Here is a 101,829-nt window from a genome sequence, read left to right as displayed (position 1 = left end):
ACATAACAGTTGGCACTAAAGTCTTTTTAATATTAGTCATCTTTGAGTTTTTCATTATAGAATCCACCTTTACCTTATATAACAAAAGTATATAGCATATTCCATAATTGAACAAAAACACCCTATTTAGTTTTCAATGTACAGTATAGTTTCTATAAATAATTTATTGTGATGTCATGCTGTGAAGAGACATATTGCTTACTGCCAATCCCTATATAATTGTCGTGAATTGAACGGATTTTAAATGACTGACCTTTTTCTACATATCTAAGAATTACACCCGAACGGCTACATATTGGTATGCGCTCATTCATCGTTACCTCGCCAAACTGTATATCGTATTGACTAGGATCGACATTCACAATGTAATGTCCATTAACAAGTTGTATATAATCGTCTGTAATTGCTTTTACTTGATAGGAATTACCACGCTTTAAATACTCTTTAGGTACTCTTTCGAACTCATTGCCATTCTTCTTATAAATTGATACGTCATATTTCATCGTTATTTCAGCTTTATATTGTGATTGTTTACTTAACGCTATAGCTTCCATTTAAATCCCCCTTACTGTTTGTTTAAACAAGAAACTTCTCTATAACCATTTTTAGCTGCTTCTTTTTTCGAGTTGAAAATCTCTGTTGCATCATACTTAAACTTGCATAATTCACTGTAATAAACCTTTTTATGTTCAACGGTTGCACCATAGATTTTATCTTTCTTAAGTAATCGTGCACCTGCAAAAGCATGACTACTATATGTGTAATCTCCTCTGCTAAATTGCACGCCTTGTACAAAGGCAAAAATGCCGTCATCATCAACACTGTTATACCAATCATCGTCAGAAATTAGAGGTAAACTAAATTTATAGGTTATACCAAGTTGACGTGTATACGTATTGTGTTGATTAATATAATAGGCAAATTGGTCTTGCATAACAGAAACAATTACTTTCTTGCGAACTCTTTCAAAGTAGTCTTTGTTATTTAAAATAAAGATGGCTGGTGTTTCTTCAGCAACGGGTTCCTTATCCTTTACTGGTTCATCTGGTTTAGTTAACTCTTCGTTTGAAGTGTCATCCTTACACTCATAATGTCCATCATCTTCTACTTCATCATCTTCTTTTACATCAGGTAAGTATGGATCTTCATCCTCTGTAGGAGGGGGGCTGACATCAATTTCTTCATCACTTGGATTCTCATCGCCCGTGTTGTTATCGTCTGTTGTATTGTCGTCTGATGATGTATTGTTATCATCTTTGGTGTTGTCATCTGTTGGTGTGTTATCGCCAACTTCTGGATTTTCTGTATCCGACATATCTGTATCTTCTGTAGAGTCACCATTAGCTGGTGTATCTTCATCAGGTGGCGTTACCTCAATACCTGTTTCTGCTTCTGTTTCTGTATCTTCATCTGTTTGTGTCCCTACTACTGCATCCATCCCATTTGTTTCTGTAGGAGCAGCGTTCTCTTTGTCTGTTAAGTTTCCTAGAATCTTATAAACCGGATTATCTTTTATAGGGTTTGAAGCCTTTGTAATTGCTGAAGAATCTTCTTTTTCTTCGCTCTTATCTTCAGTTGGTTTTTCACATACACTTTCGCTTAGTTGACCCTCGGTTGGCGTTGCGATATCGGTTAAGAATCGTATAAATAAATCATCACTAACTTTGGCTTGTACCCTATCAACTATTGCAGGCTCTATGTCAAACTCTGACTTATATTTACCGAGCATTTCAATTAACTCATTGAATAACTCTTCTGGTAAGGCAGCACGTAGCTCTGCTTTAGTTTGAAGAGTTAATCTAGCTCTTAGCGTATCAGCGTCGCTCTCCGGTTCTTCAAATACTGGCGGAAGAGTAGCTTCGTTTTCTGGATCTTCAATATCTTTTGGCGTCAAAGCCACAATCAAGTCACTCAATAAGTTATAATCTATTTCTGAAATTTCGTCTTGAAGCTCTTCATCCAGTTCATCTATCGTTGAGATGCTCCTCAGACTGTCAGTTAATCGTTTGTATAGGTCATCGGATAAGCCTTCCTTCAATCTCTTGAGTAAACTCTCCGAAACTTTATCTAGTAGAGTTATCTTTGAAGTGTCCGGATCTTCGTAATGCACTTCTTCTTTGATTAAGTCCATTACTTCCTCTCGTGTACCTTCATACCATTCATCTAAGGATTTCACATAAATCTCAATATCCTGATCAATTGTAAAATTAATAATGTTTCCCTCTTTATCTGTATAGGAAAACGGTACTTTAGGCATCCATTGGCGTTTTAATATGTCATTGCCATTTTTATCAGACGAATGTTGGAATACGCTTAGTGAAAGCCCATCGTTCTCTAGTACTGCGAATGCGGGTACATATCGTGAAATTAAATCAATTGTATTTGTATCGTTCGTTTGAAAACTAACTGATAGTGTTTGTAAAAATGTTTTCAAGGCAGCATCTTTGTCTGCTGGGTTTTCCTTAGAGGAAGCATAGCCTGCTTCATCTTGACCTACGGATGTCCTTCTCAAAATTGTTATCGCGTCTTGAGTAGCTGTGGTTATGGCCATATCATATTGCTTATTTAAACGGGTATATACACTAACATCTTCTGCTCTCCATTGTGAGTAACAGAGAAGAGGAAACATAATGATATATGTAATGATGAAAAAGCTAGTAATCTTCATTTAATACCATGCCTCCATATGAAACGTTAATGGAAGAACCTTTTTCATCCCCTGTATTATTCGTTAAGAAATCGAATAGAACACTAGAGTTGGTTTTATCAGCATTTTCAACGCTTACTGAAAAGTAATCATCTTGCTGGAGCTTATACATCCGTTTATTTGTAGGTTTTGAAGTCTGACCATATAACACATCTTCAATTTGGTCATTGTAGTACTCATCATAGTCGACTAAATATTCTCCTGTGAAAGACTTATCGTCTTTTGGATCTTTAAAGTCAGGTGTATATATTTTTTGTTTATGAACCATTTCAATATCAAAATGATAATTTCCAATATCTAATTGTGATTGGAAGTCCTCGTACATTCTTGGAGTAATAAATCCTTTCGTACGGACATTATCAACAAATTGTGTAACTGTATTGTAGGCATTTTGGTAAGCTACATCATCTTGGATTCTATAATTTTGATATACGGCGAAAAGAATCAATAATACAAAAAGTAGCATAGACATTACTTTAGCAAATCCGTTTGGCAAGTCGTTCACCTTCCTCTTTTAGCTATGATGCTGGCTTGAAAACAATTTCACTTTTATTTCCGTCATCATCATATTTTATTTCTTGGTAATAGTGTTGTTTTACGTTGATTTTAGATTGTTTATTCTTTAAGTCGGATTCGTCACTGAATGTAATGCCATCAACTTTAATAGGGACCTCGTCATCACCAATTCGATAAATTTTAGCAATTACCTGAACGCCGCTCCATAAATCGTCAGACTCTGGCACTTTACTATCTTGTATGTAAACCGTTTCTGAACCTTTAAGATTGTCATAGAGTTTTGGTAACTCCAAAAAGCTATAAACTATGTAAGTAGCAGCTGCTAAAAATAGCAGCAAGTTTACTCCGAACTCTAATGCATCAGAAGTATTATTTTCCATAAAGAGCGGGGATACATGGCGTACCCCCTACCTCCATTCAAAGAATTATTTAGATTGTTGAACAAATTCAATTGCACGGATAACTTGATTGGAGTCACGTACAATATTGGCTTTAAATGTACCTGACGGATTAACATATTGACTTGAATTAGTATTATTAATCTCTGAAACAGAGCTTGTAGAAGCAGTAAGTGTATCTCCACTATTTGAAACTGTGTTGTAATACCATGTTGAATTACCTTGCCCAGTCACAATTTTTAAACCTAAATCATTATTTTTTCCTTCAGTAGCAAAACGACGAACTGCATTGACAACTTGAGAACCAGAAACTGTAGTGTTGTCATAACTTAAATACTTTTGATCTTTTAATTCAGTAGAAAGGTTATTAAAGTCACTTGTTGCGCTTTTGGCTGGCTCTGTTGAAGTTGAGTAAACCAATACACTAAGAGTAATTAAAGCGATTGCTAATAAAATCCCCGCTCCAAACATTAACGCTTTTGATGGTGCTTCCATTTTTAATTCTCTCCTTTAAAATGAGGTATATATGCAATGACAAATCTAAAGATAAGATTCTAAATCTCAAATTCACCCCTATGTCTGTATTTGAGTTACCAATTCTTTAGATTTGATGATGCTGATGTAAATAATCGGAATAACTAGATATAATGCCACTAAAGCTGTGGTCGGTACCCAAGAGATAAGCGTTCCCCAGAAACTACGGATATTTAAAGATCGTTCATCTCTTTCATTTCTTTGTTCTACGTAATATTCACGTTCAACTGCAATGTCTTCAAACGCCTCTTGAACAGATATTCGTATCACTGCTAATTCAAGTCGTTCAACCATTTGTTGGAATGGTTCAAAACTTACTTGTTCTTTAAGTTTCTTTAAGGTTTCATCCGGTCCAGCGTCGTATTCTAATATGGCTTCTTGCAAAGCGGTTTTAAAGATTACACTGAATCGCTCTATCCAATTAAGAATTTTGAAAACAGACATACTTTCAAATTCTTTTAATATGCCAATCAAAATGAGATATTGGTATACTTCATTTTCCATGTCTTTTTGCCGTAGAACCTTTTGATAATGCAAAATCAACAATGGTACTAAAGAGGTTACATAAACCAATGCAAAAGCTATAATTACCTCCCACCATTTGATAAAAGCACCATGAATAACATTCCATTTCATAGAAACACGTTGAATAATTTCTTGTGCTTTAGGTGTATTAGGATCTTTTACATTAATGCTTTTCAACACATACTTTTGCACCGTCTGCATGGTTACATTTTTTTCATGCTGTAGTTGCATTAATAGATGCCGGTCAAACTCTGTTTCCTCTACCAATGCGGCTTTTTCTTGTTCCGTAACATTCCCAGCGAAGAATGAGGTTGACTCTGCACCGTAGAGAGCATTTGTTTTATCGCGATGATGAGAATAAATTAAACCTGTAAACAAAAGCAAAAACATGAGTACAGATAACAAAGTTCTCCTTAATGAAATACTGTCTATTGTTAAAGGGGAATTGGCTGCTTTTATTAATTCTTTTAACTTATATTCACGTTTGCTATATTGCTTAGGTTTAAATATTTGTATTACTGCTAATAAGAAAGGAAATTTATCTAGCACTTTCTGTTCCCAACGATTCTTTTGTAAAGACATATAGTATTTGTTTTCACTAGCGTCTTTAATTTTTCGGATCATTATGTAACTAAGTACCGCTAAACCATAAGTAATTACTTCTGCAAAGAAACCAATACGCGAGTTATAGAAGCTAGCCATAATAGGAAATGTTGAAACTGCCCAAGTCTTTATAGGTAAAGCTAAGAAGATTGGTGCAAGTGCCAATGTGGATAGACCTCTTAAACGATAAGCTAGTTTTTGCCGATATAGCATTTCGCTATTAATTTCAACATTGATTGCCGTCATGCCACTTAGAAAGGCTGAACCCTTATCAGTAATCACATCGCCCTCTTCTTTAACTGTAAGCGCAAGCCCTGCTAGTACTTTTAAAAATCGTGTTGGTGCAACTTCTTCATATTTAGAAAGATCTTCGTTAGGAGTTAAGCTAGTTAAAATGGAATGAATATATTCAGCTTGAACTTTCATTTCATTACCTGCGTAAGCAATACTTTCAAAAAAGGCCTCATCAACCATCTTACTTTGCTGATAAAAGAATCTTACTCGGTTATTAAACTCTTTTAATTGATTTAGTAATCTAACTTCCACACGATATACGAGATGATCAATCAATAATCCAGCAACGAAGAACATACCAATGAAAATCCAGAACGCGATTAAATATCCTGGCCTAATAACGAGAACCAATACAGCTCCTAATGCAAAAGCACTGAAGACTGTAAAAACAATTTTCATAACCTCTCGTCGCAAGGAGTATTCATCATAGATTGACATGGTTTCTATTCGTCGTCTTACACGAAGAATTATGGTATTCAGCAAAGGTATGCGCATTGAATAGTTATAAGCTTTTTGCGCAACAACATTGGCTTTTTCTTTCCATTTATATTTGGAATCTGTTTTCTTGCCGAGCAAGTTTGTAAGCATTTTTTTGCTTTTTTGGAGGCTATAATAGTAATAGAGTGCGATAAAGATAAAACCCAACAGGCTAAGAGCCAATATTAATAAAAGGATTTTATTCATTCTTACTCACCCCATACCTGTTTAATAAATTCGTTGAATGCTTCTTGTTCCTGGTCATTCAATTGAGAGCGTATTGCTTCAATTCGTTCATCACTTATAGGGTTTACTGGAACATATTCACCCTCACGGAATTCTACAATGTTACGTTCAATGAACTGTTGGCGCTGTGTTTGTTGTCGGAAGTACGTTGTTGCAGCTTCAATCATTAAGTCCATTTTGGCTTCTTTAGAAACATTGTCGGAAGCTGGATCTAGGATAGCCGCTTCTGAATGATCTACAGGAACACATTCTGTAATACGTTCGATATATCGAGTACCATCATAGTTTTGTCGTAAATGGATATCGAATTCTAATACATTTACTACTTGTTGTTCTGCGATTTTTTCGTTATTAAACATACCAACCTTTAATAATGAGTTACGTAACGAATAAACTAGGTTGGAGAATGTCTTCGCATGGTGGGTAAAAACCGTAAATAAAGATGCAACTTGAGCCGTTTGAATCATCCATGCTGCTACAGGGTCAGTCGCAACCTCCCCTAAAATATTCACATGACCATCTGTTTTCTTTTGTAAATCCAAGCCATCTTGACCGCTCATCGTATCAGTCTCCTGGAAACTCAAAACATTTCGAAGCGGATAAAGTGAACGAAGATTTAACTCAAAGCTTGTTTCTTGAATACGTAAGTTCAATGAAGGATGTATATATTTAATCAAGGCCATTAAGAGTGTTGTTTTACCACTACCTTGTGAGCCAGTTATCGCTGTTACACGATTGCCTCTCATAAGAAACTTCAACAAAGTTATAGGGATAGCATTGTTTTTATGAACAATTAACTCTTTAAGGCTTAGTTTAGACAGATCAAATTTTTTACGAACAAAGAACACCCAAGATTCGGCTAACTTAGGTCTAATAACAGTTACACGCGATCCATCGTGCATTTCATTGATAATATAAGGTTTCGACTCAGACAATTGGCCTGGGTAACCATATTTATATAGATTTGTCACGATTCTTCGTAGTTCGGCTTCAGTATCAAACGCTAGGAACGAAAAATGAATACTTTTCCCTCTATACATAACCCAAACACTGTTTAAGCTGTTTTCTTCTTTATTAATTAATTTATAAAGGCTATCTACTTTACTTTGTAATGCTTCCATTCGTTTGGGTAAACCGTTTACTCCCCCTGATACACCATCAATACTCATATCTCGAATTTCATCCACAACGCCAAAGCCTTTATAAGAGCTATACAAGCGTTGAGCAAGAACATCAATTTTTTGCTCGAAATTCAATCGGATAGCTTCTTTTCCATAGATATACCGGATATCTTTTTCCTCGATACGATAAGATCCGTCTGCCTTAGGTTCTGCTAAAGAATATTTATCAATCAAAACTAGTAATGCTTTAAAGCCATGTTCTTGTTCAAACATATAGAGAATAATATCGAACAGTTCACGGCCGCTCATCTCAGAGGGATTATTAAATGGAATAGCCCAATTTAACTTCTCATTATCTAACTCCATCTCATTAAACAAAATGTCTCGAATATATTCTCTAACATAAGTTTTAGAAGATAAATCGCCCGTATTACAGTTCTTTAAAGCATCTTTGAGTTCTTCTCTTCGCCTTGTGCGTCGCTTAAAATCCTCTTCTGATAGACCAAGCCCATATAGATTGATTGTAGTTAATTCAATTAAACGTTTTTTCACGTATTCTTCTAGTGCTGATATTCGATAACGGTCTTTTTCTGCTTGTAATGTTTGAAGTTCAGTCAGGTTCCTTTGATTCTTTCGAACTTTATAGAAGAGAATTCCAAACACACCAATGAATATTAGCGCTATAATCATTACATTTGCCCAAAAACTCATTGATCATCCCCCTCTTTTATTGAAAGAGAAAGACCAAATTCCTTCGCGATAATTGTATTAACTTCCTTTAATGCAGCAATGAAATCAGCAGCACTTGATGCCTTTTCCAAACTATAATGGCGTAAGAAGAATTGAGAAACCTGTTTAGAATTACAAGCATTTTTGAAATCCTTGCAATAAGGTATTGGATAAACTGGTGTATCTAAATGGAATTTCCGTTTGATTTTCTTAATATGAACGTTTGCCTCTTTATCATATTGACTAATCAAAAAAGCATGTGGCTTGTTTTTAAATCGATTTAAGAATGCTTGATCTGCAAAGAAGCCATCGAGAATAAATTGATTTTGCGGCAGATTTATTAAAATGAAATCAGCTCTTTCCAATAAATCAGTCGTAAATTCATTAGCCTGTCCACTATGTGCATCAATCCAAACAGAATCATATACGTCTGCCGTAACATCAATAACAGCATTTAATAAATCTTTATTATTCCCATTAGACGTACCACCTAGCATATCTAAACGATTCCTATAAATGGTTTCTGTATAATCTTCAACTGCTTCACTTTTTAAGAGACGGCTTTTCATAAGTCTTTCCAACGCTTTAATACCAGTTTGTTCAAACTTCTCATCCACTACATTTTTTCCAAGTAGATATTCCATAGACGAATACGATAATTGAGTATGTGTTAACAGCGTTCTTAATTTGTATTCGATAGCGAAAAGGGAGGCTAATGAAACGGTATTTGCTGTAGTAGCTCCCTGGCCATGAAGCGGTGACCAACTTACAATTGTTTTTCCCATACTAATACCTCCCTTCTCTTAGTGAATAATTTCTTTTACTGGATAATACTCTTTGTCGTTTGTTTGGTTTTTTGAATTGAACAAACGAAATGGTGGTTTGATTACTTTATCCAGTTCAGAAGCGGCATCTTCATAGAGATCCACGATCATTCTTTTGATAACTGCTTTTGTTGTTTTACTTAACTTCTTAAGCGGAATGATTTGCTCATGCTGTAGTTGGAGTTTCAACTGCTCAGCTAAATCATCAAATTCCACATTGTAAGAAGTGAAAGACCAATTTGCCCGATTTTGAATTAAATGATCGACATATTCACTTTTGATGTTGTAGGTAGACTCAAAATGCAAACGATTGATATCCGCATTGTCTGTTATATCCAACAAATGATGAAGCAGCTTCGTATCTTTATTAATGCAATAGCGTTCATCACAACTTAGATAATATCGTTCATCAATATTTGGCCATTTCGCAATTAAGCCTTCAACCGAGTCCACATCTATAATCACGCAATCATAAGCCTGCATGCTTAAGGAATTCGCTCGAAGTACTGAATTAACAGTTTCAATATTATGTGCCTCGACTACTACTTCAACATTACCTATATCTGCAATACGATCTGAAGAGTTTTCAATGTAACCGTACTTATAAACTTCGCGCTCTGTTCCATCTATAATCAAAACCCTTTTACCTATTTCCGATAGGACATGAGCGAAGAATAGAGTGAAATCCGCTTTATCCTTCGTTCCGATAAACTGAATCACTTTCATCTTTTAGTTACCTCCTGATACAACAGCATCTTGTGCGTCTTGTTGACTGCTTTCATTAGCAAGTGCATCTAAGCGTTCCTGTGTAGTTTGTTTCTCATTTTCTTCAGATATTTTGGTATCTGTATCTTTCTTTCCAGCGTCCATTGCCTGACGATCTTCTTCACTTAATTTAGATAATGCATCATCTAAGCGTTTTCGGTTCTGCTGCTCCAGGTTAAGCTCTGCAACGTTCACTACGTTCGGCGATTCTTGAATTAACTGCTTCACATTGTTTTTCACTGGATATGTCATTTGTGAGTTTTCCTGCATATGCTCATCAACGTATTGAATTGCGTAGATTTTGGCTCCTTGAACGTATGCGTCCACTATGGCAGAAGAAATAGTAAGGATTTCACCTTCATCTACTGTAGTCCACATGGTGACACCCGAAATGTCAGTGACTTTTTTCTTCGAAAGAACTACATAATCCTCCCCAGATGGGAACTGAATACGTATGTCCACGTATTGATCTTTTTCGAGCTTTGTTGGTAATTCGATAAATGAATATTCTGCTTTACGTTCATCGTTGTTGATTGCTTCGTCTTGATATAGCACGGCTTCTGAGATGACTGTGTGCTTTTTTAAATCTGTTTTAGCGTAAAATTTAGTCGTATCTACATCATCAACTTGCACTCGATTTGGAGCAGCTGCTGCATCAGGTAAAAATACTTCTTCCACCATATCAGGAGTGATTTTCTCACCCTTTTTAATATCTTCTATAAGCGCGTAAGCACGCTGGCTTTGATTAGCAACACTATTGAGCTTACTGATTTCTGTCTTATACTCTCTTTTCATCTTGATAGCGTTATCTGAATAATGATCATATAAGAAATAACCACCTGCTCCTGAGATAACGAGCATAACTCCCGCTCCTACAAGATTTGCCTTGATTAGTTTCTTCGTTCTTAGACGTATGGCCACTTATTGTTGCCCCCTATCTTAAAATACTAAATATCATGATTACCAAAAGTGATATTCCTACTCCTACACTGGTTCCGATTAGAAGATGTTTTGTAGAAGATTTCACTGGGATTTTAATAAACTCTCCTAAAATATTTGTGAGAACATGACCTACTTCTTGAATAGGTTCATAGGGATCATCTTGTATCGGGAAGGAGACCACATCCCCCCCTTTAAGTTGATCGCTTAAATCCTCAACTTTCTCCATACTTGCCCCTGGTACTAAGTAACAGTATGTATTGTCGATCTCGTATTCGTTTTCAAACTCTTCAATCCAATGGTATTTCCATTCATCTGCTGAACACACCACACACTTTACATGTGCCCGCGTAAATTCTTCTGTGTTTGTTGCATGAAAGATGCTCCCAAAATCCATAACCACATATTCATAGCTCGAAAATATATCATTCAGATCTCGGTCTTCACGATACTTGAAATGAGTTAAACCCTTCATTTCAAACATGTCATAGTCTAGTAGTAGCTTCTTTTCGCCCTCATAAAGAGAATGGATTCGATCATAGTCTTGCGAGTGATTAGATTCAACAAGCGCAACAGAATGACCATTACCTTTTAAATAACTAGCAATGCTTATTGCTGCATGAGTAGCCCCGATATGCTGGGCAACACCAGCTACACCAATTAATACAGTTCCTATGATTTGAGGTTTAGGTGGAGCTTGCCGCTCAACAGGCATAATATCCAGCATCTCATCAAAAAAGGATTCATCAATACCTACTTCTACCTTGTTTAAAGTCTCCTTTGCTTCCGCTCGCTTTTGAGCAATGCCTTTTAGACCTTTGGCCCCTTCTTGTAGGCTTTGAGCAATCTTGATAGCTGCGCTATTCTTTTTAACTTGCTCTGGTTTTGCTTCTAACTCAAGAGTTGGAAGATCTTCTTCTTCCTCTCGGGAAATTTCAGTAAAATCAAACTCAAGATCATCAGTTCCCAGACGGGAGACGTTTGCAAATTTTGGCTCTTCTTTTAATTGCTCTACAAAGGGACCTGTTTTCAGACTGCGCTCGTAGAATATATCAAGGACATTACGTGCAACTAATTTAGCTAGAAGTGGATCTTTACGGTCTCTTACACATAGGTACACAACGCGAAGATTATTATCGTATCTCATACGCCAATCCTCTATAAGAGCAACGATTTCAGCATCCCTTTTCGCCTTGTCCTCGTCAAAGTCGCTCGGTAAATAAACATCGTGGACTATAACAATGTTAGGTCTTTGGATTTCTATAAATTCATTTAGATAGTTTCTGTGTAATACCTCATCCTGCAAAACATCGAATCCACTTTCTACAAGGGGTTTTCGTAGTAAATCAGATAAACCCGTGTCACCTATTGCAAGCAATACAGTCAATTTATCGCTTCCTTTCTATGGCTACAAACACAAAAAACCCCAACCTTTAAGAGAATGACATATAATACGTCATTATCTTTTAAAGATTGGGGTTTACCCATTTAATATTAAATTGCTTGCAAAATTTTTAAAAAGGAGCAGGTAGGAAACCCACTTCCATTTGATCCCTAAAAGTTTAAACTCTTAGGAAAGAGTGTACGTTAACTTTAACATAAAGAATTTCTTTAGTCAACGATTCACAAACCATTTTACTATTAAAGTAACATTAAAATTCCAATTCCAAAATCCTTAGGTCTCCATTTTCTTTCTGAACAAAAGCTTTAGCAAAATTGCCTTCGCTCTTATCAAATAACTCATCAACTAAGAACCAAATATCAAAGTCAAAACTCTCTAATTTAATTTCTTCAGCAATATATTTAGCCATGTTTAATGTAGAAACTGAAAGGACAACAATTTGATAATTTGTTTGGGATTGCTTATCTATAATGAAGCGGCCATCACGATCATAAAGATAACGGTATTCTTCCAATAGCGTTTTAAAATACCCTATAAAATCTTGTACCAGCTGTGCACGGAAAATTAGCATATCTACCACTGCTCCACTAGAAGAAGCGATGTTGAGAACAGCAGTTGGCTTACGATATTTTGATTTACCGCCGATACGTGGCATCCAGGACCAACCCTTTGCTATTTTTGCCTCCACAGCTCTACAACGAATTTCATTTAACGCAACATAACGCTGGATAGCATAAGAATTTCCGAACCAACTTTCAGGCTTAGCGAAGTAATCGCCACTATAATAGTGACTTAACAAAAGGAATCCCGCTATGCCTAAAGTATGCGGTGCAGGTGGCTTTATTGTTTGTTCGCCATCTTCTTCACTGAAAGAAAGTCTACATTGATGACGATCAATAAAACCGTACTTACGCATAGCAGTTAAGTAAGCACTTGTTTGAGAATAAGATAGTTTGGAGGACAGGTACCGTCGCAATTGGTTTTCGTTTGCACATATGGCATCTCCCACTACTTTCAATACCATTAAGCGGTCTTGTGCTGTTTCTTTGCTAAGACGATTCATTACTTCAAGGGCTTCAACTAGACTTGTTAAAGGACGATAATCGTCGGGAAGCTTTAATTTAGCTGTAAAATTCGGATGGTCCCAAATAGAAAATGTACCATCCACCCTTGTAGATAGTTTTTGTTGAATCATTTCAGCTTGTTTTTGTTGTTCTATCATTCAAACAAGAAAGAGCCTAAATCTTTTTTTCGTCGCTTCCCGTTTGGATAGTCTAAGATTAGAACACGTCCGCGGATACGGCCATTAGGTTCTCTAGTAATTTCATTTACCACACGACAAGATACTGTTTCACCTACATCTGGTTCATCTAATCTGGCTATTTTCCCTGCCTTTACGTCTAGCCCGTTCTCTAATTGAACAAAAATGCCATGTATTTGACTCACTTGTGAAACTTTCCCTGCTATAATATCACCTTTTTTCAAAGTAGATAAAAAGCGGTAAGGGTCTGGCAAAGCTAAGCGGCGTGAGCATGCAACGATTCCTTGTTCCCTATCAAAACGCATAATTTGTACTTGTATAGTCTCACCACGCTGTGTATCAATACCATCACGTCTATTCCATGACCATTCATTAGGTTTAATATAAGCATCCTGTCCACTGATTTTAATATGAACGACTCTATTGTTCTCATTAATACTCGTTACGACTGCTTCAAAAGTTTTTTCACCAAGTGCATTTTGTTCTTTCAGATCTTCCACTTGTGTCCAAAATTCCTCTTTTAATCTTGCCTGTGCAGCTTTACCGGAAAGTAATACAAATTCCGAATTAAGATCAATTTGGGAAATCATAAATTTTTCTTTTTGCCCTACGAATCGAGCATAGTTTCTGTGTTTAACATCAGAGAAATCTTCAGCTGGGCAATAGCCGGTAATACCTCCCGGCAATGCGATCACTAACACATCTTTATAGATTTCACGAAGCTCGTTATCTTCTCCGCGTTCTTTAAGTGTTCTCGTGGTTACACTACGGACTACCCCTTCTAAAATTTCGTTAAAATGATGTTTTCTAGACAGTTCTTGCAATGCTGATTCATTTGTCCAAGACTTAATAAGTTCTGGCATCAATATTACCCCCTGTATTGTGTTGATAAGTACGCTCTCTACTTTTTCAAATAAAAAAACACCCCAATCAAACATGTAGTAACTTGCTACATGCTTGAAAGGGGTGTTCCCTTTAGATTATATAATTCGTAATTCATCATTAATCATTTGAAAAAGTACTAATTGGTATACAGACATTCTTAACATCTGGTAATTACATGATAAATAATACTCATTATTTTATCAAGTTCTTTTTTATTATTTTATCTCGCTTTCTAGTTCCTTTAGGAATGCCGCATTTTCATCATCTAACATACTTGGAGTGTATGTTTCTTTTTGGACAGAAGCAGCTACATGCTTTTGTAACAAGGGATTTTTAGGTTTACTTGTTGGTCTTTCTGCATCCTGACTAGTGGATGATTTTACTGCTGAAGCAGCTGCTTCATTCTTTAACGAAGAGGGTGCTGGGGGATTTTCCACTTCGACACCCTTGGTAAACAACAATTCTACTTTGCTCTTATTAGAATGACCGGTTGAGATATCATCCATATTTACTTTCGTTAGTGTAGATGCAGCTTTATTTTCACTCTCATTATTGCTCTCATTGGATTTTTTGTGAGTTGGAGCAATATCAATAACGAGTTGATCATCGGGAATATCTTTGGATTCACGGTAAATCATTTCACGCTCTCTTGAATTTTTATCATCCAATGTTTGCTTTTGATTATAACGTACCGTATTTTGGTTAGGTCTCGGTTCACTAAATATAGATACAGCCTTTTCTACTGTCTCCATATTTAGCGCAATACGTTTAATTTCTTGTTCATAATGAATATGATTGTCTACCTCAGTTTCTTCTACACTTTGAATATTCGTATCAACTGTACTCTTTTCAGTTTCCTCAATACTTTGATCTTGTAGCCAATATGTTGCTGCTTCTTCCTTAACTGTTACGATCGCATTTTCAAACTCATTATCAGGAACAAAATTAGCTTTAATTTGCTGAACAGGAATAGGTTTATTGTTAACAACAATTTTAACTGAGCATTCGAATGCTTCTTGGTACATGATACCTCCAGCTGTCATATTCTGGTCTAGCACTTTAGAATATGTTGAACCGCTTCGAGAGCTAGGATTATCTTGTAATGAGGATACACTTTGTTCACTTTCCCCTTCTTGATAAACGTATTTTTCGCCAAACATTTTTGAAAAATACTCCGCATCATATGCCGGTAAATCACCAAAGACCATCCGATGTCGCATAGCAGCAATAATAGTAGTCATATAAAACTCACCAAATGCATCTGCCATTTGAGCGATTGATTGTTGGAGTGTTGTGATAATGACTTTATATTTACGTGACTGAGCAGGGAAAGATCGAAAAGAGTTATACAAGTACTCAGGCGCTTCATCAACAAAAAGATGATGAAATGGTGAAATATCCGGTTCCCGTCTAAATGATGCATTTTGTAAGGTCATTAAGACTATTTTTCCAAGCACCGAGTTCAAAGCTTCTAATGAACCTTTTGCGGTATTTACTAAAAGGACTCCACCTTTTCTCAAATGTTCATCAAAATCAAAATCACTATGTCCAAATAGAACACGGCGTATTAATGGGTTTGATCCAATATCATTTAAGATATTTCTTAAACCCTGCACGTTTTTAGCTTGTAAATCTTCATAAATGATATTCCCATTGCTATCACGAGCCATTTCAGTTCTGCCGCCAGCTCCTCTTATTTCTCCAGGAGCATAGTTATTCGTAAACCAATCATCAATTCCTTTGAGGATTTTCCAATAATTCCGATCATCTCGATCTTCAATACTATCAATATCATTAGGGAATCGTTCTTTCAATTGTTTATGCATTTCATGGACAATTGAAGTATTTTCATACATTTCTAGTAACATATCAAACGTAACATCTTTATCAGGTTCATGCATTTTCAGTAAATAAATGTGCTGCTTCAAGTGTACCCTTTGCGCTTGTTCGAAGAAAAAGCTGCCCCCGTCTCCACCGTCTGATAAACCGGCAATCACTTGGGTAAATACTTCTGCTACTTTATCAACTGGGCCCCTCATGGGATTAATACTTGGGGTGTTTGGGTTAGTCGGATCAATATAAGTAATAGCCTCTTCAGGGATATTGTGAGCTTTACATAAAGAATAAACTTTTCGGCATAAGTCATTTGAAGGCTCAATTACCGAAATACCATTTAAGTAATGCCCTAATACTTCTTTGGATTTAAAGTTTGCAGCCTTACTTATCGTAGGATACGCATTGATAAAACGAGCTAAATAATGTAAATCCTGATTCAGGATAGGGAGCCCTAATGACGCGGATTTACCCGTACCAATTGGACCTACTATAGCTGTATTTAAGGTTCTATCAAAACCAGGCAATACAACCATTTCTTTGGTATCTTTATTAATCCCTAGTTCGATGTCAGGGTACATTTCTTTCCCTTCCATATTAGAGAATTTCCTCAACCATTCACCCTTCCATTGAAATTCAAAGAAAGCCTTTTTGAATTCTTCATCATGCTGTAAATACTTAGTAGACAGAAACATTCCAATAAACACTAAAACAATGAATGGTAACATAATGAGCATAAAAAAGAAGCCATTCGCTTGTTCAAAAAATATGTGGTGAACAAAATCATTAGTATCTATTACATTTGAGAGGCGCTCCTCAAAAAATGGAAATACGGATTTTCTTACCAACGTCATTCCATAACCCACCAATGAAGCAGCTATTGAAATGAGCGGCAGCATAAACATGAAGATACGCATCCACTTTTTTTGAAAACTTTTAACACGAGTGCTAATGAGCCATCCAAATACAGTAATTACACTTACCACGATCACCCAGAAAATAGATATTCCCTCGCTACTTCCAAATAAAAACGAGAAAAAATGCATGGGGGTATTCATGTATTGTGAGGTGGCAATCGATAAAGTAGTGAAGATACTTCTCAACATTGCATATGTAGACATTATTGCTAGTATGCTCGCTAATATTTTAGGAAACCTCTTAATCCACTCCTCTTTACTACTCATAAGCGGAACTCCTTCCTTTTTTCTTTCTTAAAGGTTGAAACCATTTCATATATCTCTGGAGAGATTGATTCATCTTTTGAATTAAGCTGCTTCTGAAACCATGTATCAATATCCGTCAAATAGACATTTGAAAGTTCAGGAATAAGACAACCAATCACATCAGATCTTACGTTTATAGAATCTTCATAAAGAAGTAATAGGCTATAGCGATGTACGTCATGAATTTTCCATGCGTTCATGTTGTATTCTTCCATGCGGAGTAAATTGACTCTATAGATTTGATAACTCATTACAGATCCTTCATACATATACAATAATCCATATGACCTTGGATACTTTTCAGTCTCACTAAACTTAACTAAGATATCAAGATTCAGTTCTCCTACCTTGTCACCTTTATAAAAATCCGACGAGCTATATCGTTCAGCTATGAGCTTTCCTTGTTCACAAGCGATGACACTGTCAATCCAATCTTCACACAAAAATTCACGTGTATCTTTTTCAACCGGTTCTTTTTTAGAGAGTAGATAAGTAACTACTCTTGCGGCATTACTGGCCTGAAGAGCATAAAACTGAAGGTTATCCCCCCACTCCAGAAAGGGTGGAAACATATTCTTTAGTGAGATAACACGTTTATCGCGTTCACTTGCTGCTTCACTTGCTACACTGTCATCTACAACCACAAATATGACAGCAATCTGCTTCCCTGACTGCTTTAGAGATTCGGCCTTCTTCTTATAGCGTTCATATTTAGATTTAATGATATGGCTCCTTTGATGGCCTGTATCAATTTCAATTGCTATAAAAATATCATCCATTTCAAATACATAGTCAGGAATTATGATGCCCTTCATTTCTTCTTCGACAGCAGCATTTACGCCAAACTCGTAATGATTAGCTCCCCTATCCATTTTCATCTTTTGACCAATAAGCGGATCACTAAGACACTTCATAGCAATTTCATTACTTATAACGCTTGCAGCTTTTGTATGGAATGAAGGTAATTTAATTGATTTGCTTGAAGAGTAATGCTTCCTAGCTTGTCCTACGGCAAGATAGCCCGTTGATTCTAATAAAGAAAACCCTCGAACACCTAATTTGTAGTTGTATCTAACGAAATTGCCACTCATATCGGATATTCTTTCTTCTAAGCGAGCGAGTACTCCACTGTTGACCAATTTCAACAAACGTTTGCTGATTTGGACTGGAGTCATATTACGTTTAGCCAAAAATTGATACAAGCTATGCACCGATGTAGCTCTCATTACCTTATGAATGTATACATGCTGTACTAAAGTCAGTTCATAGCTATGTAATATAATTCCATTATGTCTTTCTGTTCTTTTTAAACGAATTCCGTCTCCCTTTCCCTTCTTATTAACAGTTGTTTCATTCAAGTTTTCCCCTCCTTTAATTGAATACAAAAAAACCCGACTAAAACTAAAATGAGACGTAAAATTTCTCCATTTTAGTAAAGTCGGGGTTTTCCCTTTTTAATATCCAATTTCATTACATAATAACATTCCATCTATAAAAACACCATATTGAATTCCTCTTGCAAGCATGTTAAAAGCTTAAAAAAGCCAAAAGAAAACTGGTGTATAAAACGATATTTAGAAAAATAAAGGAATGTAAAGAATGTACATATCTGAAATGTATATTAGTCACGCTTTAAAATGCCCTCTAACTATATATGGAATAAAGAATGTAAGGGGTTAATAGGGTTACCCTCTTGCGAATTACCCCCCTTCTCTCTAAAAACACAGGGTAATTCAAAACACTCATAGAAATGGGTAATTCACTAAAGGTTTATTTCCGCTACATTTGCTCTACAACCTTATTATTAAAACATTCAACTCTATTTCATTTAGGTAAGTTTTTAATACCTTTTGATTTATTTTGAAAAGATCTAAAACATCGATTTTCTCTTCGTTTTCTTTTGAAAAGACTTAAACCTTTCTAAAAAAATCAAATCTATAAAAGAGTATACCTTCCCCTTCTGAAGAGCACGCTTTCGCTACTAGTGCTCTAAGCTATAGTTTGAAAACAGTTGAAAACCTTTGAAATCAGATCAAAAACCTTTAAAAACTTTCTTTTTAAAACTAATCTAAATTAAACTAAACTAAACTAAATAAAATTCTTTGTTAAAATTACTTTTAAAAATATGAGTGTACGATTAGATAAGAAAAGCTATCTACAATTTCTTTTGCCTATCCTCTTAATTTTATCTTCTGATCAACTGTTATTTCCAAACAAATTCCCATAAGAATTCACATTGTCAATATTACATTAATTATTACCGTATTAATTAATGTAATTATTACCGCAATTATTGCCGCAATTATTAATGTAGTTATTAAAACTATTATTACGGTAATTCTTAAACCTTTATATATCAATGTTTTAGAATTACCGTAATAACTGTTGCTTTTTTATTTGAGACAGTTTATATTTAACTTGTAAGTAGTTTTACGGTAATAAATACGGTAATAAAAAAGACAAGAGTCCCAGATATACCGGGAGGTGTGTAAATGTTTCAACGAAATGAAATTATGGCTATCCTTAAAGAACATCTAAGTGTTGAAAGCAAAAGTATCTTGCTCACATTAAAATTAGCAGAAACACCACTTAGAAAAGAGGTTCTTTGGGAGAAAACAAATGAAAACTTGCAAAAGGTTGATGAGTCAGATCGAAAGTTGCTTTCATCAAGATATGTATTAGATATACATACTGCACGCTTAGAAGGAGCAGGCTTAGTGGATGTTGAAGTAATGGGAAGAATTAGAGTTTATTCGATAAGTGACTTTGGATTAGATTTTCTAAACTTTATAAAATAATTAATTATATTAAGGAGTGTACAAAATGGCTAACAGAACTAGTAGAAATACGCTTACTCAAAATAAAGATGTCAAATTAAGCTTGAATTTTGGTTTTATGGGATTAGGTATGGGTGGATCATCTATTGCTGCTGCTTGCGCTGAAATGCAAACAGATAAAGAGTACCCCTACAAAGCAATTTTAGTTAATACAAATGAAATGGATTTAGACAAAATTCAAGTAGATAATGAAGACACTGAAAAAATCCTCATCGGTGATGGTAAAGGTGCTTCACGTGATATTAACCTTGGAGAAAAATTGTTTAAGCAGCATGAACAAATTATCGCTAAAAAAGTCAATGCACACTTTTCAGATAGAGATTTCATTTGGATCGTTGCGGGCTTAGGTGGCGGTACTGGTACTGGTTCAGTTATACAAGCTATACGGGTATTAATGACAGAAGGCTTTAATAAGAAATTCGGTCTTATTCTTACCTTACCTCGAGACACTGAGGGTGCTACAGTATTAAATAATGCACTGACAAGACTTCAAAGCATACATCAGGCTATGCAAGGTTTAGGTTCTATTATCATTGTTGATAATCAAAAGCTTTTCAATTCATTTGTTGAAAAAGGTGCTGTGTCTACAAAAGAATATCTATCATTCTCAAACAATTACATTGCTCGCACTTTACATGAAATGAATGTTGTTACTGCCAGCTTCAAGCCATTCAGTGAATTCCACTTCGACAGTTCTGAGTTTACTAAACTAATAAAAACGCCTGGTATTCTACATTTTGTTAGATATGCTCAGGGGGCTGCCACTATTGACGCTAGCGAGCCTATTAAATACATCCGTACCCTGGAATCTAAAATTCAAGAAGGTGTTTTATCAGATGGGTTTAATATAGCAAAGACTAAGCGTTTAGCTTTAAGTATTCTCGCAAATGCTAACGACGTAAATAAAATATTGAATGTCCAAATTACTAAATCTATTGAAGATAAATTAGACGAACTTGCACCAATTGCAATAGAAAAACCGATTGCACAATACGTTTATGATACTCCAGATGAAAAAGATGTTCATTTCTATGCAGCCTTTGCAGGCCTTGATTTACCTAACCGAGTTAAAGAACTTATTGATGTTAACAATAGATTCATCGAAGAAGTGAAAAAACAGCAAGAAAACACTGTAGAAAATGATCCATTTGGAGATTTTGTCTCTTCTTCTTCTTCTTCTAATACTGAAGAAGAAATGGATGGGAATGATGCATTCAATTTATTATTTAACAATAACCAAAATGAGGCTAGTGCTACTGCAGATGATGGACTCTCTGAATTTGAAAAGCTTTTTAAATCTAATCAATAAGGATTGTAACTGAATGGTAATTTCAGCAAACAACGTTTAAGTATAACCTTCTAGAAACGATAATTTGACTTGCTATCTAGATATACAGCGGTATATTGGTTAGTATAAGATTTAAGAGAAAGAGAGATTCTAAGAATCTCTCTTTCTCTTTTTTATAGTCATTCATATTTAGATTAGATTAGTTTAGTTTTATTTAGTTTTTCTTTTTTTATTTTAATTTTATTTTAGTTAGAATTTATTTAATTTAGTTTTATTTAATTTAATTCCACTAAGCAATATTAGATTCTTATTTTAGTTTTAATTAATTTAGATTTATTTAGTTTAGTTTTATTAAAATTATTTTAATTCAGTTTAGTTTTATTTAGTTTAAAATAGTTTAATTTTATTTAGAATCGTATTTTTTATATCGTTTATCATAAAAACTATCCATTTTTGATTTTTATTTTCTTTATTTTAATTTAGTTTTATTTAGTTTAATTCAGCTTTTATTTTGAAACATTTTATTTAATTTAGTTTATATTAATTTACTTCAGTTTAGATTCATTTAGTTTTATTTATATTAGTTTTGTGTTGATTTAATTAGCTTTTTTTATTAAATTTAATTTAACAGTCTCGGGCTATTAGGAAGGAGTGTATAAAATGACTGTAGAAACTGGCGTTTCTAAAGAAACAGTAGAACAGTTGTTAACTGGTGATCCGCTTTATGAAATTTTAGAGGATACACCAAAACAGGAAATTCTATTAAACGATGATTATTTAACTGATATCGTGGAAAAAAGTTTTTACCCAATTACTGAGGTTGCTAACTGGTTTGGAATATCTGATGGGCAAGCAAGATATTATTTAAAACCATTTCACTCTTATGTATTTGATGGTGAAGAGGAAGACATAGCAGCATTAACCAATTCTTTAAGATTAAATTTAAAATCCATTTTAAAACTTCGAATGATTATTCTTTTAAAAGATGAATATAAAGTGAAAGGACTGGAACGATTATTAGGTTTATCTCCAATACTGGTTACACCTAAAAAGGAAAGACAAGAAGCTTCTAACGTTCCGGAAGTATCAGGGGATAGTGGAAAGATATCTTATGTTACTACTGATATGTTATTTGAACTTCTCAGGGGGCTAACAGATTCTGGTCAATTTGAAGTTGAGCAAACTGAAGATAATAAGATGCGAATAGTACCCACACAGCAATATAATCAGCAATATCTTTTGGAAAATATAGACGGACATATTGAGGAGAAGGTTAAATCAGCGTTGCGGGAGAAGGAAACTAATGCGGAGAAAACTGAAGTACGAGTCCAAAAAGCACTAGAAGAAACTGATAAAGAAGTTCAAACTTTAAAAAAGCAAAACCAACGATTAAAAGAACAGCTATATGAGCAAAGAAATTTTGAAGAAGAAGCATTAAACGAATGGGAAGAAACAATGGCCAATAATTATGGCTTCCTAGATCGTATCTTGAAGTCTAAACAAATAGAAATTGATAAAAGAAAATTTATTAATAATAAAGTAATGGAACGTTTAAAACAATTAGATGACCGATAGAACATTAAAAAAACCGTAACATAGAGTTACGGTTTTTTTATGACCACTCACAAGGTTTTAATAGTCTAGTGAGCTATATGATTATTTAATTAAACTTATATTAACATATAGGCTCAGAAATCACAACTAAATAATAAAAAATTCTAAAAAAGAACCTACAAGAAATTTACATTTCTACTTAGGTTTTTTTGAATAATCTTGTAAAATTTCTATCAATCTGATAATATGATTGTGACCACTCCAACGCTTATGCGATTACTACGCATACGTTTATTTAGTGTCGTACATAAACAGACGGCAGTAAATAGGGGGGAATAGTCTATTTTTTTATTCTTTGGTCCTTTTATTAATTGAAAATAAAAAAAAGTGCTTAACTTCCGACAGATAAGCACTCAACGAATTTGGCCTCCCAGCCCATCAGCCAATTAATGCGCCAACATTAATTAACTGCAAACCCTAATCAATGCGGAAACATTGTTAGGTATTAAATATAGAGATGAAGAATTAAAGAGAAGTAAATTCTTTTTAATTCATATATTTTCATTTTAACAAATTACCTGTTATAAAATCAATCTTTATTGTCTGTTATAACAAATATTTTGATGAAAAATCATCTCTCCTTTATTGCTTGTTCTTTTGTTTTATAGAATTAACTGGTGTTGTATTCTACATAAGTTTTTCCTACAAAAAATTTTCAGCAATAAGGTGTCATAATACCCAAATCAAAAGGTGTCGTGAATAAGATGATAACAGCAAATTCTTTAGCCTACGATCTTAGCAACGAAAATGAAACACCATTAGCTAAAATGGATCGTGATATAATATTTAAAATCTCAAAAGGATTAATCCCTGTAGAAAGTTCAACCATTGATTTGCTCTTGCATTTAAGTCCTTATGTAGATATAGATAAAAAAATCAATATTAACATGCATCAGCTTCGTGCGGAAATGCACTGTCGTAAATCAACTTTTGAATTTGCCTTAGCACAAGCTTTGCAACTAGGTTTAATTACTTTAAAGGGAAATGACTATTTTTCTGAAATTCATATTGTGACCACTGGGATAGGTGGCAATTATACATACATACCGAATCTTAAAATCTTAACAAGCTCCTTATTCAAAAATTATACGCTAAATCAAAAGAGGCTCTTTCTATACTTTTTAGCTTCTCGTCCACCAGGATTAAAACATGCTATAGCAATCAGAAATTTATATAATAATCGTTTGCATAGTCCGGGTGTAGGTGTTGACTATTTTAGGAGTTACCGTGAAGTAGTAGGCACTATCATAAAAATGGTTGAAAGCGGACACATTGGCGTAGAAATTACAAAGTCGATTGGTGATCAAAAGGTTAATAAGTACTTTAAACAAAATTCAAAAGATATAGATACTCATAAAGAAATGCTGAAGTTTCTTGAGATTGAAGAATCAAAGAAGGGCCAGAAGTGGGTTTATAAAGAAGATGATTTGAACTTAAAAATATCTGTTCATATTTTGCATGATTCCAAGAAGGATATTAGAAAGGTATCTTCGTCTGAACAAGAAATTTATAATTTATGTGAGGCATTTGAAGTGCCCATTTATCATCTTGAAAATAATGAAGCATGGCGTTATATAATTGCTTACAAAAATTATTTATACAAACAGGTTGGACTAAAAGGAATTTCTATTTACAGAGAATCTTTAGCTAACTTTTTTAGAGATAGTGCTCCATTAATGGAGTATTATCTCCAAATTGACAAGGTTGCAAACTACTTTATGGACTTCCACCTACTAAAAAATTGCATTAGTGATATTATTTCTTATGCGCACTCCATGCAAGACAAAACTGTTTCTCTTCATGGAAAAAAGCTGCTGAAAGAGAACATGCTTAATTTATTGAAATTTATTAATAAATACGGCAGCGACGCTGATTTACTTATCCTTCAAAAAGAAATTACTATTCATGATGCTATGCTAGAAGATCTTTTCCGTTCTACTTGGTTAGAAACTAAAAATAAAATTAATGCTTTTGTAAATAAACAATACATTAACCATGTAGTTTCTAGACAATTAGAATTAACCGTGGAACAATATAAAACAGAACTGGTAAAAGTGATTTATGGTAACCGTTCAAAACAATATTCAATCTTAGAAGATAAACTAGAGAAGTTAACAGTTAGAATAAAAAAGTCTAATGAACGATTAAAAAACTTACATCTAATTACAAAATATATGAATAACTTACAACAGATTAAAAAAGCATCCTTAAATGGAGAATCTTTTATAAAGGGCTCTGCACCTTCTAATTCTGCTAATTCAGTAGCTACTTATAACTGGTTAGAGAGCAAATAAAGAGAGCTCATTAGCGACTTAACGAATACTAAGGCTAATTTTGATACTAAATTTACTCATTCTAAATTTTCAAAAAATAATATACTCTACCGGCTGCAAAAACGCTTTATTTGGCAGTCCTTTTGGTGTGCCTTGAATTTTTCGTTAGTTTTCAGTCTAATTTTAACTGATTTTTTTATGTCTTAAACATCCATTTTTTTACTCATTTTAATCATTTATAATTATCTATAGTTATTTATAAAAAAAAGTAGGTTTTTAGTATATGTTTTAATACCCATTGATTGTATCAAAACATTTATCGTTATACTTAAAATTCAGATTATTTAAGTAAAAAAGGTGGAATTAGCTGATATAATAAGGTTTATATTATATTAGATAAACTGGAAATTTCCTTCTTAATTTATTATGTAGTAGAATATGTTATTAGATCTTGTATATGATTCTTATATGTTATTTATTATTTTGATGCTCAATAAAAACGAATAATCAATTTTAAAATTACTATTATTCAATAAGGAGTGATATGATGCTATTTGGTTTTGAAGAGTATAGATTAAAACAAAATATAAAACCTACTACGCTAAAATATGAAATCATGTGCATTAAACAATTAATTGCTTATTTAAATTCCTTATATAAAAAAGATATTGAGCCTAGCAAAATAAAACCATCAGATATACATTCTTATATAGAACAACAACTAGAGAAAAACAAAATATCTACTGTAAACCGTAAAATTGGCCATATTAAAAATTGGTTTGATTATTTATGGAAATCCGGACAAATATCATATGATTTCACTGAAAAAATAAGCTTTATAAAAGAAGATAAAATTAAATCCATTGACGTTAACTACAAATACCTATTAGATAAAAAAGTAGATATATCTGCTGCTAATATACCCATTACAGCAAAATTAATTTATATTCTATATTTGAAAGGTTTACGACCACGGGATATTTATGAAATCACAACAAATGATTTTAAGGATACTGGTAATTCCTTTATTCTTAATATCGAAACACTTGCAGGTTATGAAGCAAATATCGTATTTAGTGATCCTACAGAAATAGGCATTCTATTAAGTGGTATTGAACGAGCTATATTTAGGGATGTTCCTTATATTTTGTCTTCTAAAGATAAACGAGGATATTATGATAAATTCAATCAAGATTCGCATTCAAACTATATCGAACATATAGTAAAAATAATCGGTTGTTCTTTTAGTAGCGGACCAATTCGACATGCTTATATAAAATACTTATTTTCAGAAGAAAAGAAAAGTGTCGAAGAGATCTCTAAAATTGTAGGTACATCAATTTCTAATATTGGGTTAGTATTAAAGAAACCTATTGAATCCCATAATGAAGGGTTATATAATGTAGTATAGATTATAATTTAGTTAGTTAAACAAAATAGAATAAATAAAATGGGAACACCCCAAATTCATTGAAGTTTATATCTTCGACGAGTTTGGGGTGTTCTTTTTTGGGGAGTGATCGAATGAATGATGAAAAAATGAAATCTATAAAGGATTTAATTGTTGCAATATTACTTAGTGATTGCGACATAAAAAAACGATCCAAAAGTGAAAGAGATATTATATTTACCCTTGAAAATAGCCATAAACAATATATTTTAGAAAATTATATCTCCCGAAATCAAATAGATAATTACATTGATATCCAAAGATTAGAAGATTCTCGTTTTCTTGTAAAGAGTAACTTACTTATCGAAAAGATCCTCCAAGATTGGACCGATGAAAAGCAAAGAGTCAGCTACATTAATCCGCAATTATTAAATGTAAATGTGTTTATCTTACTTATTTGCTTATTTGGCCAAAGAGGAAAAAAAGATGTTCATATCAAAACAAGTATGACTCGTGGTGCCCAGGAAACAGTACAATTTTTTATGTTTGAATATATTGGCGTACATTTTATCCCGTCAGGAAGGCATTTTAAAATTCGTTTGTTAAATAAGTTAGTTGAAAAATCTATCGTTGAAGGAAGGCCAGCTTATGAATCAGTTGAAATGGCTTCATTATTAACAGAATCAGAGAGAAACAGTTTTTTAACAATAAGAGAAAAAAATAAGGAGGCTCATTACACGTATGCATTTTATTAATAAACGGTTCACAATGACTGGGGCTGGAGTTCTCTTATCAATTTTCCTATCTGGGTGCGGAATGATGGACCATACAATTGATAAACAAATAAACAAGGTTAAAGGTGACAAAAAGACAGAAAAAACAAAGGAGGCTGCTTCAGCAAATAAACCAGAATCAGAAGTTAACGAGAAAGACATTACTTTGTCCCAATCACAAAAGAATCGTCTAAAAGGTGCTGAATCTCAAACTCCGGAAGAAGCTATCAGTAAAAGTAAAAAGAAGGCGAAAGAAGTGGGAATAAACCTACCCCAGAATAAAGAAGAATTTACGGATGTAAATGAATTTAGTCAGTATATTAGTCATTTGCTGTTTCTTTATCACTCTGGAGAAATTAAAGGTGATCAATTCTATACCGTAGGGAAAAAGTATATGTCTGAGTCGTTCTTGGCACAATTGCCAGATACAGACGCTGAGCGGAAAAATACTTTCATTGAGCTTGTAAAATTATTTAAAGAACAACTTCGGAGTGATATTAAATCTTATCAATTAACGGATGTTGAACTAGATGAACGTGCAAAAGAAGCCTCATTCTATCGAAAATATACTTTAAAAAATGGCGAACGAGTATATTACCAAACCGTAATGAAAAAAGAAAATGAAAAATGGCTTCTCTTAGATGATTCACCTTCAGAAAGTTATAAAGCTGAAAATACCAATAAAAAATTTCATTCACCTAAAGGAGATTAATATATAATGGCTGCAACAATTACCAATGACGCTATATTTAACAAGGTTACAAATAAATTGCGTGATAAATATGAGCAAGATGTTTACTTTAACCAGGAACTTGAAAACTTGACCATATTTTATGGTCGTAAGTTATTAGCTTTAACAAGCAATGAAAATGTACATGAAATTATTGAAAATACGATTAGTAATGTAATTCGTAGTCAGTTTTTTCAAGGATATTATGTGATGTCAAACATTTTGGAAGATGAAGAAGTAGAATTTACAGACAATGTATGGACGTTGCCAAAAGGGATAGTTAGAAATCAAATAAGAACTATGTTAGACAACCTATTTAATGATACAGAATACAATTGGATTGATAATGATGTCGCCAATTCATTCGCTTTAGTCATGTTAAATGAATTGGAAAAAGGGTTTGAAGTAGTTGAAGGTATTAAATATGAAGTAGCCTTATTTGGTGCTTACAAAGCATTCCTAGAGGATTCACACTATAGTGTCGCTCCATCTGAAAAAGTAAATGATTTTAAGCTAGGAGATCCGTTCGACTTAAACTATATTAATCATCAAGTATATATGGAAGCCAAACATTATGCTGAACAACATGAATTTTGGGACTTATTTTTAACTGGAAAACAAAACCAAGATAATTCATGGTGTGGTACCGTTCATCTTTCTACTTTTCCAACTGAAGAGGATAAAAAGTTTTATATATTAAGTTTGAATTTATCAAACGTCATTCGAGACGAAGAAAAAATGATATTAGCTGAAACGATTTCAAAACGTCTCCCATCTGAAATTACCGACGTATTACAAATACGCTTATACCACACAACAGAGTTAGATTTTCTAGGGCTTACAGATAAGGAGGAGTAAAATGAATTTAAAGAAGATATTGATACCTGTATCACTCGTTTTATTTGCAGCTGGTTGCCAAAATAATGAGGGGCAAAAAGAGACCACGAAAGCAGCAAATATAGAAACAACTGCTTCAGCGAAAGAAAAAAGCATTCTTAAAGATGCTTACAAATTATATGATATAGATGTAAAAAACCGTCCAGTATTAGGTGATGAAAACGCAAAAAACACTATCATCTTAGCTTTTGATTATTCATGTCCTTGGTGCAAAAAATGGTTTAAAGAAGTACTTCCTAAGATAGAAGATGAATTCATAGATACAGGGAAAACAAAATTTGTAGGGCAACCCCTAGCTGCTATCCTGAATCAAGATTCTTTATTTATGACAAAGGTTGATCGCTTTGTTGAACTTAAATATCCTAATAAATATTATAAAGTTCAGCGTAAATTTGAAAGTAGAGCAAACGATGCTGAAGTAGATTGGGCTACTGAAGACTATATCTTATCAACATTAAAAGCAGCTGGTATAAAAACTACGATAGAAGAAGTAAATAAAATAGATAATGATGGATTTAAAACAACTTCAGAGTATACAGAGAATTATGGAGTAGAATCAGTCCCTACAGTCTACATAAATGGGGCTAAATTAAATGATCCCTTTAATATAAACGAGATGAAGAGCCTTCTGAATAGCTAATAATTATTCAAAAATTACAGGGAGGGGATTGTATGAAAGAAACTATAGGAAAATTGATGCTTATAATATTAGTGGTAACGCTTTCTATAAGTTCAATCTGTATGCTACCTACAAATAGCCATGCAAAAGCTAAACCTAAATCAATGTACGTTACTGCAACCGCCTATACAGATCACTGTGAAGGGTGTAGTGGAATAACTGCTATAGGGATCAATCTTCGGAAAAATCCATATAAAAAAGTTATAGCGGTAGATAAAAGAGTAATCCCTCTAAATTCAGTTGTATATGTGAATGGGTATGGATTAGCAATTGCTGGAGATACAGGTGGAGCTATCAAAGGGAAAAAAATTGATGTCTTTATGAGATCGAAGAAGCAGGCATTAAATTGGGGCAGAAAGACAGTTAAAATTTCTATACAATCTTATAGCAAATAATAAAAAGTGTTGTAGTATTAACCAACAAGGCTTAAGACTGGCTGTAGAAAACTCTATGAAAAATAGCCTTGTCATATGATGCTAACTTATTTTGAATAGACTTTCTATCACATTTAATGACAGCTACTCATAGAAAGTTACTAGAAAGCATGTATTGCTTTATTAGAGGAAGGGCGTAAGCATCTTTCTACCTATAATTTTGTATTTTATTTAGTCACATCACATTGATGTGGCTTTATTGCCTTTATCATATTTATATCAAAGACATTCATTACTTTTTACATTATGATTAGTGAGAATGAAGTTATATTAATGGTATACACTGACACAATGGAAAGGCCAAAATATAGATAATCCCATCAATAAATTAGAGTAAATTTTCATTCGAAAGTTAGGGATTGACTGGTCCAAAATTTTTAAATTCATAAGTGTCATTGTCTTAACTAAATACATAGTATTTTAATTTGGAAAGGAATGGTGATTTTGAGACCATGGAAAGACTCTGAAATAGTTGATGCAGTATTTGATGAAACAAAAAAACATAGGCTACACTTAATTTGTGAATGGAATGCAGATTTACCTTTATGCCTTTTTATTTTATTGAATCCTAGTACGGCAGATTTAGAGCAGTGTGATTCAACATTGGATAGATGTATTAAAATAGCAATGAATAATGGTTTTGGCTCCATTGGAGTGGTGAATTTATTTTCATTGCGTACACCTAGTCCGAATGATTTATTAACTGCAGATGTACGAACACTTCCAGAAAATATAGATTTCATTAAACAAGCTATTGATGATGCTGAGATTATTGTTGCTGGATGGGGTGAAAAAGGAAGTTGGTTTAATGCCAGTTTTCCTATCTTGAAATATCTTGTTGATCAACAATTAGATTTATTTTACCTAGACTTAAACAAATATGGTTTACCTAAGCATCCACTTTATTTATCAGCAGATACATTAATAAAAGCATATAAATTTCATTAATTTACTCAGTGTTTGGTGATTTGAGGTTTTACATCTTAAGATAACCTTTTCGCGTGAATGAAAGAACATTATATGGTTTGAGATACATTGGATTTCAATATAGTTGTTAGTAGCTATCGCATAACCAAAAATAGCTTCTTAAAAAGAATTAAAAAGTATGAGGTTTTGTAAATAATAATTTTATTCAAAAGGGAATTTTCAAGAAAATATGGTATAGTCTTAATAAGAATTCAACCGAAAATTAAATATGATACGCGACATAAACTGTCCAGATTGATCTTATCCGTGAAGGTAGGGTTAATGTGGATTTTTTTATTTTTAGAAAGGACTTTTTAATGACATGGAATTATTGTATTGGTTAGAAAGACAAGAAAAACAAGAAATTGAAGAGTTAAAAAGATACGTAGTGTCTGCTGATATTGTTTTTGAAAGTACGGAAATAGATGAGGGCAGTGACATATTAGATTGGATACTCGAACATAAAGATAAGAAAAGCGTGCTGATTATAACGGATGCTGATTCAGAAGATGAAAATTTAAACCAACTTATTATCTCACTACACAATGGTCTAGTTATTCATATTTCAGACAAGGTTTACCAATCTTCAAATATGACTATGAAAATTAAGAGAGTCGATACTATAGAGCGCGCCAGGAAATATTTCAATTCAGCATTAAAATTCATTAAAAAATTAGAAAGAATAACTTTAACAACGGAAGAGCAGCAACAAGAAATAAAATATGAGAATGGTCAGGAAAACAGCCAGAACCCAACCGAAGACAAATTGCCGGTAATTGCATATGATACATCCCTAGATAATAAAAAAGCCGAAGATGAGTACGATGAATCTCAAGCTTTGGAACAAAACAATGTAGATCGCTATCCTGAAGAAATTGAGCTATTGAGAGAAGAAAGTATTGAAGTAGATGATGTATCTGAAGTAGATATGTTTGAAGAGGATAAAATCGCCGGTTTATTACCAAAAGTAAATGATGACGAATTTATAGACACTGAATCAGATTATAAAAGCCGAGCAAGAGATATACAACGTCAGCTATTCGCAAAGCAAAAGTGGTCTGATACTAATACAATTGGAATTTGGTCCCCATTGCACAGAATGGGTGTTACCACTTTAGCGATGAATCTTTCATTCTTTTTGGCGGAAAACCGTATTTATACAGCATTACTTGAGGGATTAACTAATCAACCTGTCCTAAAGGATTGGTTAAAGCGATTTACAAAAATACCGAAACAATGGAAAAGCTATGCCGCTACTATTCAAAGTGAAGAGGAAGATCCACAGAAGGTAGAATGGCATTACAAAAGTGTTATGTGTTTGCCATTAGATAGCGGTGATGAGTCATTAATTTGGAATGAATACTTATTAGAGGCTTATATGACAACTACTAATATAGTTGATGTAACCATTGTTGATTTGCCTACTGGCAAGATGGAGAAGTACACGAAGGATTCTTTGAAATATATGGACCAACTTTGGATAGTGGTAGACGATACATTTCAAGATTTTATTGCTTGGAAAGAGTATATTCATCAAATTCAGGAGCATACAGGAATTCCTATTTATTTAATCTTCAATAAGTCATATGAATTTTCACAAGTTAAACGAATAGGAAAGGAACTAGGGTTTGAAACAATCGCTACACTACCAGCTTTACATGAAGAAGTTATGCGTAACTATTATGATATAGAGCCCTTTTATTTTGCGAATGAGAGAGTAAATGTATTGTTACAAAACGAATTTAAGCAAATTGGCCAACACTTGTTTAATGATAAATTTGAAAAGAAGATCCTAGTGGAGAGTTCGCAACAAAAGAAAAGGAAAAACTTATTTAATCCATTTAAGAAAATAGAGGACAATTTAAAGTGGTTATTAAAGAGCTAGCCTATTCCCCTAATTGTTGTTATGTATATGGATCAACAGCATTCTAAAATTCTAACGAGTTTTCCTCTAATTAAGGACAGTTTCAAGTGAGTAATTTAAAAACTAACAAGAGGAAGGAGTGGATATTTTGGGTGACCTAAGAAGAACGACATTAAATGGTTGGTATGAATATATACGTCAAACTTGTCCTATATGTCACCATACAGGGGGATGTATGGTGAACCATAAAGGAGATACAGTTGTATGCATACGTATAGAGAGTGAAAAAGTATTCTCTACAAAATTTCAATCTTGGTTGCATAGACTGGATAAATCACAAACAATCTCTATTAGTAATAGTGAGTCAAAAGTTAAAATGCGAACTAAATTAGAGCCATATATGCTTGATTACTTTTTTAGACGTCTCCATGATGCTGCTCCATTGAACGAAGCACACCATAAATATATGCAAGATGAGCGTAAAATGAGCACAGAAGAGATCGCTGTTCGTGGTTACTGCTCATTTCCAGAAAAACCATGGAATGTGGCTAAGTTTGTACTAGAGAAATTACCACAATTAGAGAAAGGGAAATTTGGTATTCCTGGCTTTTATAAAAATAAATACGGTTGGAATATTGCCGGTTCAAACGGTATCATGATTCCTTACCGAAATGAATTCAATGAAGTGGTAGGCTACCAAATTAGAGTAGATGATCCACTGAATGATGTGTCTATTAATAAAGATAACTATCCTACTCTTCAAGCAAGAGTTAAAAAGCAACCTAATCTGGTGCAAATATTGGACGATGGAGAAATCCTTTTTGAAAAGAAACTAACGTTTGCTGAACCTTTTATCGTTGAGAGAGAGGGATTTACTGGAGAGGTTAAATTAGTAAAGGGACAACGCTACTTCTGGCTTTCAAGTACACATAAAAATGAAGGAACAGGAGCAGGAAATCCAATCCCTATTCATATCGCAATACCATCGAAAGAATTGAACGAATGGGAAACACAAAAATTACTAGATAAAAATAAAACTGAATACTCAACTTTGCGAAAAGCAGCCTCCGTATGGGTAACGGAAGGGGCCTTAAAAGCTGATATTGCAGTAGAACACCTTTCCAAGGCTTATTCAGAAGAAACCCTTAAAGAACTAGGTACTACCATGTTAGCTACCCCAGGAGTGAATAGCTGGAGAATGGTAATACCTGTGTTAGAAGCAATGGAAGTGAAAATGGTAAATATCGCATTTGATATGGATTCAATGCGTAATGAACAAGTAGCATTACAGCTGAAAGAAATGCTAAAAGAATTAAAAAAAATGAAGATACATGTTAATATGGTAATGTGGAACATTGCAGACGGAAAAGGAATAGATGATGTATTCTGCAATTTGAAATTCCCACAGATTAAAAAGATGTTTTAAATAAAAATGTGATTTAAAAATCAAGTTGTACAAAAAATGTTCACCTCCATTAATGTTAGTAACTATACAAAAATGTAGTTAACTCAACATTAAACTAGGTAACTGAATTTTTTTGAAGTATAAATTGTATAGAGCAAATAAAGTTCGATTCGATTTGTTTATTATCGTGTTTAAGAGGATAACTCTTAAACACGATTTTTTTGTTGCTTTTAAATAAAGTCGCGATATTTTGCCCCTTTGGATCTGTTTATCTAAGGGGGTGTTTTTATAGTGAAAAGAAGATCTAAATTGAAAGGTGGATCAAGGAATTTTTGAGTATCAATAAAGTTACTCAATTAAAAGGCCAATTAATTGAATAACTCTTAAAAGAAAATTGGATAGGTATTGGGGAGTTAGAAGATGTTGTGAAGTTATGTACTGTACTTAAAGTAATGGGGTAGGATAGTTGAATAAGGTTAGTCATGATTAGCAGTATTTTACTTTGAATATTGAACTAGTTGAAATAAATAGAAAGTAGTTTATTCAAAAGCGAAAAGGACTATTATTTGGTATTATATTCCTAAACTACTATCGATAATAAATCAGAGGAGAATAGATGAGTAAAATACCTCCTAAAGTGGAATACAGCCTTACAAATAAAGGAGAAACGCTATTACCTGTTTTAGAACAGTTATGTGAACGGGGAGAAAAAACCGTAATAATTATCTTTTTTTGTATTGATAATGAAAACCCATTTGGAAACAGAGTGAGATTAATTCAGTATTTTATATAGAGAACAGAAAACAGTTACCTAATTGGTAACTGTTTTCTGTTCTAATAGTCGTGCCAGTAATCAGTAATAAGTAAAGAAATTCTACTTATGTTACAACAGGGCAGAATCCCTATAATAAATGGGTTAGCATCAGGATAATTCGTATTTCAACACCTTACATATAAGGTGTTATAAGTTGGTTTCCTCATTAAGAAACCTCTTCTGGTTGTGCGATTTCAAATTCACCTTCTGCATACTCTTGCTCCGCATAATAGCTTCCCCATTGACAGAGCTCCTGCAAGATAGGTTTAAGAGATTCTCCAAGTTCAGTGGATGAATATTCAACCTTCGGTGGTACTTGATTATACATCTTTCTGCTCACAAGTCCACTGTCTTCAAGCTCTCTAAGTGTTTGAATCAGCATTTTCTGAGTTATATTTGGGACAATGCGCTTTAATTCACTCGTTCTCTTTGGTCCATTCATTAAAAAGTGTAATACAAGACCTTTCCACTTTCCGCCAATAACTTCCTTTGTCACTTCAAAACCACAACTAAATTTTTTCAAGTCTAAACCTCTCCATTCCACATTTATTACTTTTTAGTTACTATATCACAAAAAAGTTGGTACTTCCGTTAATGTGCTTACTGAAGGATACTATATCTTGTAAGTTGTTCTTCAAGTACTTGGGGAATGGTTTTAACGGAATCGCCGCAAAATATAAAATTTATAGGAGGAGTCAATATGACCAATCAACAAGTTCAACTCAATATTCGTTTTAAGGCTAAACCAGGGAAGAAAGAAGAATTCCGCAAGGAGCTATTTTCTCTAATTGAGGAGATGTCATCCGAAAAGGCATTTATTAGCGCTATTGTTTCGGATAATCTGGATCAACCGGATGAACTGCTCATTTATGAAACATGGAAAGGTACGAGAGATAGCTGGCTTGATGAAGAATTTACTAAACCATACCGCAAGGATTACGAAGTAAGACTGGATGATTTAATTGTGGAAAGAAGCGTTAGTTGGTTGCAACCTAACCGTGAATGGGGAAGTCATATAACGAATGCATATTAATTTTTATAAATGAGAAATAGCATCTACAGCTGTACAAATGGGCGAAGTCACAATAGCTGTCTTCGACGATACATGCGGCAACCTTATTCAGATAATGCAGGAGTAAACTTTATTTATGGTAGAAAAAGTTATGCAATAGAGTGTTTTTATAAACAATTTAACAACAACTTTATGTTGAGACCTACAAGAAGGAGGAAAGGATCATGGCATTTTTAGAAACAAGTGACGGCGTCAAATTGTATTATCAGCAAAAAGGAGAAGGACAACCGATTGTGCTCGTCCATGGCTGGTCATCGGATCATACAGCATTCGATCAACCATTTGAAGAATTGAGCAAAAAGTTCAATGTAGTGTCTTTTGATTTGAGAGGACATGGTGCATCTGATCGCCCGGAGCATGGTTTGACATTGAAGAGATTCGCTTCCGATTTGGAAGAACTAATGGAGCATCTTAACTTGATGAATGTCACATTAGTTGGACACTCGATGGGGGTTTCTACGACATTCGAGTATGTAAAAAACTTCGGTGTATCCAGATTGAAGGCCGTATCGCTGTTCGACATGACACCAAAATTAGTCAATGAAGAGGATTGGAATTTAGGTCTTTATCACGGTAAATATACGCGGGAAGACTCATTGAATGATTTGACAGTGATCAATGATAGCTTGATGGAATTCGCAAAGTCTTTCTTTAAAGTGACCGTCCCATACTTGACTGGTGAAATGATGGAAGAGCAGCTCAATTTAGTAGTCAACGGCAATACCCCTCATGTATTAGCGGCAATGTGGCATGCGATGGCAGTTGGCGATTATCGTGACGTGTTACCTCAAATCACTGTACCAACACAAATTGTGTATGGAGAAAAGAGTACACTTTACTCAAAAGAAACAGCGGAATACATGAAGGAACAGATTCCGAATTCTGAAGTGATTTCGTTTGAAAACTGCACGCACTTATTAGTTGCGGAAGATGTAGTAAAAACAGCAAAAGTAATTGAAGAACTTGCAAGTTCTATGGTGAATTCATAAATAATGAAGGGGCTGTCTAAAAAGTCCCTAAAATGAAGAAGGTGGAGAAAAATAAATCGTTTTTCTCCACCTTCTTTTTTGATTATAGAAGGATAAAGGCTAAGTTAATTAGAGTAAATAATCTGCGGGCCACCCTTTAGACAATGGGGTAAATTAATTGTTTGCAAAAGAAAATGGCCCGTAGAAACTAATTTTTATAATATTTATTAATCAACAGCTCTTTTTTATGGGGTTAAACACAATATTATGAAATTATCTATTAACTTCCTTTATTGTATTCTGAACTATACTTTTCTTTGTTATTTTTATATGCGCAATGTCACATATTCTTTGTTTATCGCTTCTATTAACTTCATTTAAATAAAGATATCTCCTCACGACTTCTCCAATTATGCTTCTTACAATATAATTAGTTTCATTTTCCTTCATAAATATTTCTAAATCTTTATACGGAAACTCAGAATAATATTCAATCTTAATTAATAAATTAATCAATCTTTTAGCTACACTAGCATCGTCCTTTTCAATTCTATCAAAAGTCCTTTTTAAATCTTCTGTACCAACCGAGTTAGCAACTTTCCATAAATTATTATAAGTAATGATGCTCGCCATTACATGCACAAATTGCTTCGCGATTTTGCTAGCCTTTTCACTGGTTACATTATTTTTTTTATCTATATAAGCACTAATATTTTCTATAAGTAAAGAAGAAATACTCTCTAATTGTTGAATCAACCAATGGTTTAACCGTAAACCTAAACTAAAATGTTGATTAACTAATTCTAATTTTATATCCCCTTCCATAGATCCATAATAATTCCTTAAAATTTGACCAATAACTTCTAACATTTTATAAGCTTTATTAGCTCTATTTATTTCCTCTAAAATCTCATCATTATATTCTTCATCCGGCCCATCGTCTTTCGATGATGATTCATATCTATCTAAATCTTCATTTAATTTATTTCTGTTTTCAAGAGCATCTAAGTCTGCACTTATTTGAGGAATGATTATTTGAGTGCACAATTTATTAATGAACGTAAAATCATCCTCCAACCTACTTTCTGGATTATTTTCTAATAAATATTCTACGCCAGTTAATAAACTATCATGGATTTTAGAGTCTTTTGAGAGGTGCGTTAAAAACATTAAAATATTTGCATTCTGTGAAATATGAATATCATTTATCAAATCTAAAACTTCTGCCTCAATGCTTTTATTGTTACTTATATTTCGAGCAAAATATTGAGCAACAAAGAAGTAGAAAACATACTGATAATAGAATTCATATTGATTTTCTTTAACGCGTATTACCTTTTCTGAAATTAACTTTCTTTTTATGGCTTCAAAATTTATTTGACTTGGGTCCATATCATATTTTTCTAGATGTCTATTGTGGAAATTATTCCATTCAGCATTAGTAATCCTATTTCCATAATCCAATTGATAGATATTATAAGAAAGATCAGTTAGATATTGATATAACTTTTCAGTTTCATTAAAGTCTATTTCTAGGTTAGATAAAGAGTCTTTTATTAAAACCTCAAAATAGTAGCCATTTGAACTTTTATCTAAATTATGGGTATTTTGGCTTTCTATTGAATTCAAAACTACCATAATATATAATGGATATTTTGGGACAAATCCATTTTTTAAGATGGGTTCCATAGCTCTTTTATATTTATCTAAATCATTCAACAATCTTCCGTTTTCAATAACATTCTCCTGACCAAGTAGAATCCATTTCTTTAAAAATTCATCACGTTTAACATGGCCAAACTCCAAAATTTTTAATTTTCTTAACTGTAACTTTTCATCTTCATTATTTCCTAATAAAAGTTCGAATGGGAGTTCGGAATCAGTAAATAGAAATATTTGTTCAAAATATTTATTGGCATTTTCTAGAAATTTCTTTTTAGAAACGCCATTTAAGTTACATGAATGCCAATCATCAATAAAAAGAATTTTTTTATCTTTATCCAACTGTAAATATTTTTGATAATCTTCCCGAGAATAAACTCTATCTATATTACTTCTTATTAATTTTTGTATATCAAATCCATAAGAAGAATTTATATTTTCTCCATTGACTAAAAGGGGGTAACCTCCTGATTGATAGCTTCTTTTAAAAAGAGTTTTTAAAATTGTAGATTTTCCTGAGTCCTTTTCTCCAGATATTAAAAATGTTGATTTCCTATCCTCTTCAATTACTCTATCGATTTTTAAATTTCTTATAAGTTCTTGTGTGTCATTTTGATATATTAACTCTTCTATATCTGGAAAGATAAATAGATCCTCCAAAATAATATCTTTTTTTCTAGGGTGCGATAAGGGTATTCCTAGGTCTAATAGATAACTCTCTATCTGTTCATTAAAAACTAAGGTGCTGTTTATTTTATTTTTTTTATATGAAATCCAATTCTCATCATCTATATTTTGGTTTTTATAGATTTTATTCATCCTATCAAAAGTTATATGCGATATTTTTAAGTTATGCTTTTCTTCTTGGAATTCTATTAAATTAAATTCACTACTTTCATCTGGATTATGTAGTTCTTGAAATGCCCCACCTTCTATCCAATAGGTAACATTATCATTTTTAGTAATAGCCAATTTTTCTGTTTGAGAATGTTCGTGACCAGATATAATGACATTTACTTTAGAATTTAATAATTCCTCAACCTCCCGTTTATTATTTGGTTCGAGCCAATGTGTAGGATGATGCATTACTGCAATACTAGGGTTTTCCAAATGATCAATTGCTTCTTTCAAGTACTTTAAATAAAATATCATTTCCCCGGGCTTTTCTTTTCTGGTTGTTACCCATGATGTGTTCATAATTAGTAAATCCAAGAAATTTTCACCAATTTTTAATTTTAAAACATTTGCTAAACTATTTTCATATACACTCTCAACTAATTTCCAAGTTTGATGGAAATGATTCGCGAAACTTTCAAAATTTTCTTGAACAATTATTATATTTTTAAAATTATCATCCTCAATTAAGTAAGGTGATTGTTTAAGGTTCATTAAGCAAGAATTTCTTACAATTTCATTTTCTTCTTTTAATTCACAATCATGATTACCTGGTAAAAATACAAAGTCAATTTTTAATTCATCTTCATTTTTACTTTTTAATTCTTCATCAATACTTAAAAAGAATTCTTCTGCTATTTTATATTCTTTGATATGACCTATATTTGCAATATCACCTGCTATTAAAAATAGTATCTGCTTATCCTCTACTAAAACACTATTAATGAATTTAATAAATTCTTCTCTTTTATTTAAAATATAATTAGCATCGTAGTTTTTTGTAAAATGTATGTCTGATAAGTGAATAATTTTCATTTAAAAATCCCCCTTTTAAGTTAACGAACAATTCATTTAAAAACCCTTATAGATAATCATTTCCAACAATATAATATTTTTCATTATATCATTTCTGTAAGTTTGAAGTGGGTTTTTTTGACTAATAGTTATAAAAATATGGGTATTTTTCACTAATAACGAGAGGCGTTTTACAAATGTATTTAGACTGATAAATTGATGTTAATATGAAAGAAACATAATAGGTTTATAAAAACACGAGGATGGGAGGGCTTTGAATATTATCTCTACATTAGATAAACAGGTTGCAATAAATTTACTTTTTAGTTATTATAAATAGGAATTAAATAGAACATACATGGGAAAACCCCACTTTTTATACGACTGCGTTTCGTAACGCTTTTATTGTCGTATATGAAGTGGGGTTTTTTTGCTTTCTGTGTTCCCCAAGGAGGTGGAAAGATGAATAAAGTAAAAGCTATGATGCTAGGTTTTTCAGTACTAACAGCAGCTGCTTTCTTCTTTGGTGCAGGTGATCTAGCACTTGCTGCAGGTAGTGTTGACGGCTCTATTTCAAACGCTGGTATAACGAAGGCTGCTGACACTAAAGGTCTATTTTCAAGTCTAAAACAAGTTGTTTACTTAATCATGGGTATTGGTGGTGTTTGGTCTGTTGCTTGGCTAATTATTGGTGGCATGCTTTTATCTGGGAGCGGATCGAATGCTCAAAAGCGAACAGCTGGGATTGCTGCAATTCTATGTGCCTGCGGTGGTATCTATGTCATTTTTAAAGCATACAAGATTGCTGGCTGGGCTACAGGGATTGGTTAATCACAAACAATCGAGAAACACCTTCTACAACAAGAAGGTGTTTTTTCATAAAAATGAGGTGTTCTAGTTTGAGAATAACAAATGTACCAATTGACATGGCAAGTGAACAAAAAAATATACAAGGGGTAGTTTCGTCCAGACAAGCAGTATACCTAGTTGTTGGCGGCCTTCTCTTGTATTCGTATATACCCCCTATCTTTATGGGGATAAATTCGTTATTTGGTTGGTTGATTGCAATAGGTATTTGTTTCCTTGCGGCATTGCCTGTTTTACTTATTGTAATTTTTTTAGCCTTTACAAAGGTCCCAAAATACAACATGAACAGAGACTATTATTACTTAATTAAATTTCAGAAAAAAACTCAATATGGCTCATGGAGGAAAGGAATGTAGTACATGACTGATGTTCTATTACTAATTGCAATAGCCATAGGTGGATGGATCTTCATTAGGATTATGTTAAAGGAACCCATATTACCATGGAAAGAAAAAAAACCTAAGAAAAATAGTAATAATAAACAAATTCCAAAGTCAAAGAAAAAAAGCAAAAAGACTAAGAAGGACATAGAGGAAGAAAACCCGCTTAATGAAAAAGAAGCTGCTCCATTTCAAGATTTATTCCCTGACGTTGTTTCAATTGAAAATCATATGATTCGCCGCCTAAATAATCATTTTACAATGATAGCCGAAGTAGAACCGGTCAATTATTTTTTATTGGATCAATCAGAACAAGAAGCAATCGACATGGGGTTTGAGACATGGTTATCACAATTTAATTACCCAGTAAGAATTTACTTACAAAATCGTTTTGTTGATTTAGCTATCCCTATTGAAGAAATACAAAAAGTGATGGCCGAACAAGAGGATTTATATTACGAAGCTAGAGACTTTGGTTTAAGTATGATTAGAAATTTAAAGGACTGGCAAGCTAGTCAACCACGATACGAAACAAAGAGATACATTCTTTTTGATTATCACGTGGAAGCAAAAGACTTAAAAGCAGAAAGTAATGACGAATTAGAAGAGAAAATCATTGAGAAAGCATTCAGTGAATTAAATCGTCGGGTATCAGCTGCACGCCAACAATTGAAAAAAGCAGAAATGCCAGTATTTCTATTGACAACTGAAGGGATTGGAGAAGTTTTGTACTATGCCTTCAACCGTCGTAAAGCTATAAAAAATAGATTCAATGATATTCATAGCGAAGAGCAGTTGGCTTTATATGTTACGGCTGATCAAGGACCGGAACATATAGCGTTCGTGAAAGGAGAAATTGAAAAAAATGCCCAAGCTTCTTAAGTTAAAAAACGCTAAAAGTGAAAAAGTGAAAGCAAAAAAGATAAAGAAAGAAGAAGTGGAACAAGAATTAGAGGAATCTGATTTACCGATCAACAAAGTTCCTACCTTTTGGGACGTTATCAGTCCAGAAGGAGTAGGCATTACAGATCGTTCAGACGATTTTGGCATTATAAAACAATCACTTGGTACAAAAACGTGGTTTCGTCCATTTTATATTACCCGCGATGGCTATCCGCGTAAGTTAAAAACAAATTGGATGGATGCAATGCTATCAAGCGGCGAATTAGATTTAATGATAGACATCCAAAAGGCCAAAAAAAGTCGAGCTATTAAAATGCTTCAAAAACAAAATACCATTTTAAAATCAAACCTACATTTCCAGATAAAAAGAGGGAATCAGGACAGCATTTCTGATGCCCGTACAAAGATTATGGATAATGAAATTTTAATGGAAGAAATTCAATTCAGTGAAAACGACCTATACGATGTAAGTGTGAATGGTGTTATGTACGGCGAATCTGAACGCTACCTTGATAAATACAGTGAAGCATTAGAGGATGAAATGTCATCCATCTTTGTAAAACTCGCTGCTACTTGGGGGCGTGTTAAAAAAGGTTTTCGAACAGTTACACCATTAGCACTTAATGAAATACATGATTCTACACGAAATATTGATAGGCGAGCATTAACAACCTTTGCTCCATTCATAAGTGGTTCCGGCAAGTTTAATGGAGGCATTCCTATTGGCATTAATAAAATTACGGGTCAAAAAGAATTTTATAATGCCTTCGGAACAGCAGAAAATAGACCAGATAACTATAATATGGCGATATTTGGCGTTTCAGGGAGTGGTAAATCACTTGCATTAAAACTATTACTTGCTCGTGAAACTACCGGAATGGGAGTTTACTCACGGTTAATTGATGTAGAAGGAGAATTCACTAAGATTGTAAAACGCTTAGGCGGAGTGAATATTACTTTATCTGAAGAAAGTCGAATACGTATTAATCCATTAGCGATAAATGTAAGTACCATACCTTTCGATGAAGAAGATGAAGAATTAGATGAGTTGGAAAATGGAGACGAAAGAGTAATTATCGAACGAGATGGTGAAAAGTTCATTCAGTTTGTTCCAATTCGAGAAAAAATTAATGAGGTTATGGACTTCTTTGACATTATTTGTAGAGGAAAAAACCAGGAATCTGAGGGATTATCACCTTTTGAACGTAACTACTTAGAAGAAGCATTGAAATATTTGTATGTTGAAGATCCTCGTTTCTTATATGGAACTCATCCTTCTTCACTCTATACAGAAGGGTCCAAAGAAGAAAACGGTACGATTATTCAAGTGAAGGCTAAAAAGCCAGAGCCTACTGTTTCAGACGTTTTTCATTATGTAACTGAGCATTATGGTAGTGAATCAAAGGCACAAAGATTACTTGCTTCTGTTCGTCCGTTCTTAAGAGATGGTAGTAAACCTATTTTTGATGGACAAACCTATTTTGGTAGGGACATACATGTTGATTTACATACAACAAGATTAGTAAACTTCAACATTTCACAAATGGAAGAAGGTTTCTTACGACCAGTTGCATACCATGTAATTCTTAATTATGTCTGGGAGTATTTCGTGAAAAATATAGAAAATGAATTGAAACCTAAAATTGTTTATGCAGACGAATTTTGGACTCTTATAGATAATGAACAAACGGTTAGCTTTAGTGAAAAAATGGCACGAAGAAGCCGGAAAAGAAATGCTGGTTTCCGTATAGCTTCCCAAGACTTTGTTCGAATCGTTGAGTCTAAAAAAGCGCGCGGGGTTCTTCAAAATACCCATTCGTTCCTCTTCTTGAAGCAAAATAAAGTTGACTACAAACATATAGTCGAAAACTTTGATTTAAGTAGAGGAGAACGAACAATTCTCTTTGAAAACCCAGATAAAGGTGAAGGTATTTTACGTGTAGGTAAGTCACCAGTTCACTTACAGACAGATCCTTCGCAAGACGAGATGGACTTCGTTGTTAGTAATAAAGCGGTTTTAAAAGACGATAAAAAACGCCAAAAATTTAGTCGAAGCGGTTTTTAGCTGAATTTAGCAATGAAAGGAGTGAGTATGATTGCTAGATTTAGGTGAGAAAATTTGGGACATATTTGAAAGTTTAGCTGAATCCGCTTTAAATAGTTTTCTTAAATTTTTTGAAATAGACACTTTAAAGTCTTTAGTATTTGGTAAGCCGAACACCAGAACTGAATTAGTTTGGGCAACATTTCAAGAAAATGAATTGACTCAAGCATTCAGTCCTATCTTTAATACGATGACGACAATAGCAGGATTTGCTTTAGTAATCTTTATAATCTTTGCTGGAATGAGATTTAGTAGCTCTTCACTAATGGCTAGTAGGAGAAATGAATTTTTTGAAAGCGCTAAAGATTTAATATTTGTTGTTTTGTTATTGTACAATTTACCGCTCATATATGATCTTTTGTTTGAAATAAACAGCGCATTCTTAAATATATTTTCTAGTGCTTATGACAGTCCTTTAGGAGAATTTAAAAAGTCTTATAAAAAAAATGGGATTCTAGGATGGATTGTCATTCAGTTAGTTCTATTAGGACTAGGGATTTGGGCAAACTTTTTCTATTTAATGAGGAAAGTTACCTTAGTAATTTTAATGGGCATTGGACCCATTATGGTAGTTTGCTGGATGTTCCCACGTTGGAAAGGTATTACCCAAGCTTGGTTCAAAGAATTGTCTGGAACAATTTTCATTCAAACAATCCATGCATTTGTATTTTGGACAATTGCTATATTTTCAAAATCTACTGATGGATTTATAGCTTCTGTCATTGTTTATATTATCTTTATACCGCTAACAGAACAGCTTCGCCGTCTCGTAGGTATGGGCGGTGATACTACTAATGCTCTTTCTAAAGCAGGTTCTATGATGGGATTGGCTGCGTTAGGAGGTATGGCTGGTGCTGTCAAAAGCGCTATGGATGGAAAATCTGTGATGGGCGCGTTAAAAGGTGCATATCGAGGTACGAAAGACGGTAAAGGAAACGGTTCGGATGCTTCAGGAGATGGAGTTGATGATAAAGGAAAAGCAATGGCTGCTTCAGCAGGAAGTGACATTGGTACGACGTCAAGAGCAGAACGTATGCTTAAACCTGGTGATGTGGTAAGCCGCATGGGGAAAGCGGTGATTGGTGCAGCAGGAGCAATTGCAGGATCTGCTACTGGTCCCGTTGGAACAATGATAGGAGCGGAAGCAGGCGCAATGGCTGGTGCAGCAGCTGGTGGTTTAGCTGGTCGCGTAGGTGGTGCGGCAGCGCAAGGACTGGCCAGTCGTTTGAAAGCAGGGAAAGATGCTGTCTCTGATTTAAACAAAGCACGTGAACAAGATTTTGATGAAGGTATGGCTACGTTATTAGCAGAAAATGACACTAATAAGTGGGCTACTGATAATAAAGAAGCCATAATGAACGACCTGAAGCAAAAATTCCCTGACGCGACTGATAAAGAACTAGATGAAAAGTTTAATGAAGTAAAAGCTCAAAAGAAAGAGGCCTTAATGGGAAAAGCAAAAGGTCAATGGGCGGATGCAAAGAAAGTAAGTGGGATAGTAGCAAATGGTAATCAATTAGTCGATGCTTCATCTTCAGCAATGGCTCAAAAATGGGCTGAAGATAATCAAGCACAATTTATGGACCAATATGATAAAGAAAACCCACAAAAACCTGGGGAATCTGCTAGTGATTTTGCTACTCGTCGAATGAATGCATTTAACAAAAAAGTAGATAGTATGAAAGATCATTTTGCTGCTGCAGGTAAAGAGTATACTAGCCAATTTGGTGGTAATTCTCCTGTATCGCGAGAAGGTTTTAATAATCATATGGCTGCTTCAGTTAAGGGTCTTAAAGATGATGCTGGCAATGTTGCAAACTTAGCAGCTGCTAGTGCGGATGCTGTTGCTAATGTAGAAAGCCCTGATCTTTTTACAAGTAAAGGTGTTCCAAATAGTAATGTTCTTGCAAATAGCCTAGCTCATGTAAAAACCAATCAATCTAAAACAGACTTTATAAAGAATAGACCGTCACATATGAGTGAAGCACAGGCTCAAGCAGAATGGGCACAAATAGAGCCTGCTCGTCATGCAGAACATGTAGCAAATTATTCAGCACCTAATTTCCAAAATGCTATCCAGGATATGAAACAACTTTCTTTACCGAAAGGAACAGTTACAAAATTAGCTCAAACTGCCGGAGTTGCTACAGGAGCAGCTTTAGGAGTACCAGAGTTAAAACAAGCTGTAGAAGTAGGGAAAGCAGGCGTGTTAATGGGTACTCATCAACTAGCTGCTACTTCTCAAACAGAAGGTATATTAAAAGCCGTTCCGGCCGCACTAAATGCAGGGAAACAAGGAATGGTTAATCAATCTATTATAAATCAAGGTGGAGCTGTACAAGCAGAGAATAGCTTTGTAAACAGTGCAGGTATGGCAGGCGGTATGCTACTTGGGACAAAAGGTTATCAAGTAGCTAAGAAATTCGCTGTTAAGCATTCTCCTTATAAAAATCAGGTCGAGTCTCAAATTTCTGCTCCTTCTGAAGTTATTCAAATGGCACAAACAATTACTGATGATCGAGGAGAAACAAAAATAGCACCCGGAGCAATCCGTCAGGTTGTCACACAAGATTCTTCTCATATTGAAGTACTTACAAAAAGTGGAATTAGACGTGTGGTTTCCCGAATGGCTGCAGGTCATTCAGGTATGAACAAAGGGGACGTTGTGTACCAAGACTTGGACATGCAAAACGATATGCTAATACCTATGAATACCGGTAAGGGGCTAGGTAGTTACCGTTTAGATAGCGGTGGCGGAAGAATACCTTCATCTATACCTATCAATACAAATCCGAATAATATCTTAGGAAATCCACTGAGATCTGGCCAAACTAATACACCAGCCATGCCAAAAGCAAGCGTATTAAATCAAAAAGTAGATGCTGGAAACTTCTTCATTGAAAATATTGCTGAAGAAGGAATGGATAAGGTACAAGTTGTTATTGATAAAGGAAGCCAATATGTAACAGGACAAAAAGACGGTAAAACTTATCGTATTTCACCAATTTTTGCAGGAGATACGAGAATAAAAGCTGATCAATCTGTAGCAATCCCTGTAAGTGTGAAGAATGGGCGGTTAGAAGCTGAAAGCAATATGCTTAATTCAGTTATAGCTAAATCGAATGATTCCGATACAACAGATTACTTTAGCAGCAAGGGTGTTAAAGGTTTAATCAATGATATGGTTCCTTCTAAGCATCAACAACATGCTCAAAAATCCGCTGAGTTACGGAAGTATGCCGATCAGGTGCGCCGTAAACAAGGACTATTAGGGTAGGTGGTTGAATAATGCAAAACTATAGTGAATCAGAAGAATCAGGCGTAACGAAAGTTGTAAAAGACCAAGCAAAAAAACAAGGAAAGAAATTAGCTAAAAAAGTAGCTAAAAAAGCTGCTAAGGCTGCCGTTAAAGCTGTAGCACAGGCGGCTATGTCAGCTGTAAGTACTTTTATTACTTTCCTTGCTTCCCTTGGCTTACCGTTTATCTTAATTACACTAGGAATATTAGCTTTTATATTCCTGGTGTACGTATCTGTTACCTTAATGTTTTCGAGTGATTCTAACGTTTTAGATACAGGGCCGGAAAAAGAATTATATGAGTATATTCAAACTGCGTCAGACGCTACTGTAGATAGTAGTAAGCCTGAGCAAATACCTTACAAGGTTCCACCAGCTTTAATTGTAGCAGCATTACAAATCTATGATTCTGAAAAACACATCGGTGTATCTGATAAAAAAGCTGTAAAAATAGTAGCAGATGCACTAAAACCTGTTTTTCATTACACCACAAGAAAAGGCTATGTTGAAACTAAAACTAAAACGTGTAAAAAAAATAAAATTGGTACGGAAATCTGTACCTCTAAAAATGAGAAAACACCGTTTACTTTAAATTCAATGGATAGTGTAGAGTCGTGGGATCGAACAGTAACGTTTACTAATGAAGAGACTACTACAGGCTGGGCAAAAACCAGTGATCAAGATGGTGATACAACAACGGATACACAATCGAGAGCGTCGACTTACACGAATAGTGAGAAGACCGAAATGGATTACACGTACTATAACAAAGTACTTTCAGGTTCACCGTTTAATTACGGTACCAAAGATAAAAAGACTGTTGAAGCATTGTATCAAGCTACAGGTGGACAAATTCAATATACAGAATGGTTGAACGGAGATAAGTTAGTAGTTACTGGATTAGTTGATTTAGGGATGCTAGGCTCGGATGTTGATGTTACTCCTGGTTCTAATGTTCCCGCACAATTTATGAAGTACTATTTAGCTGGGCAAAAGAAATATGGAGTACCTTGGTATTTCCTAGCTGCAATTCATAGAGTTGAAACTGGCTTCAGTACTAATGTTAATGTCTCTTCTGCGGGTGCAATTGGACCAACTCAATTTATGCCATGTACTTGGATTGGATGGAATTACGGAGGTTGTAAGTATTTAGCTACAACGGCGCCAGGTCGTAAAATTTTAGCTACTGTCTCTATTATTAATTCTCACCGAGGATATGGAACTGACGGAGATGGGGATGGTAAGGCAGATCCTTGGAACGAAGCAGATGCAATAATGTCAACGGCACGTTATTTAGCAGCAAACCATTTTAGTACAAACCAGAACGATGCACTATGGGCGTATAATAAGTCGATTACATATAGAAATGATGTAGTATCGTACGCTAATCAATTTAAAAACGCTGCAAAATATAATGCTTCTGCAGGGAGTGGAGCTATCCCTCCTAGTAACGGCAAAGGGGCTATGAAACCTATGGTTGGTGGTATCACTTCTGGATATGGCTGGAGAAACTTAGGGTATGGTCCAGAATTTCATTATGGCGTTGATATAGGTGGTTCAATAGGAACAAAAGTAGCTGCAATTTCACCAGGTGTTGTCACTAGAAAATCTGGTGGGTGTCCAACTGTTGGTAACATTCATAGCAATTGTGGCCAAGGCTGGGGAAATTACCTTTGGGTGAAACATAATGTAAATGGACAAATATATGAAGCTGTATATGCTCATTTGTCAGCTCATATGGTCCAGGTTGGAGATAAAGTGGAAAAAGGACAAATAATCGCTCTGAGTGGTTGTAGTGGTCGTATAACGGGTCCTCATTTACATTTTGAAATACACAAGAATTATAGGAATGGTTATGCGAATGTAGTTCCTCCTGGCACAGTAATACCTTTATCAGATTAATATATGAATTGGGTGAGTTAAGTGGCCAAATGGAAAGTAATTGTAATAACAAGTGTAGTTATTATATTAATTTTAGTAGGATTGATGGTTATCTCAAATCATTCTGTTAAAAAAGAGACAGCATCCATGACCAAGACTGTTAAAAATGAAGCTGTCCAACTTAAAGATACAACGAACTCTAGTAAAACACAGCTAGAGTTCGTTACCAATCATCTACCTAAAGAATTGGGTATGGTGGATTTGGATTTAGGGACTTCTACTGATGACCCGCAAGTGATGCCTCTATCATTACTACGGACGGGTCTTTTAGAAAAAGATATAGATGCGTTTATAAGTGCATTTACCGTAGAGAATGTAGATAGTCTTCTGAAGGGGTATGACTTTGTTGAGGATCGTCAGAAAGCATTACATAATGCAATTAGTAGGATGACTAGAAATGACACGTTAACAGAATTAGAAGTTCGAAAAATTAAGGAAGCAGAGTATATACTTATTTTTCATTTCGAAAATACAAATACCTATAAGCATAATGTTCAGTTAGAGCAGAATAATAATCCTGGTGTCGATATGTCTTATCGTATTCAAACACCAATAAAAGAGTTATTAAAAGGCTTAGATGAAAACGAATAGAAAAGAGATAAATGGATGGGTCAAAAAATTGGTGATATCATACAAAATTTGTGAAAACTCAACAACCTTTAATAAACAAAAGATAGCTGATAAACTTGGAATATCTGAACAATAAAATCTTCTATCAAATTAATAGTTACTTAGAAATTAAAGATAAAGAGTTAAGAAAGTACAATGAATTCGTACAGTGCAAAGATAGTAAATTAAAAGTCAGGCTCTAATGAAATAAAGATATTAATTACTATCATTTTATACTTGATGTTCAATCAATAAAAGGACGAAATAACAATAAAAACCCCTACTACATTGTAGGGGTTTTTATTGTTATTTTATAAAATAATATTTATCCTTATTGAATATCTAAAATTTAATGTTATCACATCAAAATATTTATTAAATTAATACTGATAAAGCTTTTAATTAATTCTTAATTAATTCTTTTAATAATCATGAAATATAAAATCCATTTTTGTTCCCTCCTGATATTTAAATTAATATTAATTATCCATTTAATAATTCGATTTCTAAAATGTAATATTGTAATATCATTGTTCAAAAAAATGTTTATCAAAATAATTTTTTATATATGTTATGCATTTAATACTACGATTTTTATATTCCATTGTTGTCCTCGTCCCCTCAAAAAATAATTATTGTAAGTATATTCTTAAGTATATTCTTCTTTAATATATTATTTTCCAATTCAATCCAAGTCTCAATTATTTAAAGAAAATCGTTATCTTCGTATGGATCATTTATATCAAGACGCTCTTTAAGAGCTTCCTGTAAAACCTGTGAAAAATTAATATGATTTTCTTCGGCTAAATCATTAATCCATTTAGGTATAGTTAGTGTCTTCTTTAAAGTAGCTTTCTGAATACGATCACGAATTAAAGGCATAAATACATTTACAATGACTACAGCTTGATTAGACTCAAGGGATAATTGGTTAACTTTTGATGGAGTTGGAATTTTTTCACAATCTTGTTCCATTCCAAATGCATGTAAACCTAGTGCTTCTTTGGCATTTCGATATGCATCTTCTTCATCATCTCCACAAGTAAAAACTCCAGGTAGGTCAGGAAATGAAACTGAAATACCATCCTCGTCATAATCAAACACTGCAGGAAATGAATAAGAACGCTTTAAGCCCTCATTCTTTTTTTGTTTGTTGCCTTTGCCTGTCGTGCGCGACATATTATATAATCTCCTTTCTTTTTTATTTCTCTTCTTCTAAGCATATTTAGATGTAGCACAGGAAGTGCAGAGATTATTGAATAATAATCCCTGCTTGCTTCGCAATACTTTTAACCGTTTTTATAGGTAAACCTTTTTTGGGATGTGGCACCGTGACTTTACCTATTTTTGTCGGATGTTTATATTGCTGATGGCTTCCTACGCTATGTACTAAATACCATCCATCTGCACTTAGCTTTCGGATGATTTCTTTAGAAGAGAAGGATTTCAAAGCATAGTCCTCCTTTCAATTGAAATTTAATACACGTATCTTAACACGTATGATTAAATTTCGTCAAAAATTAAGTAGTATTAATATTGTCTTATTTAAATAGTTATATACATAATTTCAAATTGGGCATGATCACATAGATTTTAGAAATCTTAAAATATATAACTATTACATAATGTTTTATTGTTTTACATATGTTTTGTTTAATTGTTTTATATGTTTTAATGTTTTCATAGTTTAGTAACCTTACAGCTGCAATACTTTTCATTAGTTAATATAACAAAAACAGGGTTATCTATAACTTTTTCAGGGGGAAGTATAACAAAAACAGGTCGAAGTACAACAAAAACAGGGGTGGGTGTATAACAAAAACAGGGCTATCTATAACAAAAACAGGGGAGATATGAGAAATTACTAATTTTAAATATAACAAAAACAGGGTGTAACCAAACTAAAAAGACAAATTAAATATAACAAAAACAGGGCACAATCTGTAAAAGTCATTTGTGTTACCTAAAAATATAAATAATGAGTAACTTTTTAACTTAAAAACAGGTAGTATTTACCTTATCACTGATATTTCTAGTATTAATTAAGGTAATATGGCAAAATCTAAATATAACATTATAAATAATAGAAAAGTTATATTTAGATGGGGGATTAAATATGGCACAAGAACAACTGACGCTCGATTTAGCTGAGATCCCAGTACAATTTGATACAAATAATCTTGTAACAAAATCAAATCTTTTAATTGAATCTAGTTATAAACTTTCTACGCTAGAATCAAAATTAATCTTAACATTGTTTTCAAATGTTCAACCCAGTGATGAAGATATCAATACATATGTATTTCAAATACAACCCTTTGTAGAAATGTTGGATCTTAAAGGTAAATCAAAATATAAAGATTTACGTGAGATAACAAAGGGGCTTATGCAAAAGGTATATGAAATTCGTATCGGCGACACACTTCATCAAGTTTCTTGGTTATCACATGTTGCGTACAATACAGGGGAAGGTACCATTAGCATGAGGTTTGATGAATTTTGGAAACCATACATACTTCAGCTCCAACAAAATTTCACTTCATACAAACTTGGTAATATCACCAAGCTAAAAAGTTCTTATTCAATCCGTTTATATGAATTACTTAAACAATGGCAAAAGGTAGGTAAACATGTTTTTGCACTAAAAGATTTAAGATCTTTACTTGGAGTTCCAGATGATACTTATAAACTGTATGCAAATTTCAAGCAGCGTATTTTATTAAACGCTCAGAAAGAATTAAAAAAAGCCTCAGATATAGTTTTTGAATTTAAGGAAATTAAAGAGGGACGTTCTGTTACTAAAATTCAATTTAATATTAGTTATAATCAAAATTTCCCTAAAATAGATAAGCGGATTCCAAAGACCCCTCTGAAGAAAGAGATACCCTTCGATCAGCAAGATCTTAGAGAGGAACTTGAAAAATTGGGGGTAAGCGATAAAATAATAATTTATCTTCTAGATAATTACGAAAAGAAACGTATTAAGGCAAATATAAAATACACGAAATCCCGTATGGAATTGGGGAGTGTAAAGAAACCGGCCGGCTATGTTAAACGAGCTGTTGAACAAAATTTTGCAGATAGTCGCGGCAATGGTAATACGCTTAAAAAGAAAGAGAAAATTAATAATTTACCTCGTGAGCAAAAAAAAGAAGTAGAAGAAGGTTTAGATGTTGAAATGTTCTTATCGTATTTGGATAAGAAAAAGGAAGTATTAATTAAATTGGGAGAAAGTAAAAAGGAAATTAAGGAACAAATTCAACATGATCTAGATGACATTGAGTTAAAAGAAGAGTATGAGAAAATTTCAACTGCAGATAAAATGAAATTGAAAAATTATATTAAAAAGTTTAGTTAAAACCAGCTAAAAGAACTTATATGAGAACAATATAGCTTTTTCACTTCTTATTTTGTATTTTAGATTTCAAACTAGGGTGTTATATAAGACAAGTTAATTACCATAACCCAAACAATAATAACTAAGAACGGTGCAAACTATTTTTTAGTTTAATAAACAGAATACAGCATTAATTATGATTAGTATAAAGAAATGGAGAAAATAGTAAGGGATGCAAAAGGGAACAATACACCTAATAAGAGCAACTGAAACTTAGTTCAGTTGCTCAATTTTTATATATGATAAATTATTTTTAGAGGAAATTCTCTTAATCTACAATAGGGGTAGTTCTTAGAGGATTATAAAAAGATCTTTGGCTACATAACAAAAAATTTAAATGGATTAGCTCAAAAGTTTATAAAAGGTTATTTTATATTCTAAACCAGATCTGTCGTTAGATCTCAAAAGTTATTGCAGCTTGCTACGTACTTTAGATCTATATTTATGGTACTATATTTACAAGTTGTAAGAATTTTATAATGAAAAGGGGAGCAAGATGGTGCAAAAAGAAGATGTAGAGCAGCAAGAAGTAGAAGTGCATGTGGAAGCAAATGAAAATATTCAATCACAAGGTAACTCAAAACCTAATAATAGTTGGTATGATATTGGCATAACTATTGGGGTAGTGGGCTTAATTGCAGCACTTGGAATGGGATTTTATAAACTATTTGCCTATGAGAATTACAACTCAGATGATGACTATTTTTCGGATAGCTCATTAAATGTAAATGCTTATGTAGGTGGAGATGCCTACAACTACATTATCAATGCAGGCCAAACAACAGCTTACTTTGTTTTAGGTTTAATTTGCATGGTATTCATTTGCACAATGATGATATTACGAAAAATGAATAGATCTAATTAATTAAAGAGCATGTAACTACATTGTGATGCGCTTAAATTTTACTAGGAAAAGAGGAATATTATGAAAAAGTTTATGTTATTGGTATCAGTATTAATACTTTTACTTGCGTTTGGGTTTACTACTAATTATGCAGACGCTTCAACAGATGTATCAAAAACTATTCAAGAGCTGAAAGCAAAGGTTAAGGGACTTACACAAACTAATAAAGAGAAGGATAAGAAAATTGCACAATTAGAAAAGTTAAATAAAAGTAATGAGAAAAAAATCAAAAGATTGTATGACCAAAAAGCAGAAGTAAGCAGAATTTCAAGTAAAAAAAGTGGCATTATCAGACAATACGAAATGGAAAATAGATGGAAGATAGAATCTACAATAGATTTATTAATTGATAATGCGGCAAAAGGTTATAATAATCCCCCACAAGTACAACCAATTGATATAAAAATTAATTCTAATCGTTTCCATGACCAAGATATTGAAAAACATGTAACAGATCAAGAGTTTAAAGAGATAGTTGTTAGGTCTGTACGCAATCGGTATTATCAATATGTAAAAGTAATATCTGTAACGATTGAATTGCCGACTAGAAATTTAGTTATTAAAATTGATGAATCAATATAGGAGTATTCTTTTATGACTAATCCCATCTATTAAAGTCCTTATAAAGAGCAATATGTAAATCAAACCTAATAGCAATGTAATCATTTACGAAAGTTCTGGTGTTTGAAGTAGCGAAAGCATTCTATTTGAGAGCTTTCGCTTTTCTATTTATAAACCAATCTACTAAAATAGGAAATATTTGATAATGATTTATCACATAGTATAATGAATAGTGAAGTATAAAGGAGGGTACAAGAAATTGTTTGAATACATTTTTGAAGGTGAACCATCATATTTAGACTTTACAGATAAAGAGTTAAGTACTGTAGAAGAAAAACTAGGCGTTAAATTACCTGAAACATATATTAAGTTAATGAAAATACATAATGGCGGAGAACTTGCTTACAATACATTAAAAATCTCCGGCGAAGAAGTTATAATTGATGAATTAGAGGGCATTGCCTTAAATGAAGGCATTGGAAATTCTAACTACCTTGTAGAAGAGTGGGAGCTAGATAAAGGCTTTGTTGTCTTTGCAGGAGATGGTAATTACTGGATCGTATTCGACTATCGTAATTATACAGGAAACGATCCAGCAGTCTTCTATATAGAAGAGGATGGGGGTAAACCAAAAAAAGTTGCCAAGAACTTTGAAGAGTTTGTAAAAAAACTACAAGAGCCTGAAGAGATTGATTTTGATGAAGAAGACGAGGAAGATGACCATATTTACACTAAAGAAGAATTCGAGAAATTAATGGAAAAAGGCAAGTCTTATGTAGATATTGCTAACTGCTTCGATCAATTTGCTGAAGAAAAGGGAGACCTTGAATGGTTTATTAAAATGGCCTTAAGAGGGATTGATAAGAAACATTTAGATACACTTTCTTGGACTATTGGTGAATCAGTTCTGGTAAAGTTAAAGAATGATGATGGTGAGGATTGGCCAACTGAAGAACTAAATGAATTAGCTGAAAAACTAATCAATTTTAAGGATACTGATGGATTACTTGATAGCTATACCGCTAAATTTGGAAGAAAACTACAAAATAAATTAAATAGAAAGAAATAGAATTTTAGAACAGCTAATAAAACCCGCCTATCAAATTGATAAGCGGGTTTTTAGTTTTTATAAATTGGAAATAGAATTATTCCCACCACATTGCTAACATTATTTAGTACCCCATATTTTTTTTCCACCAGTATGACCAGTTGCTTCATGTTTTGTCGTCTTTACTAACTGCATATATCCTCTTGTCTGGTGATGATGCCAAGTGTACCCCTTTGGTGTTTTACCTTTTTTAATTAATTTTTGCTCAGATTTTTTAAACTTTTTCAAAGCAGATTTGTTTTTAGCTAAAGCATAATTAGCGTGTTTAAATTGCGTATCATTTACTGATTTTAAATATTTTTTCGGTAAGGTAATGGAGCCATAAGATTTGAATTTCGGGAATCCCTTTGAATCAAATTTAACACCTGACTTTGTATGTTTTTTGTTAGCTAAGGCTCCATTTTTAATGTTAACCCATTCAGTCTTATCATTATAGTATGTAGCCTGAACTTGCTTCTTTCCCTTATAAGTTCTTGTCTTTGCTTTTAAAGGAGGGAGAGTCTTTACAACCTTTTTCTTTGGTTTCTTAGGCTTGGGTTTCGGTTTAAAGCTTGGGAATTTGAATCCTTTCGCCTGTACTTCATTACTACTATTACTTGTATGAGTGTTCAAAATTGAGGAAGTTGAAGAGACAAGTGTGAAAAAGATAGAGAAAGCCAGAAATACTTTTAAAGATTTTGCTAATTTCATATAATATCACTCCTATAAATTATAGTTTGATTTATATTCTAAATTTAACATATGTTAGTATTTAAAAATTAAAGAGAAGTCAAATTGGTACTTTTTTCAAGATACAAGGGTAGATAATTAGCACAAATTATACAAAATACGTCAAAATTCGACTTTTAGTAAAAAACTATGTAAAGATTTAAAAAAATCAGTATTTAAAATTAAACTAGAACAAAACTCCTGATATGTACATTTATAAATACCTATTTATATACTAATTCTTATGCTAAAATTATTTAAAAAGGATTTAACGGAAAACCGAAAATTCATATCACACGTTCTAATTAGTTTCAAGTAGAGAGGAGTGTGAGAAAATAGCTATGAATAAGATGTCACTAATTATTTTGTTGCTATCAACCATTTTATTAGGTGCTTGCAATCAAAATACAAAAGACAAATATGCAGAAGATAGTCAAAAACATCAATATGCCACTTCTCAGGAAATCAAAGAATTGAAAAGTTTATTGAAAGATGGAGAAAATAAAGAGTTTATCACTCGACTTGCAGTTTTAAAAGATTCTAATAATAAAGAAGTGACAATATTGAGTAAAGAATTTATAAATAGTTTAATACAAGAAAAAAATATAAAATTTTTAAATGAAGAACAAGATTTCATTCAGAAAGAACAGACATTATTTGATGAAAAAACTCGAAAAAAAGTCAAAAGAATAATTAGTAAAGAAAAAGCAAAACTGCTGGATGTAATGGCATTAAATATTAATAATAATAATTATGCAAAAGTTAAAGAGTTATACGAAAATATACTCTTAGTGAGTAATCAGGAAGCTTTAGCATTATATGAGTATGGAAATTATTTAGAAAAGGGTGAACGGTCCTATAATGCTTCATACAATTTAGCGATTAATGTTAATCCTCTCTATAAAGGAAGATTGAAAAATGAAATCACTGAAGCAATAACTGACAAAAGTTATTTAGGTACAAGTATATATGACCCAATGGATAAAAATGAGTGGGAGGCAAATTACAATACGATAAAATTATCAAGAAAGAATACTGAAATAGCTAATAAGGAAGAAGAAGAACCTGTTGATTTAAATACCCCATCAGAACCCTATCCTCCACAAATAGGTATGACTGACTACGAAGTGTTAAATGAGTCAACTTGGGGTAAACCTAAAAGAATTAATACAACTGTCACTGTTGATGGTAAAAGAGAACAATGGGTATATTCTTACGATAAGTATCTTTACTTTGAAGATGGCTATTTAGTGAGTATGCAGTATTAGAGAAAAAGACTATTCGTATTTGGGATAGTCTTTTTTTGTTATTTATTTTATTCCGATAAAATAATTCCAATATTATTAAAGATCGCTTATAACTTTTCCTTAAGATTTCTTTTCAACGGATTTTTAAAGCAACCTCTTAGTTAACCTAAGAGGTTGCTTTTTTATTAGTTATCGAATTTTTCCTTTAATTATTCAAATTGTACTATCAGGTAAATATAATCTGCAAAATATTATGTGTTTTTTATGTTTCTGTACTAAAAATTTAACAATTTATACTGTTTTTTTACAATATATATATATTTATTAATAAGATTAGGATATGATAGTTTTTGTGTTATTTGTAACATGAATATTCCAGGGAGGTAACAAATGAATAAAAAATTTATTAAATCGGTTTCTGTTTTTACTATACTAGCAATGTTAGTAAGCTTTATTCCTCAGTTTGCAATCGATGCATTTGCTGAAAGTAATAGTGAAACATCTACTGATTCAGAAGAAACAAAAGGAACTGAAGCGACTGATAAAATAGACACATCAGCATTCAGAGAAATTAAAAAAGAAAGAACAGAAACCACTAAGACGTTTAAAGACAACAACGGAAATTATTATAAGGAAATATATTCCGATCCAATCCATAAGAAAGATACAACTGGCTATGAAGACATTTCTGAAAATCTAACTTCTACAGGAACGGGCTATGTATCTACTGAAAAGACATCATTAGAATCTATGTTTCCTCAATCAATAAAAAGTGATTCGACAATTGAGTATAAAAAAGGCGATCATTCTCTAGAATTTACATTAAACTCCGCTTTAAAAAATGATCAATCCATTGCTCCTACACTCAAAACGAAAAATATCACTGAAGAAAATAAAAGTACTTATGAAGACATCTATCCTCAAATTGATTTACGCCACATTACATTTAATGAAGAAGTAAAAGAAGATTGGATTGTCAAGAAATATACAGGTATCCACCAATTTAAATATACAATTCAGACGGATTTAATTGCGAAATTAGAATCTGATGGTTCCATATCATTTAAAGAGAATGCGAACAATCCGGACGCCATCTTTACTCTACCTCGTCCTATGATGATGGATTCTAATATAGATGATGCTAAAGGGGAAGGGGTTTACTCAGACAAAGTTCATTATGAACTTACGAAACAAAAAGATAATACTTATGAGTTAACTTTAAATGCTAATGAAGATTGGTTAGCTTCTTCTAAAAGGGTTTATCCAGTTTATATCGATCCATCTGTCAGCACTAAAATGACCGCTACTGCGCTAGGGGATACGTATGTAACAAGTAAATATCCTACGGCGAATTTCAATAAAATGTGGGATCCTACACAGGGTGAATATGTTTTACAAACAGGTTATTATGATGCAACATCTGGTACTAACTATGCTTTTATTAAATTCGACATAAAAGATTTAAAAGGTGCTACTATTGATCAAGCACAATTAAGTACGTATGTTACACACGCTTATTATGCAAGTGAAAAGAACGGACTCTGGGTTGATGCTGTCAATGATATTTGGCATACTGCTGATTTGACTTGGAATAACAAGCCATCTTCTACAAAGATTACAAGTGTAAATGTAGGACGAGATGAATGGGCAAATTTTAATGTTACTGGCACAGTACAATCATGGATGTCTGGAGAAACACGTAACAACGGGTTTAAATTGCACACTAATGGACACGGAAAAACATATTGGAAGAAAATTAGCGCTGAAGAAAATGCAAACAAACCAAAGATTACCGTTTCTTATCATTATGAAGATAGTCCAAAACCAACTGTTACTGCAACTGCCTATAATGATGGCTCAAATAATGGTTATACAGATGTAAAATGGAAATCAGTTTACGGGGCTACAGGCTATAAATTATTGTTATACGATGGAGCTAAGTACGAAGAAATCTATTCAGGCTCAGCTACCAGCTGGACTTCAAAAGGGAAAAAGATTTTCCCGAAAGGTCCTTATAAAGCGACTACAACGTTTGCAAAAGACGGGGCTGGCGTAGAATTTCCAGACGATCCATCGGGCTTTTTTGCTGCAAAGGGAACAGCTAATTATAAAGAGTATAAGTTCCGTGTTGTCGCAGTCTATCCAACGGGAGACGGCCCACAGTCTGAGTTTGCTAAAAAGGTGATACCCCTTGCTTCAAATGCACCGGAGAGACCAATTGTAACTGGTTATCAATACCCTGAAACTGATAATGAAAATGCTGGACGCGGTTGGCTAGATATTAAATGGAAACCAGTTGCAAATGCAACAGGCTATAAAATCTTAATTTGGAATGGAACAAAATATGAAGTATATACAGTAGGGAAGGCTACCACTTCTATTAGTACGAAGGGGAAGAAACTCTGGCCTACAGATGCTGAGGTTAAGGCAGGCAGCACTACATTCCACCAAGCCTCATTAGATGATCCAAAAAGCGTAGGGACTGGCGCCGAACTACCAATGTATCCAGGTAAAACATATGGCAACACATCGAAACGCTTCAGTATTCGAATCATTGCGACTTCTCCGGCTGGTGATTCGGAACGTTCTGATATTAACTATGGTTATATCCCGTTGTATCCACCTAAAACTATCCATATCGCTTCAAATGAAGTAGATTTAACAGAAAATAAAACAAGTTTAACAGTGGATTGGAATCAAGTGGATAATGCTAATTTTTACGACGTTACAATAAGTGGTGAAAAAACAGGCGTCAAAGAAACATTCCAAGTAAAAAATGCCTTAAAGTATACTACCAAAAAACTTTTTGATATAGATGATACGTATACGGCAACTGTTCAAGCTTATTACTATGACGATTCTGCAGCACCCGATGATGAAGAAGATAACCCTAAAATGAATGGTGTAAAACGCAGTTTAAGTCCTGACTCTTCTAAAGCAAGTATCATTCCAAATTTACACGAAGATCTGTTAGGAATAGAAGACTATTTCACATATGATGAGCAGGAATTTGGCAATGCAACAGCCAATGTCAATGTAACAACAGAAAATATGGTTTTACAATTTACAGATGAATCACTCTACACACGCAGTGATTTAGGATATGACTTCATCCGTACGTATAACTCTCGTTCTACAAAAGTATCATCCTTAGGAAAAGGTTGGACATTTAATGGTAATGAGTCATTGACCCTTATAAAAGAAGGTATATCTTACACTGATGAGGATGGAACGGTTCATTTATTTGAAAAAGAGGGAGACAAATACAAATCTCCACAAGGGCTATACGAAACATTAGAGAAAGTAAATGATACGACTTACAAGATGACGGATAATGATCAATTCGTTCAAACATTTAAAATAGGGAATAATTCAGATCAGTACTTCATTGCATCCTATCAAGATGAATATGGCAATCAAATTGATTTCACAAGGAATAATCAAAACCAGTTAATTATGGTTTCAGAAACAAAGGGAATTGAAAAACAGGAAAAAATTCAAATTGAATATACGGATGGTAAAATAAGTAAAGTAAAATTCGCTGATCATTGGACAACTTACACATACAATGGTGATTTACTTGTTCAAACCAAAATTGGCAGTGATCATACAACTAGTACGATTACTGAAAATTTCTTTTATGATGATAATGGTCAACTTACAAAATATAAAGACGGTGAAAACAACCTAACTGTTTTTTCGTATAAGGAAAATGAGTTAACTATTTTTGATCAACAAGCAAATGATCAAGAATTATCCATTACGAATACCTATCAATTTAATGATAAGGAAAATGAGTTCAAAACGATTGCAACAGATGCTTCAGAAACCGTTTATAGACGAGATAAGGATCATGGTACGTATGCAGTTACACAAGTAACAGAGCCTTCCGAAACCAATAATAATACAACATTATATCTCTTAGAAGGATATAATATTCTAAGAGTGACTTATCCAGATGGAAAGATTGTAAATAATACCTATGATTCAAAAGGAAATGTCTTAACATCTACATCTACTGAAGGTACGGTTACAAATACGTATAATGAACAAAATCAACTTGAAGAAACGGTTGCGGAAAACGGAGAAACTACGAAAAATACGTATGTTGGCCCTTCACTAATAGCTTCAACTGTAAAAAATGAAACAACAAAATATGAGTATGACTCCTATGGTCGTGAAACAAAAATAACTTATCCAAACGGTACGTTTGATACTACGACATATGATGACGACCGATATACAGTTTCCACAACAGATAAAGAAGGAAATAACTCGAATATTGTTTATACTGTCTACGGACAACAAAAGGAAGTTACAGATGCAGATGGACATACAACAAAATATACGTATGACCCATTATATTCAGAAAATATAACTTCTGTAACGGATGGCATTGAAAAGGGTAGCATTGAAACGGATGAGAATAGTAGCAAAACTACTTACTCGTATGATGACAACAATAATATATCTTCATTAACAGATGCACTAGGACGTACAAAAACTTATAGTTATAATGATAACGACCAAGTGACGAAGCTAGTAATGCCACAAATGACATTCCAGTATGTATACGATTTAAACGGAGAATTGAGTATATCAATTTTGCCTTCAGAAATTGCAACATTCTTTAGTTATAATGAAGATGACCAAGTAGATAAGGTTCAAATAAAAAACAAGACTGGTGATGTGGTTACTTCAACACATTATCAATATGATGATTTAGGAAATGTGAGTCAAGTATCGCAAGATGACCAAATCTTAAAGACTTATGGCTATACAGATGAAACTAACTTACTATCTAATTATGGCCTGAAGTCATTTTCTCAAAGTTATCAATATGATGAACAACTTCGTCTGACAGATCGTGAAACAACTTATAACAACACGTTTACGGTTAATGAACAAACAAATTATAAAAAAGACAGCGATGATGTTGGTTATATAAAATACGGTGAAAATGATGAAGTGTTACATGATTATCAATATAATCAAGATTCATCAGAAAACCAAAATACAGTAACACTCAATAATGATCTATTGAAACAAGTCGCACAATTTAATGATGCTAACTTACTAGCATCTTTGACGTATACATCTAAGGAACAACAACCATTTGAAATTGGCTATGACTATACGAATGGCGGTAATATTTTAAAAGAAACCATTCAAGGTAAATCAACCTCCTATGAATACGACGGCAAGAACCAATTAAAAAAAGAAACGTTTTCAAATGGGGATATCAATACGTACGAATACGATAAAGTTGGGAATCGAACAGCGGCACATTTGAATGGAAAAGGCTTTAAATTTAGTTATAACGATGCCAATCAAATTGAAAAGAAAAATGATATAGCTTACCAATATGATATAGATGGTAATTTACTACAAGATGAACATTTTAGATACACATATAACGAAGCACAAAGCTTAAAAAGTGTTCAAACATTAAAAGGAGATGCAGTAGCCTCTTACACATATGATGAAACTGGTCTTCGTTTAACAAAAACAATTGGCGATACAGTGCATGAATACTTCTATAATAATGAAGTACTAGACATGGAAGTCATAAAGAAAAATGGTGAAGTCACCCAATACCGTTATTATGAATGGAATGACTACAAACCACTTGGCATGGTTGTGAAAGATAAAGCCACAACAGGAAACTTCCAAACAAAAGCATATCAATTCATTACGAATCAACGTGGGGATGTATTAAGCATTCGTGATCAAGACGACAAAGAAGTCGGTTTATATCAATATGATGCTTATGGAAATGTCTTATCCGTAGAAGGCGAAGTTGCAAAAGATAACTCTATCCGATATGCAGGTTACTATTATGATCAAGAAACAAAGAATTACTATTTGCAGGCTCGATACTATAATGCTGAAAATGGGGCATTTTTATCCTTAGATTCACACCCAGGGGATGATGATCAACCGTTATCGCAAAATGGTTATAACTATGCATCAAATAACCCTATTATAAATACTGATCCAAATGGCAATTTTGCTAAATACGTATTGATGGGTGTTTATTATGTTTACAAGATTTACAAAGTTCGAAAAGTATATAAAACAGCAAAAGGTATAAAGAAAAGTAAATTCATAAAAAAGAAGAAAAAAGTTAAAAAGTATAAAAAAGTTAAGTTAAATACGAGTGTTATTGCAAAAAAAATACCCTCATTACAAAGAATAGATAGTGGTTTAGAGGAAGACTGGTATCATAGGGCATGTTCCTACTTTTCAGTGAAACAGTTACAGAAAGGTCGAGTATTTACTATGGGTGGCCGTGATGGAAGACCTTACACACATCTTAAGGCTAAAGTGCTCCTTAAAGGCCAAGAAGGTGTGGTTCATTATATAATAAATAGAGAAGGGCAAATCACACATCAAATGTGGTCTAAGGGTACAGCCAGCTATTACTTAGATACCTTATGGTAATTTATACTCTTGAAAGGGAGATGAATGATTAATATGATAGATTATCAACAAGAAGAATTTATTTTAGATATGCCAGAGAACTCGCTAAATTTAAATATTCCGTATGCTTTCTTTATAGAACATACCTCATTGAATTGGAATGAGTTTTATTTTGGATTAAAAAGTCAATATGTTTCTCTAAACTATGCTATTGAAAAAGCAGTATCAGACGTATCACTTAATAATAGTACTTCAAATACGTTACTTGAGCTAGCTTCACTTTTTAAAAATGAAGAAGACTTAGCGAAGAAATACATTAATGACTTAATAGAAGAAAAAATAATTGATCCAATACTATTGGAAAATAAAAAATTCATGATAGATTGTAAAAACAAATATCTATATATTGCTTTATTGTGGTTGTTCCAAGATCCTAAAAAATATAACCATCCTAAAGGATTCGAATTAAGAGAAATGGCCTACAACGCTAAAGTTTATAATGTTATATGGGATTTTAAAATCCCTTCAATACCAGCTCGTGATTTTCGATATTTCTCGATGACTTTTGAAGTAACAGAGAAAAATCAAGAACTATATTTAAATAGATGGAAACAATTTTTAGAAGAACAAAAACAGATAGTCGAATAAAGAATATGTATCAGACACTATGGCAATTCTGTTAACCTTTTTTATTATTAAGTAAAATAGACCTCACTCTATATAGAGTGAGGTCACTTTTTATGGATAACCCATTACCTTTATACTTAATCTTCCTACTGATGTAGGAGGTGTGTATCCTGTCTAGGAGCCCAGAGAGTAAAAAACTAGGCTTTCTTGTAGTCTTCGATATATTTTCTAAGGGTGTATATTATGGATGGAGTAAAAAATTTTACAACGAAGGCCTAGATGAGGGGAGAAATTTCTATAGTTATGCTGCCATGTTGCTGGAAAAAAAGCTAATTAAGGAGCATATAAAATCGATTTTAAACTTATTTTTATAATTCTTTAAGCATGTTAATTCTTTTATTATCAGGAGAAATTAAATTTAGTAACCCTCATATTATTTCATACATAATAATAGTTATTTCATTGCTTGTTATTTTAATAAATAAAACTCTAGATGTAGAAAAAAGAGAAAGTATTTCACCATTCAAAAATATGATAATCGGAGTAATTATAGCGTTTATAATTTTTTACGTAGAAAAAGTAATTTATGCTAACATAATCTGATTAGGAATAATAATAAAGAAAAAACGCATTTAGAACCTTATCTTTTTACTTTTCATTAATTATTCAATGGCTCTGTGATTAGGCAACAGCAAATCTATGCAGGAAAAGTTTATTTCATCGGTTCTGAGAGTTTATGAACCTAATTGCCCTAAATAAGTGTTAGCGTTTTAGTAGCAGTTTATTCCTATGGACTCTCACAGAGCCTTAAGTGATATCCTAGCTCTATTCATATGAATTTTTAATTAATGAACATTGAACATGCCATGAGCCCAGAGAGTAAAACTCTGGGTTTTCTTTTGTAAGTCCATAAAGTTAGTTGTTGAAAAGGGTATTAGAAATACAATTGTTCGCAAAAGAGCGATTTAACGAATAATTGATATCGAATTCTTAGATTTTATGGTAGAATAAAAAAAGATACTACAAGCTGCATATGCTAGCCAATAGTATCTTTAAAATGATATTCGTAAAACTGCATGTGCAGTCAATAAAATATCATATATAAATTTTATGTTATTTGTATTGTTATTATACATATAAAATGCTTTAAGTACAAGAGTTATACCTAAAAGGAGTGAGAACCCTGTCTAATCATAAGAGTTATGATATTAAAATTTTCTTTGATGAAAGTGGCAAAAGTACAGAGAAAATACATTTGATGGGTGCAATTTCAATACCTAACGCTTTATATATAAAATATGAAGAAGAATTAGATAGTATCATCAAATCTTCTACCTTACATTGGACTAGCTATAGTGGCTATAAACCTATATACAACAATATAAAAACAATTATCCATCGTGTAATGCTGAAATATCCTTTAATAAAAATGAATGTAATATCTTTTGATATTAATAAGATTGAGAAAAATTCTGCGCCCATAAAATCTAATATCGAAGATATAATTGACCGTACAATTTATACTAAATTTCCAGAACGAGTTGTATATGGACTTCTGAGGAAATACGGAAAAGACACTTTTGTAAATGCTCAAGTCTTTATTGAACACGACCACACTTATGAAGCTAAAAAATATGATTTGAAAGTGGAAATGTTTCACCAACTTAATATTCAATCTATTTACCGTGGTGAAAACTTTAAAGTAAACCAAGTTGGATATCTATCAAAACAGTCTACTTTTGGGATTGAGTTAGCTGATTTATTGTTAGGAATGGTAAGAACAATTATCTTAAATGAACGCCCTACTTCTAAAAGAAGTGCAGAAAAAAATAAGTTAGTTATGGAGCTTCTATTAGATGGTAATTGTGGATTTTTAGACTTCGCTAAATCAATTACTTTATATGAGTGGAATGAATATTCTAATGAGTTAAAAGCTATTCCATTTGAAAAGTATATTGATGTTTTTGTTAGTTCAAACATGTTTTAAAAACTTATCTTTTTAACTACTCACCACAAAAAAGAACAAATGTTCGTTAAAATTATATTTTGCGAACAATGAAAGGGAAATAATATGAACATTCAATTTTTATTAGGGATAATTTTCGGGATTTTTTTATCAACTGAACTATTTTTAATTAATAAGTGTGTTAAAGGATTTAGTTCTGGAAAAATTAAATTAAAATGGGAATTATTTTCAATTTATAAATGTGTGAAAGGATTAGGTTCTGGAAAAATTAAATTCAAATGGGAATCCTCCTTCATTTTAAATTTATTAAATCTCGCTTTTAATCTTTCAGTTGTATTAGTGATATGCTTTGGTATTAAAGATTTATCAACTAAATTTGCCTGGTTAGTAACATGGATAATACTCAATATTATTATCTTCTTTATCACAAAAAATTTAAAATTTGAGAATAAAACTAGTCGGGCCAGCTTTTACTTTGTAGTATCAATCATGTATATCTTACCAATTATATATATCATGAATTCTACAACTTCACGTTCATATTCCAAAGTAATACATAGGAAAGATGGATACTATATTGAAAATGCACCAGACTATACAACTCTAGCAGTTTTTATGGGTAGTATTGCGTTTAGTGTAATAATCACGTTGTTAACTTATAAAGAAAACGACTAGGAAATATAATTTAGTGTTAATATTTTAGGAGGTTTCAAATGGCTCTTACACCGGAACAACAACAAGTACTAGCTTTAATTGATAAACACTTGGAGCCAATGCCCTTTTACGTTAAAGAATACATATTATCAAAAAAACGTTCTGGCTTGGCCCCTAACACGCTTTTGCAATACCTATATAGATATAGACACTTTTTTAATTGGTTGCTATCTGAAGGTATTGTGGAAGCTAAGGATGCTGCTTCAATTGACTATAAAGAATTAGAAGATATGAAAAAAGAAACAATTGAACTTTACTTGGATTATTTGAAAGAGGAAAACATAGCTGAAGGAGATCAAGTTGAGCATCGAGGACCTGCAGTTGTCGAATTATCTATCCATGCTTTAAAATCCTTGTTTAACTACTTAACGAAGGAAACAGAAATGGAAAATGGAGAATGTTACTTCTATAGGAATGTTATGAATAAAATAGTTATCCATAAGAAGCGTGAAACTGCCAATAGACGAGCTAGAAATATCAGTTCGATTATCTTAAACGAAGAAGAAATTTCTGAGTACCTGGAATTCATCAAGAATGATTATGGTAATTTGCTCGACTCCCCCCTTGCTCAAAGACGTTTTGAAAGAGATAAGGAACGGGATATTGCAATAAACTCTTTAATCCTGGGCACGGGAATGCGTGTTGGTGAGATTGCCTCTATCGAAGTGAAAAAAGTACATTTAAATAAAGGTACTATTGAGGTTACTCGTAAAGGTGGCACGGAAGATACAGTCCTTGTTATGGAAAGTGCATTAAAAGATTTAAAAGAGTTTATGCAAATTCGGAACAACCGTTATAAAGGAGCAAAGGATTCCCCTTTCTTATTTGTCAGTGTATACGGTGGAACAGCGAAAGCTCTCTCCCGACGAGCTATTCAAAACGTGGTCAATAAATATACAGCTGCTTTTGGTCAAAGTAATGGTATAAGTCCCCATAAGCTTCGTCATAGTTTTGCGGTAGACTTTATCCGCAATGGTGGGGATATTATCTTGCTACGAGATCAATTAGGACACAATGATATTAAAACGACTTCCCTTTATACGAATATGGCTAATAAAGATAGTGAAAAAATCTTAAACAAAATGGATCAACATCGAAATAAACAATAAATAACCGCAAAAAGGGAGCATCTATAGTTATATTATCTAAAATTGTTATGTATTAAAGAATAGAATATAATGTCACACATTTTATTCTATAAAAGAGAGGATAGATGAACAGCTGAAACGCCTGCATTCATCTATCCTTTTTATATAACAAATTTTCTCATTGACTACAAAATAAAGTTTTTGTTTGCTCAACTAAAATGCCAATGAACTAACGCACCCATTTGTCTAAGTATACTTATTCACAAACTATTAGATATCAACTATATTCTCTAACATGAATAGATTCTCTTTAAAATAGTTAACAAATGGATGCTCATTCTCATCCGTTTTTCTTGTACATACAAACAAGCTTTGATTAATTTCCACCTGCTCCAAAAATACTCGGCTTAGTCTTCCTTGTGCTAATGATTCAATTACGCTGCAGGCTGGTGCGAGTAACATTCCGAAACCTGCCTCCACAACTCTGATCGACTCGGGCAAACCTTGCATTTGTAAGCCTAATTTTGGTAACGGGCAATTATGGTTATAAAAAATTGCCTCTAACAAATCACGCGTCGAACTACCTGGTTCCCTATATATAAAATCATGCTCACTTAAATCAAATATCGTCACCTCTTTATTCGCTAAAGGATGTGATGGATGTACAACAAACCAAAATGGGACATCCAGCATTTTCTCGAAGTTTAAGTCTTCATGACCGATGTTACTTTGCACAACAAAGCCAAAGTCATCTTCGTAATTTAGGAGTCGGCGTTCAACAGTCTCTACATTCCCTAACGATACATATACATCGACATCTGGATTTTCTAGTTTATAACCAGCAATTACAGGCGGTAAAATATAATTCATTGCAATAATGGCCGAAGCAATATTCAATTTATGCTTCTTTTCCAAAAATATTTTTAATTTTTCATCAATCTGATTTTCTAAATGAAATAAACGCAATCCTTGCTCAAAAAGGAATTTACCTTCAGTTGTGAGCTGAATCCCCCTTCCCTTGCCAGTAATTAATTTTGCCCCAATTTCCTGCTCTAGTTTTCGAACCTGGGCTGTGACAGCGGGCTGACTAATAAGTAGTAAATTTGCCGCTTTGGTTATGCTCCCTAGCTTAGCGACATTTGTAAAAATTCGTAGCGCATGTAAATTCATTTTTCACCCACTCATAATTTAAATTGATGAATAGACAACAATTTTGTATTTGTTTTATGAATAGTATAGCAGTAATTTAGGTCTAGGGTAAAAAACGCAGATATGGCATCAACAAATTAAATGATATCGAAATGAGAGGAGTGCAAGTCTTGAAAAATGTCTCGAAAATAATTGTTAAAGAAAAAGAACCCCTATACAGAAGAGGAATATTTACCTTTAGTTCTGCTCATTTTTTAAATGATTTAGTGACCACAGGGATGGTCCCAGCATTAGTTGTACTTTATAAAAACGAGTTAAACCTTAACTTTACCCAATCCTCTTTAATAGTTTTGATGTGTTATTTAACGTCATCCATTTCTCAACCGTTTTTGGGCATGTTGGCAGATCGGAAGCCTCGTGCCTGGTTGTTCCCCGTTGGGTTGTTTTGCTCCATTATGGGAATTGCTTTGACAGCAGTGGCCCCTTCACTTCCATGGCTGTTGCTATTTATTTCTATTTCAGGTCTTGGTTCTGGGGTGTTTCATCCAGAAGCCTCACGGGCAACCCACCTCGCGTCCGGTACAAAAAAAGGACTTGCCCAAGCTATTTTTCAGGTAGGCGGGAATGCCGGACAAGCCTTCGGACCCTTAATTGTTTCACTCTTTATAATTCACTCAGGGATTCACGGACTGTTATGGTTCATTCCCGTAGCTTTTTTATCTCTTGGGTTAACGGGACAGATATTGCCTTGGTTAAATCGAAAACTAGATTTTGTTAGAACTGATAATAAAAAACAATTAAAAGGTAACAACAATTATCTAGGAGCAACTCTGCTTTCCTGTGTCATCATCCTGCGTTCATGGTGCCAGATTGGTGTGGTGGTCTTTTTGCCCTTTTACTTGCACAACTTATCGGTCCAGCAGTCTGAAATACTCAGTTTCGTTTTTGTCGGAGCAGGTGCGCTCGGTACATTCTTTGGCGGAGTACTTGCAGATAAACTAGGAATGAAACGCTTACTTGTCAGCTCCATGTTGATTGCAACACCGTTTGCGATTATTTTTCCACATGTACATGGTGTGTTGTCGGTTATTGTTTTGCTCTTATTTGGATTTAGTGTCCTTTCTACATTCTCGATCAGTGTGATATTTATGCAGCACATGCTTCCCAAGAACATTGCTCTTGCATCCGGACTTTCGATTGGATTTGGCGTAGGAGCTGGAGGGATTGGTTCTGTTTTTATGGGCGGAATATCGGACATCTTTGGAGTGACAACTGTGTATACGATTCTCTCTATACTTCCACTTGGCGGAGCCCTATTTGCTGTCTTTATACCAAACGATCGAAAAGAAGAGGATCAGGTAGCTAAATGACCTATGAAAAAGTGGAGTTTTCACAGTTTTTCCGTATAGGTGAGTTTTAAATACATACAAATGGATGGCTGAGAAATGAAAAACTACGAAATAAAATATAATTAAAAAAACCTACTTTTAAGTAGGTTTTTTCTTTGCCCTAATTGCCTTTTTTGTTGGTAAAGGTATTCCTAATGAACAGGTGTAAAAATCCCACAATTGCTAGTAAGAGAATTACACATAATATAGTTGTTTTGATCTAATGTTATTGTAATACTTTCAAATCATAAGAATAAATATTTTTCCCTCTTATGCTTTTAGATAACTTGTCAAAGTTTTGAATGTCGGTTGATTTGATGAGTTCTCCACTATCTAATGAATATTGTTCTAAATAATACTTTCCGCTTTTTTTCTCATTATATCTAAATACATATAAATAGTTATCTTTAAAATAAGTTTCCTCATTATGTCTTATTTTGGATTGATTAGCATTTATAAGTGAAAACTTTTTCTTGATTTTTTGGGTTGAGGTATTAAATGTATAGACATCCCCTAGACCATTTACATAATAGAGTTCTTTTTTATATAAATAAGCAGAGTTCTTAACGTTGTATGGATCGGTTGCCACTAAGTCCTTCATGTCCTTGTAATCTAATAATTTAAATACTTTTTGCTTTTTATTGATTTTATTTATTTGGTACAAATACACCTTCGCATTGTAATCATCTAAAGTAGAAGACAAAATAAAATAATAGTATTTTTGATCAGCCAGAATTGGAGATAGTGCATTCATGTCAACGTCTTTTTGAGTATTTAACTTTGTAACTTGTTGAGTTTTAACATCTTTGTTAAATACAACTTTTTTTAAATTAAATTCATTTTCTTTTACATCGTGTGTCAAAATAGATAAATCAGTCTTATTTAAACCTGATGAAGCTATATAAAAAGGAATTGTGCTGGTTTTAAATCCTTTTTCGTTACCAAAACGGACATCCGAATTATAACTACCTTTGTTAATACCACTATTATAAATACTAAAGAAAATATTTTTATTCTTCAAATAGCCAGTTATTTCTCCTGTATATTGCTTTTTAGACATTGGAAATTCTTTGTAATCTTCTCCTACAATTCTTACTCTATCTTTTTCTTCTAAAAGTATGTTTTTTTTATTAATAGCCATACTTCCTAGTTCTAAGCCTTTCATTTGGAGTCCTTGTGATTTTCCATGGTTATCAATAAATACGGCATAACTTGCCCCTTTACCATCAAAATCTTGATCTGCAGTAGTAGAGAGATAAACTACTGCTTTTTTATTTTGAAGAAATTCAGTTTCTTTAAGTTCTTCTTTTGATATTTGTAGATTTTTATATGTATTTTTACCTTTATAAGTATTTGCTTTTGATGGATAAATAGCGTAAATTCCTAACCCTAAGATAATGAGAATTCCCGTGATGTAAATAATTTTTTTCATCGAATTATACCTCTACCCTATTATTTTTTATAAATGACAATAAGCAGATTTTAACCTGCTTATTGTCTTTATTTGAGATTTATATATTTCTTACTTTAGTTGTAGCTGAAGCGTCCCGCACATCTCTAGGATATACACCCAATCCACCGTCTACATCCAAATCAAGACTTGCTTTTAATTTATAAGCAGACCAGATTAATTTAGAACAGTTTTTAGCACCTGTATGACTGGTTGAACGATTTGTAGCGAAATTATAAGAGTATGATTCTCCTAATTGGGAATATGCCCAATCTGCAGCTGCAGTTCTCTTAGCTGTGGTAGTATCTACAGATTTTACTACAGCACCTGAACTGTCTACTTTTCTTTTAGTAGTTGAAATTGTACGAACGCCATCTGATGGAACAGATTCGACAATAGTAGTTGAGCTATAATACATTCCTACATGTCCATGATTTAAATAGGCTGTTTGGGACGGAGTATAATAGAAATTACCTTTAGTACTAGAGCCTACGCTGACAGTGCCACCGCTACCTCCAAGGATTTCATCTCCTTCTAAGTTAGTACTTTGTCCTTTTTCTGGAATAGTAACCTTAAGAGATTTAGATTCCTTAATCCCTTTATCTTGGTCACTTTTCAATTCTTGATAAATTTTTTCGAATATTGCGTCTTTTGATTCTCCTGTATTAATTGAAATCTCGTTAACACTAGACAATAACTCTTCTGAAGTAACATCAGGTTGCATACTTAAAACCTTATCAAAATAGGAATTGTCAGTTTCTGCCGCACTAGCGAAAGAGTTTGAGCCAAATAAAACACCAAATGCCAAAGCCATTGTTGAAACAGTTTTCATCTTCATATTGTAACCCCCTAGTATTTTGTACAATTTTATTATAAATTCCATACTTTGGCATTACAATTGAGAAAATGAATGAATTATTTCCTTGAATTTCTATCTTTTTTTATACTTATCTATAAAATTTTCACTAAATTAAACCATCAAGAATACTTTATATGCAATACAGGTATTAATATTGTAGAAAATTAATGAATAATCTATGTTTAAAAGATAAAGATTTTCGAGGATATTAACAAAATCTAATTATCTAGGAACATCCCTAGTTAAAAAAGATACTAATATTAAATTTTATTTTTGTTATGGAACTTCTTCATAGGAGGAAGTTCTTCTCCACCTGATAATTCGATTTGTTTGGAAGAACTGTTATTGTGACTGGATACCTGATTTACAAAGGATGAGAATATAGGAGTGACAGCTGTAATTAATATTAGAGTGCAAATAATTTTTTTCATTTAGATTTCCCCCTCACTTATATATCATGTTTTTACAGTATTCAAAATAAAAGGATGATTTTTTGTATAACCTTTTTTCTTTAAAATATTCAGCCAAGATATTAGAATAGTATATTGAATTTTGGTAATCTTTATTTTCCTCAAAGTAAGGAAGAGCTGTTTTGGTTGTGAAACAAATAAAATTATCATAGTCTTTTTTAGCTAAATATTTAAATATTTTATATTCAAGTGATAAAGACTTACTTTTAGGAGATGTATGGTTTTCTAAACATCTATGAGCCTCTGCAATCCAGTTACTTAATTGTTCTTCATTATTTTGTTTATAAAATATTTTGATTATACAAATTATTGTTTTAAGCTTACTTATTTTGTTTTCTTTTAGTTTCAAACTGTTTTCAAAGTGATGTAAAGCAATAGTATATTCATTCTTTATATAATGAAGATAGCCAAAATTGTGTTCAGCTAGACTATATAAATATTGATAGTTAACTTCTTGAGCTAGTTTACTTGCCCATTGATAATGGGACTTGGCATCATCATATTCTTTAATTCTTTGATAAAGTATCCCCAGCAATAAATGGCAATCGCAACATCGATGTAAGATATACCAGCCTCTAAATAACTCAAGTGCTTGACTTGTATAACTAATTGCCATATTCATTCTTTGTAATTCAAATGTAATTAATCCAAGAGAATAATACACATCAGCTTGTTCAAAATTTGAAACGCTGGAATCAAATAAAGACTCCGCATATTTAAACGAACTGTAGGCTGCTTCATAATTATTATTTAAATACTCAAAGTTTCCTCTAAACTTGTAAAAGAAAAATAATAGATCATTTGTGAGTTCTTTTTCAATCATTGATAGCGTCTTAATTAGTTTCTTCGCTTCTTCTAATTGTCCGGATATTAAATAATATCTAATTGAAATCAAGTTAAAAAGAGCATTTGTATAAAATGAATTACACTTTTTCATCTTTATTAATAGTTCACTATGAATTTCTTTAGACTTTCTCGGATTTCTATTAATTATTAGTTGATACCACGATTTTATTTCTTCATTTAAATTTTTATCTTGTAGAGTTGAATCTTGAATTCCTAATTTTTGACACAATATATCAATAATTTCTGGACTTGCTGTCAATTGTTCATTTTCAATTTTGGATAGATATGAAATAGAGATTATTCCCGATGCTAATTCTTCCTGAGTCCAACCTTTTTTTATTCGATTGAATTTAATATTCTTCCCCGCAGTCATCATACATTTAATTCCCCCCTCCTTCTTATCTATAATATACCAAAATCACTTATTTTTTTAGTTTTTTTACATTTTATAGGGATAAAAGTAATGTTGAATTAATATGCGTAAATATTTATATTGTATTTGAATTATGAGTTTTTGGACCTAATAATTAATAGGGTGTTGTGGTGATTTCTTGATTTTTGGGTTGAATATTAGAAAGATTTAAAGTTGATTTTTTCCAACTACTTAAAAATACCAAATAAAAAATTATGGTGGATTATTTTACACTTTATTAAAATTTATAGTTTGTCTTTTAATAAAATAAGTCAAATAATAATAATAATTACTTAAATCAGCGGTTAGCAAAAAGGCTGCGATGCTTTTATTCCAGGATCGTAATGATGGGCTGGAAGTTTTAAACACTCCAGCTGCAGTAGAAGCAAATTTTGACTAAGATGGCTTTCTCTCATTAAGAAAAGAAAAATTTAGTAGTAGACGTCGTTATGAAATATCAAAATATCATGACATTAGATTGTATGTTGAAAATGAGTTTCTTTATACAGTATTTATGCCAGTTATGTAAAATTAATATTTTTCTTCATAGAGCGGTTGCCTATGGGCTTTGCTCTTTTTTTATGGAAAAAATGAGTAGTATATACAAATACCAACCATTTTTAACTTAATTATAAAAACAAGTCTTTTTTTTATATTGATTTTTAAATAAAATTATATATCGATGGAAGAACTGTCAAATATAATATAAAAAGGTTGTTTTTAAAAGATGGAAAATAAATTATTCACTAAGGTCGATAATTGGCTATTATTATGCTCTCTCTTTGTATTAAGTTTCTCTTTTTTTATTAGGTTTTTATCTCCTATACATATAAATTTGGTTGTGAAATTGTTTAAGGGGTTATTATCTATTTTTATTTATATAAGTAGTTTCTTTGTAAGTTTTTATTAATTAGTTGTAAATTTTTACTTTTTTAGAAAAAGTACTTGCCTAAAACATCCATTTATGGAAATATTTTAATTGTAAAAAATAAAAATGGATGGTGATCGGTATGAAAAAAAGTTTTATAACTGTTATGATTTTTTGCCTAACTTTCTTTACAGTTAGTGTTTCTTTAGGTAAAACATCTCAAGCTGCATCTTGGAAAGATTTAAGTAAAGGATGGAAGTATAGAGTTGATGCTCCTTTATCAGATGGTGGTTCAGAAAATGATTATCACGTACACGTAAAAGGAAAAGTTGGGAAGAAAACTGTTGAAGCTTCTGAAACTGTTAAGGGTGGTAATAGTCACAAGACTAACTTTGATAAAGAGGGCGTACCTAATTGGGTACAAAAAGATGTAAAAAATACTAAAGAATTCAAAAGTGCAAAAGAAAAACAAAAGAAACTTGATAAAGAACGTGATAAAGTAAAGAGTGAATTTACTTGGAAAGATATATTACTAGCGCCTTATGTAATTTTAGCTGGTATTATTGCTCTTGGGATTGCATTAGTTGATATAATAAAAGCGGGCCCAGGCTTTATTTTTGGTTAAGCTTCCCATTTCATTAAGATAAGGAGGTCTTGAATTGATTCGTTATAAAAGAAGATTACGAATGAAGGATTTAGAAATTTTTATGCTTTTTAAAGAGGGTACTTCGATGGGATATTTAATCATTGAAGATACGAAAAGAACGTTAAATTCAGCTGAAAAACAACTTCTACCTTTTAAAATTATGGACGAAGATGAATTAGAAGAGTATAAGAATTTGATTAAGATTTATATTTTAGCTGATGAAGAATTATCAAAAGACGATAAATCAATTTTTGAAGAATTTGCGATGGATTTAGTTGATGAAAAAGATTATTGTGCCTACATACTAGAATCATATGTAGATGAGCAATTCTTCTACGATTCTCCAGTTGATTTAGAAGTAGAAGATTATGAAAAAATGCTTAAAATTGTTAACTCTTCTTACGATATTTCGAAATTAGATTTAAAAAATTTGAGTTATTTATCACAAGAATAAAATATTTAAGTTAAAAGAAGAAAAGGTAAAGGCACCCCTAGGATGCTTTTACCTTTTCTTTGATTAGGTGAACAAAATATATTTAGACGATCCACACCTTAATCAATCATTGAACCATTGGATAAAGGGATTAACTTATAGTTAAATATGGATTGAAAATTCTGCCGTTTGAATGAGTAATCAACGATTTGCTATCAATTTCATTAATCTTTAGTGTATCTCCATCAGTATCTATTAAAAACTCTATATCATTCAACTAAAACCCCCTTAGCCAGTACATTCTACATTAGGGCCATGATTGAAGTGAGGTATCTTATCACTTTACCAGCATGGTATATTACTCTCCTACCGCAATGAGGACAGCGTAACTTATTTGTTTTAGAAAGTGTGCGTAACTGCCCTTCCGATTCGAGTAAAGAAATTCGTTTATAGCCATACGGATCTTCTGCTACTAGTAATGTTATACGTCCCCTTTCTATTAGAATTTATATTTTATACTGCTTCTTTCATAATACCTCTTATTTGGAAATATATTGAGTATTAGTAACCTAAAAGGAGCGATATATTTGAGTAAAGTTATGCAAAAAAAAATTGGCCGTCTTACAATTTTGGCTGAATATGAAGATAAAAGTCTTATGTGTAAATGTGATTGTGGCAATATAGTGACTCGAAGCAGAACACTACTTTATAATGGAACATCAAGCTCTTCGTGTGGCTGTTTAAAAGGAAAAGCAATTGCGCTGGGTATTTCAAGAAAATGATTATATAAAAAGACAAAATTCACTCGAAGCTGAAAGTGAATTTTGTCTTTTTGTAGTTTCAATATAGTTGTCTTAAAAACACCTTGTAAATCTGAATTTTATCTTACATCATAAAAGAATCCATTTTGTGAAAAGGGTTAACTCCCGTATGCTGGAAATTTAGCCAATGAGGATCTAGAACAGTTAGAAAGCTGCTTGGTATTATGGGCAATCAATTATATTACCATGCTTGGGAAATTGACTTATCAATGGTAAGAGTCAAATGCTTATACGGAATTATAATACAATAAAAGAAGTTCTCGCTGTGTTACTGAAGCAATGCAGGGATGTAGCAAGAAGAGGACGTGAGGCTTTTAAGATTGGCCGCACAATTCGTTAGGCATAGCCTATAGTAAAAACTCTTATGGTGGTGGATTCCAACGCTCAAAAACAATTGAAGAAGGTACCAACGATACAATGGTTATATATGAAGTATGTAAGTAGCTGTTAAATGAATATCATAATGATCGACCAATACGGCATATCAGTGTCAGCCCGACAAAGTTAGAATCTGAACAATCCATGCAGCAACTCGACTTATTTGATACAAACAAATTTAAACGAAGAATATTAGGAGATACTATGGATCGTATACGCTGAGTTTTGGCTCTGGAGCAGGTTTCATATACAGAAGCAGGTACCGCTATCAAGCGTTTTAAGCTAAAATAGACGGTCATAAAATGTAATATGAATAATAAATAAGAGTAGACGTTTCCGCGTCTACTCTTTTTTGCTAACAGTGATAATGTTGTGTTGTCTTGTTATTATAATGTAATTGATTTTTTGTGTCTATATTTTATGAACTAATTTAATACTATGCCCTGTTCTTCTGTAAATCCTTATTCTTGATAACAGTAAGCTTATTCCCCAAAAGCTTTTGTTCGAGAATTTACATCGTCTTAGTCTAGAATTTCATCCTCATCACCAAGCTCTAATAAAAGATTCTTCTTGTTTGCTACATTATAAATTTTAAACAAAAATACGTAGGGCTTTAGATCAAAAATGTTATTTAGTTTATAATATTTATTACCTGTAGTATGGATGGTTGGTCACGCTCTTATATTAACAAATCACTAAGCAGGGTACTGATAAATTCTACATATTAACGAATGATTTAAGACTGTAAATTATTTTACCTTTATAAATTTAAATTTTTTAATATATATCTAAACGATAGATATACATCTGAAAAAGTAACATGTTTTAAAAGAAGCCTTTTAATTTAGAAAGCTACTAATATAAGTAAAACGCTATGATTATTTAAAAAACTTTTTTATTAAGGAGCATTCCAATGGACATTTACGCAATTAATATTGAAGATTTAAACGAAACCAATTTTGATTATATGCTTTATAAGCATATTCTATCTGAGCAAACTTTATTAAATGCAAGCAAGTATAAGTATTACAAGGATAGTGTTAGAACCGTTATAGGAGAATTATTAGTACACTATTTTTATGGAAAATCTACTCCTCTTAAAATTTTAAGAAATAATTATGGAAAGCCTTATTGTAATAACTCAGATTTTCACTTTAATATCTCACATGCGGGGAATTGGGTTGTTGCTATTCTGGACACGCAACCAGTTGGAATAGACATTGAGCTTGTATCTGATATAGATTACAAATCAGTAATTTCTAATTTTCATGCCATTGAAGTCCAGGCATTGGAAAAAGCGCCTAACAAAAAAGATTTCTTTTTCACATTATGGACGATAAAAGAGAGCGTTATAAAGAATATTGGAAAAGGCTTGAGTATTCCTTTAGACAGCTTTTACATTCTTCTAAATGGTGACCAAGCAACTGTTCATTTCAACAATAATGGTTTAGAAAATAATCAATATCACGTTAAAATATTCGAATTTGACCAAGATTATAAATTGGCAGCATGCGCCCTTCATGACAATTTCCCTAAAGCTATTAATCTATTAGAATTATCAAAGTTTCTACCTTTTCTTCTTGAGAGTAATGGTATCTCTTAATAAATAATGTATCGTTCATTTCTACAAAATGGGAACATAGCAAGCGCGATTATATACAGTGTGATCGATACAAATAAAGAAAATTAATTTAAATTCGCTAAATTACTTCCCCTATCAGTAGCTCCAACTAGACTTCAACAACACGTGAAAATTAGATCTACTTCTGTATGGTCGAAGACAATCCCAGATTGGCACTCTCCCAATAAAACTAAATAAACATACAAAAAGCGCCTACGAAAAAATACGTGGGCGCTATTTGATGCTTACAATCATATTCGGTCTTTGGATTGATCAAATTTTCCATAAGATCAATTGATAATCCTTATGTTTCTTCGACATAAGTAACATACGGGTTTAGCCATCATCAACTCTTTTACTCTTTCATAGACAATAAGAGTCAGTCGTGTGTTGTACCGATAGAATCCCATTTCCTTACCTTGGTAAAGAGGTATTCCGAATTTGGGCTAGTAAGGGCTTGCTGTTTTTTATACTAAGATTTGCTGATAATTTATACACTTTGTTTGAGTGTGGTTTTTTCTGTACTGACCTCTACTTTTGCAATTTTTTCAATATTTCTTGTTATAATCATAAAGGGAATATGGACAATTAATTTCAGTGATATCCCAATAGCTAGGAATATTAATGGATAAATTAATGAATCCATGGCAAATAGCATACCTACCACCTTATACCCCGCTACCTTACCTATTCCGTTCATTACAATAACGCTAGCAATAAATCTGCCATATGATTCTCTAGGCACCTTGGATTGATAATAAGAAGCGAAATAAACGACATAGAAACTAAATGCTAAAAATAATATCAAGTTAATAATACTGAAGTAACTCACAATGTAAAAAGAGTGACCAGTTAAAAACTTAATAAAATTACCATTTCCTAATAAAAATAGAAAACCTACTGGCACAACCATTCCTAATAAACCAATACCAATATTATTAGAAACCCCTAATTTTTTTGTAAATGGTACTACAAGAATAGCCATGATCGAACCAATCGTGGCAACAGATTCAACAATACCGTAATCTGTATTTTTTCCAACCAAAACATTCACAATAATGTATGGTATACCTACAAACAAAAATGGGTATAAAAAAGTATGAGTTAAAAAAGCATTCGATACTACTGATAGTAAACGTTTATCTGCAAATATTACTCTAAATCCTTCTGAAATATCTCTGAAAAATGTAAGTTTTTTTCCAGTAGGTTTTCCTCTTGCAGGTAGTTTCATTAAATAGATCGTAATAGCTGAGACAAAAAAGCTTAAACCATTTACTAAAAACACAGTTCCTAAACCTGCTAATGTATAAGTTAGTGTTCCAAGTAATGGTGAAAGGATTTTCATTGTTTCATTAAGGGTTCTACTTACTGAGTTTGCATCCACTAATTTTTCTTCTGAGACAATTGTAGGCAAAATTGATATAAACATTGGCGCAAATAAGATATCACAACTCGATATAAATATTACAGTAAAATAAATGAGTGGCATGTTAATTGTTCCAATGAAACTAAAAGCAAATAAACCTAAACATAACAATCCTCTAAGAATATCAAAAGTAATAACCCAAAGCTTCTTATCAAACTTATCAGCCAGAATCCCTGATATAGAACCCAATATAATATGAGGAACGATTCCTAGAGCTAATACCGAAGCAAATTTTTCAGGAGAACCTGTTAGTTTTAAGACGTATAACGATAAAGCAACGTTAAGAAATAGCGTCCCAAATAGAGAAGTTGATTCGGATGTAATTAGAAGAGAAAAGTTTTTATTTTTAAGAATCCCTAAACTCGAAAACATATTCATATTGTCAACTCCCCCCTTAAATAAAATTCACTTGTTCACAGTGGTCCAACATACTGTTAAGTTGGTCATCTGAAGGTTTTTTCCACTCGAAACCTAATTCATTTAACAACATCTCTGTTTTGTCTGACACGATAGAATAATGTGTAGTATCTCGAGCTCCAAAATAATCAAAGATACCAAAGTGTAGTAAGAGATGATTAATGAATGAAGAATAAGTGCTATCGTTGTAATGATCTTTAATAAACTCAATAAACCTACTGAAATCAGCTACTTCTAGATCCTCTACTCTTTGTTTAACGACTTGTGAAATCTCATATAGACTGCTTCTATATGGGTTGAAAATATGATGTATTTCATTAAGTAACTCCTTACGGTTAAATAGCAAGACGATACTCTGACTTACATAGTCGATGAAAGAAAAATCCAGTTCTTCTCTCGCCTCGTTCGGGAAGATTTTCATTTTAATCATTGCGCGTATAATCGTATATAACCCATTAGATTCAATATTTGATTGGAATTGACCTGTATTAGAATCAAACATAATATTTCCTACTCTAAATAGGTTTGAATTAATTCCCTCTTTGCGAGCAGCCAGTACGATTTTTTCTGCTTCAAATTTACTTAAGCCGTAAGGATTATCAATAATTTGTCCAATATTTGTATCAAATTCACTAAATTGAACATATTCTTTATCCGCTACTTTACCTCTAGCAACAGCAGTAGAAGAAATAAGGTTAAAATCTTTTTTAATTCCTTCTTTAGCAAATTCGATTAAACGCATAGTCCCATTTACGTTAATATTTTCAAAGGATGAATATTCACCAAAATGCTTTACTAAACCAGCTGAGTGAACAATACAATCTATTTTACTTGCTAATTTGATATATTGATTATTATCTAAACCAAAGTTATTCATACTTAGATCTCCTAAGATCACATGAACTCTATTGTTTAGTAAGTCGACAATATCTTTTTTATCAAAATAATGACCCCAATTATTCACTAGCTTTTCTTCTGCGCGCTTTATATTATCTTCTCTAACCAAAACGTGAATATCTGCATTGGTATTTTTTAATAAATCTCTAAGTAAGTAAATACCCAAATATCCGGTCGATCCTGTAAGAAGAATATCTTGATAACTAATTGTTTGATCCAAATTCTTTCCTTTATAAGTTTTTAATCGGTCTATATACTTTAACTTTTCTTCTTCTAAAGATTCTTTATGAGCCTGTTCTAGTTCAGAAAATTCTTCTGAGACTTGTACTAACTTATCTAGCTTTTCATATATATTATCTTTATTTTTTTTAGTAATTGCTTGAGCTAATTGCTTAATTGTACGTTGAGTGAAAATATCGTTTAATGCCACTTGATAATTATTATTTAGCTCAGAGATTAACTGAACAGCAATGAAAGAGTCTCCCCCTAGTTCAAAGAAATCTTCGTTAATGTCTACTTCCTTTACTCCTAGAGCTGTATACCATGCTGCTGCAATATCAAGTTCAACGTCAGTATATTCATCTATTGAATTTCTTCCTTTTAATGAATATTTCTTTTCTTTTTGTTGATTTACTGACTCTTGTGATGATTCTTTTCTCAAAATATGTTTCCATTTTTCAAATTGACTATTATCTGGTTGTGTATTTAAAAATGTAAGAATTTCTTCATGCGCTTCTTCTATCTCCGGAGAAAGGAGGTTCTCTTTTTCCAAAGAAGATTCTGGGATATCAACCCAACATTTTTCTTTATCAAATGGATAAGTTGGTAAACTAACTTTGTAGACATTCTTTTGAGAATACATCTTGATAAAGTCAATAGATGCTCCATTTACGTATTCTTGAGCTACCTCTTTAACTGAATCTGATCCTACGATTTGTGTAGAATTGTAAACTGCTTTAATCTTTTGCTCTGTGTTTGAGTAAAAAATGGCGTCATCCTGGTTAGCCAGTAGAGCCAGGTCATCTACTAAACGGATGTCTTTTAATGTCGCTTTTAAACTATCAATTGAATTAGTTACTAATGCTAGACGGTGTTGATAATGATCTCTTCCCACACTAGCTGTGTAACAAATATCTTCTATAGAATTCTTCACATCTTTACTTAAATATGAATCATATTCAGCAATTAATTCTTTCAAGCTATTTTCGCTTTTAGCAGATAAGGTAAAGAGATGTTCCCCTTCACTATTTTGCATGTTATCTTCATCACGCAAAGGGGCTTCTTCTAATACTACGTGACAGATTGTCCCACTCATTCCAAATGAACTAACACCACAAAGTCTAGACTTTTCATCTGATTCCCATTTATTTAAACGATCATTAACAAAAACAGGAGAATTTTCAAAATCAATTTTTTGATTTGGTTTATCAAAATACAGAGAAGATGGTAATTGTTTATTCTTTAAACTCATCACGCATTTTAATAGCCCTGTCATTCCCGCTAAATTATCTGTATGGGCATAGTTACTCTTAACTGAGCCAATCCCACAAAATTGCTTTTTAGTAGTAAATCGTTGAAATGCGCCATAAATGCCATCTATTTCAATAGGGTCCCCTAAGTTAGTGCCTGTGCCATGGGCTTCAATATAAGAGATATCCTCTGGATTAATTCCAGCATCTTTCCACGCATGTAGTAGTAATTGTTCTTGAGCTCTAGCATTAGGAGCCGTTACTCCAATTGCTCTGCCATCGTGCTTCATTGAACTACCTTTAATAACGGCGTGAATATTATCTTTATCTCTAAGAGCTTTAGATAATGGCTTAAGAATAAAGGCTACTACACCTTCACCAATGGTCGTTCCACTTGAGTGATCTGAAAAAGCCTGAGTTCTTCCATCTGATGACTCAATACCTACTCGAAGACCACTATCAAGAGGAAGAAAATTAAGCTTTACACCGCCAGCAATGGCTAAGTCAATCTCTCCTTTTCTTAACATATTCGTAGCAAGGTGGATAGCAGCAAGACCTGATGAGCAAGCACTGTCAATAACCATTGCTGGTCCATGTAAATCTAATAGATATGATATTCTCCCAGGCATCATCGATACTGAGTTTCCAGGAAGTGAAGCTGCCACAGAATCCACATCTACATCTTGAATTAATTGCTGATAGCTCAATCCTTTTCTACTCTCAGCTGTGACAAACACACCTGTATTCGAGCCATATAATTTATTTCCACCATAACCCGAGTCTTCTATAGCCTTCCACACAGTCTGAAGAAGAAGTCTCTGATTTGGATCCATAAGGTTTGCTTCTTTTGGTGTAAGCTGAAAATACTTATAATCAAATTTATCGATTTCATCAAGATAAGAACCAAGGAAATAATTTGTATCTTTACTATACTGTCCTTTGTATTTTAAATACTTCTCTGTATCTTCTCTTCTAGATGTCGGAAACACCCCTGAACTATCCTTATCATTGGCGAGAGACTCCCAAAAAGCATCATAAGAAGGTGCATCAGGATAGTATGCATCCATGCCAATAATTGCAATATCTTTATTACTTACTTCTTTAATAAAAGGTGTATCTTGCTTAACACTTCCTAAATTTAGTAGAGACATGATAATTGTTCCTCCTGGATGGTTTGAATGTGTGCCTTTAAAAGGTGTTCCGTTTTCGTGACTTTTATTAATTCATTGATTCTTTGATTTTGTTCTTGTTCATGTACTTTTTTAGTCTTGAAAACAGACTGAAGCATTTCAATTGCTACAAGCATTTCCTCAACTGTAGCTTCTCTAGCTTCTTTTTGAACTTCTTCCGCCATTTTTTTTACCTTTTGGTAAGGTTCAACAACACCTTTTTGGTATTCTTCTTCATCCCAATTTTGATTTTTTGTAGCTACTGCAATTGCTAAGCTTTTATCTAAAAAGGCAGGGGGTAAATATCTAGTAATCATCCCTTTAAGATTTGATATATCCTCTGGCTTTTCAAATGGAGTGGAACTAATATCTTTTGTAATACTTCTCATTAGATTTGTTAAGACAGACTTAGATCCCAATTCAATGGCATGTTTTACACCTTTTTGCTGAATGTATCGAATGGAAGTTTCCCACATAACAGGTTCTACCATTTGTCTTTTTAATAAAGTAATATACTCTTTTGGATCATCCACGTGTGGCTTTCCAGTTACATTTGAGATGATGGGCACATCTGAGCGAGCAAAGTTAAAATTTAAAAGAAATTCTTCTAATTTTATAGCTGCGTCTTCCATTAAAGGACTGTGGAAAGAAGCACTTACTTTTAATGGAGTTAAGATGGCTTCATCTTTTGATAATAAATCTTCTACTTTTTTAACAGAATATTGATGACCAGAGATTACAACTTGATTAGGTCCATTAAAACACCCAATGGATACAGGATATTCAGGAGTAGAAACTTCTTTACAAGCTTCTTCTACTTTTGAAGCAGCGATATTAGCAACAGCTGTCATAACACCTAATCCATTCTTAACAGCGTCTTGCATTAAAAGACCGCGCTTTCTGACCATTTTTAAGGCATCTTCAAATGTAAAGACTCCTCCAGCACACAACGCAGAATATTCACCTAAACTATGTCCCAGTAGATAATCGGGGGTTATATTAAACTCTTTTTGAAGCACTCTATAAACCGCTGTGCTAAGTGTCAATAGAGCTGGTTGAGCATTCTCGGTTTGTGTGAGTTCATTTAGATCTCCTTCTAACATCAAAGTACTGAGATTTAATCCCAATACTTCATTTGCTTGTACGAATGTTTCCTTAGCAACGCTATATTTATCAATAAGGGAATTCCCCATGCCCACATATTGCGAGCCTTGTCCTGGAAAAAGATAAGCGATCATATTTAAATTTCCTCCTATTATAGCTTTAAGTCTCTATTTTTAATTGTTTTATTATTCTGTCTTTTGGATATCAACTTAACTTAATAAAGCAATTGTTAGGAAGAAATGATGAGTATCAATCTTGTCTGAAGTCCTCATCATTTCTCCCCTGTTACACTTTTATTAATTAAAGTTAATTAATTTATAATGAATATCTTCTTATCGAACTCCAATTTCTTTCTCACAAATGGCTTGAATAGCTAGATTATAATTCTGTAAAATTTCTAGCATCTTATCTTTTTCTAATTTAGAGCTAAAATCTAGTAAAACATTAATTTTCTCTCTCTGTTTTTGAATAATAAGTTGAATATCAAAGCCAAACGTTGTTTTTTGATAATCCGTAACTAAACAACTAACCTGATTCTCTGAACCATTATTATAGAAGGCTAATCCTTCTAATGAAATTGTATCTGCCGTTTCTAGATTTTCTTTTAATGAGAAAATTAACTGTTCAATAGAGCTATATTTTGCTGTTTCCATTAACATAACTTTTACTGAACCAGCTGTCTCTAAACTTACTAATCCGTCTATGCTTTCATTAGAAGTCATTTCAGAAAGCAAGTAATACCAAAGGATACTTAATAGCATTTCTTCACTTATCTCGAACGTCTGACTAGCATGCATAAAGTGATCGAAGTAGTTTCCTTCAAGACTAAACTCAAAGGAATAACTATCTGTAAGAGAATTTCCTTTTACAAAGTAATTGCTTGGGATAGAAATTTTATTTATTTTGTTCTCCATTGCTGTTTTCTTCGATGTTATATACTGACCTAATGTCTTAATAGTTGGATATGAGAACAAATCTGCAACTTTTAAGATACCTGGATACATAACATCAACCTTACTAAATACCTCTAGTAGACTTAGAGAGTCCCCACCTGATTCAAAGAAATTCAAATTCAAGTTTATATTTTCTACTTTTAGGACTTCCCTCCAAACACCTATAATAACTTCCTCAATATCATTTACCTCATAGTCTGAAGGAGATTCCTCAAGTAAAACTTTGACATCTGGTAAAAGATGTCGTTCAACTTTTCCATTTGAATTCATGGGAAGTTTGTCCATCAAATGATAATAAGTCGGAATCATATAGTCTGGTAAAAGCGATGAAATTCTATTTTTAAGATTATTGATGTCAAAGTGTTCTGGATCTTCTATTTCTATATACGCTATAATTTTTTGATCTTGAATTTTTACCGCAACGTGACGAATAACATCATGTTGAGCAATTACTCTCTCGATTTCCTCTAGTTCTACACGATAGCCTCTAATCTTAACTTGATTATCTTTTCTGCCCAAAAATTCTACTCGACCGTCTTCTCTGATTCTTCCTACGTCACCAGTTTTGTACAAGAATGAATTATTTTTATAAGGATTTAAAATAAAACTTTCTTGTGTTAAATCGTTGTTTTGATAATATCCTCTTGCAAGACCTTTACCACCTACAAAGATTTGACCAGGCATTCCTTGAGGAAGTAATTGCAAGGACTCATCTAGCACATAAATATAATTGTTTGTAATTGCGTGACCTAGTGGAAGAGATGGCATCGTTAAATCTTCTTTACTAATATAACCGGCTATTGTTCCAATACAAGTTTCTGTTGGCCCATAGTGGTTTATTAATCGAATACTAGAATAATTGCGTACTAATTCTTCAATTTGCGTCGGTTTCAGCACCTCTCCTCCAATAACTATTAGTCTTAAAGAGGCTGTGGCGTTGTTCCAATATTTTTTATCTGCATAACTTAGAACTTTTAATAAAGATGGTGTCACTTTTAAGTAAGTAATTTTATGGTCTGTTATATAGGACATTACTCGGTTAGGATCTTGATAAAGATCTTTTGGTACAAAATGAACTTCCCCACCATTTAATATTGCAGAAAATAATCCCGTATAACCCAAGTCGAAAGAATACGAAGATAGCAACAGGAAGCGATCATGATGACTAAGATTTGCATATGGTGAAAACCAAGAAAAATAGTTGGAAAGACTTTTATGCTCAATCATGACTCCTTTAGGAACGCCTGTACTTCCCGAAGTATAGATAATATAAGCCAAGTCATTCATTTGAATAGGAATTTTCGGTTTGTCGCTACTTTCCGATTCGAATAAGAAGCTGTCTAACTTTATTACTTTAAGACCTTCATTGTCTGTTCTTTGTTCATTGCTAGTAATTACGACACTTGGAGAACACTCGTTTAAAATATGGTTAATTCTATCTTTAGGTGCATGCGGATCAATTGGAATAAATGCTAACCCTGCCTTCAATGTTCCAAGAATAGATATCGCAATTTCTATTGTGTTTTCAAGAATAATGGCTACCTTCTTATTGCCACTTAACTGTGTTCTAATTAAATAATTCGCTAATTGGTTAGCTCGCATATCTAACTCACGATAAGTAAGATGTTTAGTTGGATCGACTACTGCTACTTTGTCTGGAGACAGTATTACCTGCTGCTCGAACTGTTCATGTACAAGCATTTGTTCTTCTGAAATTAAATCTTGCTTAGGGTGCCTAGCGTTTAAAATTTCCTTAATTTCCTCATCTTTAATTAGAGAAACTTCACCTACGTTAGCTTCTTTACAGTTTAAGACGTTTTCAATTAAGGTAATGAAATGATCAGCCATTCTCTTAATCGTATTTTCTTTAAATAACTGTGTGGAATACTCAAAAGAAAACGCAATATTTTCTTCCGATTCATGAGCAAACAAGGTTAAATCAAACTTTGAAAATTGATATGGAAATTCAATCGTGTTTAATCTGAGTGAATCGCTCTCATAGCTAGGAATATCCATATTCTGCATTGAAAACATGACATTAAATAGAGGATTACGACTAGTATCACGACTCAAGTTTAATTTATTTACTAGTTCTTCAAATGGATAATCCTGATGTTCTAATGCCTCTATTAAAGTTTCTTTTACCTCATTAAGATAATTAGGTAGTGATTTATTTGGATCAGGTTTTGTACGAATAGCTAATGTATTAACAAACATACCTAGCATCTCTTGAACCTGAGGAATTGTCCTAGCCGATACAGGAATACCTATGACCACATCTTTTTCCATTGAATATTTTGAAATAAACAAACTGAAAAAGCTATGCAATACCATATTCAGAGTCGCTTTTGATTCTTTAGCATACGCATTAATGCGATCTTTAAGTGCGCCATTAAGCTGGAAATGATAAAGACTTCCTCTATAATTCTTTTCCTTGGGTCTTTGATAATCTGTAGGTAGTTCTAAAATAGGCACACTATCTTTAAAGGTATTTAACCAATAGTTTTCTTGTTTTTTGATAGCATTTGAAGAAAGACTTTTCTGTTGCCAGTCTGCAAACTCTTTATAATGAACTTCTAGGACAGGTAAAGTTCCGCCCCTATAAATCTCTAAAAATTCTTTCATAATAACAGATAGAGAAATACCATCCAGAATAATGTGATGAATATTTAGTAAAAGTACATGATGAACTTCACTTATACGAAGTAAATGTACATTTAATAATGGTGCTTTGCTTAAATCAAAAGGAGTGAATGAATTTAGCATTGTATTATTAAGATCTTCTTGATTAATTTCTAAGACATTGAGTCTAAAGTTATCAACCGATGCGTGTACTACCTGAACGGGTTTACCATTTACAATTTCATAAGTGGTTCGTAGTATTTCGTGTCTTTCTATTACTCTTCTGAAAGCCTCTTCTATCCTACTTTCACTTAGTTCCCCGAAAATCTCCATTGGTACAGGAATGTTATAGCTACCCTTATCTGATGTGATACGGTCTAGCATATAGATTCTTTTTTGTGCAGAGGACAACTGGTAATATGATTGCGAAGGAAGCGGTGATAATTCCTTAGCTACTGCGTTTACTTGTTCTTTATTTCTAATAAAATTGGCCTGCTCTCGAACTGTTGTTAGACGAAATAAATCCTTCATAGAAATTTTCATATTAAATTCTTTTCTTAAGTGTGTAGCTAATGTAGCTAAAACTAAAGAATTACCGCCTAAATCAAAGAACGATGAATTTGTACCTAACTCATTAACCTTAAGGATTTTTTTCCATACAGATGCAACTTTTTCTTCCCAATAATTATCAGGCTTTGCTAAATCATCTTTAGTCTCTGTATTTTGATTAGGATCTGGTAATTTACGCTTATCAACTTTCCCATTTAATGAAAGAGGAAATTCTTCTAATTCAATAATAACTGAGGGAATCATATACTCTGGCAAGTTTAACTTAAGATAATCCCTAATCTCTTTTTCGATATTCTTTTTCTCTCCAATAACATAAGCGCAAAGGAATTTTTGTTGTTGATTATTTAATTTGGTTACGATTACTACATCTTTGATAAGTGGTGATGACAATAGAACGTTTTCAACCTCTTGAATCTCAATTCGGTATCCTCTAACCTTTACTTGATTATCTTTTCGACCTAAATAATCAATGTTTCCATCTGGTAACCATACTCCTACATCCCCTGTTTTATAAAGGCGCTCACCAGACTTAAATGGTGAATCAATAAATTTTTCATTTGTTAATTCATACCTATTGATATATCCAGCTGCCACCCCAAGTCCACCTACGTATATTTCCCCTGGTATTCCAATAGGTTGTAAGTTGCCATATAAATCAACAATATAAGCTGTAGAGTTATGAAGAGGTTTACCAATAGGTATTCTTCCTGAAAATTCTCTTTCCACAAGATAACTAGTTGAGAAAGTGGTATTTTCTGTAGGTCCATATCCGTTAATTATATTAATGGTCGGATTGTGCTTTCTCACTGTATTGACAGCTTTATATGGAAGTATGTCTCCCCCTACTACTAGGTTTCTAATATTTGAAAACAACTGCTCATTTTGACTTACGAGTTGTGAAAATAAAGGAGGTGTTAGAAACAGACTTGTAATCTTTCGGTTTACTAGTGCTCTTTCAAACGAGCTTGCTTCTAATAGCTCTTCTTCTTCAACAAAATGTAATGTTCCACCATTTAACAAGGCTCCCCATAACTCGAAAGTAAAAGCGTCGAATGCTATAGATCCTGTTTGAAGAATATTTTCATCATCACTTAATGAAATAAAGTTCGTATTTATTAATAACCTGCAAACATTCATGTGGCTAATTACAGTACCTTTTGGTTGACCAGTAGTCCCAGATGTATACATGATATACAAAGAGTCTTCTGATGACGGGTTTAGACCTAACTCTTTTGGTTCACATTGATAAATTACATCTTCTTTTAAATTAATGATTTTTCTATCAAAGTTTTCTTTACTATCTTCTATTGAAAGAAGAAAGTTTATTCCACAGTCTTCTAAAATATATTTAATGCGGTCAGATCCCGTATTTGTGTTTAATGGAACATAAACCGCTCCTGCTTTAATAATTCCTAATATTCCGATAATAGTTTCAATTGAACGAGTTGCCATGATAGCAACAGGTTCACCATGTTGCACCCCCAGATTGACTAAATAAGTAGCAAGTTGTTGAGACTTTTTTTGAAGATCACTATAAGTAATGGCATCCATATTAGAAACAACCGCATTTTTAGCTGAGAATTTTTTAACTTGTTCTTCAAATAACTGAGTAAGCGTTTGGTCTTTTGGTATTTCGACATTCGTGTTATTAAATCGATTTAATAATATATCCTTTTCAACATCAGTGATAAAAATCAACTCAGATATAGGAACTGCAGGATTTCCGATAAGTAGATCCAAGGCACGTGTAAATTGTTCAAAAATCTGAGTTATCTTTTCTTCACCAAATTCTAATGTCGAGTAGCTAACTTTACATGAAAGTTGATGATCTTTACTGAGAGAGAAACAAAAGTTTGTTCCATCACCCATTAGTTCTAAGTAGTTTGAATGTAAACTATCCATCGACGTTGTAACCCTAAAATATTCTGTGTTATGGTCGATTTGCAAATATTCTGTTAACACATCAAAGGGAATATTACAATATGTTTCAATACTTGTAAGATCCGTTTTTATATCATTTAAAAGACTTTTAAGAGTCGTTTCCGGACAAATACTAGTTCGGATAGGGAAAATATTATATTTTGAATTATTTTCTTTCCCTAAATTGGGAGAACCAATAACAATATCCTCTTCCAATGTGTACTTGTGAAGTAACCATGTTAATGCAGAGACAAGTATCATATAAGAACCATACTCTGATTGTCCGGCAATCCTTAGAACATTTTGACTAATTGATGGGTCAATTGTGAATAGCTTGTCTTTTCTAACCCCTTGTGTGTTCGAATCAATTTCAACAGTTGTAGGGAATCCAGATAAAGAAAATTCCCCTTTTAACTTTGCAGACCAATAATTTCTTTCCTTTTCTAATTTATGACTTGTAAGATAAATGTTTCTCTTTCTTTTATCTATCATTAGTAAGAACCACCTTAATTAAAATTTAAAATCAGGGACAAGTTGAGGAGTTACTTCAAGTTCTTTAAACCCTATATTCGGATCTTCTTCTAGCACAATGTCTTTGATTCGACCATTTTCTATTTCCACAAAAGAATTTAAGATGGAAATGTAATCTTTTCCAAATGATTCAATAGATTCTTTCTTAAATAGCTCCGTACTATACTCAAAGCAAAACTCTAACTTCTCATCTGACGCATCCATCCCGCCAAATAAGTTAAGGTCAAATTTAGAAGAATTCCATTTAAGATCATAAAAAGGAATTGCTTCGACTTTTACACCATTGATGTCCATGACATTGAAATCAAAGTTTTGATAAGAAAATGCCACATCATACAACGGATTACGGTTTGTTTTATATGGAATTTCAAACTCTTCAATTAACCGTTCAATTTGGTAATCTTGATTCTCAAAAGCATTTAATGAATATGACATGTTTCTATTTAAAAAGTCTTTAATAGGCTCTTCACTATCTATCACCTTACGCAAAGGTAGCATATTAACAAACATCCCAACAGTTCCTTGTAAGTCATCTCTTTGTCTACCAGCTACAGGACAGCCAATCACAATATCATTTTGATTGGAGTATCTGTACATGAGTACTTGATAAGCTGATAACAAAATAGAAAACATATTCGCCTTATACTCTTTTGCAATTTGTTTCAATTTATCTGTTAAATCTGCCGTTATAGAAAAGCTATAGTGATCACCTTCTAGACTTCTATACAATGGACGTTCAAAATCCGTAGGCAAGTTTAACTCCTCAACAGGAAGACTGTATTCGTTATACCAAAACTGTTCTTGTTCCTTGTATGCATTGCTTTCGAATTGTTGGTTTTGCCAGTTTGCAAAATCTTTGTATTGAACCACTTCTTTTGCTATTTCTTTATCATCGTATAAATCCAATAGTTCTTGAGTTAAAACGCTAATTGACACACCGTCCGAAATAATATGATGAATATCAAAGAACAATATGTACTCATTATGCGAAGTTCTTAGTAATTTCAATTTAAATAAAGGCAATTGTTTAATATCAAATGAGGTGATTAACTCACTCATTTTTTCACTGACATCTTCTTTCGAGACCTCAATTATTTCAATCTCATATTTATAAGAGTGATGGATCTTCTGCTTACCCACACCATCAAGATTCGTAAAAGTTGTTCGCAAAGATTCATGTCTATCAATAAGAGTTTGCCAACAAATAGTTAGCTTTTTTACATCTAAATCTCCAGATAGACGCAAAGCAAAAGGCATATTGTAAGACAAGTCATCTTCATCTGAAAGCTGATTCACTCGATATAATCGACTTTGAGCAGGTGATAAATCATAATATTCTTGACCATGTAATTTTTCAATTTTACTTTCAAGAAAATGATTCGATTGATTAACGAGATCTACCATTTGATGAATAGTGGAATAGGTAAAAATGTTACTAACTGATACATTCACCTTTAGTTTGCTTCGAATTTTTGAGGCTAAAATATTTGCATGCAGCGAATTTCCACCTAGTTCAAAAAAATCGTCTTTATAAACATCAAACTGACTTATTCCTAAAGTTTGTGACCATACTTCAGCAATACTCATTTCAGTTTCGCTATATTCATTCTGGGGTTTCCCAATTAATTTAATTTCATTAGAAACCTTTGTAACCCAACAACGGGTTTTTTCAAATGGATAAGCTGGCAAACTTACCTTTTGTATTTTTTCAGGATAGATTTGATCCCAATCTACCTCCCTGCCTTGAACAAAAGAAATAGCTGCCTTTTCGGTAAAAGTAGTGTCAAAGAACTCCCTGTACTCTTGGCTATGGCTATAAAAAAAGCTGTTAGCAGAGAAAGTATTTAGGTCTTTTTTACGTAAGAAATCCAATTTATTAAATAAATCTTGTTTACTCTCCACTATTAGTGCGATGCGATAAAGGAAATGTTCTTTACCCATACAAGCCGTATAGCAAATTCTTTCTAAAGAAACCTCATCTTTCAGATCTCCACTTAAAAACTTGGCATATTCATCAATATACTTTTTCAAAGATGCTTCACTCTTCGCAGAAAGCACAAAAATATTTGTGTCTAAACGGGTTTCAGTTGAATGTTCCTCCACTGCTTCTTCTAAAACAATATGGCAATTCGATCCACTCATACCAAAGGAACTTACTCCACATCTTCTAGTTGAGATATTGGTTTCCCAATCTTTCATTACATCAATTACATATACAGAAGAATCAATAAAGTCAATGTCCTTGTTAGGGGAATTAAAATGCAAACTTGCAGGTAAGCGCTTATGTTTTAAAGATAAAATGCACTTAACAAGACCAGCAAGACCAGCTAAACTATCTGTATGACCTAAATTTGATTTAATAGATCCAATTCCACAGAATTGTTTTTTATCTGTAAAGCGAGAAAACGCTCTATTGATACCTTCAACCTCGATTGGATCTCCAAGTTTAGTTCCTGTTCCATGAGCTTCAATATAACTAATGGTTTCAGGATCGATACTAGCATTTTTCCATGCATTCACAATTACTTCTTCCTGTGCCCTAACATTAGGAGCAGTCAATCCAATAGATTTTCCGTCTTGATTGATAGCTGATCCTTTTATAATTGCATAGATCTGATCTTTATCTTTCTTTGCTTTAGAGTGGGGCTTAAGCATGATAGCTATGACACCCTCGCCAATCCCTGTTCCATTAGATAGGCTGTCAAATGTTCTTGTAATTCCATCTAATGATTCAATCCCTATTTTTTCTTCAGGTTCCACAGGACATAAGTGAGTTTTCACTCCACCAACAATTACTTGATCTGCTTCTTTATTCTTAATCATGTTACAGGCTACGTGTACAGCACTCAGTGTAGAGGAACACGCGGTATCAATAGTTAAATTGGGACCTTTCAAATCCAGAAAATATGAGATACGACCTGAAAGCAGGGGTGACAAGTTCCCTTCAATGGACATGGAGATAGAGTCTGGTTCTAATTTTTCGACTAAGTCCTTATAAAAGTGATCATGCGGGCTTAGTCCTACACAAACGCCAGTTTTAGTTCCTTTTAATTGATCACTACTGTAACCAGCATCTTCAATTGCATGTATTACTGCTTCTAAAAATATTCGATGATTCGGGTCCATTAAACTGGCTTCTTTAGGATTTAATCCAAAGTATTTGTAGTCGAACTTATCTATTTCATTAAAGTAGTTTCCTTTTATAAAACTACTTTGTTGATCGGAAAGCAGAGGTGTAACATCTGCTTTCCGACTTTCTGGGAATGAAGATACAATGTCTTTTTCAGTTTCAAGCAAGTCCCAAAGTTCATCTTTATTAGATGCCTCAGGAAACGCTGCATGAACGCCTACAATAGCAATATCATCTTGTATAACCATGTCTTTTCTCATTAATTTAGCTAAATTTGAACCTATTTTCTTATCAATTCTTCCGGCTGCCGTCTCTTTTATCAAATATTCGAAAACTTCTCTCACGTCTTACCTCCTGATATGCCTTTATTCAAGCAACTCTTCAAGAGCTCGTTCTAAATCGATACTCCCGCTACCTAACTTCTCAAAAACATCATCAACATCCACCGAATTATCCTTGTTTATAGTACTTGTATCATTCTCAGATACCAATGAAGCGATCTCGGCAACTGTTGGATAAGTAAATAAGTCCACCACTTTTATTTTTCCAGGATAAATATCCTCTAAGCGTTGATGCACTTGGACAATAAGTAAAGAATTACCGCCTACTTCAAAAAACTTGTCATCTATCCCTATCTCATCTACTTTTAATAGCTCTTTCCAAATATCTAAAATGAGTTTTTCAGCGTCACTTTTAGGCGCTCTATAGTTATTTAGAGAAAGCTGTCTCTTAGGTTCAGGCAACGCTCCACGATCTAGCTTTCCATTACTTGTCACAGGAATTTTATCAAGCAAGTATAAAATAGAAGGGACCATGTACTCGGGAATTTTAGAACCTAAATAGTTCTTTAATTCACTTTCAGTTACACCAATATTAGATGTGTAATAAGTACATAGATAAACATTATTAGATTCGTCTTCCTTAGTAATCGTGATAGCTTCTTTAATACCTGGATGATTTAGTAGGTGATACTCAATCTCTCCAAGTTCAATTCGATATCCTCTAATTTTAACTTGATGATCAACTCTACCTAAAAACTCAATATTTCCATCTCTATACCATCTTGCTAAGTCCCCGGTTTTATACATGATATTGTTTTCACCTTGTATAAAAGGATTTGCAATAAAACGTGTTAAAGTCAATTCTGCTGCATTAGCATAACCAGAAGCTAAACACTCTCCCCCTATATATAAGTCACCTGGAACTCCTATAGGCGAAGGATTTAGTTCGCTATCCAAGATATAATATTTTGCATTTTGAATTGGTTTTCCATAAGGTATGCTCTTCCAGTCTTTTTTAACTTCCTTAATTGGATAGAAATTAGACCATACCGTAGCTTCCGTAGCACCACCTAAACTGATAACTTCTACACCTTCAAAGACTTCTTTAAGTTTTGTAGGTAGGGTAACTGGAATCCAATCTCCGCTCAGGAATACCAATCGTAGCTTGCTACTCTCCATCTTTTTCTCTGGAAAATACGAAGTTAACTGTTGTAAAGCAGCCGGAGCGGAATCCCAAAACGTAATATTTTCTTCAGATATGATTTTCATTAATTGCTGTGGGTCTCTCACTTCATTATTACTAGCAATACGAATCTTACCCCCTGCAGCCAATGTTCCTAAGATGTCATACACGGATAAGTCAAAACATAAAGAAGTGACAAAAAGCAACTTATCATTCTTTCCAACTGAGAACGTTTTGTTTACCCATTCAATAAGATTAATAACTGGCTTATGTTTGACTGCTACTCCTTTAGGTTGACCAGTTGATCCAGATGTAAAAATCACATAAGCATTTAAATCTTCATATTGAGGTAGCTTAAGATTTGTTGTAGGAAGCATTTCTAACTTATTATGACCAATAACTCCCTTTCCAAAATTAGTTGCATCTGAAACTGATAATAGAATAGTAGTACTCAACTCTAATTCTCTTAAGGAATCTACATAGCTTGGGTTTGTTACAATTTCTTTAACGCCTAATGAAGTAATAATGTGTTTAATTCGATCTATTGGCCAACTAGGATCAATTGGTACATAAGCAAGTCCAGCTTTTAATATCCCCAAGACACTTGTAATCATGTCAGGGCTTCGATCAAGCATGATGGCAACATACTCATTAGTTTGAGTAATTTTATTCATATAAAGGAAATGTGCCAGTTGGTTCGCCCGACTATTTAATGATTGGTATGTCACATTTTCTAGTGGTCCTTCAATAGCTAACACATCCGGATATTCGTTTACCTTCTCTTCAAAAAGTTGATGAATGAATTTTTCTTGTGCATATTCTGCTTTTGTATCGTTAAAGTCTAAAAGCAATGTTTTTTCTTCTGCAGGTGTTATTATTCTCAACTCTTTAATTTCGGAATAGGCTTTTGCTAAGATGCTCTCAAGGAGTTGAGTGTAATGATTACCTAGCTGTTGAATTGTTTCCTCATAAAAAAGAGAAGTTGAATATTCGATTGAAAACGACAGATAATCTTCTCCTTCATTCATAAACATCGTTAAATCCACTTTAGAAAACGGATAATTCATGCTTACCGGATCTAAACATAAGTTATCAAATTTATACTTTTTAGAAGCTATATTATTCATAGAGAACATGACATTATATAATGGGTTACGATCTATACTTCGATTTATCTCCAAACGATCGACCAACTCTTCAAAAGGATATTCTTGATTCTCATAACTCTTTATTAACAAATCATGAGTCTCATGAAGGAACCGTTCAAAAGTCTTTTCTTTTTCAGGAAAGCTTCGTATTGCTAATGTATTAACAAACATTCCTAGCATTTCATCAATATCTGGATGATTTCTACCTGAAACAGTAGTACCCACGATAATGTCCTCTTGACGAGTATATTTTGATAGTAAAATATTAAAAGCAGAAAACATGACCGTGAATGGAGTAGTTTGATATTGTTTAGCAAATGAACGTAATTTCTTTTCTAATAAAGGGGCTATCTCAAAATGAATCGTTTTACCTTCAAAAGTTTGTACTACTGGACGTTGTTTATCTAACGAAAGTTCTAATATTGGCGGCTCATCACCAATATGCTTTAACCAGTATTCTGATTTCTCTTCAATAGAATCTTTAACTTCTTGAGTAGATAGCCATGTCGCATAATCTTTATACTGGATATGCTGAACTGCTACATCTTTCTCCATATACATATTAAATAACTGATGTAGATAAAAATTAATCGATAGTCCATCTAAAATAATATGATGGAAGTCCATATAGAGATAGCATTCCTCACGGTCAACTTCTACATATTCCACTCTAAACAGTGGTAGCTTTGCGAGATCAAAATTATGCATAAAGTTTTCCGTATAATGATCTAATTGAGTACTACTTAATGCTACTGTCTCTACTGTGATTTTTGCGTCCTCATGAACAATCTGGACTGGTTGATTATTTTCCATTTTAAATGTTGTTCTTAGTATTTCATTACGTTCCACCAAATCATTTAAACAGCGTTCAAATCTTACAACATCTAGAGGCTGGTTTAATTTGTAACACACGGGTATGTTATATACCTTTTGGTTTGGATAGATCTCGTTTAAAATGAAGAGCCTTTTTTGAGTTAAACTAATCGGATAAGATGATTTTGCTTCAGTAGGAACAATATAACTATATTTTTTACTTGTTTTCATGTTATCTATTTTATTAGAGAGTGCTTCTACTGTTTGTAATTTAAAGATATCTTTCATAGAAAAATTCACGTTAAATTCTTTATTGATCTTCGCAAGTAGCGTAATTGCTTTTAAGGAATGACCACCAATTGAGAAGAAAGAGTCGTTAATTCTAAAATTCACCGAATCTGTTAAAATTGATTTCCAAATATCAACTAATTTGTTTTGGGTATCAGTTAATTCCTGATGTCCATCAACATCTATGTCATCAAAAGATGGAAGAGGCAAATGCTCTTTCGCAACTTTTCCATTTTTATTTAGTGGCATCATATCAATACGTATTAAATATTTAGGAACCATATAATCTGGTAAACATTCGATAAGGTGATTTCTTATTTCCTCTTCTTTGAGTTTCTCTTTACTCACATAATAAGCACAGAGTACGTCCTCAATGCCATCAATCATTTGGGTAATTAACGCTTCATTCACCTGCTCATGATTACGAATAGCGGCTTCAATTTCTCCAAGCTCAATTCGATAACCACGAATCTTCACTTGGTTATCAATTCTTCCACAAAACTCTAAGTTACCTTCCTCGTCCCAGTAAGCCAGGTCTCCCGTTTTATAAACTCTCCCGTTTTTCGAAAAAGGATCGTCAATGAACTTCTCTTTTGTAAGGTTCTCTTGGTTAAGGTAGCCACGAGCGACGCCTTGTCCACCAACCCAGAGCTCACCTATCTGTCCAATAGGTAGCAATTCACTTGTATTGGAATTTACTACATACGCTTTAGAGTTACTGATAGGTTTTCCTATAGGTATATTTTTTGGTATGCTTTTCGGAATTTTATAAGCAGTCGAAAATGTAGTATTTTCTGTTGGCCCGTAACCATTAATTATTTGGAGATTAGGACTGCTTTCCATGGCCATATTAATATGTTGAGTACTTAGTACATCCCCACCAACGATTAACGTTTTTACACTTTCAAATAAAGCATTATTCTCATTAATTAACTGATTAAAGAAAGGAGCAGTAAGCCACATAAGATCAATTTTATTTTTCTGTATTACTGCTAAAAGCTCTTTTGTATCAAGCATATTTTCCTTATCAATTAGATGTAAGGTCAATCCATTTAGGATGGCACCCCATATTTCAAAAGTGGAAGC

Annotated in this window: 67 protein-coding genes and 3 pseudogenes (1 of these 70 cut by a window edge); 39 read left to right on the top strand and 31 right to left on the bottom strand. The window is 33.0% G+C overall.

Annotation, left to right across the window (positions count from 1 at the left end; all coding sequences use genetic code 11):
* Positions 1-152: 152 nt before the first annotated feature.
* The 15 genes from RST01_RS10760 to RST01_RS10690 form a co-directional block, all read right to left on the bottom strand.
* Positions 153-554, bottom strand: a complete 402-nt coding sequence (locus RST01_RS10760; protein ID WP_147196699.1) for a hypothetical protein — start codon at positions 552-554, stop codon at positions 153-155.
* An 11-nt stretch (positions 555-565) separates the two neighbouring features.
* Complete coding sequence (locus RST01_RS10755; RefSeq protein WP_147196698.1) at positions 566-2,668, bottom strand: midas domain-containing protein; 2,103 nt, start codon at positions 2,666-2,668, stop codon at positions 566-568.
* A complete protein-coding gene (locus RST01_RS10750) occupies positions 2,655-3,203 on the bottom strand; it encodes a hypothetical protein (protein WP_147196696.1) in 549 nt (182 codons plus the stop codon). Before RST01_RS10750 ends, RST01_RS10755 begins: the two co-directional genes overlap by 14 nt.
* Before the next feature lie 22 nt (positions 3,204-3,225).
* A complete protein-coding gene (locus RST01_RS16010; protein ID WP_186806990.1) occupies positions 3,226-3,450 on the bottom strand; it encodes a hypothetical protein in 225 nt (74 codons plus the stop codon).
* Positions 3,451-3,648: 198 nt separating this feature from the next.
* Positions 3,649-4,116: a hypothetical protein gene (locus RST01_RS10740; RefSeq protein WP_147196692.1), complete on the bottom strand. Its 468-nt coding sequence runs from the start codon at positions 4,114-4,116 to the stop codon at positions 3,649-3,651.
* A gap of 78 nt (positions 4,117-4,194) precedes the next feature.
* Positions 4,195-6,261, bottom strand: coding sequence for a hypothetical protein (locus tag RST01_RS10735; RefSeq protein ID WP_147196691.1), 2,067 nt, complete (start codon positions 6,259-6,261; stop codon positions 4,195-4,197).
* A 2-nt stretch (positions 6,262-6,263) separates the two neighbouring features.
* Positions 6,264-8,132 (bottom strand): ATPase, T2SS/T4P/T4SS family, encoded by a 1,869-nt coding sequence (locus RST01_RS10730; protein ID WP_244946702.1) that lies wholly within the window; start codon positions 8,130-8,132, stop codon positions 6,264-6,266.
* Entirely contained in the window at positions 8,129-8,935 is an 807-nt protein-coding gene (locus RST01_RS10725; protein WP_147196689.1) for a hypothetical protein, read from the bottom strand. Before RST01_RS10725 ends, RST01_RS10730 begins: the two co-directional genes overlap by 4 nt.
* 18 nt (positions 8,936-8,953) lie before the next feature.
* Positions 8,954-9,700, bottom strand: a complete 747-nt coding sequence (locus RST01_RS10720) for a hypothetical protein (RefSeq protein WP_147196687.1) — start codon at positions 9,698-9,700, stop codon at positions 8,954-8,956.
* Between the two features lie 3 nt (positions 9,701-9,703).
* Positions 9,704-10,660 carry a hypothetical protein gene (locus tag RST01_RS10715; protein ID WP_147196685.1) on the bottom strand — a complete coding sequence of 319 codons (957 nt, stop codon included), beginning with the start codon at positions 10,658-10,660 and terminating at the stop codon, positions 9,704-9,706.
* 13 nt (positions 10,661-10,673) lie between these two features.
* A complete protein-coding gene (locus RST01_RS10710) occupies positions 10,674-12,065 on the bottom strand; it encodes a hypothetical protein (RefSeq protein ID WP_147196683.1) in 1,392 nt (463 codons plus the stop codon).
* 265 nt (positions 12,066-12,330) lie between these two features.
* Positions 12,331-13,302, bottom strand: coding sequence for a hypothetical protein (locus tag RST01_RS10705; RefSeq protein ID WP_147196681.1), 972 nt, complete (start codon positions 13,300-13,302; stop codon positions 12,331-12,333).
* A complete protein-coding gene (locus RST01_RS10700) occupies positions 13,299-14,204 on the bottom strand; it encodes a hypothetical protein (RefSeq protein WP_147196679.1) in 906 nt (301 codons plus the stop codon). Before RST01_RS10700 ends, RST01_RS10705 begins: the two co-directional genes overlap by 4 nt.
* A gap of 237 nt (positions 14,205-14,441) precedes the next feature.
* Complete coding sequence (locus RST01_RS10695) at positions 14,442-17,243, bottom strand: type IV secretory system conjugative DNA transfer family protein (protein WP_147196677.1); 2,802 nt, start codon at positions 17,241-17,243, stop codon at positions 14,442-14,444.
* The gene (locus tag RST01_RS10690; RefSeq protein WP_147196675.1) at positions 17,240-18,640 is read right to left on the bottom strand and encodes a replication-relaxation family protein; all 1,401 of its coding nucleotides are present in this window, start codon (positions 18,638-18,640) and stop codon (positions 17,240-17,242) included. Before RST01_RS10690 ends, RST01_RS10695 begins: the two co-directional genes overlap by 4 nt.
* Before the next feature lie 1,134 nt (positions 18,641-19,774).
* Between RST01_RS10690 and RST01_RS10685 the strand changes: the two genes are divergently transcribed.
* The 14 genes and pseudogenes from RST01_RS10685 to RST01_RS16190 all read left to right on the top strand — a co-directional run.
* On the top strand, positions 19,775-20,080 hold the full coding sequence (locus RST01_RS10685; protein ID WP_147196673.1) for a hypothetical protein: 306 nt from the start codon (positions 19,775-19,777) through the stop codon (positions 20,078-20,080).
* Positions 20,081-20,105: 25 nt separating this feature from the next.
* A complete protein-coding gene (locus RST01_RS10680; protein ID WP_147196671.1) occupies positions 20,106-21,428 on the top strand; it encodes an FtsZ/tubulin family protein in 1,323 nt (440 codons plus the stop codon).
* 639 nt (positions 21,429-22,067) lie between these two features.
* Entirely contained in the window at positions 22,068-22,982 is a 915-nt protein-coding gene (locus RST01_RS10675; protein ID WP_147196670.1) for a hypothetical protein, read from the top strand.
* A 743-nt stretch (positions 22,983-23,725) separates the two neighbouring features.
* Positions 23,726-25,315 (top strand): hypothetical protein, encoded by a 1,590-nt coding sequence (locus tag RST01_RS10670; protein ID WP_147196668.1) that lies wholly within the window; start codon positions 23,726-23,728, stop codon positions 25,313-25,315.
* 526 nt (positions 25,316-25,841) lie between these two features.
* Positions 25,842-26,705 carry a site-specific integrase gene (locus tag RST01_RS10665; RefSeq protein WP_147196666.1) on the top strand — a complete coding sequence of 288 codons (864 nt, stop codon included), beginning with the start codon at positions 25,842-25,844 and terminating at the stop codon, positions 26,703-26,705.
* 113 nt (positions 26,706-26,818) lie between these two features.
* Positions 26,819-27,439: a hypothetical protein gene (locus RST01_RS10660; protein WP_147196664.1), complete on the top strand. Its 621-nt coding sequence runs from the start codon at positions 26,819-26,821 to the stop codon at positions 27,437-27,439.
* Positions 27,426-28,169, top strand: coding sequence for a hypothetical protein (locus tag RST01_RS10655; protein ID WP_147196662.1), 744 nt, complete (start codon positions 27,426-27,428; stop codon positions 28,167-28,169). Before RST01_RS10660 ends, RST01_RS10655 begins: the two co-directional genes overlap by 14 nt.
* 6 nt (positions 28,170-28,175) lie before the next feature.
* A complete protein-coding gene (locus RST01_RS10650; protein ID WP_147196660.1) occupies positions 28,176-29,045 on the top strand; it encodes a hypothetical protein in 870 nt (289 codons plus the stop codon).
* Between the two features lies 1 nt (position 29,046).
* Entirely contained in the window at positions 29,047-29,724 is a 678-nt protein-coding gene (locus tag RST01_RS10645) for a thioredoxin domain-containing protein (protein WP_147196658.1), read from the top strand.
* A 137-nt stretch (positions 29,725-29,861) separates the two neighbouring features.
* Positions 29,862-30,158 (top strand): annotated as a pseudogene (locus RST01_RS10640) (3D domain-containing protein); the annotation flags it as partial.
* Between the two features lie 483 nt (positions 30,159-30,641).
* On the top strand, positions 30,642-31,145 hold the full coding sequence (locus tag RST01_RS10635) for a DUF1643 domain-containing protein (RefSeq protein WP_184117608.1): 504 nt from the start codon (positions 30,642-30,644) through the stop codon (positions 31,143-31,145).
* A gap of 340 nt (positions 31,146-31,485) precedes the next feature.
* The gene (locus RST01_RS10630; protein ID WP_147196653.1) at positions 31,486-33,048 is read left to right on the top strand and encodes a hypothetical protein; all 1,563 of its coding nucleotides are present in this window, start codon (positions 31,486-31,488) and stop codon (positions 33,046-33,048) included.
* Positions 33,049-33,265: 217 nt separating this feature from the next.
* The gene (locus RST01_RS10625; RefSeq protein WP_184117607.1) at positions 33,266-34,453 is read left to right on the top strand and encodes a DUF3854 domain-containing protein; all 1,188 of its coding nucleotides are present in this window, start codon (positions 33,266-33,268) and stop codon (positions 34,451-34,453) included.
* A gap of 601 nt (positions 34,454-35,054) precedes the next feature.
* Positions 35,055-35,144: pseudogene (locus RST01_RS16190) on the top strand (winged helix-turn-helix transcriptional regulator); the annotation flags it as partial.
* 268 nt (positions 35,145-35,412) lie between these two features.
* On the opposite strand, the gene RST01_RS10615 reads toward RST01_RS16190, so the two are convergent.
* A complete protein-coding gene (locus tag RST01_RS10615) occupies positions 35,413-35,769 on the bottom strand; it encodes a winged helix-turn-helix transcriptional regulator (RefSeq protein ID WP_147196650.1) in 357 nt (118 codons plus the stop codon).
* Positions 35,770-35,946: 177 nt separating this feature from the next.
* Here RST01_RS10615 and RST01_RS10610 point away from each other — a divergent pair, with 177 nt between their 5' ends.
* The 3 genes and pseudogenes from RST01_RS10610 to RST01_RS10600 all read left to right on the top strand — a co-directional run bounded on the left by RST01_RS10610 (position 35,947) and on the right by RST01_RS10600 (position 37,307).
* Positions 35,947-36,279, top strand: a complete 333-nt coding sequence (locus RST01_RS10610) for an antibiotic biosynthesis monooxygenase family protein (RefSeq protein ID WP_066303880.1) — start codon at positions 35,947-35,949, stop codon at positions 36,277-36,279.
* Positions 36,280-36,313: 34 nt separating this feature from the next.
* Positions 36,314-36,385: pseudogene (locus RST01_RS10605) on the top strand (VOC family protein); the annotation flags it as partial.
* Between the two features lie 97 nt (positions 36,386-36,482).
* Positions 36,483-37,307, top strand: coding sequence for an alpha/beta fold hydrolase (locus RST01_RS10600; protein ID WP_147196648.1), 825 nt, complete (start codon positions 36,483-36,485; stop codon positions 37,305-37,307).
* A gap of 252 nt (positions 37,308-37,559) precedes the next feature.
* Here RST01_RS10600 and RST01_RS10595 read toward each other — a convergent pair whose 3' ends face one another.
* On the bottom strand, positions 37,560-40,658 hold the full coding sequence (locus RST01_RS10595; protein ID WP_147196646.1) for an anti-phage protein: 3,099 nt from the start codon (positions 40,656-40,658) through the stop codon (positions 37,560-37,562).
* Between the two features lie 441 nt (positions 40,659-41,099).
* Between RST01_RS10595 and RST01_RS10590 the strand changes: the two genes are divergently transcribed.
* The 7 genes from RST01_RS10590 to RST01_RS10560 all read left to right on the top strand — a co-directional run bounded on the left by RST01_RS10590 (position 41,100) and on the right by RST01_RS10560 (position 50,720).
* Entirely contained in the window at positions 41,100-41,468 is a 369-nt protein-coding gene (locus RST01_RS10590) for a hypothetical protein (protein ID WP_147196644.1), read from the top strand.
* Positions 41,469-41,536: 68 nt separating this feature from the next.
* A complete protein-coding gene (locus tag RST01_RS10585; protein ID WP_147196642.1) occupies positions 41,537-41,860 on the top strand; it encodes a PrgI family mobile element protein in 324 nt (107 codons plus the stop codon).
* Between the two features lie 3 nt (positions 41,861-41,863).
* Positions 41,864-42,766: a hypothetical protein gene (locus RST01_RS10580; RefSeq protein WP_147196640.1), complete on the top strand. Its 903-nt coding sequence runs from the start codon at positions 41,864-41,866 to the stop codon at positions 42,764-42,766.
* Positions 42,750-44,852, top strand: coding sequence for a VirB4 family type IV secretion system protein (locus tag RST01_RS10575; protein ID WP_147196638.1), 2,103 nt, complete (start codon positions 42,750-42,752; stop codon positions 44,850-44,852). The genes RST01_RS10580 and RST01_RS10575 overlap by 17 nt, the downstream gene beginning before the upstream one ends.
* Before the next feature lie 31 nt (positions 44,853-44,883).
* On the top strand, positions 44,884-48,168 hold the full coding sequence (locus RST01_RS10570; RefSeq protein WP_147196636.1) for a TrbL/VirB6 family protein: 3,285 nt from the start codon (positions 44,884-44,886) through the stop codon (positions 48,166-48,168).
* Between the two features lie 11 nt (positions 48,169-48,179).
* Positions 48,180-50,090 (top strand): peptidoglycan DD-metalloendopeptidase family protein, encoded by a 1,911-nt coding sequence (locus tag RST01_RS10565; protein WP_147196634.1) that lies wholly within the window; start codon positions 48,180-48,182, stop codon positions 50,088-50,090.
* Positions 50,091-50,111: 21 nt separating this feature from the next.
* Positions 50,112-50,720, top strand: coding sequence for a hypothetical protein (locus RST01_RS10560; protein WP_147196632.1), 609 nt, complete (start codon positions 50,112-50,114; stop codon positions 50,718-50,720).
* 723 nt (positions 50,721-51,443) lie between these two features.
* Here RST01_RS10560 and RST01_RS10555 read toward each other — a convergent pair.
* Positions 51,444-51,917 (bottom strand): type II toxin-antitoxin system HicB family antitoxin, encoded by a 474-nt coding sequence (locus RST01_RS10555; protein ID WP_147196630.1) that lies wholly within the window; start codon positions 51,915-51,917, stop codon positions 51,444-51,446.
* Between the two features lie 73 nt (positions 51,918-51,990).
* On the bottom strand, positions 51,991-52,188 hold the full coding sequence (locus RST01_RS10550; protein ID WP_147196628.1) for a type II toxin-antitoxin system HicA family toxin: 198 nt from the start codon (positions 52,186-52,188) through the stop codon (positions 51,991-51,993).
* A 666-nt stretch (positions 52,189-52,854) separates the two neighbouring features.
* Here RST01_RS10550 and RST01_RS10545 point away from each other — a divergent pair.
* The 4 genes from RST01_RS10545 to RST01_RS10530 all read left to right on the top strand — a co-directional run bounded on the left by RST01_RS10545 (position 52,855) and on the right by RST01_RS10530 (position 56,669).
* On the top strand, positions 52,855-54,096 hold the full coding sequence (locus RST01_RS10545) for a replication initiation protein (protein ID WP_147196627.1): 1,242 nt from the start codon (positions 52,855-52,857) through the stop codon (positions 54,094-54,096).
* 535 nt (positions 54,097-54,631) lie between these two features.
* Positions 54,632-55,000, top strand: coding sequence for a hypothetical protein (locus tag RST01_RS10540; RefSeq protein WP_147196625.1), 369 nt, complete (start codon positions 54,632-54,634; stop codon positions 54,998-55,000).
* Positions 55,001-55,060: 60 nt separating this feature from the next.
* Positions 55,061-55,621, top strand: coding sequence for a hypothetical protein (locus RST01_RS10535; protein ID WP_147196623.1), 561 nt, complete (start codon positions 55,061-55,063; stop codon positions 55,619-55,621).
* Between the two features lie 238 nt (positions 55,622-55,859).
* Positions 55,860-56,669, top strand: a complete 810-nt coding sequence (locus RST01_RS10530) for an SMI1/KNR4 family protein (RefSeq protein ID WP_184117606.1) — start codon at positions 55,860-55,862, stop codon at positions 56,667-56,669.
* A 99-nt stretch (positions 56,670-56,768) separates the two neighbouring features.
* Here RST01_RS10530 and RST01_RS10525 read toward each other — a convergent pair whose 3' ends face one another.
* On the bottom strand, positions 56,769-57,398 hold the full coding sequence (locus RST01_RS10525; protein ID WP_147196620.1) for an HNH endonuclease: 630 nt from the start codon (positions 57,396-57,398) through the stop codon (positions 56,769-56,771).
* A 359-nt stretch (positions 57,399-57,757) separates the two neighbouring features.
* On the opposite strand from RST01_RS10525, the gene RST01_RS10520 reads away from it, so the two are divergent.
* The 6 genes from RST01_RS10520 (at position 57,758) to xerS (ending at position 69,502) form a co-directional block, all read left to right on the top strand.
* On the top strand, positions 57,758-58,684 hold the full coding sequence (locus RST01_RS10520; protein ID WP_147196618.1) for a hypothetical protein: 927 nt from the start codon (positions 57,758-57,760) through the stop codon (positions 58,682-58,684).
* Between the two features lie 369 nt (positions 58,685-59,053).
* Positions 59,054-65,107 (top strand): DNRLRE domain-containing protein, encoded by a 6,054-nt coding sequence (locus RST01_RS10515; protein WP_147196616.1) that lies wholly within the window; start codon positions 59,054-59,056, stop codon positions 65,105-65,107.
* Between the two features lie 33 nt (positions 65,108-65,140).
* Positions 65,141-65,734, top strand: a complete 594-nt coding sequence (locus tag RST01_RS10510) for a DUF2247 family protein (RefSeq protein WP_184117605.1) — start codon at positions 65,141-65,143, stop codon at positions 65,732-65,734.
* 1,153 nt (positions 65,735-66,887) lie between these two features.
* Positions 66,888-67,700 carry a DUF3800 domain-containing protein gene (locus RST01_RS10505; protein WP_244946701.1) on the top strand — a complete coding sequence of 271 codons (813 nt, stop codon included), beginning with the start codon at positions 66,888-66,890 and terminating at the stop codon, positions 67,698-67,700.
* Between the two features lie 84 nt (positions 67,701-67,784).
* Positions 67,785-68,354, top strand: a complete 570-nt coding sequence (locus RST01_RS10500; RefSeq protein ID WP_147196612.1) for a hypothetical protein — start codon at positions 67,785-67,787, stop codon at positions 68,352-68,354.
* Between the two features lie 38 nt (positions 68,355-68,392).
* Positions 68,393-69,502, top strand: a complete 1,110-nt coding sequence (gene xerS / locus RST01_RS10495) for a tyrosine recombinase XerS (RefSeq protein ID WP_147196610.1) — start codon at positions 68,393-68,395, stop codon at positions 69,500-69,502.
* 249 nt (positions 69,503-69,751) lie between these two features.
* Here xerS and RST01_RS10490 read toward each other — a convergent pair whose 3' ends face one another.
* Entirely contained in the window at positions 69,752-70,651 is a 900-nt protein-coding gene (locus RST01_RS10490; RefSeq protein WP_147196608.1) for a LysR family transcriptional regulator, read from the bottom strand.
* 149 nt (positions 70,652-70,800) lie between these two features.
* On the opposite strand from RST01_RS10490, the gene RST01_RS10485 reads away from it, so the two are divergent.
* Positions 70,801-72,000 (top strand): MFS transporter, encoded by a 1,200-nt coding sequence (locus RST01_RS10485; protein ID WP_244946700.1) that lies wholly within the window; start codon positions 70,801-70,803, stop codon positions 71,998-72,000.
* 244 nt (positions 72,001-72,244) lie between these two features.
* Here the strand turns inward: RST01_RS10485 and RST01_RS10480 are convergent, their stop codons facing one another.
* From RST01_RS10480 to RST01_RS10470, 4 genes are all read right to left on the bottom strand, one after another.
* Entirely contained in the window at positions 72,245-73,450 is a 1,206-nt protein-coding gene (locus RST01_RS10480) for a YycP family beta-propeller protein (protein ID WP_147196605.1), read from the bottom strand.
* A 79-nt stretch (positions 73,451-73,529) separates the two neighbouring features.
* The gene (locus RST01_RS10475; protein WP_147196706.1) at positions 73,530-74,300 is read right to left on the bottom strand and encodes a YiiX/YebB-like N1pC/P60 family cysteine hydrolase; all 771 of its coding nucleotides are present in this window, start codon (positions 74,298-74,300) and stop codon (positions 73,530-73,532) included.
* Positions 74,301-74,587: 287 nt separating this feature from the next.
* Positions 74,588-74,758, bottom strand: a complete 171-nt coding sequence (locus RST01_RS16005) for a hypothetical protein (protein WP_184117604.1) — start codon at positions 74,756-74,758, stop codon at positions 74,588-74,590.
* Between the two features lie 13 nt (positions 74,759-74,771).
* Positions 74,772-76,019, bottom strand: a complete 1,248-nt coding sequence (locus RST01_RS10470; protein ID WP_147196603.1) for a helix-turn-helix transcriptional regulator — start codon at positions 76,017-76,019, stop codon at positions 74,772-74,774.
* A gap of 1,046 nt (positions 76,020-77,065) precedes the next feature.
* Between RST01_RS10470 and RST01_RS10465 the strand changes: the two genes are divergently transcribed.
* The 4 genes from RST01_RS10465 (at position 77,066) to RST01_RS10450 (ending at position 80,804) form a co-directional block, all read left to right on the top strand.
* Positions 77,066-77,548: a hypothetical protein gene (locus tag RST01_RS10465; RefSeq protein WP_147196601.1), complete on the top strand. Its 483-nt coding sequence runs from the start codon at positions 77,066-77,068 to the stop codon at positions 77,546-77,548.
* A gap of 34 nt (positions 77,549-77,582) precedes the next feature.
* Complete coding sequence (locus RST01_RS10460; RefSeq protein ID WP_244946699.1) at positions 77,583-78,023, top strand: hypothetical protein; 441 nt, start codon at positions 77,583-77,585, stop codon at positions 78,021-78,023.
* Positions 78,024-78,589: 566 nt separating this feature from the next.
* On the top strand, positions 78,590-78,784 hold the full coding sequence (locus tag RST01_RS10455) for a hypothetical protein (RefSeq protein WP_147196600.1): 195 nt from the start codon (positions 78,590-78,592) through the stop codon (positions 78,782-78,784).
* A gap of 1,330 nt (positions 78,785-80,114) precedes the next feature.
* On the top strand, positions 80,115-80,804 hold the full coding sequence (locus RST01_RS10450; protein WP_147196598.1) for a 4'-phosphopantetheinyl transferase family protein: 690 nt from the start codon (positions 80,115-80,117) through the stop codon (positions 80,802-80,804).
* Positions 80,805-81,312: 508 nt separating this feature from the next.
* Here the strand turns inward: RST01_RS10450 and RST01_RS10445 are convergent.
* The 6 genes from RST01_RS10445 to RST01_RS10420 all read right to left on the bottom strand — a co-directional run.
* Positions 81,313-82,626 (bottom strand): MFS transporter, encoded by a 1,314-nt coding sequence (locus tag RST01_RS10445; RefSeq protein WP_147196596.1) that lies wholly within the window; start codon positions 82,624-82,626, stop codon positions 81,313-81,315.
* Between the two features lie 16 nt (positions 82,627-82,642).
* A complete protein-coding gene (locus RST01_RS10440; protein ID WP_147196594.1) occupies positions 82,643-86,182 on the bottom strand; it encodes a beta-ketoacyl synthase N-terminal-like domain-containing protein in 3,540 nt (1,179 codons plus the stop codon).
* Positions 86,170-87,438 carry an ACP S-malonyltransferase gene (fabD, locus tag RST01_RS10435; RefSeq protein WP_147196592.1) on the bottom strand — a complete coding sequence of 423 codons (1,269 nt, stop codon included), beginning with the start codon at positions 87,436-87,438 and terminating at the stop codon, positions 86,170-86,172. Before fabD ends, RST01_RS10440 begins: the two co-directional genes overlap by 13 nt.
* Before the next feature lie 198 nt (positions 87,439-87,636).
* Entirely contained in the window at positions 87,637-93,861 is a 6,225-nt protein-coding gene (locus tag RST01_RS10430) for a non-ribosomal peptide synthetase (RefSeq protein ID WP_147196590.1), read from the bottom strand.
* An 18-nt stretch (positions 93,862-93,879) separates the two neighbouring features.
* A complete protein-coding gene (locus tag RST01_RS10425; protein WP_147196588.1) occupies positions 93,880-97,374 on the bottom strand; it encodes a condensation domain-containing protein in 3,495 nt (1,164 codons plus the stop codon).
* A 21-nt stretch (positions 97,375-97,395) separates the two neighbouring features.
* Positions 97,396-101,829, bottom strand: the 3' portion of a protein-coding gene (locus RST01_RS10420; RefSeq protein WP_147196587.1) for a non-ribosomal peptide synthetase. It continues 3,753 nt past the right edge of the window; only the last 4,434 of its 8,187 coding nucleotides appear in the window; its start codon lies off the right edge, out of view — the gene reads right to left on this strand; its stop codon occupies positions 97,396-97,398.

It is taken from the genome of Rummeliibacillus stabekisii (assembly GCF_007988965.1).
In the GTDB taxonomy this organism is placed as follows: Bacteria; Bacillota; Bacilli; order Bacillales_A; family Planococcaceae; genus Rummeliibacillus; species Rummeliibacillus stabekisii.
Note: the sequence above shows the minus strand (reverse complement) of the source record. Positions and strands in the feature narration are given on the sequence as shown.

Bases quoted from the DNA above. Each gene is read 5' to 3' on its own strand.
- RST01_RS10760 (WP_147196699.1), bottom strand. From the start codon at position 554: ATGGAAGCTATAGCGTTAAGTAAACAATCACAATATAAAGCTGAAATA.
- RST01_RS10755 (WP_147196698.1), bottom strand. From the start codon at position 2,668: ATGAAGATTACTAGCTTTTTCATCATTACATATATCATTATGTTTCCT.
- RST01_RS10740 (WP_147196692.1), bottom strand. From the start codon at position 4,116: ATGGAAGCACCATCAAAAGCGTTAATGTTTGGAGCGGGGATTTTATTA.
- RST01_RS10735 (WP_147196691.1), bottom strand. From the start codon at position 6,261: ATGAATAAAATCCTTTTATTAATATTGGCTCTTAGCCTGTTGGGTTTT.
- RST01_RS10730 (WP_244946702.1), bottom strand. From the start codon at position 8,132: ATGAGTTTTTGGGCAAATGTAATGATTATAGCGCTAATATTCATTGGT.
- RST01_RS10725 (WP_147196689.1), bottom strand. From the start codon at position 8,935: ATGGGAAAAACAATTGTAAGTTGGTCACCGCTTCATGGCCAGGGAGCT.
- RST01_RS10720 (WP_147196687.1), bottom strand. From the start codon at position 9,700: ATGAAAGTGATTCAGTTTATCGGAACGAAGGATAAAGCGGATTTCACT.
- RST01_RS10705 (WP_147196681.1), bottom strand. From the start codon at position 13,302: ATGATAGAACAACAAAAACAAGCTGAAATGATTCAACAAAAACTATCT.
- RST01_RS10700 (WP_147196679.1), bottom strand. From the start codon at position 14,204: ATGCCAGAACTTATTAAGTCTTGGACAAATGAATCAGCATTGCAAGAA.
- RST01_RS10695 (WP_147196677.1), bottom strand. From the start codon at position 17,243: ATGAGTAGTAAAGAGGAGTGGATTAAGAGGTTTCCTAAAATATTAGCG.
- RST01_RS10685 (WP_147196673.1), top strand. From the start codon at position 19,775: ATGTTTCAACGAAATGAAATTATGGCTATCCTTAAAGAACATCTAAGT.
- RST01_RS10680 (WP_147196671.1), top strand. From the start codon at position 20,106: ATGGCTAACAGAACTAGTAGAAATACGCTTACTCAAAATAAAGATGTC.
- RST01_RS10675 (WP_147196670.1), top strand. From the start codon at position 22,068: ATGACTGTAGAAACTGGCGTTTCTAAAGAAACAGTAGAACAGTTGTTA.
- RST01_RS10670 (WP_147196668.1), top strand. From the start codon at position 23,726: ATGATAACAGCAAATTCTTTAGCCTACGATCTTAGCAACGAAAATGAA.
- RST01_RS10665 (WP_147196666.1), top strand. From the start codon at position 25,842: ATGCTATTTGGTTTTGAAGAGTATAGATTAAAACAAAATATAAAACCT.
- RST01_RS10660 (WP_147196664.1), top strand. From the start codon at position 26,819: ATGAATGATGAAAAAATGAAATCTATAAAGGATTTAATTGTTGCAATA.
- RST01_RS10655 (WP_147196662.1), top strand. From the start codon at position 27,426: ATGCATTTTATTAATAAACGGTTCACAATGACTGGGGCTGGAGTTCTC.
- RST01_RS10650 (WP_147196660.1), top strand. From the start codon at position 28,176: ATGGCTGCAACAATTACCAATGACGCTATATTTAACAAGGTTACAAAT.
- RST01_RS10645 (WP_147196658.1), top strand. From the start codon at position 29,047: ATGAATTTAAAGAAGATATTGATACCTGTATCACTCGTTTTATTTGCA.
- RST01_RS10630 (WP_147196653.1), top strand. From the start codon at position 31,486: ATGGAATTATTGTATTGGTTAGAAAGACAAGAAAAACAAGAAATTGAA.
- RST01_RS10610 (WP_066303880.1), top strand. From the start codon at position 35,947: ATGACCAATCAACAAGTTCAACTCAATATTCGTTTTAAGGCTAAACCA.
- RST01_RS10600 (WP_147196648.1), top strand. From the start codon at position 36,483: ATGGCATTTTTAGAAACAAGTGACGGCGTCAAATTGTATTATCAGCAA.
- RST01_RS10595 (WP_147196646.1), bottom strand. From the start codon at position 40,658: ATGAAAATTATTCACTTATCAGACATACATTTTACAAAAAACTACGAT.
- RST01_RS10590 (WP_147196644.1), top strand. From the start codon at position 41,100: ATGAATAAAGTAAAAGCTATGATGCTAGGTTTTTCAGTACTAACAGCA.
- RST01_RS10580 (WP_147196640.1), top strand. From the start codon at position 41,864: ATGACTGATGTTCTATTACTAATTGCAATAGCCATAGGTGGATGGATC.
- RST01_RS10575 (WP_147196638.1), top strand. From the start codon at position 42,750: ATGCCCAAGCTTCTTAAGTTAAAAAACGCTAAAAGTGAAAAAGTGAAA.
- RST01_RS10565 (WP_147196634.1), top strand. From the start codon at position 48,180: ATGCAAAACTATAGTGAATCAGAAGAATCAGGCGTAACGAAAGTTGTA.
- RST01_RS10555 (WP_147196630.1), bottom strand. From the start codon at position 51,917: ATGTCGCGCACGACAGGCAAAGGCAACAAACAAAAAAAGAATGAGGGC.
- RST01_RS10545 (WP_147196627.1), top strand. From the start codon at position 52,855: ATGGCACAAGAACAACTGACGCTCGATTTAGCTGAGATCCCAGTACAA.
- RST01_RS10540 (WP_147196625.1), top strand. From the start codon at position 54,632: ATGGTGCAAAAAGAAGATGTAGAGCAGCAAGAAGTAGAAGTGCATGTG.
- RST01_RS10535 (WP_147196623.1), top strand. From the start codon at position 55,061: ATGAAAAAGTTTATGTTATTGGTATCAGTATTAATACTTTTACTTGCG.
- RST01_RS10525 (WP_147196620.1), bottom strand. From the start codon at position 57,398: ATGAAATTAGCAAAATCTTTAAAAGTATTTCTGGCTTTCTCTATCTTT.
- RST01_RS10520 (WP_147196618.1), top strand. From the start codon at position 57,758: ATGAATAAGATGTCACTAATTATTTTGTTGCTATCAACCATTTTATTA.
- RST01_RS10515 (WP_147196616.1), top strand. From the start codon at position 59,054: ATGAATAAAAAATTTATTAAATCGGTTTCTGTTTTTACTATACTAGCA.
- RST01_RS10510 (WP_184117605.1), top strand. From the start codon at position 65,141: ATGATAGATTATCAACAAGAAGAATTTATTTTAGATATGCCAGAGAAC.
- RST01_RS10500 (WP_147196612.1), top strand. From the start codon at position 67,785: ATGAACATTCAATTTTTATTAGGGATAATTTTCGGGATTTTTTTATCA.
- xerS (WP_147196610.1), top strand. From the start codon at position 68,393: ATGGCTCTTACACCGGAACAACAACAAGTACTAGCTTTAATTGATAAA.
- RST01_RS10490 (WP_147196608.1), bottom strand. From the start codon at position 70,651: ATGAATTTACATGCGCTACGAATTTTTACAAATGTCGCTAAGCTAGGG.
- RST01_RS10480 (WP_147196605.1), bottom strand. From the start codon at position 73,450: ATGAAAAAAATTATTTACATCACGGGAATTCTCATTATCTTAGGGTTA.
- RST01_RS10475 (WP_147196706.1), bottom strand. From the start codon at position 74,300: ATGAAAACTGTTTCAACAATGGCTTTGGCATTTGGTGTTTTATTTGGC.
- RST01_RS16005 (WP_184117604.1), bottom strand. From the start codon at position 74,758: ATGAAAAAAATTATTTGCACTCTAATATTAATTACAGCTGTCACTCCT.
- RST01_RS10470 (WP_147196603.1), bottom strand. From the start codon at position 76,019: ATGATGACTGCGGGGAAGAATATTAAATTCAATCGAATAAAAAAAGGT.
- RST01_RS10465 (WP_147196601.1), top strand. From the start codon at position 77,066: ATGAAAAAAAGTTTTATAACTGTTATGATTTTTTGCCTAACTTTCTTT.
- RST01_RS10450 (WP_147196598.1), top strand. From the start codon at position 80,115: ATGGACATTTACGCAATTAATATTGAAGATTTAAACGAAACCAATTTT.
- RST01_RS10445 (WP_147196596.1), bottom strand. From the start codon at position 82,626: ATGAATATGTTTTCGAGTTTAGGGATTCTTAAAAATAAAAACTTTTCT.
- RST01_RS10440 (WP_147196594.1), bottom strand. From the start codon at position 86,182: ATGTCTCTACTAAATTTAGGAAGTGTTAAGCAAGATACACCTTTTATT.
- fabD (WP_147196592.1), bottom strand. From the start codon at position 87,438: ATGATCGCTTATCTTTTTCCAGGACAAGGCTCGCAATATGTGGGCATG.
- RST01_RS10430 (WP_147196590.1), bottom strand. From the start codon at position 93,861: ATGATAGATAAAAGAAAGAGAAACATTTATCTTACAAGTCATAAATTA.